The sequence below is a fragment of the Streptomyces sp. NPDC001514 genome, from assembly GCF_053597075.1.
Window position 1 is genome coordinate 1 of the sequence record NZ_JBSFHO010000039.1, and the last position, 84,702, is coordinate 84,702.

Consider the following 84,702-nt stretch of genomic DNA (forward strand, 5'->3'; position numbering starts at 1 on the left):
GCACCCGCGGCCTCCGTCGCGGCCGAACGCGCCCGAACGGCCGCACCGCTCGCGGTGTTGGCAGCGCCGCGGGCCTGACCGGCCGCCTCACGCGCCGTGTTGGCGTCGGCGCGCGCCGCGTCAGCGGCGGCCCGGGCCACACCCGCGTCGATCGTGCCGCGGCCGGAGGCGGCGATCGCCTCCGTCGCACGGGCACGGGCCTCCTGCGCCTGGTGCCGCTGCTCGGCCGCGAACGCGGCGTTGCGGGCGTTGCGGGCGTTGACCTCCTCGCTCCGTGCCTTGCGGTCCGCCTCGGCGGCGATGCCGTCCTGGCGGGCGGCGTCCGCACGCGCGGCCGACGCCGTCGCGGCAGCGGCCTGCGCCTGCGCACGGGCTGCGGAGGCCGTACGGGCCTCGGCCTCGGCGCGGGCACGCGCCGCAGCGGCGATGTCCCGCTCGCGCTCGGCCCGGGCCCGGGCCGCCGTGGCGAGGTCACGCTCACGCTCGGCGATCTTGCGCTGCTCGGCCGCGATCTGGGCCTGGCGCTGCGCCTCGATGCGGGCAGCGCGGGTCTTGCGGGCGTGCTCCCATGCCTCGCGCTCCGCCTGCTCGGCCGCCAGGCGTGCATCCTTGGCACGCGCCGCAGCGGTCGCGGCGATCTTCGCCTGCTGCGCGGCGGCCTCGGCCAGCCGGGCCGCGACCCGGGCGTGCTCCTCGGCGTTCGCCCGCCACTTCTTGGCCTGCTGCTCGTGCAGCTCGGCCTGGTTCTTGGCGTTCAGGCCGGCGGCGTCGGCGGCGGTGGCGTCCACCGCGTGCTGCGCCGTCTGGCTGGCCTTCACCGCGGCGTCCGCGGCGGCCGCGATGCCCGCGGCGACCTCGGACCACTGGGTGCCGTGCTCCAGACCTGTCTCCACCAGCACGCCGGCTTGCACCTTGGCCTGGGCGGCCGCGACCTGCGCCGCCTTGGCGGCGTCTTCGGCGTACCCGACCTGACGAGCGACCTCGGCCTTGACGGGGTCGTAGTTCGACAGGCGCTTGCCGGCCCGGTCGGCCGACAGCATCCGGTCCGCCTCGCGTGCGGCCGAGGCTGCCGACGACATGGCGTTGGAGGCGTTCTTCAGCGCCTTGACGGCGTCGCCGTGCGCGGCGATCAGCTTGGTGCGGGCCTCGGCGGCGACGGCCGCCTTCCTGGCCAGCTCACGCAGCTTCTCCGCGGCCTCCTGGGCCTCCTTCTGCGCCTTCTCGTGCGCCGCCCGGTCGTCGGCGTCCTGCTGCGCCGCGACCTGGTAGCCCTTCTCCAGGAACTCCGCGATCACCGCGTCGTCCTTGGAGTCCAGCGCGGCCTGCGCGGCCCGCTTCACCGCGGGGCCGCCCGCCGACGCCAGCATCTCGACGCGCTTGCGGTTCTCCTCCGCACGCTTGGCGGCGTTCTGCTTCTCCGCCTCGTCACGCTGCTTGGCGATGTCCGCGCCGAAGGCCAGGAAGTCGGCGCGGTCCTGCGCCGTACCCTTCAGGACCCGCTCGACCTCGGCGTTGAAGAACGGGCCGCCGGTGCCGCGCAGCTTCTCGATCTGCCGGCGGTTCGCGACGTCGGCGCCGGCACGCTTGTCCTTGGCGCGCTGGCGGGCCTCGGCCTCGCCGCGCTCCAGAAACTCCCGGATCGCGTTCGGGTCGGTGCTCGCCAGTGCCTTCTTGGCGGCCTCGCGGACCTCTTCTTCCTCGTCGAACTCGGCGAAGTCCTCGACCAGCTGCCGGTCCCGCTCGTCGCTGATCCGGTCGAGCTCGGACTTCGCGGCGGGCGCCGCGCCGCCGGTCTTCGGCTTCAGCGCCGCCGCCAGCTGATCCAGCGACTCCAGCGTCTGCGTCACCGACGCCTTCTCGTCACGTACGGCGGCCGTGGCAGCGGCCTCGCCGGTGGCGGTGCCCAGCACCGCCAGGACGACCGCTGTGGACACGGCCTTCCGTACGTTCGCGGCTACGCCCACGCGTAGCCCTCCGGCCCTGGGCCGGAACCTTTCCCACACGGGAATCCCCCTACACGAATGGATCAAGAAACCCCCGCCCAGGTCAGCGGGCGGGGTGGTCGAATGCCGTTCGGCCGGCCCCGGTCACGGACCGGCCGAACTCCTCTGCCGTTTGGCCGGCCCCGGTCACGGACCGGCCGAACTCCTCTGCCGTTTGGCCGACCCCGGTCACGGACCGGCCGAACTCCTCGGGATCAGCCCCGGGTGCGGCTCTCGCCGTCCTGGGCGCGGTCGAACATGGCCTTCCAGAACGCCGCCGCGTTTTCGGCCCCGGCCTGCTCCCCGGCCCAGGCATCCTGGTTGCTCTCGGCGGTGCCCGAAATCGCCTTCCAGAGCTGCTCCGCCGACTCCCGGGACAGCAGGGCGACGGCCCGCCAGGTCTCCGCCTGGGCGGCTGCGGCGGCCTGCTCGGCCAGCCACGCGCGCTGCGCCGCACCGGCGTGCTCGGACACCGCCTTCCAGGCCCGCTCCGCCTCGGCGCGGGCCTTGGCCGCGTCCGCCGCGCCGTTCACGGCCGCCTCGGCCGCCGTGGCCTCCCTGATCAGGCGCGTCAGCGTGTGGTGCCGCATCGTTTCTGCGTCGGCGACACGCGTCCGGTACGCCTCCAGGTCCAACGCCGCGCCGGTGGCCCAGCCGTAGCCGAAGAACTCCGCCACGTCCGCGTCCGTGGCACCCGGCCGCGTCGCCCACTGCGCCGCGACCCGTACCTGCTCGCCCGGATCCTGCTCACCGAGGCTGCGTACGAAGTCCCGGTCCCTGGCGGCGACCTCCAGCCGTTGCCGCTCCCCGGCCTCGCGTGCCGCACGGTCGCGCCGCTGCGCCTCGACGTACCCCGTCTTCACGAACGCCGCATGCTCGGCGGCGCTCCCCTTCAGCGCCAGCGCCGCGGCCGCCCGCACCTCGGGGGAGAACCCCACCGTGTGCGTGGCGACCACACGTTCGCAGAACGCCTTGTTCCGGGCGCGGGTGTCCCGCGCCCGCTGCTTCGCGTAGTCGAAGCCGCCGCCGGGCGCGAGCCACTCGACGAGTGCCTCGTCGCCGCGGGAACTCCGCAGCGCGTTCCACGCCGAAGTCCGTACCTCGGCGGCCGGGTGCGTCTTCGCCATCGACGTCACCCGTCGGCGCGCCTCCTCGATGGCCGCGGCCAGCTCGGGCGAGAGTGTCTGCTCCGGCTGTCCGACCGGAACGACGGACACGGAGGACACCACGGAAGACGGTGCGGCAGCCGTGGCACGGGCACCCGCCCACGCCGGCACCACGCCCGCGACCGCGATCCCGCCGGCCAGCACGCCGACCGCCAACGTTCGCGCGCCCCACCACTGACGACTCAACTCAGACCCCCTTGGGAAAAGAAGTAGGTGTTCACAGTCGTGGAGGGGCAGGGCCGTACGGCCGGCCCTGCCCCTCCACGACGCTCAACGGACGTGCTCGCGCGCCCCGTTCGGCAGGCTCACGCGGCCGGCCGTACCTGCCACAGCTGGGCCGCGGTCCGGTTGCAGGTGTACAGCTGCGTGTTGACGCCGTTGTCCGTCTTGGCGCCGGGGACGTCCAGGCACATGCCGTCGGCGTGCATGGGCTGCAGCTCGTACAGCTTGCGCACGGGGTCGACGAGCATCATCTGCCAGCGCTGGTGCTCTCCCTCCCCGCACGTCCACTGCTGGACGACGGCACCGGACTTGGTGCCCTGCCGCTCCACTTCGAGGCACTTGCCGCTGAGGACGGAGCGCAGCTCGAAGCTCCCGCCCGCCTTTGCGACGGCGTTCCACTTCTGGGCGGAGGTGCTGTTGCACGTGTACTGCTGGACGTCGATGCCGTTCGTGGTCTTGGCGCCTTCGACGTCCAGGCACTTGCCGCTGTTTGCGGACGTCAGCTGGACGACCGTGTGCGGCATCGCGGCGCGGGAGACGGCCTCCGACCGCATGGCAGCCGCGACGATGGCCGCATCGCGCGCCGCAACGGCGGGGTCGTCGTCCCCGGCGGCCTTGCGGGCCTTCTCGGCGGCGACGCGGGCCGCTTCGGCCGCGGAGCGGGCGTCGGTGCCCTCGTCGGCCTGCACGACGGTCGCGGTGCCGGCCAGCACCGCAACGGTGGCGCCTACGGCCAGGGCGGCCCGGATGATCCTGGACATGATGGGATCGGTTTCCTCTCGCGTGTTCGGGTGCTCAGGCGGCCGTGACGGGCTCGATGCGCCACTTCTGCGCGGCCGAGCCGTTGCACGCCCACAGCCGTGCGATCGCGCCGTCTTCCTTGCTCGCGGACGTGATGTCCAGGCAGCGGGTCGTGTTCTGCGGCACGTGGGCGGGCCGCAGTTCGTACAGGTCCTTGGCGATGTCGACCATGACCAGACGCCAGTTCTGGTGCTTCCCCTGTCCGCACCAGTACTGCTGGACGGCCGAACCGGCCGTGGTGCCGGAGGCCTCCACTTCCACGCACTTGCCGCTGTGCTTGGCCCGCAGCTCGAAGGTGCCCGCACCGGTGGACACCATGTCGAACCGCTGGTTCTCGGCGTTGTCGGCGCATGCCGACTGGACCGTGTCGGTGCCGTTGCGCAGGCTGGCCTTGGCGATCGTGAGGCACTGACCGCTGTGCTCGGCCTTGAGCCGTACGGTCGAGGGCGCCACCGCCGCGACGGCGGACGGGGTGGACGGGGTGGGCGTCTCGTCGGCGACGGCGACGGTCACGCCGCCGGCGAGCGCGGCGACACTGGCCGCGACGGCCAGGACGGATCGGACGATCCGGGACATGGGGTGGTTTTCCGTTCTTCTCAGTCTGAAGGAGGTGACTCGGCGGGCGGCGGTCAGCGCGCGAGCGGGGTGGCGATCTTCCAGGAGGCGTCCTGGGCGAAGTCCCTCTCCGCGTCGAAGCGGTTCTTGGCGGTCTTGTTGGCCGCGTACAGGTCACCCCGGTGCTGCCGCAGGAAGCGGCCCGGCTGGCTCGCCGACTCGAAGGACGTACCCGAGCCGCTCAGGCCCTTCTTCGCGCACCAGGTGGCGTCCTTGCGGAACTGCGCGCTGTCGTCGCTCGCGGTCATCCGGACCCGGAGGTCCTTCTGGACCAGGTAGTGGCCGGGCTTGCGGGCGGACTCGAAGGAGTAGCAGCCCGGCTGGCCGCCCAGCGCGGGCACGACGACCCAGGTGGCGTCCTCGCGGTCGCCCTGCTTGGAGCTCGCGGACACGGGAGCGAGGAACGCCTCGCCGGCGTCGACGCCGGACTGCCGGATGAAGAAGCCGGCCGGCTTGCCGCTCGCCGGCTGCAGCGACTGCCGCTTGGCCCGGTACTGGCTGTCCTCCTTGAGGAACTGCGCGACGTCCTCGTCGCTGCCGGCCAGCGCCTTCTTCGCGGCCGCGACCAGGTTCGGGTTCACGCCGGTCTTCTCGGCGGCGGCCTGGATCTGCAGCGCGAGCCGGCGGTTGGCCTCGGCGATCTTCTTGCGGCGCGCCTCGTCGTCCTTCTTGTACGCCTCTTCGGCGCCGGTGTGGATGAACTGCTTCCACGCGGCCGGGTCCGAGCTGAGGACCGCGCGCTGCGCCGCCGCGTAGAGCTCGCTCTCCTTGGCGTCGGCCGGTGCGGTGCGCAGCAGTTCGCGGATGAAGTTGTCGTCGCTGAGGGCCAGCATGGCCTCGGACGGCGTGATGCGGAACAGCGCGGCCGCGTTGGTGCGGGCGGCGAGCTCCTTGCGGCGCTCGGCCTCCGCGCGGTTCTTCTCCTCCAGCTCCTTGAGCTCGTTGGCCACGTCGCGCTGGTGGGCCTCGCGGGCGCCGTTGGTGATGAACTCCTGCCAGGCGGCCGCGTCGCCGGCCAGAGCCTTCGTGGCGGCGGCGCGGACCTCGGGACCGGCGGCCTCGTGCCGCAGCACGGCGCGGATGAAGTTGTCGTCGCTCAGGTCGAGCAGGTCGGGGCTGTTCGGGATGCCGACCGCGATCAGCGCCTGGGACTTGGCGAGCCGGGCCGCGCGGGCGGCGTCGGCCTTGTCCTTCTCGCGCTGCTTGTCGACGGCGTACGCCTCGTGGATGCCGGTGACGATGAACTGGACGTGGTCCTCGGCCACCTCGCTCATCATGGCGGCCTCGGCGGCCAGCCGCACCGAATCGAAGGTCTCCCCGCCGTCCCGGGCCTTCTGCCAGAGGGCGTGGATGAAGTCGTGGTCGCTGAGCAGCAGTACGTCCGGGCTCGGGTCGAGGCGCACCACGGCAGCGGCGTCCACGCGCTGCTTGTCGGTGGTCCCGATCCCGGCGGCCGCGGCCACGGCGCCCGACGGGGCGGCGACGGCGATGAGCGGTGCGGCCATGCCGCTGACGGAGGCCAGAGCGGTGGCGGTCACGAGCCCGCGCGTGACGGCCCTCCGCATGCGAGCGGAGTTCGAGTGGCTCTTCTTCATTCTGCTTTCGGTTCCCCCTGCTAGATCCCGCACACAGTTCCCGATGAGTGCGGGGTGGTCGGAGGCGCAGTCTTGAAGATCGCAAAAGGGCAGTCAAAGCGGAACTGACCGCTCCTGTCCTGTAACTCGCCAATTTGGCAGACTATTGAGCGACTTGCCGCCAATCTTTGGCTGAAAGGCGGCTTGCGAAGACTGATGAGAACTCGCGAGTAGCTTGGAATGGCTGATTCCGCGCGGAGGGGCGGCCCGGGGTGCGGCGACGTGCGACGCCCTTTCCGCACCCTCTCGGCCCCGGCGACACACCGATCGCGGGACCGCCGGTGCGCTGTCGAACCGCCGTGGTTGCCCCTGGGTGACGGTTATGTGAGGGAAAAATGTGGGCTGGTACACATGAGGATTTTCGTGCTGTTGGCGGGGTACCATGCGGCGCCCTGTCGGGCAGGTTTCACGACAACCGCCGACCGAGCGCGCCGGACCCCGCGCCGACGCACCCCCTACGCGTTCGGAGCGCTCCGCGGACCGGTCCCTTCGCGAAGGGTGCGCCCGCACGTACGCGCCTGACCCGGACGGAGCGCGCCTCCGGCTCGGCCAGGCGGCCCTACGACCTCCGGCACGCCGGGATCTCGTCCCGGCTGTATTCCGGTGTGGACCTGGCTGACGCGCCCGTACGGCCGATCGTCAGCCTTTGCGTGCCTCGCCGAGCAGCCAGACGTAGTACCACTTGCCCTGCGTCAGGTCTTTCGCGCGGTGGTCGGACATCGAATTGACCAGGCCCCAAATGCCTCCGGAAAGCCCCAGTACTGGCAGGGCCTTTTCGAGTACCGACCCGCTCACCGCAACAAGAGCAGCCGACACCGTACCCAGCCCCGCCCCCAGCGACGCAATCAGCTTTTTCTGCTTGAGTGTCCGCATTTTGGAGGCGGTCTCGAGGATGTGCCCCTCGATCTCGAGGCCGATCTTGGTCAGCTCCAGGTCGGCCTGCGTGGCATCCATCGCTTCGTCAAGGTCCAGCAAGACGCCCCGCAAGTAGTTGCGAAGCTCTCGGTATCCGTCGAACTCGCCCACGGTGATCTTACTGAAATCCCTCAGGCTGACTCCGTCCACGTAGGGAAGGTCGATCCGAAGGATCGGTCGCACAAGCCTCCCTTTCATGGCCTCTGCGCCAGAAGCGTCTATGGCGCACCTGTCGCGAATGAGGTAGTCCACCGGGTCCGGCCCTCGTGCGAGCCTCGCCAGTGAGACGTCGGGCTCCACTCCGGAGTCGGCACGGAGCCTGTGCGTCGCGCGCGCGTAGCTGGGGAGGTACCAGACCAGACCGGAGCAGAGCAGCTCCCTGGCCTCAATGATCCAGTTCCCGACGACCTCTATTTCCGGACACTGAACCCCTAACCCGGTTCCCGCAGTGAGGTAATCGTTCCCTCCGTATGCTGAAATCGTGTCAACCCTGTTCGCGGACTCCCTGTTGTCCGAGGTCTGCTCGAATTCGTGATAGGTCCCTTCGTGCCCGTGCGAGAGGAGTAACGAGTTTGCAATCAGGGACGTTCGCTTCGTAAGAGTCTCAAAGTCCTTCGTCTCACACGAAAGGCCCACGTAGTACTTCGCGCCGGGTTCGGTCCGCTTCTTGGCGAGCAACTGTTCCAGGTCTGACTCATGCAAGCGTTTCGCATACTGCAAAGCAATTTCTGAGGGCTTCAGGTAGTTCACTTCGCGAAAGAATCGCCTCATGATGTGCGCGAGGTCGTCGTTCTCGGTGGCGCGGCGCCGTTCGAACATGAGCTCATGATGGCAGCCCATACGTGATCACTTCCTGGATCTCGCCCTAATCCGGGATGCCGCCGGTGCTCCGGATCATCTGGTGGAGCACCCTCATGGCCGTCAGGTGGTCAGCGTCGTCGATGCCCTGGTGGATGCGATCGTGGATGGCCGGGGCGTGCTGCTTGAGGCCTGCCCGTGCTTCGTCCCCCGCCTCGGTGATCCACAGCCGTCCCTCATCGTCACGGGTGAGCCAACCGCGTCCCAGCAGAAAGTCCGCTGCCGCCCTCAGGTCGCCCTCGCGGCGGAGGTAGGTGCGCATGGCCTGCTGGAGTTCGGGGATGGTCATGCCGTGGCCGTCGGGTGAGATGTCGTTCTTCGACAGGTTGCGCAGAATCCAGTACTGGGGCTGGGTGACGCCGAGCTCGGCGAGCTGGGCTCGGATGAATGCGATGAGGGCCTCGTGGGCGAGCCCGGTCCAGTACGCGGCGGGTTGTGCGGCGAGCTCGGCGTCGGAGATGGGCTGGATCGTCATGTGTGGTGCTCCCTCTTCACGCTTGTGCCGGTGCACGCACCGTAGAACCTCAAGTCAGGTTGAGTTCAAGGCATACGGGGACGGGTGAGGCGTACCGCCATTGACAAGTTGACGATCTGTCAGACACGTGGATGCATGCCGACGATGCGTATGCGTCTCATGGGTGTCCTGATTCTCGTTGCCGCCACTCTTATCGGGCTGGGCGCGCCCGTCCGCCGCAGCTCCGCCACCAGGCTCCCTCTCGTCGACGGGCTCGGCCGCGAGGTCGTCCTCCGCGGATACAACGTCTCCGGCCCGTTCAATCGCTGCGACGGTGCCGGAAAGGATCTCGCCGCAATGCAGTGACTCCAGGAACGCCCAGATTTCCGGCCTCTCAGCGGGTACCTCGTCGAGGCGAAGCACGTGCGGGACCCGGACTGCAAGAAGAAGAGCTTCCGGTCCCTCGATCGTGTCGAAGACACGCTGGCCAAGCCAGTGAAAGTAAACGACAAGGGAAAGATCGCTGGGGACCCTGTCGTCGATGCCATGTACGCGGGTGATGAGAAGGAACTGGTGCGATACAAGCAGGCCATGGCCAATCCCGCGAACAGCGAGATCCGGGGCCTGGAAATTGGCACGAACGGCCAGGACAACGCCGCCTACTGGCAGTCCATGATGGCGATGACGGATACGCCCGGCTCGACGCGATACGTACCTTGAGACCGAGGAAGACTGTGTCTGCTGAGCGGAACATCCGAACGAACTTTGCCTTCTACCCGCCTGAGGACGACGCCGGCGCTTGGCACGCGACGCTGGAGTCCCTGGAGAGGGCCTCGAGGGAGGCGTTTCCCGAACCGACCGTGGAGTACCGGAAGTCCGGGATCCATGGCATGACCGTGCTCGACTTCGAAATCGAGCTGGCGCCCGATGTATGGATTGACGGGACGGCAGCGATGCCCAAGCCCGACTACGCCTACATCACCCTCACCGACGTGACCGCCGGCGCAGCTGCTGTCTTCGCCAAGTGGCTCCGTGACTCGTTGGTGCCAGCACCCCATCTCGTGCGCTTCGCCAGCAGCCTTGCGATGGCGAACGGGGCGGAAAACCCGTTTCCGTTGCCGGTCGCGGGCGGCATCGCGGAGATCGAGGACGTGCTGCGCGGACACCTCGATTCCTTCGACACACCGTAGGCCGGCCAGCTGCTCCGGTACGCGAACTGTGCAGCGCGGCCGCATACGACAGGAGGAGGCGTGCTGCGCGGCGGGGACGGCTGGCTTTGGCACAGCACGCCTAACGCTCGCCGACGGCGATACGTGAGCCATGAGCGCCCCTTGATCGCTGGGGGCTCTGGAGGGTTAGGGCGCGGCGATTTCATTCCCGAGCTATCCGGCGCGGCCGACGCGGGCTCGGCGGGTCCGGACAAGGAGCACGCCGAGACCTCGATGCTCGCCCTGCACCGGCTCCAGGCCGCGCTCGTCCACGTCAACACGCTGCTGCTTCAGCAGGTCCTCGCCGGACCAGTCTGGGCGAAGAAGTTGACCGACGAGGACAGGCGCGGCCTGACCGCGCTGTTCTGGTCGAACACCAACCCGGCCCAGACAGGCCGCCGATGCGGCACGGGCCTCGTGACGGGAGTCCGGGAAGCATGCTGAACATGCCCCGTCAAGTAAGCGGCTTTCGGCCTAATCGAACAAACGATCTAGCGAGCTCTCCGGCTGGTCTGATTGGCTGCTCCCGGCAACACCAAATGCACCAAGCGTAAGGAGAAGTAAGTGCGCACAACACGCACCAAAAGTGCGGTCGCAGCGGCTCTGGCCGGGGCGCTGATGGCGGCGGCCAGTCCAGCCATCGCTCATGCTCAGTCGCTGCAGAGAGATGACGTGACGCCTTCGGCGGTGCCGTCCGTCATGGACGCAGGCGACGGCAAGATCGGGTTTCAGAACTACAAGTCCGGGAAGTTACTGCAGCCCTCAGGCGGTAGCACCGCCAACGGCGCCAAGGTCGTCCAGCAGCCCGTGGCCACCACGTCAGGCGGTGATCTGATATCCGCCCAGAACTGGAAAATTGTCGCCGCGGGCGGCAGCTACTACAGCTTCCAGAACGTCCGCTCAGGCAAGAACCTCGGTATCAACGGCGCCAGCACCGCGGCCGGCGCGGGAGCCATCCAGGCGAATCCGGCCGGCGACATCAATCAGGACTGGCAGCTCGTTTCGGGTGGCCACCCCTCGGGTGTCTACTCGCTCAAGAACCGTAAGAGCGGCCTGTGCCTGGGCATTCCGAACGCGAGCACCGCCTCGGGCGCACAGGCTGCCCAATTCCGCTGCGACGGCACGGATAACCAGGGTTGGAAGATCATCGACGGATGACCCAAGCGGCATCTGGGATTCGGGCCGCGTCCCCTGTCGGGCGCGGTCCGGATCCCCTGGTTAGCCTGCGCGTTTCAGCCGTCGGAATCTGCCGTCACAACGCCCCGGACCTTGATCGTCCGGGGCGTTGTGGCTTGCTACCAGGCAGGATTTGGGACGTGTGTGGCAAGGGCCTCGTCACGGCGGCTGAACGCGGCGTGCCAGCTTCCGGCCCCATGCCTGGCCCGGCGCTTCGACGTAACGGTAGGTCAGTACGCACAGGGGCAGCAGCACGGCATAGAACGCCGCTTCGAGCACGAGGTTGTCCCGCCGCCACCGGCCGATCGTGCCGTCGGTCACCGCCAGCAGCACCGGATGCACCAGGTAGACCGAATAACTGATCGTTCCCAGTCCGGTCAGCAAGCGCGGTATCCGCCGACGGCGCAACGCCAGGCCGACACCGAAGGTGAGCACGGCCAGCAGGAACGCCACGATCCAGCCGCGCCGTGTGAAATGGGACCCGTCACCGTCCCCGTACGCACTCCCCACAGCACAGGCGACCACCACGACGGCTGTGCACGCCGCCCACCGCCAGGTGCTCTGACCGTGCTCGGCCCGGTAGACGGCGGTGCCGAGGAACATCACGGCGAGTATCACCAGGCCCTCCCACATGGGGACCGTGCTGTTGAACGGGACCAGGACGAGCGCCAGCACGCCGCCCAACGCGCCCCCTAACACGCGAAGCACCGGTGACCCGGTGCTCGCACAGCAGATGGCGACCACCATGACGATCGAGGTGAGCGCGATCAGCGGGCCGGTGCCGAGCGCGCCGGAGAGGGCGGAGGCCGGCGGCAACACCCCTACCGTCACGCTTACGGCGGCGAGCACGGCCAGGGTGACGGCGACCGCTGCCGACCGCTGGTGAAGGCGGATCGTGAAAAGAGCAACGACCAGCAGGTAGAAGGCCATCTCATACGAGAGCGTCCACAGGACAAGGAGGAGATTGGGCGTCCCCAGCAGTTCTTGGAGCAAGGTGACATGGGCGACGGTCACCGCGGCAACGCTCTGCTGACCGAAGTCAGCGCGAATCTCCGCGACGCCCACCAGGCTGAGGGCAAGGACCGGGACGACGACAGCCGCCCACAGCGGGTACATACGGAATACCCGCCCGATCCAGAAGGTCCGGACGCAGCCCCGGCGCTCAAGCGACGCGGGGATGATGTATCCGCTCACGAGGAAGAACACCATGATGCCGTACCGGCTGGTGTTGAACTCCGGCATCATCTCCCGCCGGAACTCCGCCATGAACGAGTACGAGGAGTGATCGAATACCACGACGAGCGCCGCGATGCCGCGCAACGCGTCTAACCAGGCCAGCCGCGACGGTCCGGCTGGCGCGCCGGATGCAGGTAATCGCTGCCGCACGGAGGGTAACCGCTCCAGCCGAGGGGCGGGGAATGTGTGCTCCATACCCATCCTCACGTGCCGTCCCTCGCTGGTGTTCAACTGCACGCCGATCATCCGCGGTACGCCTCGGAGTCGATGAACTGGAGCAGGTGGAGCCCGTGCTGGTGAGGCAACTCTGGACGAGATCACGTCGCCCACGCTCGGCGACATCATCGGCGTCGGCCGCCCGGCCTCTGGCATCGTCGGGCTGAACTGGACGTGGACGGTGATCCTCGAACTCCCGGACCGGATCGCCGACCGAGAACGGCGGTGGCCGTACGCACAAGCTGCGGCGCCGGGCCCGTGCCGTACGGCGTGCTGGTCACCGAGTGGGCCTGGGAGCTCCAGGCCGCAGCCCTAGTCGAGACGGAAGTCGCGTGCGCCGGCGGTGCCCGCAGGATCAGCGCTCGGGTCGCGGGCATCAAGGACTGGCTGTTGGACGCCGGGACCAACATGGCCGCGACAGTCGGCATTGAGATGGCCGAGCAGGTCATCGGAGCCCTGAATCATCCGCCCACATCCCCGGGGCCCTGCTGTGGGAGTCGCGAGTTCAACGACGTCGCGACCCCGCGTTCGGTGAGTTGGACTCTGCCTGGACCCTTGAACCTCTGCGGTGTGAAGGTGTCGTCCTGCTGCTGGTAGTCGTTCTGTCGTCCACCGTCGCCCGAAGCCACCGAAAACAGTGCACCACCTTCTGCCTTTACTTCTGTGGTTCCGGGCACGCCGTCACTCGTCCACTCGATGAGGAAACTGAAGGTATGGACACCGGCGGTCGTGAAGGCGACGAGAGTGAGTACCTCAGAGTCGCTCTCGGTGACCTGAACAGGGAAGCCCCGCACCCGCATCTGTCCGGTGGAGTTCCGGCCCTCCTCGGCCAGGCGGGGCGGGCCCGCTGTGTCCCCCGAGCCCGCCCGGGCCACCGACTGCCGACACGCCCCGCCCCTTGCCGCGCCCTGAGGCCGCCACCCGATATCCCCCTTCCACGAGCGTCGCGGAGAGCGACCCGGTCCCCACCAGCGGGGCGGCGGCAGGGCCACCCGCGGGGAGGAGGCGTAGGCGGCCTGCCCCCGGGTCGGGCCGCGGGTCAGCGCGCGGTGCGGGCCGAGGCCCCGGGGCGGGTGTAGGCCTGCTGGGGGGTGAGCGCGTAGTGCCCGCCGGTGCAGACGGCTACGGTCTCGACGGGTTCGCCGCAGTCGCGGTGGCGGACCTCCAGGGGCGGGCCCTCGGGGTCCGCGGTGTAGCGGTCCCCCCACTGCTTGAGGGCGATCATCGCGGGCCACAGGTCCCAGCCCTTGGGCGTGAGCCGGTACTCGTTGCGGGTACGGCTGCCGGGCTCGCGGTAGGGGACGGTGTCCAGGATCCCGGCGGCGACCAGCTTGCGCAGCCGGTCCGCCAGCACCGCCTCGGACAGTCCCATGTGGCGGCGGAAGTCGTCGAAGCGGCGTACGCCGTTCATGGCGTCGCGCAGCACCAGCAGCGACCACTTCTCGCCGATGAGGTCGAGGGTGCGCTGCACCGTGCAGTTCTCGGTACTGGTCTCCAGCCAGGTCATGCGGTCATCGTAGGCTGGCTTTGGCGTTGACAGCCAGAGGTGCGGCTGGCTAGCTTTGAATAACGAAGCCAGTAAGTCTAGGAGGAACCGTCCAATGGCGAGGTCACGCACGTTCGAGTGGGGGGACCCGAAGATCTCCGCGGCCGCGGTCGGCCGGACGAGCGGTCTGGAGTTCCTCCGGGACGTGCTGGCCGGGCGCCTCCCCGCGCCGCCCATCGCCGCGACCCTCGGAATCACCCTGGAGGAGGTCGAGCCGGGCCGCGCGGTCTTCGCGATGGAACCGGGGGAGGAGCACTACAACCCCATCGGCAGCGTCCATGGCGGCGTCTACGCCACCCTGCTCGACTCCGCCGCCGGCTGCGCCGTGCAGTCCGTCCTCCCGGCCGACATGGGCTACACCTCGCTCGACCTGAACCTGAAATTCCTGCGCCCCATCACCGTCGACACCGGCAAGGTCAGCGCCGTTGGCACCGTCCTCAACCAGGGCCGCCGCACCGCCCTCGCCCAGGCCGAGCTGTTCGACTCCCAGGACCGCCTGCTCGCCCACGCCACGAGCAGCTGCATGCTCTTCCCTGTCCCCGCCCGCTAGAAGGCTGCTGAAAATCTGGCTGGATCCTTAGCCATCCGGACACCCTGCCGGAGAGCGAGAGGCTCAAAGTTGAGTCCGTCCTCGCGCACTGCCCCGAACTGGAAGCTCTCACCAGCCATGTTCGCGCCGTTGGGAAGATGCTCACCCAGCTCCAGGGCGACCGGCTCCCGCAGTGCATTGAAGCGGTCCGGGCCGACGACCTGCCCAGCCTCCACACTTTCGTCAGCGGCCTCGAACGGGATCTAGCCGCTGTCACCGCCGGCCTGACCCTGCCCTGGAGCTCGGGGGACGTCGAAGGCCACGTCAACCGGATCATTCTGTGGAATCCATGCTGTCAAGTGGCGCCGAGAATCCTGCTGCTTCGAATATGTGCTGGCCGGTTGAGCTGAAGGACGGGAGACTCAGCTGCTGTGGAAATGGGGATCTCTGGTTTCAAGCCGTCCTTCCTGGTCGGGATCGAGGCGGTTCGGCAGGCGCATGGGGCACGCCTGGCGACGCTCGCTGGTAGGCGGCTGACGGGGTTCGCCCTGGTGCGTTTCGCTGAGGACGGGGACTAGTTCGCCGACTGTCCGGTGGTGCTGGACTTCGACGGCATCCAGGTGGAGGTTTGCCACTCGAAGCTCGACGAACTCTCGATCGGCTGGAACACGATCGACACCGCAGCGACTATCACCGGGTGGGAGTGGTTCGAGCTCACGCCCCAGTGGTCCCACGGCGATGAACGCCTCGAACCGTTCGTCGGCCAGGAACTGTGCGAGGTCGGGCTCCTTGAGTGGCGGCCAACAGGCCGCGACCTGGCAGCCGGAACGGTGGCAGTGGAGTTCGTCTTTGGTGGGGGTTTCCTGCGGATCGCCAACGGACTCGACGAGAACCGCATCGAGATCGGTGCGGCCCAGCCGGACTACCTCCGACACAGGCTGGGTCGCTGATCGCTTGCGTTGGCCGGAGTCACCGTCAGAACTGCCGCCAGCACCATAAACAGGCCGATCACTCGGGAGTTACACCGTTTGAGCGTGCAGGCCTTGGGTGCATTTGCTGGGGTCGGTTGTGGCGTTCCACGGTGCGGAGGGGCTGCCGCAGGGAGTGGGGGCGGATCCGAAGCACCGCTGGCCCGCCGGTCAGGGCGAGTATGACGACCGACGCCCGCGCCGAACGCCTGCCCGTACCGCCCACGGGCTCCAGCCCGTTGGACGAGGCAGGCCCCGGGCTCGTGATCGTTGCTTCCGTCGCCGATCGTTGGGGCGTGAACCAGCATCCGGACCCGCGCGCGACAAAGACCGCGTGGGCCGAGCTGACGCCAGAGGTTGTGCGCCCGCCTGACGCGTGGCCTGACGTGAATCCGGGACGCCTCCACCGTCCGCGCTGGTGCTGGCGCATCCAGTGCGCACGAGGCCGGACGGCAGGGCGGTGGCTCGCCCTTGGCGTCGTCACGCAGTGCCGGAGTAGACCGCCGCGACCTTGGACTCCCTCTCACCCGCGGGCGGAGCGAATAACTGCTGGAGCTCCATCGGGAGTGGTGAAAGGCTGAGGAGTATGCCATCGCCCGCGGCCGAAGAACTGCTCCGTGAACTGCACGCCTCTCTCAATCTGCGTAAACGTCCGGAGGACGTGGCCCAGCTCATCCAGGACTTGTACGCCGCCCAGGACATCACCCTCGATCCGGCCACCGACGCAGCCCTCGCGAAGGCCACCGAACACTCGCTGCGCAAACTGTGGCACGGCTACACGTCCATGCTGGAGGACTTCGCCCGGCCGGTCGGCGCGCAGCGCCAGCTGGCCCGAGCGGCGAGTCTGTTCACGAGCGTGCCGACGCTCCCGGAGGATGCCGCGGATGATCCCGCGCGAATCGAAGCGGTGATCCGTCGCGCGGGTGAAGAGATCTGTCGCGATTTGGGCCAGAACGACTTCGGTATGGATCGGCTCGACCGGGCTGAACGCGCCGCGGCTGGGTTGGGCGAGATGTCCAAACGCCAGTACAACAAGCGCTTCCGACTGCTGCGCCGGATGGAGTCCAAGCTGGCAAGGCTCATCCACGAACAGCGCCGCCGCGAGGTCACCGTCACCGGCAAGGGCGCCCTTGCCCATGTCCTGCCGTACGAGGAGTTCGCCGCCGATCCGGATACGGCCGCCTTCATCGCCTACCTCACAGCACGTGGCTACATGCGGAGCATCTTCACCAACGGCAGGCAGCGGCAGGTGTACGACGAGGTCGCCGATGCCCTCTTCCAGCGGCTGCGGGCACATGCTGAGCGCACCCGTTGGTACGCGATAGCGCATGTGCATCCCACTGCCGACGTGCTCGCAAGAGTGTCCGACGAGGACCTCGCCCAACTGCTGGTGCGCTGGAACGGCTTCCTGCGCCGGGTGGCCCAACTGCTCGAGGACGCCTGGAACAGGGGTCCTCTGGAGCGCAACACCATGATCGTGCGTCGTGGCAACGACTCGTCCACGTGGAACCAGGCCGCACAGGCATGGAACACGGCGCGGACACACTGGTTCGCGCTCCTGACCGAGCTCGGTGAGGAGCACGTCCTGGACCGGATCTGCCTCGGCAAAGTTCCCCGCCTGATGGCGGCCGACGTGGCGTACTGGCACCGCATGAGCGGCGGCGGGCTGCACCCGGACACCTACATCTGGGCGGAACTTCCGCTTCCCTGGGAAGTCCTCCGAGGCGAGGTGGAGTGCCCGCGCTCGCTCGTCGAGGCGGTCTGCGCCCGGCATGGCGTGGATCCCGTCGCCGGCGGCTGGACCGGCCCCCGGCCGACTGCCAAGGCCGTCGCCTTCCGCCGGACGCCCGAGCTCGTGCACGGAGTCGCCGTCGCCGACCCCCTCATGGCGAGCGCCCTCCGCTCGGCGGGGATCTTCTCGGGCAAAGGCAAGCGAGCTACTGCAATGGAATGGCTGTGAGCACCGTATGGCCGCACGCCCCGCAGTGCCGGACCCGGTCGCAAACCAGTTGACCGCGCTCGGCGGTTGCGGCCAGGATCAAGGCGGCGACGAGGAAGCTCTGCGGAGGAGCGCCCGGCTCTGATCCCGGGTGGACGCAGGTTCGAATCCTGCCCTCGTCGCCTTTGTTTCGTCGTGCTGATTCTTGGCTGGCGGACCGTGCGGTGTCTGTTGGTACCCCCAATCCCGCTTGTAGCTGGTTACTCGCCTGCTTCCACAGGCTCGGTGCGGTACAGGACAGGCCGGTCCTGCACCTTGACCAGTAGGCCCTCGTTTGCGAAGTCGCGGAGTAGCTGCCTCGTGTGCTTCGGCTGCGGTTCGTGCCCGGCGTCACGAAGTGCGGTGAGGGCGCGCTGCGTATCCCAGAGTCCGCGGTACCTACGGACTGCCGTCTCCAAGCTGACGCGCTGGCTCGGTCGGTGCTCGCTCATGGGGGATTCCCTCACTGCTCGGTAGGGTGCGCCTTCTTCTCGTGGTTGCGGATGCTGGCAGGGGCCCCGACGTACGTACACGACGGGCACCGCTTCCAGACGCCGGCGTCCACGGCCCTCGCGGTAACGGAGTGGCCGGGACCGTAGCCGTGCTTGTGCAGAAGTTGCGGAACGGACGACCCGTACTCGGCGGCGAGCAGGGCCGCTTCGGCCACCTTGTCGTGTCCCTGCGCGAAGAAGGATCCGGCGCCGATGGCAGTGCCGCAGCCGCACCAGCACGTACCGGTCGCCGTCAGACGGGGAAGGTTCGTCATGCTCGTCCGTTCGGTCCAGGGCGCCGCGACCGGCGCTCGTGATGTCGGTGGTGTTTTGTCGTTCGAGGCGTCGATCACGAGAGCGGTGATCTGCGTACGGCCCCGGTTGTCACGCGACCCGCGGGGATATCCAGCCGACGTGACGCAGAACCGGAAGTACCTTGAGGTGGATGTATGCGACGACCGGCGTCTCGTCGTCGTCGGCCGGGAAGAACAGGGCGTGCTCGAAGGAGACGGCGTCCTGCGGCTGGTCCAGGTCCACCACGGGCAGGTCGGGGTGGCCTTCCCGGGGTTCCAGCGTCACACCTTCACGCGAGGTGAGTTCGCGCAGATGCCCGAGGCCGTACTCGGCTGCGAGATCCGCAGTGGTGAACGTCTTCTTCACCCTGGGGCGGCCTTGCGCATCGACCCGGGCCATCCAGGCCATGATGCGCAGGCGCCCTGCGCCGGCGGAGGCTATGCCGCTGCGCAGTCGGTTGTGCAGATTGGACAGCGGGGCAGGGATCTCAGGAACCACCACGGGCTTGTAGAGGACGAGGTCACGCGAGCCGTCGTGCCATCGAGTGTCGTGGACGGTGAGCAACGGGCGGCCCGACAGGCGCAGTTCCCACTCCACCGCGGTCCCGCTCGAGGATATTCCTTCGCACGTCGTGCCCGTCTTCGCGTGACGGGTGGCCCCGCGTTCGAGTATGAGTTCGTCCATGAGCCGCATGATCTGTGCTCCACCTCCGGATGTGGCGAGGTATGCCCGCTGATGGGCGTCAGGCGCACAGAACGTACCGCTTGCGTCGTTCGCGTGACAGGAAAACTTTCAAAGAGAAATGGGCAGTGCATGACGCGCTGTTGTCGGTTCGGCACGCCGCGATAGCCTGTGTTGGACGGGCACCACCGACCGGTGACGCGCGAGGGGGATTGTGGAACGGCGCGATGTGCGCGTCCGCTTCCACGTATCGCCCGAACGCCCTGATCGAGCGGAGTTCGTCATCCGGCTCGACCAGCCCGACCCGTCGGAGTACTACGGATGACCGCTGCCACACCGGTGCTCGACAACGTCACCGGTGCGCGCCAGGAGTTGACGGTCGTCATCCCCGTACGGCTGCTTCGCATACCTGACTGGGCCGAGGGCCCCTTCCCTTTCGAGCTGGGCAGTCGGCGAACTGACGCCGCTACCCGTGCCACCTACTTCGCGCCGGCCTCCGCCCGCGTGCTGTACGGAGCCCCAGGCCGGCCGCGACGCTGGTACCAGCCGATGTCCGTCGAGCACGACGGCCTGCGTCTCATCGGCATGGAGCTGCTGCGCACGGCCACGGCCCGCCACCCCGATCACGCCCTCGCCGTCATGCACTTCAGCGTGAGTCGGCCGCTGCTGCCCGTCCTGCGGGCGATAGCGGGACGCCCTACCAGCGAGGGCGCGCCGCTCACTGGTCCGCTGGCGCCTTCCGGCCTGCTGGCCCGCGTCGCGGAGGTGCGCGACAGGACCGAACCGTTCGCAATAGCCCGGCCGTACACCATTGCCTTCGCAACCCCGGACGCCAGTCACGAACCGGCGCTTCGCGCAGGCATCGAAGGGGTGTTGCCGGCCACCGCGGACCGCTGGCTGTGGCAGTTGGCCTCCCGCTCCAACCCCGACGACTTCCCGCTGGCTCCGGAGACTGCTGTTGAGCAGCTCGGCAGCACCGTCCGTATCTCGGCGGACTGGAGCGCGCTGGTCCTGCGACAGGGAGCCGCCTTCCTCGGCCATCGCGCTGACAGCGGGGAAGGAGACTTCTTCGAGTTCGGCGCCCTGCACTCCCGTACGGTCTATCTCGACGCCCTGCTCCTCGGGTCGCTCCAGCGAGATCACATCGACGAGCTCACCGACGAACTCTCCGAAGTTTTCGAGTCCACTGGCCTGGCACGCCGGGTATCCGCGCTGGAGAGGAACATCGCCGTGTTCCGCAGCAGCTACTGGCGGCAGCACCTCACCGCCCACGGCCCGGCCAACGATCTGTTGCTCGCGTTCCAGAACCAGCACCGGCTTCCCGCACGCTTCAACGAGATCCTCGCGGAGGCCGCTGACTACAGCAGGCTGGTGCAGACGCAGGACAGCCAGCAGATCAGCGGCGCGCTGGGAATGCTGACGATCCTCGGCCTGCCTCTGGGTACTGCGCTCGGCATACTGCAGGTCCTCGGGGACGAGTCGGTGACGCATCTCCTGATGGCCCTTGGGCTTGCTGTGGCCGTCACCGCGGGTGCGCTCACCACCCGTTATGGACGCCTGGTGCTGTCGTCGCTGCGGGGGAGTGGGAAACCGCCGTCCTGAGCCAGCGCCCTCAACTTCAGCGGCGGCGTCAAGGACTCGGGCGGCCGCGCCGCCGACACGATTCTGTATCCCGCCACCGAGGCGGGACGCAAGATTCGCGGCCAGTAGTCGAAGGGCTTCCGCCCCACCTTCATGCCGCCGCGCCCTTCGGTCCCAGCGGGACCCCACGCCACACCCATACAGCACTCCGAGAACTCGAGCACGACCCATGACCACTCCGAACGTGGAACAAGTCGGCTGACCGCGGCGGGCGCGGGAATCCCGACCGGATCTCATCCCGTCCACGGGGCTCCCCGGCCAACACCTCGCTGTCTTCGCCGCAGAACGCGCCCGACACCCGGCGCCCAAGTCCCCGACATCGGGGACTACGGGGTGCGCGCCACCGCGGACTCGTCCGCGTTCTTCTGCCCGCGCGAGGAGTGCGGCTTTTCACGACGAACTGCCGGTCGCCGTGGTCGACGAGCAGCTCTACGACCGACAGCTCCAGCGGGAGCACGGGTTCAGGGTCGTGCGGTGACCGACGCCGGCCGACTGCGCGGCGCGCACCGGCGGCGCTTGTCGGGGAGCAACTGGGTGATGCCCTGACCGTCGCAGTGCTCCAGCAGGGGAATGGTGATGCGTCGGCTGGTCTTCAGGGCGCGGCTCGCCGTGCCCACGGTGAACGGCTGGTCGAGTGCGCTCAGCCGGTCGGCCGCCAGCCGGGGGGCGTCCGGTAGCAGCACCACGTGCTCCGCGAGGCGCAGTACCGCTCCGTGGCGGGCCGCCGTGGCGAGCTCGCGGCGGCCGAGGCCGAGTTCCGCGAGCCGCTGGGCGTGGGGGGCGGCGAACGGGCGGCCGGCGAGTTCGGTGGTGAGGCGGCGTACGGCGTCCGCGACAGTGGCGGGCAGTGCCGGGGGCCCGGCGGTCACGCGCCCGTGGCTCATCCGCAGGGGCGGTGTGATCAGTGCCTCCACCAGGGAGGCGGAGGGCAGCCCGAGGCGGTGCCGGGCGGTTTCTAGCGGTACGCCCTCCTCGGTGGGGCGCTCGGAGCGGTACGCGGCGACCAGTTCGGCCAGCCGGGCGCGCAGGGCGGTCCAGTGGGCGGGCTCGGCGAGCCAGTCGTCCGCGACCGGCGTGGTGTGGACGGCCACCCCCATCGCGGTCAGCTCCCCGCGCGTGACCAGCAGTCGGCGCCGTAGCTCGTCCGCCTCGTTCGGAGTGCCGCGAGCGTCGCCCAGCTCGGCCGCCCGCCGTGTCGCGGAGCCGCGGCGCCGCAGGTCCGGTGGCCGGGGGTCGAGCACTGTCAGGCCGGCGAGCACCCGCCGCAGACCGGGATCGCGCAGCACCGCGCGGTCACCGATGCGCAGCGGCAGTGGTGCAGGCAGGGTCAGCCGGGCGATGTCCGCAGCGAGCGGCCGTACGCGTACCGGCACGGCCGCCGAGCCGATGTGGGCGACAGCGGTGCGGGGCAGTGCCGCGGCCGGTGTTGCGCCGTGTACGCGCACGTCGCAGCGCAGGCAGGGGAGGAAGCTGTCGGGGGTGAGCAGTGCGTCGCCGCGGCCGGTCGACTCCTTCTCGAGACCGCGGAGGTTGACGGCGACCCGGGCGGTTGCCCGTACCAGGCCGGTCTCCTCGCCGAGGGCCTGCAGCGCCCTGACGCGCACGGAACGGCCGGACCGGGCGGTCACCAGGACGTCGCCCCGCCGGATCCGCCCCGCACCGAGCGTGCCGGTGACCACCAGCCCGCTGCCGCGCACGGTGAAGCAGCGGTCGATCCACAGCCGCACCGGGGCCTCGGCGTCCCCGTCCGGCTGCCGCGCGGCCAGCCGGTCCAGGGCGGCGCGCAGCTCGGCGAGGCCCGCGCCGGTGCGGGCGCTGACGGCCACGGTCTCGACGCCTCCGAGGGTGCTGGACCGGATCCGGTCCAGCGCCTGCGCCGTCGCCGGGCCGGGGTCGGCCAGATCGCAGCGGGTGACGGCGAGCAGCCCGTGCCGTACGCCCAGGGCGTCCACGGCGGCGAGGTGCTCGGCGGACTGCGGCTTCCAGCCCTCGTCCGCGGCGACGACGAACAGCACGGCGGGCACGGGCCCCACACCGGACAGCATGGTGGGGACGAACCTCTCGTGTCCTGGGACGTCGACGAACGCGAGCCGCTCGCCCGAGGGCAGATCCGTCCAGGCGAAGCCCAGGTCGATGGTCAGACCACGGCGCCGCTCCTCCGCCAGCCGGTCGGGGTGGGTGCCGGTCAGCGCGTGGATCAGGGTGCTCTTGCCGTGGTCGACGTGCCCGGCCGTCGCGATGACCCGCATGCTCACCGACCCGCCGCGCGCAGCACCGCGGCGAGGACGTCGTCGTCGTACGCCTCCGGTACGCACCGCAGGTCCAGCAGCAGCCGGCCGCGCACCACCCGGCCCAGCACGGCGGGTTCACCGGTGCGCAGCGGTGCTGCCAGGTCGTCGGGGAGGCTGAGCGCACAGGACGGCAGAGCGGTCCCGGGGGCGCCGCCGCCTCCGACCACCGCCTCGCAGGGCACGACGCGCGCGTCCAGGCCCCGGCGCGCAGCGGCCTCGGCCAGGCGCTGCGTCCGTGCGCGCAGTTGCGGCAGCGGCATGTGCACGGCGGCGTGCACGGGTGGCTCGGGACCGCGCAGCGTCGCCTCGAGCGCGGCCAGGGTGAACTTGTCCACGCGCAGGGCGCGGGCCAGCGGATGGCGGCGCATCCGTTCCACCACGGTGGCCCGGCCGAGGACCAGTCCTGCCTGCGGACCGCCGAGGAGCTTGTCCCCGCTGGCGGTGACCAGGGTGGCCCCGGCGCGCAGCGTCGTGGCCGCGTCCGGCTCGCCCGGCAGCACCGGGTCGGGCGCGAGGAGGCCGGATCCGATGTCGACCACCACGGGCGGTCCCAGCGACGCCAGTTCTCCGGTGTCCACGCCCCGGGTGAAGCCGCTCACCGTGAAGTTCGACGGGTGGATCTTGAGGATGAATCCGGTGTCCGGGCCGACGGCGTCCGCGTAGTCGTCGAGACGGGTCCGATTGGTGGTGCCGACCTCGCGTATCCGGGCGCCGCAGGAGGCCAGCAGCTCAGGTATCCGGAAGCCGTCGCCGATCTCCACGAACTCGCCCCGGCTGAGCAGGACGTCGCGCCCCGGAGCCAGCGTGGCCACGGCCAGGGCGAGGGCGGCGGCTCCGTTGTTGACGACGTGCACGGCTTCTGCGGCCGGTACCGCCTCCAGTAGGGCCGCCATGGCACTGCGCCCGCGCGACGCCCGTCTGCCGGTGCTCAGGTCCAGTTCGACGTCCGTGTATCCGCCGGCCGCCGCCATCGCCTCCAGCGCGGACCGCGACAGCGGGGCGCGCCCCAGATTGGTGTGCAGCACCACGCCGGTGGCGTTGTGCACGGGGCTCAGCCCGGCCGCGCGTGCGGGGAGCGCGGCAAGCGCGGCACCGATGGCGTCGTCCGGCCCGATCCGTCCTTCGCGTACGGCCTGCTGGGCGGTGACGACCGCGGCCTTGACGACGGTCCTGCCCAGCCGTGCGGAGGCCTCGCTCAGCCGGGGATCGTCGAGCAGCAGCGTGGTGCTCGGCACCTGCCGCCGGGGATCCGCCGGCGGCTCCCGCTGCCCGTCCGCCACCCGCGCCACCCCGATCGAAGTCAGCGGAGGCGGACGGGAATCGAACCCGCCTGGCCCGGTTTCCGGACCACACCGATTTTGAAGATCGGGAGGGGCACCAGCCCGCCCAACGCCTCCGGAGCCTGATTGTGATCCCCGCACACCGCTTGGGCAAGAGCTGAAATCATCGCCGTATGACGACAGTTGGCCCCGTAGCCGGACCCGCCGCGCCCGTGCGGCTGACCCAGTACGCACACGGCGGCGGCTGCGCCTGCAAGATCCCTCCGGGCGAGCTGGAGACCATGGTCGCGGGACTGATGCCGCCCCGGATCCCCGGACAGGCCCCGGGCACAGGCGAGGACCGCCTGCTGGTCGGACTCGACGACGGCGACGACGCCGCGGTCGTGCGCACCGGTGACGGATCCGCCCTGGTGTCGACGGCCGACTTCTTCACGCCGGTCGTCGACGACGCCCGCGACTGGGGCCGGATCGCCGCCGCCAATGCCCTCTCCGACGTCTACGCGATGGGCGGCCGGCCCGTCGTCGCGCTCAACCTGCTGGGCTGGCCCCGGGACGTCCTGCCCGCAGAGCTGGCCCAGGAGGTCCTGGCGGGAGCGCTCGACGTCGCCGGCAGGGCCGGCTGCTTCGTTGGCGGAGGCCACAGCATCGACAGCCCGGAACCGCTCTACGGAATGGCCGTGACCGGCCTGGTGGACCCGGACCGGCTGCTGCGCAACGACGCAGGCCGGCCGGGGGTGCCGCTCACCCTGACCAAGCCGCTGGGCGTCGGGATCCTCAACAACCGCCACAAGCGGACGGGCGAAGTCTTTCCGCACGCCGTCGCCAGCATGGCCGCGCTCAACGACCGGGCCAGTGCCGCGGCCCTGGAGGCCGGCGCCGTGTGCGCCACCGATGTGACCGGATTCGGGCTGCTCGGCCATCTGCACAAGCTGGCCCGTGCCAGCGCCGTCACCGCCGTGGTGGACGCCGGCGCCGTCCCCGTGCTCGACGGCGCCCGGGAATCCCTGCGGGCCGGGTACATCAGCGGCGGCACGAGGCGCAATCTCGACTGGGTGCGCCCGCACCTGGACGCGGGACGGGCGAGCGACGACGAGCTGCTCCTGCTCGCCGACGCGCAGACCTCCGGCGGACTGCTGGTCGCCGGTGAGCTGCCCGGACATCCGGTCATCGGGGAACTGGTCCCCGCCGTCGCCGGCACGACGCTCGTCATCCGCTGACCACTGCGGTCGACGGCCGCGGACCCGCAGGCGACGCCCGGGGCCCGCGGCCGACGCGCTACCGGTAGCGGATGTGCAGGTGGTTGTCGTGGTTCGGGTAGCTCGTCGTCAGGCCCTCCGAGATCAGCTGCGGATCGTTGAAGAAGATCAGCTCGACATGGCCGGGGGCCTTCGCCCGGATCTCCTGCACGAGCCTGCGGGTGGCCGCACGGTCGTAGGTCCCCGACTGCCAGGTGATACGCCCTGCGGTGCACTGCGCCGAGTCGGTGCGGATCGGCCACACGTCGATGTCCATCCCGACTTCGTGGCTGGCATGGCCGGGTATGTCCCCACCGTGCTCGAAGCCCGCGTCGCCGACCGGCAGTCTGCCGTTCCCAGTGCCGGCGAAGGTGGCGGCGGCGGCCTCAAGCTGACCGACGGCGCCCGCTGTCGCCCAGTGGGCGTTGGCGTTGCCGTCGGGGCTCTGTGCGCACATGGTGCCGGCGCCGAAATTGATGTTCTCGTAGTGCCACAGCAGGTTCTTCCACGTGGTCGGTCCGACGACGCCGTCCGCGCCGATTCCAGCATGGGACTGGAAGGTGCGGACGGCGGTGGCGGTGGCCGGCCCGAAGGCACCGTCGACCCCGAGGCCGGCACCCCGCTTGGCATTGAGCAGCGACTGGACGGCCTTCACCGCCGGCCCGTTGTCGCCCTGCCGTACGGTGACGGCGAGCGCTCCCCAGGTGGCGGGGCCGACGATGCCGTCCGCGGTCAGGCCCTTGGACTGCTGGAAGCCCACCACCGCGCTGTGCGTGCCCGAGCCGAAGACGCCGTCCACGGCCACGGAGCGGCCGTGCGCGGCGAGCAGGTGCTGCAGCGCGACTACGTCGGAGCCCCGGTTTCCGTTGCTCGTCAGCGGGAACGCGGCCTGGGGGAAGGCCTGCGCGGGGACGCCCAGTCCGAGGAGCAGGCCCGCCACCGCGGCGAACAGCGTGATGATGCGTGCGAGTCGTCTCACGATTCGTTCCTCACTTCCCTGTTCATTTCTCTGCTCACGTTCCTGCTCACTTTCCTGACTGGAGGGCGCCCCAGGTGGCGGGGCCGACCACGCCGTCGACGCCCAGCCCGCGCGAGGACTGGTAGTCGCGTACGGCCTGACCGGTGCCCGAGCCGAAGACGCCGTCGATGGCCACCGTCCGCCCGAGCGCGGCGGTCAGGGCGCGCTGCAGTCGCGTGACGGCCTCTCCCGTCGAGCCGTTCTGGATGGTGGGGGTGGATCCGCGGGACAGCAGGGCGGTCCAGGTCTTCGGGCCGACCACGCCGTCCGCCGTGAGCCCCTTGCTGGTCTGGAAGTTCCTGGCTGCGGTGGTCGTGGCGGGGCCGAAGACCCCGTCCGGGGCGCCCGGGTCGTAACCGGCGGCCTTCAGCAGGCACTGGGCCGCCTTGACCAGGTTGCCGGTCGAGCCGCTCTGGACGGTGGTGTACGCGGTGAAGTCGAGGTTCGCCCCGGTGCAGGTGGGCGTGGGCGGGGTGCCGGTGCCCACGTCGAGGTAGTCGCGGTCGATGTTGATCGAGTAGCCGCCGTAGGACTCGGTGACCTCGCCCACGTACTGGTGGATGCGCTGGTGGTTGGACCAGTAGGTGGACGGCACGTAGGTACCGGTGTTGGTGTCGGCGGCGCCGTTCCACCACGCGTAGAAGAGGTGGTCGACGCGCGTGTAGGCGCTGTTGTTGTACTCGCTGGCGGCGTCCTTGATGCCGGAGGCGGCGCTGGAGTAGAAGCCCGACAGATAGCCGCTGCTGTGCAGTCGTTCGGTCCAGCCGGACAGGTACGACAGAACGGCCGCCTTGCAGGAGGCCGTGGAGGTGTAGGCCTCGATGTCGCTGTAGATGGCGCTGCCCGCCGGGATCCCGAGGTTCGACGCGGCGGTGATGGCGCCGGCCGCCGCGGTGACGCCTTGGGACTTGGCCGTGGCCGGGTCGGCGGACATCTTCAGCGAGTAGCTGGTGCACGGCGCTTGGCGGCCGACGTCGATGGGGAACAGGCGCCATCCGTTGTTGGTCTGGTTGGTCACCCAGCTCGCGGTCAGGTTCGGCTGTGCGCAGCCGCGGAAGGAGCCGCTGATGTAGACGCCGACCGCGCTGTACGGCGAGCTCGCCTGCCAGGCGTTCATGGCGGCCTGCGAGGGGGCGGTGCAGGCGTCGAAGCCCTTGCCGAGGTAGCTGCCCGGCTGTGGCCCGGCCGCGGCCAGGGGCGCGGCGTCGGAGTGCTGTGCGGCGCGGGGCAGTTCGGTGCGTTCGGCGCCCGCGGTGAGCTCGGCCGAGTCGAGGACGTCGCGCACCAGGCGCTCGGTTGCCGGGGTGTGGGCGGTGGTGACGAGGACGCCGGCGTCCTCGACCGCGAGTTGGATGGTGTTGTTGCTGGACGCGGCGGACGGGGCGGTGGCCTTTCCGCGTTGTGTCCGGGCGGTCGCCGCCGTCGCCCGGCCGGCGGAGCGGGCGGTGATGGGCTCCACGACGATGCCCGCCGTACGGCCGACGACTCGGGCAGGGCAGTCGTTCTGGTCGGCGGGCTCGCCTATGTAGACGGCGGGTCTGTCGAACCGGAGGCAGGCGCGCGGGTTTTCGGCCAGGTCGACCACCTGCCAGTCGGGGGGCACCTCGATGCGGTAGCCGTGGAAGGTGACGGACTGCCGGCTCTCGGGCGGGGAGGCCGCCACGGCTGGGCCGGGGACGGCGGACGCGACGGTACCGGCGAGCACCGCCAGCACGGACGCTGCGGCGCGGACGCGCCAGGGGATGCGGGACGACGACATCAGGGCACTCCTACTCGGGTGCGGGGGAGAGTGGGGAGAGCGGCGCGGCAGGTGTGATCCGTGCCGGGACGAGCGGTGCTGTGTGCGTCGGACTCGCTGTTCAGATGCCGCGACTGGGCGCGGACCAGGCGTGGTTGGTGGGGCCCACAGTGAAGGTCATGACCATGACAACCGGATGAAGGAATCGGGCCGTGCGTCGTAACATCGTGCCTCCGTCCCGAGTCCTGATTTCCTCACGGGACTCAGCCGAGTTTGGCGCCGCAACCGCGGCGTGTCCACTGCGTCACCATCTGCCACAGGACCAGACCTCCGGCGCAACCGCCTTATGAGCAGCCGTTGTTGAGTCACCCGTGCGAGGGCGTCGGGCAATGACATTGGGCAACGGCGCTACGTGAGCACCGCACAGGCGACGGCGGCGACCAGCACGGAGCACAGGACGGTCATACCGCTGAGCCGCCGCGCGAGAAGGCCGTCCCAGTGGTCCCCGTTCCCGGAGAGCCTGCGCAGGGCCGGGGTGAGGGCCCGGCCCGCGCCGAAGCCGAGTCCGGCGGCAAGGGCGAGCGCGAAGGAGCCCCCGGACAGCAGCACCGCGACCGCCATCGCGTACGGCGCACTCGCCGAGACGTAGGTGCGCACGCCCGTACCGAGCTCGAAGCCGAACTGCAGGGCGCCGCGGGCCAGATGGCGGCGCAGCACGTCCTGCGGTATCTGCCGGGCGTTCTGCGGCAGCCGCAGCATCAGTCTGCCCGCGTCGCGCAGCGCGGCGAACAGTGCGGCGGCCGCGATCAGCCCTTGCCGCCCGCCGGCCGGGAGCGGTGTGAAGAGACCGGAGAACAGCCACAGCACCCCGGCCGTCAGCACTCCGCCGACCAGCAGGCCGACGGTGAACACGCCGAGGACCAGCGCCTGTCTGTACGTTGCCCGCCAACCTGGCGAGGCCAGCGCGAACGCGCTGTTGCGCGTTCAAACGGATCCGGAGAGCGAGTAGCCGGCCAGACCGCCGGTGACCGCCCAGGTCAGCATGGGGGCGTAGAGGGCGGTGACGATCGCCGCCATCCCCAGGGCCGCCACAGGCAGGGCGGGATCGGTGAGCAGCATGAGTACGCCGCGGGCGCGGCCCGGCCGGGCCGCGGGGAGGCCGGACATCCCGGAGCTCATCTAGACCGTCCCGGTCAGCGTGCGCCAGGTGTTCTGGCCGACCACGCCGTCGGCCGTCAGGCCGTGCAGGGACTGGAACGAGATGACGGCCTGCCGTGTGAGCGAACCGAAGTTGCCGTCGACCGTCAGTGCGTAGCCGTGCTTGTTGAGCTGCCGCTGGGCGCCGCGTACGGCATTGTTCACGTCTCCTTGGCGCACGGTGACGACCAGTACCGGCCAGGTGGCCGGGCCGACGCTGCCCGTGGGGCTGAGTCCCTTCGCCGACTGGAACTCCTCGACCCGCGCCTCGGTGTCCGGCCCGAAGATGCCGTCGACATCCGTCGGATGACCGTGGTGGGTGAGCAGGTGCTGGATGGTGTGGACGTCGGGCCCGGTGGCACCGCGGCCGATGGTCGGCCAGGTGATGGAGCCGGGGCAGTCGCAGTCGGTGGTCCAGCGGCAGATGGACTTCACCCAGCCGGAGCCGGTGTTGCGGTACCCGTCGTGGCAGCGCCGCTCGATGCCGCAGCCGCAGCTGCCGCAGGCCGCGCTGTAGCGCCACAGCCAGCCGTCGTAGGTGCCGGCGTAGCACTGGTTCGGCCGCAGCGTCCACGTGACACCGTCCGACCGGTGGAAGCCGGTGTTCGCCCCTGACGTCACGCACGCGTCCGCGTAGACGGTGCTGGGCCCGCAGCCCGGGGAGCAGTTGTGGTCCTCGGCGTAACTCGGGCACGCACCGGTCCAGATGTCGTAGCCGTCGGCGTAGGCCTGCCGGGCGGCGGGGAACACCCCCAGCGAGGCGAAGCCCGCGGCGGTCGCCGCCTGCAGCAAGGTGCGCCTGCGCGGTGCGAAGGACGGCAGGGCCCCGCGCATGGTCCGGGAGCGGCGGCCGACGCTTCCCGACCGGCGCAGCGTGGGCACGTCGTCCAGTGACGTCATGGCAGGCTCCTTTGCGTTGCGGGATGGATGTCGTCGAGCAACCGCAGCAGCGCGGTGGCCGAGCCGAGCGGCTCCGAACGCGCGATCCGCCCCTCCGCGTCGATGGCCACCGCATACGGGGTGGCGGGGATGTCGTACGCCGTGAACAGCTCCGGGCGACCACCCCGCACCGGGACGGCGCCTTCGCCGGTGTGCGGCGCGGGGCCCGCGTAGAGCCCGAGCAGCTGCGGGGCGACGGCGTCGCTGTGACCGTGGTCTTGGCCCCCGTGGCCCTGGCCGCCCTGGCTCTGGCGGATCGTCCAGGCTCCGGCCTCGGCGAGCACCTGGACGCAGGTGCTGCAGTCGGCGTCGAGGAACAGCAGCAGCGCGGCGCGGCCCGGGGTCAGGAGGCCGTCGAGCCCGGCCGTGTCGTCCAGCTTGGCCGTATCGAGCCTGGGCGCCGGTGCGCCGGGTGCGATGCCCACCCGCCCGGGGCGGTTCGGCTGGGCGCGCGACAGCTGGTGCACCTGTCTGACCAGTCCCGAGACGACCAGCGCGAGCAGCGCGATCGCCGCCCACGAGGCGATCAGGGCGCTGGTGGTGAAGTCCATCTCGTCGACACTCCTTCGGCAGTCCGGTGCGGGGTGGCCTCGGTCGGCCGGTGAGCAGTGGCCGCGGTCGGCAGGTGATCGTCGGCTGCGGGCGGCTGGTGAGCAGTGGCCGTGGCCGGCTGGTGAGCGGCGGCTGCGGCCGGCTCGTGCATGGCGGCGGGCAGGGACCACAGCAGCGCGGTGCAGGCGGGAGCCGCGAGCAACAGTGTGACCAGCTCCGCTGCGGAGACCCGTACCGTGCCTGCCCCGGCGAGGACCGCGCCGGCCGCCGCGAGCCCGGCCAGGGCCGCGGCCCGCCGGGTCACCCAGCGGCTCAGGGGCACATCCCGGCGCGAACAGCCGCACGGACCCCCGCGACCGAGGGCGAGGACGTGCCGCGTGTAGCCGGCGTAGAGCCCGAAGAGGACGGTCGCCGCGGCGAGTACGGCCTGCAGCCCTCGCTGGTGGACCGTCAGGAGCGCGGCCGCTCCGGCCGCCCCCAGGGCGCCCTCGGCGCAAGGCACGACGGTGGCGGCGAACCGGCGGAACCGCGGTCCCAGCACGCCGTGCGCCCGCAGCGCCTCGCTCAGGACGGCGGGACGGGCGGCGTGGGAGACCGCACCCACGAGCAGGCTCAGCGTGACGATCGAGGCGGTCAGCCCGCCGTAGAAGCCGATCACCGCCGGGCTCATCCGGTGCGCCGGAGCGCGAGCCGTCCGACGAGCTCGGGCACTCGCTCGACGGAAGTCGACGCCAGCGGCACCACCGTGGCCCAGATCTCGGTGGAGGACAGCACGAAGAACGGGCTGCCGTCGGAGAGTGTGTCGCGGAACAGCTCACCGGACGCGACCGCCACGCCCTTCCACGGCGGAAGCTGGGCGGTGTGCTCCTTCGTCCGCCGGGACAGCTCCAGCAGCCCGAGGCCGGGCACCTCCTTGATCACCGTCGCGGGCCGCGCGAAGGCACTTCCGGCCGACGGATCGGGCCGGAGAGCGAGCCCGTACTCGCTCTCGGCGATGCCCACCGACCGCAGCAGCCCGAGCACTTCGGCCACGCTCAGGCCGTACAGCCGGGTCACGAGTGCGTGGCGCTCGCCGCGCCACACGACGAGCAACGGCCGCTCCACCAGCCCTGAGCGCGGCTCGCGCTCGATCGACTCGTAGATACGCAGCGTGCCGTTCCGGAAAGTGAGCTCGGAGTCGGGTGCCCCGATGCCCAGGGAAGCGGCGACATCGTCGCCCAATGTGGCCGGCCCGGCGGTGAACTCGACAAGCCGCCCACCGACCACCACCTCGACGGCCGAGGTGCACGGCGCCCGCAGATCGAGGTCGCCCTCCAGGCGATACGTCCCGCCGTCGAGGGCGCGATGAGTGACGAACGATGCGACCATGTGCATCCTCCTGGGGGCGCGGGGCTGCTCGGCACCGCGGCCGCAGAGGAAGCTAGACAATGGCCATGGACCTGTCAATCCAGCCACCGTGCGGGGCGGGTCGGCTTCGCCCCTGAGGAGTATCCGGAGCTCCTCGCGATCCGGGCTCTGCGTCCCATGTAGCCCGTGACGTCGGGGTGGCGGACGAGGCCGCGGGCAGTGCGCAGGGCGGTGGAAGCATGCCGATCCGTATGTCGATCCGGGCGTGGAGCAGGGGCAGTTCCTCTTGGACGCGCGGTTCCTGCTGGTAGTCCACGTGCCCCAGGATCGGCGCGGGCAGCGGGTCACGGTCGGTACGGCCGTAGCGCAGAGAGCCCTTGAGCGGACCGAGACCAACCTGCCCCGCCCACTTGGCCGACAAGGAGAGCGGACCTCTGATCGGGTCGGCCAGGCGCCAACCGTTTGCGCCCGCGGTCGAGACGTTCACGGCCGCCTGCTGGAGGAGTACCACACGCTGAGCACCCACACGAAGGCGAGAGGGGACCAGCAGACTGGCTGGTGCGATGATGGCGACGAACGCGAATGGGCTGATCAAAGGGGTCGCTGTGGCCGTCTACGAGCTGGCGGACCGGCTTGTCATCGGAATCGCCTCCAGCGCTCTTTTCGACCTGACCGAGTCGGACGCCGTGTTCCGGGAGCAGGGCGAAGAGAGTTACCGCGCCTACCAGGAGGAGCATCTGGACGAAACACTCCGTCCCGGGGTCGCGTTCCCGTTCATCCGCCGGCTGCTGTCGCTGAACGACCTGGGCAAGGAGGGTGACCCGCTGGTCGAGGTCATCGTTTTGTCCCGCAACGACCCCGACACCGGACTTCGCGTCATGAGATCCATAAAGGCGCACGGTCTGTCGATAAGCCGGGCCATCTTCATGCAGGGCCGGTCGCCCCACAAATTCATGCCGGCACTCAACATGTCGCTGTTCCTGTCGGCGAACGAGTGTGATGTTCGCGAGGCTGTCCTGGCGGGATTGCCCGCAGGCCACGTCCTGGGCGCGCCGCACGAGGACGACACCGAGGACCATGACCTGCGGATCTCCTTCGACTTCGACGGGGTCCTGGCCACCGACGCATCGGAGCAGGTGTATCAGGCAGGTGGGATAGAGGAATTCCGCACCCACGAGGTGATGAACGCCGCTGTCCCGCACGACGCGGGACCGTTGAAGGAATTTCTGGCCAACATCAACCGAATCCAGCGGCGAGAGGAGAAGGAACGACGGAAGAACGCCGACTACCGGATCCGTCTCCATGTTTCCCTCGTCACAGCGCGCGCCGCCCCTGCGCACGAGCGGGCAGTGATGAGCCTGAAGCGATGGGGCGTCACGGTCAACGACGCGTTCTTCCTCGGCGGGATCAACAAGGGCGAGATCATGAAGGTCCTCAAGCCGCACATCTTCTTCGACGACCAGCAAAGTCACGTGGCGAGCACCTCGCAGACGACACCGAGCGTGCACGTGCCCTTCGGAAAGCTCAACGAGCAGGCCGACTCAGGACACCAGCCCGAATTCTGATCGTTCCCAAGATCAGCCAGTAGGAACGACCACGACGCGCCCGAGTTCCCGCGGTCAGTGGGTACCTCCTACCTCGGTGTTCGATGCTGCCACCTGGGGGCTCATTCGCCGCGATGAGGGGATACCGAAGCTCTGGCGCATCCACTGGGCCGGGCAAGGGCGCTGTTGCCTGGGGAGGGACGGCTCTCTGACGGCATTCGGCGACGCTGCTCCGTAACCGTCCCCTGGGCGGCACCCGGTCCGCGGAGCAGTCTCGCGAAGGCTGTTCTGACATGCGGCGATTGCCCGTCGGAGCGGACGCGTGCGAGTCCTTTCGAGACCGACGACTACCCCTGTGACCGTGGCCGGTCGGGCGATGGTCAACCCGTCGAAGAACCCTCGTCCTCGACGGCTTCAGCGATCCGACGGTCGACGAGTCCAAGGGCGCGGCTCTCCTCGTCCCCTTCGAGGACCGCGCCGTGACGATACGGGCGTGGGCGTACGGGAATCAGTGGGTCGGTACGGGCACGGCGCGGGACGCCGAGGGCGCCGAGCGGCCGGTGTTGGTGGTCGCTCACAGGGAGGTGCCACAACCCTTGGCGGTTGCTCCGGACGAGGATGTCGACTGGATGGAGCGGCTCAGACGGATCACCGGCTGGACACAGCCCGCCCAGCGGCCGGACGTGGACTGGGTGGAGGTGGAGTCGCGCCTGGGCAACGCGCTGCCGAGCGACTACAAGCGCATGGTCGAGACGTTCGGCGAGGGCGCCTTCGACGGATACCTGGACCTGAACCAGGAGCCGTGGACGCATCTCAGGGAGGACGGTCTGCTCATCTGGGCGGGCACTGAGTACGAGGACCTGTACTGCTGGAGGGCCGACAGTGAGGACCCCGACCGCTGGCCCGTCGTGGTCCAGTCCTTCGACGGCGAGGACGTCCCCTTCGACTGCCAGGCCGTGGAGTTCGTCTGCCGCATCCTCATTGACCCGCACCACCCGTTCACGATGGCCCGCTATTTCGACACTCACTGGTTCATGAACTACCGGGAAAGCGGCTGACCGAACCCCGCCGCCAACGGCATCCGCAGCCTGGTTGGCAGTGCCTTCGGCGAACAGGGCAGGAACACTCGTCTGCCACAGCAGACTCGCCAAATGCAATGACGTCCAAGGCCTGGGCGACACCCCCGGGCAGAACGGGTGTATCGAGCAGGACAGGGGTAATGTCGCCGACGAGACGTGCCCCGTCGCGTGATGCTTGTCAGCACCCGCGGCGAGGACACCCTGGCTGGACCGGACTCCCGCGGTGACAGCCGGGGCAGTGGGATATGGGGTAATTGGCAGCCCGACGGTTTCTGGTTCCGTTAGTTCAGGTTCGAGTCCTGGTATCCCAGCCAAGCACGGAATGCCAAGGGTCCAGGATTCAGCAGGGGTGAGGTTCCACGACCTGGATGAAGTGGGGCGCCAGCCCTGCCGGCCGTCTGCAAGTCGGTGTCATCGTGGCGCCATGCCGTGGGCTACGTCCCCGACGCCCCCAGGGTGCTTGATCTTGATCCAGTCGCGGGTGCGGCGTCCGGGCAGATAGGGGCTGGCGAGGCGTTTGGCGACGACGCCGCCGAAGCCCTCGCTGACGCTCTGTTGCGCCCGGCGGCCTGTCCAGGCCATCGCCCCCACTTTCCCCGGTGCCGCCGCGCCGCTGGTGTGCAGGGCGGGCGCCGTGACTGCGGCGATTGTCAGCACGTCCATCACGTGGCTCCGCCGCTTGGAGGTATGTCCCGAAATGTGTTCTTGGTCGGTTGGTGGTTTGCTGCTCGGTGGCGGCGGCCGGGCTGTCCGGTGCGCCGTTCGTCTGTGCTTTCCGGAGAGCTCAAGGAGGAGTTCCGCATGTCCGTGTACACCCCTCAGCAGATCAGCCAGCCGCAGACCCAGCAGCCGTACGGGCAGCAGCAGCTGTTCGGCCAGCAGATCGCCGGGTCGCAGCAGCAGATCGCGCAGGTGGTCCAGCAGTCGATCCAGCAGGCCTGCCAGCAGGCGAGCCAGCAGGTGGCGCAGCGCATGCAGCAGACGCTGCAGCAGATCCAGCAGGTCCAGCAGCAGCTGCAGCAGCAGGGCTTGGCCCACCAGGCGCACCCGTACCTGGCTGTCGCGCTGCACCACACCCTGCTCCAGGGCGTGCGAAGCGCTGTGGAGCAGTCCGTGCAGCAGGCGCTGCCTATCGCGATCCTGACGCTGGTGCAGCAGAGCCAGCAGAGCCAGCAGGGCCAGCAGGGCCAGCAGCAGTGGGGCGGTGGTTACGGCCAGCAGCAGTCCGGCCAGTTCCCGGGCCAGGGCGCCTTCGGGCAGCAGCCGCAGTACGGGCAGCTGTCGCCTCTGGGCATGTGAGACACCCGCCCGGGCAGCGCTCGTTCTCCCTCCCGTGTGGGGAGGCGGGCCTGCCCGGCCGGATGTCGCGCCGGGGCGAGGCAAAGGCGCGGCGGACCGCTGGCCGGGGAGCTCATGGACGCCCGGTTCCCGGCCGGCCACTGAAGATCCGGGGCGTACGACGACGCTTTACGTTGAGATGGCGGTTGGCTGAATGAGTGAGCAGGGCGGCAACGGTGTGAAGCCGGGCAACGGCAAGGGCGGGAAGACCCCGCGTGCGCAGGGCGCGGCGGGTGAGGCCGGGCAGCCGGCGGCGCCTGCGGGCGGGGCAGGTGAGCCGGCCGGACGGATGGGCGGGGAGGCGCAGGCGCTGGGGTACCAGGGTCGAGGTGTGCGGGCGGGGTGGGGCCGCTATCTGGTGGCGCCCCGGCCGTGGGGGCTGCTGACCGGTGGGGTGCCGCCGATCGAGGCCTCGGCGCTGTTCAAGCTGCTGGAGGAAGACCCCGATGTGGCACCGGTGGCGCAGGTGCAGCCGTCCCGTTCCCGCGGGTTGGGGGCGATCGCGGAGCCGCACCCGGCCTGCCCGCCCATCGCGGTGGTGAGGATGCCCCAGGAGCGGGCCCGCGCCCTGGCCGGGAACCCGCAGGTGGTCGTGGAGATCGACCAACCGCTCTCCTACACCCCCATCCCCTCCGTGGGTGTCGGCCCGGTGCCGGTGATCGACCCCATGCTGGCCGTCACCCTCGAGGAGCCCGAACACCTCACCCTGCGCGTGGTGGGCAGTGACGGGGAGGCGGTGGCCGGGGCGCACGTGTGGGCGGTCGGCACCGGCGGCCCGGTCCACGGCACCACCGGCCCGGATGGACGCGTCAACCTGACCCTGGCCACGGACACCCCGGACACCCTGCAGGCCCTCTACGTCCGCCCGGTGGCCGGCTACTGGCCGACCCGTACTGGCCGCCCCCAACCCTCCAACAACCAAGAGGCGGTGGTGGAGGTGCAGGCGCTGTCGGAGACGTTCGAGGGCTTCCCGGGCCGGGCCATCACTGGCTGGGGTGCGCAGGCGATGCGGCTCAACCAGATCCCGCCGACCTACCGAGGCCACGGCATCAGGATCGCGCTGCTCGATTCGGGGGTGAACACCGCCCACCCGGACCTCAAGGACACTGTCAAGCACGGGCACGACTTCACCGGAGCCGGGAACGGCACCTGGGGCGTGGACGTCACGGGGCACGGCACGTGGTGTGCCGGCATCATCGCCGCGGCGGACAACAACGCCGGCATCGCCGGGATCGCGGCGGAGGCCGAGGTGCATGCGCTGAAGCTGTTTCCCGGCGGGCACCTCAGCGACCTGATCGAAGCAGTCGACTACTGCATTACCCAAGACATCGACATCGCCCAGATCAGCCTCGCCTATGGCGTACGCTCCCAGCTGGCCGCCTGGAAACTCGCCGATGCGCACGCCGCCGGGATCACGGTCATCGCCCCGGCGGGGGATACCGCCGGGCCGCTCACCCAGCTCGCCATCCTGCCGGGGGTGCTGGCGGTGGGTGCGCTCGCGCATACCGGCACCTACCCCAGCAGCAGCCCGCTCACTGCGGTGCAGCCGCCGTGGCCCGGCCCGTACCCGGCTCCGTTCACTCCGACCGGTCCGGGGGTGGACCTGGTCGCGTCCGGCGCAGCGGTGATCACCACCGCACTCGGTGACGGCTATGCCGCGGTCGACGGCACAGCGATCGCCGCCGCTCACGTCACCGGCCTGGCGGCGCTGCTGCTGGCCCACCACGACCATTTGCGCACGCAGGTGGTGCCGCGAACCGCGGCACGCGCCGACCGCCTGTACATGCTGCTGCGCACCGCCTGCCAGCCGCTGCCCGGTACGGATCCCCGTACGGGCGCGGGGGTCGCGGACGCGCCTACGGCGCTGGGTATCCCCGCGAGCTGGCAGCAAGCCGAGCAGTACACGCCGGCCGGATGGCGGGGCTGACGGCACGACGCGTTACAGACCTCCGCCCCCCTTGCCGCCCTGCCGCCATCGGGCCGTGGGGGGCGGGGACGGCGGACGTGGGCAAACGTCGCCGGGCCCCTTCTGCCGGTGTGGCTCACCACGGCTTTTCAGCAGGGGCAGGCGACCATGCGTAGCGCGCTCCCCAGGAAGAGGCGGCGGAACCGGCGAGCGGATCGAGTCTGCAGGAGCTGCGGCTGCGTCTGGGCGATCACCTGGGAGAGACCGCCGAACAACTGCGCTGCCTGGCCGGGACCAAGGAACGGCTGCAGAAGCTGCTGGAAGCGATGCTGGCCATCGGCCGCGAGCTGGACCTTGGCCACGGTTTTGCACCGCATCGTCATTGCCGCCATGGACCTGGTCGGGGCCCGCTACGGTGCGCTCGGCGTGCTGCACGAGTCGGGTGACCGCCTGGAGCAGTTCATCACCGCCGTCCTACGCCGCCTCGCACACCTCGCCACCATCCGAGACGTGTACGAACTGCGCCGTCGGCTTGACCAGGTCGCCGGCCCTGCGCCACCAGATTGAGTGGCGGTCGCAGCGGCCGGAGGATGCCGATCAGCTTGAAGGGGTTGACGGACCGGCGCCAGGGCTAGCGGACCAGCAGCATCACGACGACCACCGCAGTCAGGCACGCCGCGGTGAGCGCCACGATGCGTGACATGCGTCGGCTGGACGGGAGGGCGACGACCTCGAGGTTCGACCGCCCGGGGATGACGTAGAAGACCCGATTGTGGTCGTCCATGAGCTCCACTCTGGCGAGCGGCAGATGGCGGATGTCCACCCGCCGGGCCACTTCCCCCTTCTGCCGCGTGAGACGGGGCTTGATTGCGGCGCGGTGGGAGGGAGCGAGGTTCTTCGGCAAGCTGTCCTCGATGGTGAGCGTGGCCTTTCGCCAATCCCCTCTGCTCTCCAGCCTTGGCCGAAGAAAGATCAGCGGGCGTGGTCCCGGCGAGTCCACATCCTCCCGTCGGACGACCCGCCTGATGAGTCCTGCCTGCCAGGTGGTGAGGCTGCCCTTGCCGGCGCATCGGTCGTGGGCCTCCGTTCCCGCACCCCCGCAGGGCTTGCAGGAAACGAACCCTTTCGCATCGCAGTCGGTACACGTGGTGCGTCCACTGCCGTGGCACCGGGGGCACGCGGTCTCGGGCGCGCCACACCGTTCGCATGTGACGCGCTCTCCGGGCCGCGTCGGCTTACGACTGCCTCCCGGTTTGGAGGCCTTCACGGGGGTGTTGCGGGTTCCGCCGTTGCCGCCGCACTTGGTGCACGGCGTGATGGCGCGGCAGACGGAGCACACCATGGTGGGTTCACACGCGAGCCGTCCCCGGCCCGAGCAGTTCGCGCACGGGACTTTTCCGTTGCCGCAGGGGCAGGACTCCTCACGCACCGACCCGCGCTTCACGAGCTCGACGGTTTCGGGCACGCTCGGATCCGAGGGTGGGGCGAGCGGATACTCGTCCAGAACGTCGTAGACGGGCCGACCGGACACATCGAACACCCCGGGCTTGCTCTCCTTGCTCTCCGTGCGGGACTCCACGGACCGGGTGATGCGGCACTCGAGTACGGGGAGGTGAGTGATGCGGGCGACGCCCGCGATGCGCATGCGTTCCGCCTCACCCGGGCGGCCGAGGTGCAGGCCGATTGCTTCGAGGATGTCTTCGTCGGACGGTTCGTCTGTCACGGCGGCTCTCTCCCCCTGTGGCCTCCGTGCCCCGGACCGCGGGCAGGAGATGCTGTCGAACAGCCTCCAAGTGTGACGCACGGCAGGGCTCAGCAGTAGGGGACCTGCGTCATCGATTCACTCTCCAACTCGCCGCATACAAAGTCACGTTGACAAGCTGACAGGTCGTCAGTAGGTGTAGAGGCATGGGTAAAGTGGGCGTACGGCTGACCGTTCTTGTGGTCCTCGTGGCCGCAGTCCTCTATCCGAGCGGCACAACGTCCGCTGCCTCACCCGTCCCCGGTTCCCTCTGGTTCGACGACCAGGCCGCCGCTTCCTTCACGGTCCAGGACGGCCGCTTCGTCGACGGGCTCGGCCGCGAGGTCGTCCTGCGCGGATACAACGTCTCCGGCGAGACCAAGCTGGAGGAGAACAGAGGACTGCCCTTCGCCTCCGTGGCCGACGCCGAGAAGTCCGCGACGGCCCTGCGCGCACTCGGTGGCGGGAACGCCGTGCGCTTCCTGCTGTCGTGGGCGCACGCCGAACCCGTACGCGGCCAGGTCGACCGCGCCTATCTGGCCGCCGCCACCGCGCAGATGCAGGCCTTCCTCCGAGCAGGCATCCGGGTCTACCCGGACTTCCACCAGGACCTGTTCTCCCGGCACCTGTTCCACGAAGACAGCTGGTACACAGGCGACGGCGCCCCCAAGTGGGTCGTCGATGCGGGCGGTTACCCGCGAGAATTCTGCGGGATCTGTCCGTTCTGGGGACAGAACATCACCCAGAACCAGGCCGTGACCAAGGCCGCCCGCGACTTCTGGCACAACAAGGGCGGAATCCAGGACGCCTTCCTCGCGACGACGCAGACCACCATGGCGTACCTCGCCGAGCACCTCACCGCGGCCGAGTTCGCGGGCGTCGTCGGCTTCGACCCGTACAACGAACCGCATGCAGGCTCGTACGACTCCGGCCAGACCAGCCGCACCTGGGAGCGGGACATCCTCTGGCCCTTCTACGAGAAGTTCCGCGCGCGCATGGACGCGGCAGGATGGCGCGACAAGCCGGCATTCGTCGAGCCCAACCTCTTCTGGAACGCCAATCTCGACTTCCAGCGCCAGGAAGGCGGCCTCCTCGACGCCGGCCGGCTCGGCCCGCGCTACGTCTTCAACACCCACTTCTACGACCAGAAAGCGATCTCCGGCGTCTTCATGTGGGGCAAGGCGAAGGACGGCCAGTACGCGGGAGACTTCGGCACCATCCGCGACCGCGCCGCCGCCGCGCAGACCGCGGCCGTCGTCAGCGAATTCGGCCACCCGCTCAGCGGCACGGTCGCCGACAAGGCCCCGACCGTCGTCAAGGCGATGTACCAGGCACTCGACTCCGGGCTCCCCGGCGCGACGTGGTGGTCCCGGCCGCAGGACTCGGGCCCCGTCCTGTCCGGCACGCAATGGCAGTGGGACGTCTACAACGGCCGCCACCACGAACTCATGAACGGCAACCCCGACAAGGTGCTGACCGCGGGTGACGCGTGGAACGACGAGGACCTGTCGGCGGTCCGTCTCGACGACACGGGCACACCGGTCCTCCGCCAGGACGCCCGCCTGCTGGACCGCCTCTATCCGAGCGCCACGGCCGGACGCGCCGTAGCCTTCACGTACGAGGACCGCTCACGCGACGGCTCCACCACCCTCACCTGGAACCCGGTGCCGCAATCCCTGCCACGCGTCCGCGAACTCGTCGGCACCGGTCAGTACGGACTCCTGCTGTGGCGTTCGGACGGCACATCAGCCCCCACGGAACTGCACCTCCCGGCCTCCTTCGCAACGTCGACGACGACAGTCGTCTCCGACCTGGGCACGGTGCACGCACCCCCGCCCTACGCCGGCGGCACCCCGATCGCCGTGGCCCCCGAACCGGGCGGCACGGGCAGCCGCCGCCTCCTGCTCACCGCGCCGAGCACCGGTGGTGGCCTGCACTACGCTCTGATCACCAACGGGGCGACGGCGCCGTCCGACGACCTGCTGCGCGGCGCGCGCGAGGAGCTGGCGGGGTGGGCGGCGGGGCAGGGCTGAGGACCGGTCGGGCCGGCGCCTGCCTTCCCGGGGACGACCGAGGCGTCGCGCACCGTGTGACGATCTTGCCGTCCGGTGCGCTGGGACAAGTGTGACCCGCATTTCTCTGCGTTCCTGGCTCCTGCTTGCCGTCCCCATCGTGACGCTCCTGGTGGTCGCGGCGATGCTCATGAACCCGTCGGCGGCGTTGCCAGGGCGTACCGCGGGGGAGCGACCCGTCCCCGGTGAGCGGTTGAACGATGTCCCGATTCCCGGCGGGGGCACAGCCCAACTGTCGAAGTGCTGGGTGGATGACGGGCCTCGACCGCTGCCACGAGGAGAGGGAGAACGGGGCGATGTCCCGCAGATGGTGCTGACCGGTTGGGGTGTGTACGACCCCGGGCCGAAGCTGAAGGGCAGCCCGACCTTCACCGTTCACGTGGCCATCCACGCCGGCGACCGCCCGCTGATCCTCGACGCGCCCGTAGCCAAGGGTCGGGTCACCGTGGACCTCTACGGACCCCACGGGGAAGGCCGCCGGGTCAGCGTGCGTGGGCTCAGTGCGACTGTCGTCGACGGCAGCTATCAGGGCAAGCCCCTTGATGTCCCCCCGTCCGGCCGCTTCCGGATCGCTCCCGGCAAGGATTTGCGCCTCGACGTGGTTGTGCCCGCCGCGGCCATCTGTCCGGGCCGCACGATGCACGACGTGATCGACTGCACGCCGAAGGACACCAACAACGCCGACGACTGCCCGGTGGTGACCCTCACGCTGTCCGACCCGGCTATACGCGCGTACCGGGCCGCGGAGGTGGGCGGGGAAGAGGCCGGCCCATTCAGCGACCGGCTCGTCGCCGTCTCCCTGGAGCCGGACCTCCGGCAGATGTGAGGGCTGCCTGCCGCCAGCTAGCGCTCACCAGTCCCGAGAGTGCGGAGGGGATCCGGACAAGTCCAGGCCCTGCAGGCCCTCCTGGTCCGCAGGGGACAGCCCGCCGCATCCCGGTCATCAGCGGGCAGGGCCGGACGGGCGCCAGTTCTCGTGGGGTCGGCTTCTCCATCGGCGCCGCAGGCCGGTGGCCCCGCACACGCGGGGCGGCAGGAGTTGTCAGTCGCGGTCACGCCGGATCAGCGAGTTAGCCGTGACCGTCGTCATCACCTCGCGCGGGCGCATCGACGAGCAGTTGGGAGAGGTCGCCCAACTGGCCCCGCAGCACGAGTGGCTCAAGGCCATCCGACTGTGGTCGCGGTGTTGCTGTCGCGGGCGAGCGCCGTCGAGAGCGGTTCTGCGCCGGTGGCGGCGGTCACTCAGGCTCGCTGCGCCCCGCCTCAAGCGCCCGCCGCGTACCTCCAGAAGTCCCGCATCAGGGCCGGGAAGCTCGGTCCGGCCACCTCCAGTTGGCTGAGGACGATCGTGAGCGCGCCCGTCGACGGTGTGAGGTAGGCGGCCGTGCCGGTGCCGCCGACCCAGCCGTAGCGGCCCGGGACGTTCCAGGGCTCGAGGGGTTCGACGTCGACCGAGCCGCCGAAGCCCCAGCCCATGCCGTCCAGGAACAGGCCGCTCGCCTTGCGCTGAGGTGGGGTCAGGTGGTCGGTCGTCATCTGGTGTACCGATTCAGGGGTGAGCAGGCGGCGGCCGGCCGCGGTCCCGTCGGTGAGCAGCATCCCGTAGAAGGCGAAGCAGTCGTCGACGGTGGAGACCAGGCCGCCGGCGCCGGACGGGAAGGCAGGCGGCTTGCTCCACTGGCCGTCGGGGGCGTCGACGAGTTCGAGGCCGCCTGCCGGATCGGTCCGGTAGTAGCTGGTGAACCGATCGAGCTTGGCGGCCGGTACGGCGAATGCCGTGTCGGCCATGCCGAGCGGCTCGAAGATCCGTTCCGCGAGGAACTCGGGCAGTGGACGGCCGGAGGCCCTGGCGATCAGCACACCCTGGACGTCGGATGTGGTGTTGTACAGCCAGGCATCGCCCGGCTGGTGCAGCAGCGGGATGCGGGAGAGCCTTGCCATCCACTCGTCGGGCGGCGGCACGAGTTGAGGCTGCGGAGGCCCCTGCTTCAGCTCGCTGAACAGCGGCGCGACGGCCGGGAGCGAGAAGTCGGAGGGGAAGCCGTATCCGGCGCGGGAGGTGAGCAGATCGAGCACGGTGATCGGCCGCACCGCCGGGACCATGTCGTCGACGGGGCCGGTCGGGGTACGGACGACGCTCGGTGACGCCAGCTCCGGCAGCCACTGCCCGACAGGATCGTCCAGCGCGATCCGGCCGTCCTCGATCAGCATCATGACGGCTGCGGCGGTGATCGGCTTGGTGACCGACGCCATCCGGAAGATCGAATCCCTTGCCATCGGGGAGCTGCCGTCGGTGTCGACCGAGCCGACTGCCTCTACCTCGATCCGGTCGCCGTGGGCCACCAGGCCCACCGCTCCCGGCAGCGATCCGCTGCTGACGTGCTTGTCGAGGATGTCGTGCAGGTTGGTCATCGGTCCGCCTCCTCGCGCGTGTGCTCGGAACCCAGACTCCCGCCGCGGCGCCGAATCATCGGGCAGGGTTGGTCGAATCCCCCCGATCGGCCGACCGCCGTTCACCGGAAACTTCACCCAGGGGCGCTCGCCTTGGCCCCGAGTCCGATGGGAGCAGACACATGACACTCGACGCACCGTGCAGCTTCGATCAAGGCCGCAAGGACACGCTCGCACGGTTCGAGACCGATGTGGATGTCTGGGTCTCGACGGCGGACGGGACGGGCGTGCCGTGTCTCGTGCCGTTGTCGTTCCTCTGGGACGGCGAGACCTTCCTCCTCTCCACCGCACGTGCCAACCCCACCGCCCGCAACCTGCACGCCAACGGGCGGGCCCTGCCGGCCTTCGGGGCCACGCGGGACGTCGTGCTCGTGGAAGGCACCTCCACCACGGTGGAGGTCGCGGAGCTCGGTCCCGGGGAAGGGGACGCGTTCGTCGCCAGGACCGGCTTCGACCCGCGCGACATCCGGCCGCCCTAGCCGTACTTCCGCATCAGACCCCTCTGGATCCAGGCCTGGCGAGAGGTCAATGAGATTGCCGGGCGGGGAGCATAGGTCCCGGGCCCTTCGGGCCTAGGTCCCGGTCGCCGCTCCGAACGGCGGTCCGGGCGAGCCACCCGCCTACGCCCGTCGCCGCCCGCCGGCGAACAACGCCTGGCCCGCCTCGCGGGCGACCTCCAAAACGACCGGTGCCAGCTGCCCGAGGTCCATCGCCTGGGAGTCGCCGCTGAGCGAGAGCGCGGCGACGGCCGCGCCGCCTCCCCGCACTGGAGCAGCGACGCAGGAGATACCCGTCAACGATTCCTGGTGGTCCCAGGCGACACCGTGCCTGCGCCGGACCTGTGCCAGTGCGCCGTGCAGGCCGGGTACGGTGCGGATCGAGCGCGGTGTACGGACCGGCAGCCGTGCGCCGTACATGGCCTCGATGTGGTGCGGATCGAGCGTCGCCAGAAGGGCCTTGCCCACCGCCGTGGTGTGCGCGGGCAGGCGGCTGCCCAGCCGGGTGGGCAGGTTGGCGGCGAACCGTCCGCCGACCTTGTCCAGGAAGACCACCTCGCGCCCGTCCAATACGGCGAGATGTCCGACGAATCCCGTTCGCCGGCACAGCTCGTGCAGAAGCGGGCCGACGACGTCGCGGATCTCGCTGTGGCCGGCCGCGAGCCCGCCCAGCTCCAGCGTGCGCATACCGAGGCGATAGCCGCCGGCGGAGTGTGCGAGCCAGCGGAGCCGGATCATCTGGTCGAGTATGCGGTGCAGGGTCGAGCGCGGCAGGCCCGTGCGCTCGGTCAGCTCCAGCAGGGACAGCTTGGGAGTTCCGGAATCGAACGCGTCGAGGATGAGCGTCATCCGCTCGATCATCGTGTTCGGCGCCGGTGGCTGCGCCCGGGGCTGTGGCCTTGCCGGAGCCGTGGCGCACGGGCCTCCGCCGTGCCTGACGGAAGAGCTGCTCACATACGCGTCGGTTGTCACCGGGACCGTCACCTTCCACCTCCGCTTGGTGGTTGACGCTGGAACTGCCTGGCTAGTCGGTATCGCAGGTTTGTTGAAACAGGAAGAGGCAGGGCGGCCCTACGGTGGCGGACCCGGCGTCCGTCGCCGTGTCCCGGTGAGTGGGAGTGACGTGGTCGCCAGTCGAGATCAGCCCTGCTCGCCCGCGCCGCATTCGCGAGAGTCGTGGTGGTGACGCCGTCGAAGCCCCGCGGAGGACGTTCATGCCTGTGAAAGCGACCCCTTCGCTCCTGCCCTCGCTCAGGCGTGCGCTCGCCGCCACGGGCGCGGTCGTGCTGCTGGCGTGCCTTTCGCCGCCGGCCGTCGCAGCCGAACCGGGCGAGGAGGGCGGCTGCCCGGTGACGGCGGTCGCGCAGGGTGTCCAGGTGGTGGTCAGCGCGAGCGACAACGCGGCGTTGCAGGCTCCGTCGGGTGTCGGGGCGCCGGTCGCGCAGGCATGCGTCGACCACCGGGTCGAGGAATCGTACGGGTTCGCCTCCAACCCGTACCCGGGCGAGACGATCGTCTCGGCGCCCGCGCTGATCAACAGCCAGACCGGACAGTCGGTTCCCGGCTACCCGGCCTACGCGACCTCCCGCTACCCGTCCCCCCGGGAGGCCGAGAACGGACAGTACGGTCACACGCTCAGCTCACGCAGTGACAAGAACTCCACACGCGCGAACGCGCGAACGCGTCTGGGACAGGACGCCGCAGGTGCCGAGACCACCGCGCTCGCGAACGCGGCCGTGGATCCGGTGCGGCGGACGAGCAGTGCGTCGGCCACGGCCGACACCCAGCCGATGACCCTCAACGGCGTGCTGCGGCTGGGCCGGGTGCGCAGCGTCGCGACCGCGACGGTCGGCAAGGACGGGAAGCTCGTCCGCGCCTCACGGCTGAGCGTCGGCCGCACCGAGGTCGCAGGACAGGTCGTGGAGATCACGGAAGGCGGTGTGCGGGCCGTCGGCCAGGAGGGGCCGCTTCCGCAGAGCGATCCGGCGAAGGCGCTCGAGGCAGCGGGCGTACGGGTGCGGTACCTACGAGCGGAACACACCGAGCAGGGCGTCGTGTCGGCGGGCGTCGAGATCCTCGTACGGCAGCAGGACACACAGTCGGGCGCCGTCTACACCGTGCACTACACCTTCGGCCGTGCGTTCGCCGCGGCCGCCCCGGTCGAGCCGCCGCCCGGTGGCGGCGGGGACGTGCCACCTCTGGAGGCGCCACCCCCGGCCGCGGGCGTCGGCGACGCGGGGCCTCCCACGGAGCCACAGGACGCGGTGCCGGCCGAGGAGCCGCTGGCCGAGGAGCCCTCGGCACCGGGCGATGACGCCGCTGCCGCGCCGACGGTGCCTTCGCCCGCACGCCTGATCGGCAACCCGGTCGACATGGGGATGACCGGTCTCTATCTCGTCGTCGCGTTCGGAGCCGTGGCCACGTTCGCCTGCGGAACGCTGCTGCGCTTGTTGGGAGTGAGGACCCGATGGACATCATGACCTGGGCACGCAGCCAGTGGGACCGGCTGACAGCGGCAGCGACCGCCGTCGCCGGAGCCGTCGTGCTGATCATCGGCTGGCGCGGGGTGAGCGGGACCGCGTACGTCGCCGAGCAGGTGCCGTACGTCATCAGTGCGGGAATCGGCGGACTGTTCCTGCTCGGGATCTCCACCGCCCTGTGGCTGTCCGCCGACCTGCGCGACGAGTGGCGCAAGCTCGACCGCATCGAGCGGGCGATCAGGGCCGCCGATGGACTCGGTGCGGTCGAGGACGGCGCGGCCCCGGACGGCCGCGACCGCACCGTCGACCACGACCGCACCGTCCTGCTCCCGCCGGTCGGGGGCGCGTCGTGACAGGCGCGACGGGCCGCTCCACGCAAGCGGGCATGCGCACGGAACCGTGGCGGGACCGAGACGCCCTCGTGGTCTGCGGCACCACCCTGGCCGGGCTCGCGCTGCTCGTGATCGCGTGGTTCGGCGCCGGCGGAACGGCATCGACGGCACTGCAGACCGCGTGGCTGAACCTCGCCGTGGCGGGCTTCACGGTCTCGGCCATCGGCCAGTGCCTGTGGCTGCTACGGGCGCGGCGCGCTGTGGGAGAGCGGCGCATCGGGCTGATCTCCCTTGCGCCGCGGGAGGATCCGGAGGATGCGTACGAGCCGCTGCCGGTGCGCCGTGGCGCGCCGCGGCACTTGGTGCGGGCGACAGGCATGGTCAGGCTGCACCACCCGGACTGCCCGCTGGTGGCCGGCAAGGACGTGACCGTGGCTGCGCCCGAGGACGGCGAACTGTGCGGGATGTGTGCCGCATGAGCGAATGGCTGCCGTTCGTCGTCATCGGGATCACCACCGGTTCGGTCTACGGCCTGGCGGCGATGGGACTGGTCCTCACCTACAAGACGTCGGGCATCTTCAACTTCGCGCACGGGGCGATCGCCGCGGTGGCCGCCTACGCGTACTACGAGCTGCGTGTCGTGCGCGGACTGCCCTGGCCGGTGGCGCTGGCCATCGCCGTGGTCGTGGTGCCGCCGTGCATCGCACTGGTCATGGAGCGCGTCACCCGGAGCCTGGCGGGCGCCACCCCGACCATGAAGATCGTCGCCACCGTGGGTCTGCAACTGGCCGTCACGATGGCCCTGGTCGCCCACTACGGCGGCGCCGGACTGGACTTCCCCGGCTTCCTCCCCACCGGCACCGTCGAGGTGATCGGTGTGATCGTGGGTGCCGACCAGCTGATCTCCGCGACCGTGGCGGCGTTGGGCGCGCTCGGGTTCTTCGTGTTCTTCCGGGTCTCCCCGATGGGTGTGAGGATGCGGGCCGTCGTGGACGACCCGGAACTGCTGGAGCTGTGCGGCACCGGCGCGTTCGCGGTGCGGAGCCGGGCGTGGCTGATCGGATGCTGGTTCGCCGCGGTCTCCGGCGTACTGCTGGCCCCGCAGGTCGGGCTGGACGCCCTGCTGCTGACTCTGCTGGTCGTGCAGGCGTACGGGGCTGCGGCGGTGGGTCTGTTCTCCAGCCTGCCGCTGACCTACGCCGGCGGGCTGCTCGTCGGGGTGCTGGCGGCCGTGGCCACCAAGGCCGTGTCCGGCTCCGAGGTCCTGTCGGGGCTGCCGCCCGCGCTGCCGTTCCTGGTGCTGTTCGCCGTCCTGCTGCTGGCCGGCCGCGGCAAACTGGCCGAGATCGGTGGGCACCGTGCAGTGCCGCACTCGGGGCCGCCGGTGGGCAGGGCCGTCGCGCGAGCGCTGGCGGTGGCCGCGGTCGTGGCGGCGGCGGTGGTCCCGTTCGTCGTGGGCGCCAAGCTGCCGGTGTACTCCACGGCCCTGGTGTTCGTCCTGGTCTTCTCCTCGCTCCAGCTGCTGGTGCGCACCTCGGGCCAGGTGTCCTTGGCCCACGCCGCTCTGGTCGCGGTGGGCTCCTCGACGTTCTCGCACCTCGCGGTCGGGGCCGGGCTGCCCTGGCTGGTTGCCGTGCTGCTCGCGGGGGCGGCCGCCGTGCCGGTCGGTGTGCTGGTGGCCGTTCCCGCGATCCGGCTGTCCGGGCTGTATCTGGCCCTGGCCACCCTCGGTCTCGGCATTCTGCTCGAACGGGTCGTCTACGGCTCGGAGTTGATGTTCGGCACGACGAGTACGCTGCCCGCGACGCGTCCCGCCCTGTTCGCAGGGGACACCGCCTTCTACTACGTGCTGCTGGCCTTCGCCGTCGCCGTTTCGCTGCTGGTCGCGGCCGTCGGGCGGAGCAGGCTGGGGCGGCTGCTGCGCGCCCTGTCCGACTCGCCGACGACGCTGTCGACCCTCGGGCTCGGAGTGAACGTCACCCGCGTCACCGTGTTCGCCGTCTCGGCGTTCGTCGCAGGCGTCGCGGGGGCGCTCCACGCCTCCCAGGGGCAGTCCGCGACCGGGGTGCCGTTCGTCTCGTACGCCTCGCTGACCTGGCTGGCGCTCCTGGTGCTCTGCACCGGTCTGCGCGGGGCCGCACCGGTGGCCGCGGCGGTCCAGCTGGCGATCGTCCCTGCGTACGTCACCGACGCGACCGTCGTCGCATGGCTCCCGGTGGCCTTCGGCCTGGGCGCCCTCATCGTGGCCTTGCGTGAAGCCGGTGCGGCAGGGCGGCGGAGTACGGGGACGACAGCCTCCCCGCCCGTCAGCCGGGCCGCCGAACGCCTGGGCGTGCCGGGGCCCGCCGCACAGCGGCTGCGGGCGGCCGCGGCGAGGACCGTGCGCCGGGGTGAGCCTGTGCGCGTGCGGGTCGGTGCCGGTCCGGCGAAAGAGGTGTCCCGTTGAGCGGGGGCGGAGGCTTGCGCGTCGAGGGACTGACGATCCGGTTCGGCGGGAACACTGCGGTGAACGCGGTGTCCTTCGATGCGCCGCTCGGCCGGATCACCGGCCTGATAGGCCCCAACGGGGCGGGCAAGACCACCACGTTCAACGCCTGCTCCGGACTGCTGCGACCGTCGGCGGGCACGATCCGTCTCTTCGGGCAGGACGTCACCGGCCGGCCTCCCTCGGCCCGCGCCCGGCTCGGCCTCGGGCGGACCTTCCAGAAGATGGACCTCTTCGACTCGCTGACCGTGGAGCAGAACATCGCCCTCGGACTGGAAGCACGCCTCGCAGGCAGCCGTCCCGTCAGGCACCTGTGGTGCCCTCGGGCCGAGCGGAGAGCGGTGCGCGACGCCACCGAGGAGGTACTCGAGCTGTGCCGGCTCGGCGATCTCCGCCACGAGCCGACCGCCTCGCTGTCGACCGGGCAACGCCGACTGGTCGACCTGGGCCGGGTGCTGGCCGGCCGGTTCGAGCTGCTGCTGCTCGACGAGCCGTCGTCGGGTCTGGACACCGCGGAGACGGAACGGTTCGGCGCGATCGTCAAGCGGGTCGTGGCCGAACGGGGCTGCGGGGTGCTGCTGGTGGAGCACGACATGGCGCTCGTCATGTCCGTGTGTGAGCACCTCTGCGTCCTCGATTTCGGCGAGATGATCTTCGAAGGGGCCCCGGCCGAGGTACGGGCCAGCGAGACCGTGCGCGCCGCGTACCTGGGATCGGAGGCTGCATAGTGCTGGAACTGCAGGGCATCAGCGCCGGGTACGGGGACACGCCCGTACTGCGCGAGGTGTCGCTCCGCGTGCCGCCCCGCTCGGTGGTCGCGCTGCTGGGACCCAACGGCGCGGGAAAGACCACACTCCTCCGGGTCGCCTCGGGTCAACTCGCCCCCACCGCAGGACGGATACGCCTCGACGGCCGGGACCTGACCGGAAGACCTCCGCACATCCTGGCCCGGCAGGGGGTCTGCCATGTGCCCGAGGGGCGCGGCGTGTTCCCCCACCTGACCGTGCGGGACAACATCCTCGTCCAGGCCGCCGGCGGGGACGTGGACGAGGCGATCGACAGAGTGGTCACCGCCTTCCCGGTCCTGGGACACAAACTCGGCCAGGCCGCCGGTTCGCTGAGCGGCGGCCAGCAGCAGATGCTGGCGCTTGCCCGCGCCTACGTCACCGACCCCGCCTATGTCCTCCTCGACGAGGTGTCCATGGGCCTGGCCCCGGTGGTCGTGGACGAGATCTTCGGCTTCCTCGGCGAGTTGGCCGCCTCCGGATGCGCGCTGCTGCTCGTCGAGCAGTACGTCACCCGGGCACTCGAGCTGGCCGACTACGTCTACCTCATGAAACGAGGGCGGACCGACTTCGCGGGGGAGCCGGGCGAACTGGACGCCGCCCTGCTCATGGAGCAGTACCTGGGCGCACACACGTGATGGAGGAGACCATGACCCCGACCCGAACGCGCAGCGCGCCGGCAGCCATGGCGCTTCTGAGCCTGCTGAGCCTGGTACTGGCCGCCTGTGGCACCCGGCTCGACCACGACACCATCGTCCGGGCCGGTTCCGGCACCGGCGGCGGCCAGGCCGGAACCGGAGCGGCCACCGAGGACCTGACGGGAACCGACGGGACCGGTGAGGGCGGCCAGACCGCAGAGGGCACCACAGGAACTGCCGCCGGGGCGACGGGCGGCGGCACAGGCACATCGGGCCCGGACGGCAAGGGAAGCAGCGGCGGCACCGGAGGGAACGGCAAAGGAGGGGCAGGCGGCGTAGCTGCCCGCGGCGGTGCGCCCATCGTCATCGGCAGCGTCGGCACCCTTTCGGGGCCCGGTGGCGTCGCCTTCGCACAGGGACCGCGCGCCCTGCAGGCCTGGGCGGCGGCCACCAACGCAGCGGGCGGCATCAACGGCCGCACCGTCAAAGTGATCGTCATGGACGACGGGGCCGATGCGGCCAAGGGCCGCAGTCAGGTGCAGGAACTGGTCGAGAGGCACAACGTGGTCGCCATCGTCGCCGCAATGACGACCACGCACACCCTCGCCGCCTGGAAGGGCTACGTCGAGCAGAAGAAGGTCCCCGTCATCGGCGGCGACTGCTCGACCACCGCATGGACCAACAGCCCGGTCCTGTTCAGCCAGTGCGCCGCCACGAACTCCCAGATGGACGGGCTGGCGAAGATCGGCGCGACGCACGGGAAGGGCAAGAAGCTCGGCGGTCTCTTCTGCACCGAGAGCGACGCCTGCACACACGCCGAGGACCGTATGTTCGGCAGCGGCAGGGCGGCCGCCCGGTTCGGGCTCGATCCGGTCTATCGCGCGAAGATCACGCTGACCCAGCCCGATTACACCGCCGAGTGCCTCCAGGCGCGCAACGCCGGTGTGGAGCTGATGCTGGTCACCGGGGACCCGAACACCGTCGCCAGGGTGGCCTCGTCCTGCCGTCGGCAGAACTTCAGCCCCCAGTTCCTGCAGCCCTCGGCCACCGTGGGGGCGGACACCGCGGCCAAGCCCGGTCTGTCGGACGTGCTGGGCGCCATGGCGGTCTTTCCCTTCAAGGGTGTCTCTTCGCCCGCCTTCCGGGAGTTCGACGCCGCATGGAAGAAGTACGGCGGGAGGGCGCCAGGACCGTCGGCCGCCCAGGGGTGGGCGTCGGCGAAGGTCTTCGAGAAGGCGGCGCGCGGCGCGAGCGAGATCAGCAGGGCCGGACTGATCAAGGAGCTGTACACCTTCCGCGGTCAGCGTTTCGGCGGTCTGACCGTCCCGTTGACGTACGTGGCAGGCAAGGGCACCGCCGACACCCGCTGCGTCTTCTTCATGCGGGGCTCGGGCGGCCGGTGGACGGCACCCGGGGGCGCCGGGCCGGTGTGCTGGTGAGCCGCCGCCCGCAGTTCTGGTCCCGGGTGATGGCCGGCCTGGTGGCCGTCGGCGCGACGGGCGGCATGGCGACCGCCACCGTCTGGCAACTGGCGGCCGAGACACCGGCGGTCGCCACGCCCGCGGCGACGGACAGGGGAGGCGGCTCCCCACCGCTGTATCCGGAGCCGCCGCCGGCGATGCTGTACGTCCCCGAAACGCGTCCTGTTCCCTGGACGACCCGGTCCACGGCCAAGGGCGCCGGCCAGGGTGTCTTCGTACAGCCGCTTCTGCCGGCCGCTTACGGGATTCCGGCCCGGGTGCTGGCCGCCTACCGGGGCGCGGTGCGGGTGCTGGCCGACGCCCGGCCCGGGTGCGGCCTCGGCACTCCGCTGCTGGCGGCGATCGGCCGGGTGGAGTCCGGCCACGCCCGCGGCGGCGACCTCGACGCGACCGGCCGCACCCGCAGCCCGATCCTCGGCCCCCGGCTGGACGGGGGCCCCGGTGTCATGGCCATCCGCGACACCGACGGCGGTGCGTACGACGGCGACAGTGTGTGGGACCGTGCTGTCGGTCCGGCACAGTTCATCCCTTCCACCTGGCGCCGTTGGGGAGCCGACGGCAACGGTGACGGGGCGGCCGATCCGCACCAGTTGGACGACGCATGGCTGGCCGCCGGGCGCTATTTGTGCGCGGCAGGGGGCGACCTGCGCGACGCCGACGGGCTGCGGCGAGCGGTCCTTGCGTACAACCATTCCGAGGACTACCTGCACCTGGTGCTCAGCTGGATGCGCGTCTACTCCGGCCATATCGCGGCGAGCGCGGCAGTCAACGGTTCCGACGGTGCGTCATCTCGGCGGCAGGACGGGCCCGGGGCGAAGCCGAAGGGCCGGCCGTCCGAGGGTGGTTCGCCGTCCACGTCCCCGGCACCTACCCGACCGCCGGCCGGCGAGCGCCCGTCCGACCCCACCGACCCGTCCGGACCACCCGAACCGCCAGGACCGTCCGGACCGCCGCGGCCGAGCCCGTCTCCGGGGCGGCCACTGCCCGTCCCCCCTGTGCCGCTCGCTCCTCCGGCGGGGTCGGACCTCGGCGGGCTCGAGGATCCGTGATCGCAGGTCCTGTCGTGTACATGCTGTTGATGGGGTACTTTCCCTCCGCCTCCCCCCACGTTCGGGCATCGTTCGGCGAGTCAGCGCTCAACAGCGCGCTGCTGCCGCCGAGCGGGGCTCCTCTGAGAAGGAGTTCATGTGATCGCTCTACTCCGACGATCTCGTAGACGCACGGCGATCGCCGTCGCGGTGGTCGCTGCAGCGGCGGGCGGGATCCTGCCCGCCGTCGGCGTGCCCTCCGCCGAAGCGGCGGATGCGGCGGAAGGCTTCACGGCGCAACTGGTCGTGGTGGACACCCCCACCCGCGCCGCGAAGAACCGGCTCGCCGCACTCGGGCTCGACCTGACCGAGCACGCGGGCCACGACCACGCCGACGTCGTCCTGCACCGGGCGGCCGACGCCCTCGCCCTCCACGCGGCCGGCCTCACCTGGCAGGTGCGCATACCCGACCTCGCCCGGCGCGAGTCCGACGTCAACGCCGCGAACCGCGCCTATGCCGCGGTGACCGTGACCTCACCGCTGCCGTCCGGACGCGACAGCTACCGGGGCCTCGCCGACTACAACGACGACCTCACGCGGCTGGCCGCTCTCCGGCCCGGCATCGTCAAGAAGTTCGCCCTGAACCACAAGAGCCTCGAAGGCAAGATCGTGTACGGGGTGGAGATCGCGCACAATGTCGCGGCGACGGACGACGGCCGGCCCGTCTTCCTCATGATGGGCCTGCACCACGCCCGCGAATGGCCGTCCGGCGAGCACGCCATCGAGTTCGCCTACGACCTCGTGAAGAACTACGGCAACGACGCACGCATCACCGCCCTGTTGGAGAAGGCGCGCGTGATCGTCGTGCCCGTGGTCAACGTGGACGGCTTCGAGAAGTCCGTGAACGACGGTCAGGCGGTGGACCTGCGCCCCGTCGACGACGGCGGCACGGCCTCGGTCCTGGCCACGCCCGGCAACGCGTACAAGCGCAAGAACTGCCGGATCATCGACGGCCTGGCGCCCCTGCTGAACGAGTGCGCCCTGGTGAGCAGCCCGGGCGGTTTCGGCGCCGGAGTCGATCTCAACCGCAACTACGGCGGATTCTGGGGTGGTCCCGGCGCCGCCGCGGAGTCCGTGCAGGCTACCTACCGAGGTGCCGCGCCGTTCTCCGAGCCCGAGACGCAGAACATCCGCGAGCTGGTCAGCACGCGTCAGGTCACCGGCCTCATCACCAACCACACCTACTCCGACCTGGTGCTGCGCCCGGGCGGTGTGGCGCCCGACACGATCGGCCCCGACGGGCAGCCCGTCGGCGACCCTCCGGACGAGGCGGCGCTGAAGGATCTCGGCGACCGGATGGCCGCTCAGAACGGCTATACGAGCCAGCGCAGTTGGGAGTTGTACGACACCACGGGCACCACCGAGGACTGGTCGTACAACGCCACGGGCGGGTACGGCTACACGTTCGAGATCGGGGCGCACGAGTTCCACCCGCCGTTCCCCGAGGTGGTCGACGAGTACCTCGGTGCCGGGGAGCACGCAGGGAAGGGCAATCGTGAGGCGTTCCTGCTCGCACTGGAGAGCGCGGTCGACGCCGGGCAGCACTCGGTCATCACCGGCCGGGCCCCCGCCGGGGCGACACTGCGGCTGAAGAAGAGCTTCGCCACGCCCACCTGGTCGGGCACCATCAAGGACACCCTCGACACGACGATGACCGTCGGCCCGGACGGCAGCTACACCTGGCACGTCAACCCCTCGACGCGCCCCGTCGTCCAGACCCGCCAGAACCGGGTGATCTCCACCGACCCGCTGAAGCGCCAGTCGTTCACGGGTACGACCGCGCCCGCACAGCGCACGGAGCAGGAGTTCACCGTCGACCGGGACGCCGACGCCCTCGAAGTGACACTCGACTGGCCGACCCCCGACGACCTCGACCTGTATGTGCTGCGGAAGAACGCCGACGGCACGCTCACCCAGGTGGGCAGTTCGGCGGGCTCCGTCGGGGAGAAGGAGCGCGTGCTCCTCGACGGCCCGGAGCAGGGCGTCTACGTGCTGCGGGTCGAGAACTTCGCCTCCGTCACGCCGTCGTGGACCCTCACTGCGTCCCTGTACGACGCGACCGAGCAGCAGGTCGGCGGCCTCATCGAGAACTGGACGCTGTCCTGCGAGAAGAACGGCACGGTCCTGGAGCAGCTGCCTGTCGTCGTGGACCGGGGCGGACGGGTCAAGGCCGATCTGAAGTCGTGCGCACGGAAGTGGGGCAACTGATGAGGGCACGAACCTGGTTGAGGCGCGTCGCCTGTGCGGTCGCGCTGCTGCTGGTCGCGTCCTTCCCGCAGGCCGCCGCCGGGACCGCGGCCGCGGTGGACGGGGCCGATGTCACCGTGGCGACCGCCGGCGGCGAGCAGGTCGTCGACGGAGAGGTACGTCAGCCGCTCAGCGGCACGGTCGACGTCACCGGCACAGCCCGCGCGGGCACGCCCGGCGGGCCCTCCGCGCCCGCCCCGCTGCACGCCGACGCCGGTGACAGCGCCTTCGTCGCCGCAGGCGAGCAGGCCGTGCTGGTGGGCAGTGCCTACGGTGGCACCGCCCCGTACACCTGGGCGTGGACGACGGATCACGGGAAGGTCATCGGCCCGGACGCGGCGAGTGCCGCGCTGGACACGATGGGCCTCGCGGCCGGTACGTACGAACTCCGCCTTGCCGTCACCGACGCCCGTGGCGGCACCGCCACCGACACCGTCAAGGTCGTCGTGACCGACGAGACCACCGCGCAGCTGCTCGACGAGACGAAACAGGACACGACGCCGGGGGTCTTCCCCACGGGCTCGACCGTGGAGTTCCCGTTCACGGTTCCGGCCGGGGTGCGGTCCCTCGACGTCACGCTCTCGTGGAGGACGAGCGCCCAGGACTACGACCTGAGGGTCACCGACCCGTCGGGCGCCGTGGTCGCCACGTCGGAAACGGGCGAACACCCTGAGAAGACCTCGGTGTCCTCGCCCGCCGCAGGGACCTGGAAGGTGGTCGCGGTCAAATGGGCCACCGTCACCGACGAGGTGACCGCGCGGGTCGTCGCCCGCAGCCGTCCCGCCGATCCGCGCCCGGTCGTGCGGGCGGGCGGCCCGTACGAGTTCGCGACGGGCGCCGAACAGCGGCTCACCGGCACGATCCAGGGCGGTGCCGCACCGGTCACTGCGGCCTGGGACCTCGACGGCGACGGGCACTTCGACGACGGCACGGGCACGACGGTCACGCCCCGGCTGCCCGACGGGCGGCATCTGGTCACCCTCAAGGCGACCGACGCCGACGGGCTGGAGCGGCGCGAGACGACCTCCGTCCTCGTGGGCACGGCCGAACGGCTCGCCGCGGGGCCGCCGGTCACCGTCATCGGTATCGCCGACACCGGCATCAACCCCTACCACCTGGAGTTCTCCGCCCAGACCTACCCGGACCCCGATGTCCTCGCGCTGACGAAGAACTTCACCCGCCACCCCTCCGAGTACATCCCCGGCTATCCGGCCTCCGCCCCGGCGCTCCCGGTCACCCTCGGCAAGGGCTATCTGCCCGAGGCGGACAAGGCGCTGTGGACGAGTGAGCGGCTGCCGGGCGGCACCCTGCACTGGATCCCCGGAACGAAGATCATCGGCGCTTACTCGTCGAGCGTGGACGGCGACCACCCGGTCCTCGACGACAACGGTCACGGCACCGGCTCCGCCTCGGTCTCGGCGGGCAACCGGTACGGCTACTGCCCGACCTGCCTGCTCGTCATGGTCGAGGGCCTCGACGAGACCGTCGCCACCACGTACCCCTGGGTCGACATCACGTCGCACTCCTTCGGCTACATAGGCGGCGCACCGGTCGGCCCGGTGCTCAGCGGCGAGGAGGTGACCAAGGGGGCCGCCGAGCGCGGCCAGACGGTGCTGTTCGCCGCCGGCAACGGTGTCGGCAACGCCTTCGACGTACCCGTCAGCACCTGGCACTCCGACCAGACGGGACCCGACTGGAACATCACCGTCGGTGCACTGCGGCGCGACAGCGGGCGGGCCGTCGTCGGCGACGGCATCCCCGTCCATCTGTCGTCCTGGGGCATCGGAAGCCTGCCGTCCGCCTGCCACACCGGGGTCCTGTGCCAGGACCAGTTCAGCGGCACATCGGCGGCGACGCCGTACACAGCGGGCGTCTTCGGCACCACGCTCCAGCGGGTCCGCGAGGCCATCGGCGACACGCGCCCGGGTCTGAAGGCCGGTCAGGTCGTCGCCGAGGGAACGGCGCTCGACGGGAGCGTGTACCTCCAGGACGGCAGGATCACCCGTGGCGAGCTGCGCGAAGCGGTCCTGAAGAACGCCTTCCCGCTCGGCGAGGACGATCTGCCGTCCGCGAGCTGGCCGCTCGCCTCGCCGCACACGGCGGGGAACGTCCTCTTCGAAGGGTACGGCGCGGCCACGCCCGAGACGGCACGCCGTGCCACGGACGTGCTCCTCGGCCGCGCGCTGCTGCCCGAACGGCCCGTCGAGGACGACTACTTCGCCGCCGACCGGGCGATCCGGGACAGCATCTGGGGCGGCTACGACCGGGACGGCGACGGCACCGCCGACCCGGCGCCGCTGCCGTCCGGCGTATCGGCGGGCCTCGACGACGTGCTCACCCTGGACGGCGCCCTCGGTGTGCTGCGCCGCACCCTCACTGCGCGGCAGGACACGCGGCAGCCCCACGGTCCGTACTCCTCGGCCGCCTTCGGCTACTACCTGCACCAGGGGCCGGACTGCGCGGGCGAACGGACGATGGACCGCACCGACCGTGACGACGACGCGGACGGCTGCCCCGTCGGCGACACCCTGTCGTCCGCCGCGCCGTATCTGCCGACGGCCGCCCACCCGGCCACCGACACCCTCGCCGGGCCGCTCGCGGCCGGATCGAAGGTCAGGGCCGAGCTGTCCGTACGCACGCGCGCCCCGGCCGCGGTCGTGGCCCCCACCGTGGTGCTGCTCGCCACCGACCGGGAGATCGGCCGGGGCAAGGCCGCCGGCCGGCTGGTCACCGGCGACTGGGTGACGTACACGATCGAGTTCGAGACGGACCGGCACGCCTTTACGGACGAACAGCTGACCGTACAGCTGCTGTCCGACAGCACCGCGCTCGCCGAGGTGGGTTACCAGGGCGGTCATGCGTCGAGGCTGTCGCTCGACCCGGCGCCCCTGCCGCCGTCCGGACTGGAGTTCGGCGCGGCCTTCGCCGCGCCCGTGGACGGTTCGCAGGTCGTCGAGGGCGAGACCGTCGTCGCCGGCGGACAGTACGCCTTCCCGGACGCCGGCACCGACCCGGACGGCGTCGGCGGCAGGCCCGAGACCCGGCGGGTGCAGCTGTCGGTGGACGACGAGGGCTTCGGCTCTCCGATTTCCGCGCAGGTCGACGAGAGCACCCTCACCTGGCGCGCCGAGGCGGGACGGCTCGGCGTCGGCGAGCATGTGCTGTACGCCCGAGCCGTACGGGACGGCACGCCCTCGCAGGCCGTGCGGACCACCGTGCGCGTCACCCCCGACGCCCGGGTCGAATGGCAGGTCGTGCAGCGCAACGCCCCGGTGGACGCGGCAGCCTGGCGCACGGCCGCGGGCTTGCGCGACTGGACGTTCCCGCTGGACACGGCTGTGTATGGCACCGGCCACAGGACGATCGTCGTCCGCCTTGTGGAACGCGGCACCGAAACGGCGCGGGACACCGTGCGAGCCCGGTTCCGCTGAAACGCAGCGGCGGGTTCGTCCCCGTCGCCCGGTGCTCACCGTGGCGCCAGTGGCCGCCTCGCATGACGGGCGGTCACTGGCGCGGACCGCACGCGGCGTTGTACGGCGCCGCCTCGGCGCCGAAGCCCCCGACATTTCCACGGAAACCCCGCTTCCGGGTGGCTGCCGCCAAGCGCGACCGATCGGTGCAAAGCGTGCGCTCTATCGGATTCCGGTCGGGGGCTTACCAATTGGGTTCCGCTATGGCCTCTGATCTGCAACACCTTGTGCGGCTAATAGCACGGAGTTGATTGGCGGCACAACCTCTCTTTTTCTCTCTGTGGCTGGTTATGATCGGCGTCCCCAAGGTCCCATCGAAGCGGGAACGGCGTTCCCCCAGCCCCTCCCCGGGGGCTGCGCCCCGCCCGGTCGGTGGTCTGCCAGGCTGCACCCCGCTCCGAGGACTGATGTCTCCCATGCAACCCACAGGGTCACGAGGCCCGTCGGCGACTCGTCGGCGGCGCATCGTACGCCTGCGCACGCTGCTCATCTGGCTGGCGGTGGTCCCCGTCGTGGCGATGGGTGCCCAATCCACCGTGACCGCGAATCGATTGCTGGAGCAGTCGGAACATCTGCGCGCCGACGTGGAGTCCGGTGAGCGGATCGGTGTACCCCTGTACAGGCTCATGGTCTCGATGCAGGCCGAGCGCACGATGACCGCCGCGCACTGGGCGGGCTCGTCGGTGTCCGAGGACGCCATGCGGAAACAGCGCGCCGCCACGGACCGGGCCGCCGCGGGGGCCCGCCAGGCGTCGGCCACCGCGAGCGCGGTGTCCGAGCAGGCGAACCGACGCCTCCTGGAGGTCACGGAAGGCCTCGACGACCTGGACGCCTACCGCGAGCGCACGGACGGTGGCACCGGAAGCGCCAACAGCACGCTTGCGTACTACACCGGCATGATCAGCCAGATGATCCGCTTCTACCAGGACGAGCTGAGTCACGCGGAGGACGGCGGGCTCACCCAGGAGAGCCGCGTGGTCGTCGCCATGTTCTCGGCGTCCGAGATGGTGGCCCAGGAGGACATGATCCTCGCGCAGGCAGGGCCGTCCAGGGAGCTGACCACCTCCCGGTTCGCCGACTTCGTCAACGCCGTCGGAGCCCAGCGGTACCTGTACGACATCTGGGTCGTGCCGTATCTGCCGGAAGCGCAGAACGACCTGTACGCGCAGATGGTCGGCTCGGCGGCCTGGCAGGCCAAGACCCGCATCGAGAACGCGGTGCTGTCCGATCACTCGGACACCGACGACGGCGTGAAGCTGCCCCGGGAGGTCAACGGCTGGCAGGCCGCGCACGAGAAGTGGGGTCCGCAGCTGAGCACTCTGAACGCCGACCGGTCCCGGGGACTGCTCGCGCGCGGCGACGCCCGGGCTGCGGAGCTCGAGGCAGAGGTCGCCTGGCTGATCACGGCAAGCGCCGGCGCACTTCTGGTCGTCGCGGGCATCGTCGTGTTCATCACGCGCTCGGTGCTGCGCCGCCTGCGCCGACTGCACGAGCGCACGGTGACCATCGCGGAGGAAACGCTGCCGGAGGTCGTCGACCGACTGCAGCGCGGCCGGCCCGTCGACGCCGACGTCCTGCCCACGGTCCGCGGAGAACAGGACGAAGTGGGGCGTATCAACGATGCGTTCGCCCGTGTCGTCGCCGTGTCCGTCGACGGTCAAAGGCAGCTGGCGGCCGAGCGCCATGGATTCGGCATGTTCGCCGCGGGCATCGCCTCACGCACCGGCAACCTGGTCAGCCGGCAGCTGAGCCTCACCGAGGAGCTCCAGGACACCTTCGGCCACGACGAAGCACTCCTGGCCCTGCTGATGCGCGCCGACCAGCTGACGGTCGGTATGCGGCGGCAGATCGAGAACCTGCTCATCCTGGCGGGCGGCGAGATCACCGACCCTCACACCGAGCCCATGCGCATCGCCGACCTGCTGCGCGAAGCGGCCGCGGAGGTCGAGGACTTCCGGCGGATCGAGCGGCAGGCGCTGGACGAGATCAGTGTGGAAGCTCCCGTGATCAGTCAGATCAGCCACCTCCTGGCCGAACTGTTGGACAATGCGACCCGGTTCTCCCCGCCGAGGTCGAAGGTCGTCATCCGGGCCGAGCTGCTGGCCGACGGGCTGTCGATCGAGATCGAGGACCGTGGCCCGAGGGTGACTCCCGCCACCTACGAGGAGATGAACGGACGCCTGCACTCGGCGCCGCCGTACGCCGTCCTGGCGGAGAACGCCCATCGGCTGGGACTCTTCGTGGTCGGCCACCTCGCCGACCAGCTCGGCGCCACGGTCACGCTGCGCAGGTCGGTGTTCGGAGGGACGTCGGCCGTGGTGATCCTTCCCAAGGAACTGCTCGTGCCGACCGAGAGCGAACCGAAACCGGTGCCCGTGCCGGTGCGACCGGCACACGAGCCCGCTCCCGTGCAGCCCGCTCCCGTGCAGCCCGCGCCCGTGCAGCCCGCTCCCGCGGACCCCGCCCGCGGGCAGTCCGCCCCTGCACCGCGTGGCCTCGGCGACGGCAAGCCCGAGCTGGTCCTGCACAAGGGGTCCGGGTTGCCGATCCGCCCGACGCATGAGCGGTCGAAGGAGACCGCGCAGCCTGTCCGCGCCGCCGCAGGGGACGGCGACACGCGTCCGACCCTCCCCGAACGGGTCCCGCAGACCCATATGGCAGAGCAGCTCCGGGCGCCACGACACGCACCGGCAGCAGCGGCCGTGCAGGACGAGGCAACTCCTGAAGAGGTGGCCGACGCCTGGGCGGACTACGAACAAGGGACCCAGATGGTGGAAGACGAGCTCCGACGGGATCAGCCATGACGACGACATCCAACGACATGATCTACAGCGTCCTGGACAACAACCTGAGCAGGATCGCCGGCATCAAGGGAGCCGTGCTGCTGTCCAACGACGGGATCATGCTCAGCGCCTACATGCTGGACCGGCCCGAGGGGGAGCGCATCGCCGCGGCGTCCTCCGGAATCGCGGCCACGATGAAGGCCATATCCCGGGAGGTCGACGGCGGCCGGGTGATCCGCCAGCTGGTCGAGATGGACGACAGGTATCTCTGCATCGTCGGATGCGGGGAGGGGAGCACCCTCATCGTCGTGACCTCCCGCAAGGCACGGCTCGGGGAACTGGGCGGTGAGGCCGTACGGACCGCACAGGCGCTCGGTGAATGGCTGGGCACACCTGAGCGCACCCAGGCGCCCAGTCGAAATGGCTGACGCGCCGCACCAAGGAGGCCGCCGCCGGACGCGGTTGTACGCCCTGACCGATGGGCGTACGACCGCTGCGCACACAGCGCTGACCATGGACACCACGGTCATGGCGGCGGTCTCTTCGGAGGCCCACGACGGCCTGCCCAGCGAGTGGCAGGCCATCCTCTCCATGTGCACGCCGCCGAACGGCCTGGCGGTCGCCGAGATCGCGGCCCGGATGCACATGCGCCTCACTCCCATGATCCTTCTTCTCGGCGAACTGGAGGACCGCGGGCTGATCCAGCACAGGTCGCCCCTGGAAGAGGCCGAGACCACCAATGTCCACGTGCTCATGAGAATCAGGGACAACCTTGCCCGGATATGACACCTCTGCCCAGGAAGCAGCCCCAGTCAAGATCCTGATCGCCGGGGGATTCGGCGTCGGCAAGACGACACTGGTCGAGACGATCTCCGAGATCGAACCCCTGCGTACGGAGGAGCTGCTGACGGCCGCGGGCGTCGGCGTCGACGACCTCGAGGGGATCGAGTCCAAGACCCTGACCACCGTGGCGATGGATTTCGGTCGCATCACCCTCACCGACGCCGGTGTCGTCCTCTACCTGTTCGGTACGCCGGGTCAGGAGCGCTTCTGGTTCATGTGGGACGACCTGCTGAACGGGGCTCTCGGGGCGATCGTGCTGGTCGACACCCGGCGCCTCGACCGCAGTTTCCCGGCCGTCGACTTCTTCGAGAACCGCGGGCTCCCGTTCGTGGTCGGCGCGAACTGCTTCCACGGCGAACAGCCGTACAGCGCCGAGGAGATCAGGGCGGCACTGCACCTCCGTACCCCGGACACGCCCATCCTCATGCTCGACGCCCGCTCCCGTGACGACGTGCGCGGGGCCCTGCTCTCGCTCCTCGACACGCTGATCGCCGAGGCGCGGACGGTGACGCCCGTCTGAAAACGGTGCTGATGGCGGGGCGTCAGCGCAGCGCAAGCTCGCCCGCGTGGACGGCACGCATGGCGCGCTCGACAGTCTCCTGGTTTTCGCCGACAGGAGCCACGTAGCCGATGACGTCGCGCGCGGCGTCCTCCCCGAGCATTCGGGTGATCACCCACGTGGCGAGATACTGGGACGCCAGGCAACCGCCCGCCGTGGCGATGTTCCCCTCGGCGTGGAACGGCGCGTCCAGCACGGTGACGTCGCAGGCTTCGACAAAGGGCCGGCTCGTCATGTCCGTGCAAGCCGGCATGTCACCCAGCAGCCCGAGGCGCGCCAGCACCAGCGCGCCGGAGCACTGCGAACCGATCAGCTGCCGCGAAGGGTCGAGCGGCAACATGGAGAGCAGGCGGTCGTCGGCGACCACGTCTCGCGTCTTGACGCCACTTCCGATCAGCACGACCTCGGCTTCGGTCACGAACTCCATCGGGCGCTGCCCGGTCACCTCGACGCCGTTCATCGACGTGACCACCGGCGTCGGCGTCGTGACGAAGGCTTCCAAGCCGTCCTTACGGCACCGGTTGATCAGCGCGGAAGCGATGAAACTGTCGAGTTCGTTGAACCCGTCGAAGGTGACCACGGCTACCTGCATCACAACTCCTTCAAGTACGGCATCGGATCTGCAGTCTCCCTGGCGCGCCGTTCCGGGACGAGGGCCAATCAGCGGCTAATGGTCTGCCTACCGCCGCTCTGCGTTTCGAGCTCCGAGCCTGAGCCGTTCCTGCACGTCACCGCGACGAGCCTCCGCGGCTCGGGGTTCGGGGTTCGGGGTTCGGGTGGAGTCCGGGGCAGTGCTCCGGGCCCGGCGGTGCCGCTCAGCCTTCGTACCCGGGCCGGGCGGCGCGTTGCACGCAGCCCGTCGCCGGGATCGGACATGCTCCTGTGACCATGGGGATGCTCCTCCTCGCCGTCGCAGTGCTGGCCGCCACGAACGTGCTCGTCAACCGGCTCGGGCCCGAGCTGTACGTGCCCGTCTGCGTGGCCGCGGCCGCCGCGCTCGTGGCGATCGCACGGCTGGCGGGGCTCACCTGGGACGAGTTGGGGCTCGGGCGTTCCTCCGCCCGACGCGGCCTGCGCTGGGGACTCGTCCTCGCCGGGGCCGTGATCGTGGTCTACCTGGTGGCGCTGGCCCTGCCGTACACCCGTGAGGCGTTCCAGGACGAGCGCGCTGCCGAGCTGACCGCCGGGCAGCTGGCATTCCGCGTGCTCGTGCGGGTGCCGTTCGGGACCGTGTTGCTGGAGGAGATCGCGTTCAGGGGTGTCCTGTGGGGCATGATGCGGCGCCGATGGGGCACCGCCTGGGCCACCGGCGTCTCCTCGGTGCTTTTCGGGCTGTGGCACATTCAGCCGGCCCGTGGGCTGACGCGCTCGAACGCCGCGATGGAGGCGGTCTTCGGCACGGGCGGGACCGCAGTCGCGCTGTCGGTGACCGCGGCGGTCGTGGGCACCGCACTCGCGGGCGTGGGGTTCTGCGAGCTGCGGCGTCGGTCGGGGAGCCTGATCCCTCCCGTCGCGCTGCACTGCGCCCTCAACAGCGCGGGCTATGCGCTGGCGTGGGCGGCCGGCCGCTGGTGGGGCAGCTGACCGCCGCGCCGTTCGGACCCTCAGATCCTGCTGCCCGAGGCCGTGTCGCTCGACAGGCGCTGAGCGAGGTAGATCGGGATCACCGACAGCAGGACGAGCACCGCGGCGACGACATTGACCACCGGAGCCTGCTGGGGGCGGGCCATGTTGGAGAAGATCCAGACCGGGAGGGTCTGCACCCCGGGCCCCGCGGTGAAGGTGGTGACCACGATCTCGTCGAAGGAGAGCGCGAAGGCCAGCAGCGCGCCCGCGACCAGTGCGGAGCGCACCATCGGGAAGGTGACGTCCCAGAAGGCGCGGAAGGTGTGGGCGCCCAGGTCCATCGCGGCTTCCTCGTACGAGCCGGACATCCTGCGCAGCCGGGCGGCCACGTTGTTGAAGACCACCACGATGCAGAAAGTGGCGTGCCCGACGACCACCGTGAACATGCCGAGGCCGACGCCCAGCGGTTCGAGCACCGTACGGAACGCGGTGTTGAGTGCGACACCCGTGATGATGCCGGGCAGCGCGATCGGCAGCACGACCACGAAGGAGATCGCCTCCCGGCCGAAGAACCGGTAACGCTGCACGGCGAAGGCGATGAGCGTGCCGAGGACCAGCGCGATGGCAGTGGCACCGAGGCCCGCCTTGACCGAGGTCCACAGGGCTTCGCGGGCCCCGGTGCTGTGCCAGGCGGCCGTCCACCAGTCGAAGGTGAGCCCGGGCGGCGGCCAGCCCGAACTTCGGTCGGGATTGAGGGAGTTGACCAGGACCAACAGCAGCGGGACGTAGATGACCGCGAAGCCGAGCCCGGCTGCGATGCGCAGGGTGATGCGCGCGGGGCGGGAGAGGTTCATCGGGTGGCCTTCGCTTTCACAGGCACTTCCACAGGCACTTCCACCTGATTTCTCCAAGGAGGCCCCGTCCTTCAGGCCGTGGAGGAATGGGTCCTTGGAGCGGAGCCGCGAAGCGGCGGAGTTCCCTCCGTACCTGTCGTGACCTGCACTGTCGGCTGTTGTCAGTGGTGACGGTTAGGTTGTTGGCGTGAAGGTCGTGGTGCAGGTGAAGCTGCTGCCGTCGCCCGAGGTGGCGGCGGCTTTGGCGGCGACCCTGCCCGCGTGCAACCGGGCGGCCGATGCAGTATCCGCGGTGGCGTACGAGAGCGGCATCACCTCCCGCAACGAGTTGCAAAGACTGGTCTACGCCCGTCTCAAGGCCGAGTTCGGGCTCGCTGCCCAGTCTGCTGTACGGGTGGTGAAGAAGGTCGTGGACGCCTACACCACGTTGCGTGCGAATATCCGGGCGGGGAACCTGGGTCCGGCCACCTCGAGGCGGCGCAGCCGTGCGGAGTCGAAGCCGATCGTCTTCCGCCCTGATGCGGCCCAGCCGTATGACGACCGGATTCTGTCGTGGCAGCATGACGCGCGGACCGTCAGCATCTGGACTGTGGCGGGTCGGGTCAAGGGCGTCCGGTACACCGGGCACCTGGGCCAGTTGGCGATGCTTGCGAAGTACCGCAAGGGCGAATCGGATCTCGTGCACCGTGACGGCATGTGGTTCCTGGTCGCCACCTGCGAGGTCCCCGAAGCGCCGCTCAACACCGAGCCGGTGGACTGGATCGGTGTGGACCGGGGCATGGCCAACCTCGCCACCACGTCCGACGGGGACAACTATCAGGGCCGCCGTCTTGGCCGGTACCGGCGCTGGCACGCCCGCAAGCGTGCTGAACTCCAGGCGAAGCGGACCCGGTCCGCCGCCCGGCGGGCCAAGCGCCGGGCACGCCGCGAGGCCCGGCACGCCGCCCACGTCAACCACAGGATCAGCAAGGAGATCGTGGCCGTCGCACAACGCACCGGACGCGGCATCGCCCTCGAAGACTTGAGTGGCATCCGTGACCGGGTACGGCCTTTCCGCGACCAGCGGGCTGCGCTCTCCTCCTGGCCGTTCCACCAGCTCGAAGAACACATCCGGTACAAGGCCCGGCGGGCCGGGGTCCCGGTGATCTGGGTGGACGCCCATTACACCTCGCAGATGTGCCCCAGATGCGGGCACACGGCGAGGAACAACCGTCCCACCCGGGACACCTTCTCCTGTCGTCGGTGCGGGCTCGCTGGCCCCGCCGACCACGTCGCCGGGGTCAACGTACGCAACCGCGCACGCTCGGCGTGGGTTCTCGTCAACGGACCCGTACCGCAAAGGACCTGAACACCTCCTTTCGCTGGTAGATGCGACCCGTGACCGTCCTGTCGTAGGGGGCAGTCGGGAGCGCGACAAGGTGTAGACGACAGAGTCAACTAGCTCGGTCGTTTACGGCCGAGAAGTTGACGCCTGTCGACACCCGGGCCCGCGTGGACGCCGTCGTGCGCCGCCTCGCCGATGCCATCGAGCTCGGGCTGCTGGCCGACGGCGAACAACTGCCGGGCGAGACCGATCTCGCCGCGCAGCTCGGTGTCTCCACCGTGACCTTGCGCGAGGCGCTGATGGCCCTGCGCCAGCAAGGTCTGGTCACCACGCGCAGAGGCCGCGGCGGGGGCACGTTCGTCACCCTGCCCGACGGGCCGACGGAGGACCGGCTGCGGGCCCGGCTGGCCGACTGGAGCACAGAGGAACTCCGCGATCTCGTCGACCACTGGGCTGCGGTCTCGGGAGCCGCTGCCCGGCTCGCCGCCCAGCGCACCGAGCCGGACGACCTGCAGCCACTGCGCAGGACCCTGGACGAGCTGACCGACGCCGCGGAGCCGGCGGCCCGCAGTCGGATCTGCTCGCGGTTTCATGTGGAGCTGGCCGCTGCCGCCCAGTCCGCCCGGTTGACCCGCGAGGAGGTCGCCATCCAGACCGAGGTGGGGACGCTGATGTGCCTCATCCTTGGCGATGATGGATATCTCATGGAGGTGACCGATCGTCACCGCGCTGTGATCTCAGCCGTGCATGATGGTGCGGGCGAGCGTGCCAGAGCCCTGGCGGAACAAGGTGTGCAGGCCTCCTTGACACGCCTCATCGGACTCCGACTCCGCTCCGTCGGCGGTGCGCGCGGTCTCCGTCCCGAGGAGGGCTCCCATGGCCAGCAGTCCCCGTCTCGTGAGCGCGGCGGCAGCCGCTCCTGACGAAACGGTTTCCGACGTGGCTGCCGGAATCCGTGACGCCCTCGAAGGTGTCTTCGACGCCGTGTCCCGGACGTGCGCCGACACTCAGGCCCTCCTCGGCTCGATATCGGCTCAGGGGCATCGGCCCGTCTCCGCCGACCTCGCGCCGCTGCGGCCCGGTCTGCACGAGCGGCTCAGTCGGTACGAACTGGTTTCGGGGATCGGGTTCGTCGCCGTACCCGGCCTGCTCGCCGACGTGTCGGCCTGGCTGGAGTGGTGGCAGACCGACGGGAACGGCCACGTCCGTCCGCTGGTGCCCGACCTTGATCCGCAGCACTCCGCGTACTCGGACTACACCCACTGGGACTGGTTCACCCTGCCGAGGGACACCGGGCGGCGAGCGGTCGCGGGACCCTATGTGGACTACCTCTGCTCCGACGGGTACAGCCTGACCCTCTCCGCGCCGGTGACCGTCGACGGCCGGTTCGTGGGCGTTGCCGCTGCCGACGTGTACCTGCGGAACTTCGAAGCCGCCGTACTGCCCCTCCTCCAGCGGCTGACGATTCCGGCTCGGCTGGTCAACGCACGGGGCCGCGTCGCTGCGTCCACGGACCCGTTCCACCTTGCCGGTTCTCTCACCAAGAGCGTCGCTTTCGCCGGGCTGCCCGCAGGCCCCCGGCACTCCACCGTCCACGACGGGTTGCGCCTGTACCCGTGCGACGGTGTTCCCCTGGTGCTCGTCACAGAAGCCGCGTGACGGTCGGGCCGTCGGGGCAGCACCGGTCACCCCGGTGCAGCCCGAGTTCAACGGGGGAGCACTCCGCACCGGGGTGGACAGACGGCCGGGCAGCGGAAATCAGGGCTGGGTGCCCCAGGCCATGGCGCCGTTCATGTGGACGCCGATCCTGGGTGCGTCCGCGAAGGCCGCGTTCGTGCCGCGGTTGTAGTCGTCCGCCTCGTTGAAGTTCGACCGGTCGGAACGGTGGACGCGGAGCTGGATCTCCCCGGTGGACGCCCCAGCGGCGAGCGAACCCCCGGAGAGGTTCACCTTCAGATAGTGATCGGCGTCGGTCGCCGAGCCGTTGGCGACCACCGAGTGGGTGAGGGTGGAACAGCCCAGCTGCGCCCAGTCGCACCAGTGGTGTACGAGCTTGCACTGTCGGCGAACCAGTGACGGATCTCCACCCCGGACAGGCTCTGTGCCCCGGCGCCGGTGTTGACCAGCTGGAGAATCATCCGGATTACGTTGTCCGTGGCGTTGGTGTCACCGGTCTTGTCTTGTACTGCACCTTCAGATTGCCGTTGCCGGTGCCGCCCTGCGTCGTCCGGCCGGTGACCGGACCGGACTGCGCCGAGGCGTTCCCGGCCGCGTCCCGCGCCCGCACCGTGTACGGCCTTGGCCTGGAGCTTGCGGCGAAGTTCCAGCTGCCGCTTGCGGTGCCGGTTCAGGCCGCGCCCGGCTGCCTTGGAGCCGGTGGACGTGGTGGCGATGTTGACGATGCCGAGGTCCACGCCGATGAAACCGTCCGGCTCGTACTGCTCGGCCTCGGGAAGTCACAGACCGCGACCAGGTAGATCACGCCGTCGCGTTCGATCAGGTCGGACTCACCCTTGCGGTATTCCCGCAGGATCTTGAGCGCATCGGCTGAGCAGGCAAAGCGGACGTTCTTGATGCGCCGCCGACGGTGGTCCAGATGGACACGGTCTGCGCGTCGTACTGCCAACCCAAGGTCCCGCGCCACCGCTGCCTCAGGGCGCGACCGTGTCACTGTGACGGCTTCATGCGAGCCGTGGATAGGCTCACTCGGCCCGTGTGCCCGAGCGGTTCGCCCGGTCAATGAAAGAGGACGATGAGATGTCTGTGCATGTGATCGTGTTGCCAGGAGGCGGCTACGAGGTGCACGCCGAGCACGAGGCCCAGCCGATCGTCGATTGGCTCGAAGGATTGGGCTTGGAGGCGAGCGTTTTCCGGTATCCGCTCAACACACGGCATCCAGCGCCGCTCGCGGCACTTCAGACCGAGATCCGGCGCCTACGGGACAAGGGGGCCGACACGATCGGGGCCGTGGGCTTCTCGGCCGGTGGGCACCTCGCGGGCCTGGCAGCCCTCGCTCCGAACGCTGACGAGCGGACATCGGTTCAGTTCGCTGTGCTCGGCTATGCGATCACCTCGATGGAGACCGAGACGTACCGCCCTTCGCAGATCGTTCTGCTGGGTGAGGACGCGTCGCCGGAGCTGCGTCGTTCGACCTCGCTCGACGCGCTGGTGACTCCGTCGGCTCCTCCGTTCTTCCTCTGGCACACGGCGGAGGATTCTTACGTTCCGCCGGAGCACACCTATCGCCTGGCTGCGGCGTTGGCCGCCGACAATGTGCCCCACACGGTGCACGTCTTCCCCCACGGCCCCCACAGTCTGGGCCTCGCCCATGGCGCTGGAGAGGCATCGACATGGACACGCTTCGCCGAGTCATGGATCGGCGAGCAGACCGGTACTCGGACGCCTCACGGAGCTTGAATGCGCCAGCCCGATTGCGATGCTGGGGTGTCTGATCGATGAAGCCGGAGTTTCCTGGAATGCCGGGCGCCGGGTGGACCGCTCCGCGTCCCGCCTGCGGAGTGCGTGTGCGAGTGCACTGACGAGTGGCGTCGGCCGCCGACCCGGCCACGGGCTCGGGCTGCAGCGAGGCCGTCCAGCCACGATGGGTTCGCGCTGGAACTCGGCGAGGGCGGAGAGCATGCCGAACATCGCGCCGCCCCAGCGTGAAGTGTCGATGCCATGTCCATGACATAAGACGACTCCCGCTTCCTGACCTCGTGTGGATCTTCGCTCTTCCGGAGGCTGCTTGAGACCGTCCGCGCTGATATCCGACATAGCGATTTACCAAGTCCTCGGGTGGCGGCAGCGGGGGCCTCAGCAGCCCCGGTCACGCCTGGCGTGGACGGCCGGCCGCTGGGTGATCGGTGCGCCGCCCGCCCTGGGTCTCCCCGGGGCGGGCGGCGCCCGTACGGGGTCAGGCCCCCGGCGGTACCTGCGCCGGGCGGCCGTTGCCGCGGGTGAGGCGGTAGCCCCAGATGCCGGCCAGCGCGGCGAGTGCCGCGCCGGCCGCCGTCCACAGGATGCGGGACGACCACCAGCCGGAGGCCCAGCCGCCGTCCGGCTCGACCTTCGCGCCCGACGCGGGCACGAGCGGTGCGGCCAGGTGACCGTCCACCGCGGCGGTGCCCCCGGCGTCGGACGCCGTGACCTCGACCGCGGCGTCGACGGGCTCACCGAGGTCCTCGGCGGGCGCGTCGACGACGGTAAGGCGGACGTAATACGCGCCCGGCAGCGGGTCGTTGGCCCATGGCTCCGACCAGGCCCGGACCGTACGCAGCGCGCAGGAGAGCTCGACGGAGGTGGCCTCGGCCCGGGCGGCCTTGGTGTCGCTGCCGTAGCGGCAGGCCTGACGGCGGCGCAGTCCGTCGTACACGTCGAGCCGCCAGGTGTGGGTGCCGTGGCGGGCCTCGGAACCGGGCAGCTTCACCGTCGCCCGCACCGTGGCCTGCTGTCCCGCGTCGGCCGGGAACTGCCAGTAGAGGTAGTCACCGGTCGACGCCTGCGCCGTGGCCCGCTGTCCGGGGCGTACGACCGTGGCGGTACGGAAGGACGTGCCGGCCTCGGTCGGCGCGGCGGCCTCCTCCGTGCTCGGGCTCGGGGTGGGGGTCTCCGCGACCGCAGTGCCCGCGAACGTGAACAGCGCGGCGGCGGAAAGCAGCGCCCCCGTGAAAGTGCGTACGGTACGCATCAGTTGGTCCTCCAGACGGCGATGCGCCAGCGCGAGATCCAGCCCCACAGCAGACCGGTCGCGAAGCCCGCGAGCGTCAGCAGGCCGAGCAGCCACCAGCCGCGGCCGAGGCCGAAGAAGGCGACGTCGGCGGCGTTGTCGGGGCCGTCCACCACATCGAGCGTCAGCTCGACGGGCAGGCCGGGAGCGGTCTTGACCGAAGCCGGGGCCGAGAAGGAGTTGCTCACCCGCAGACAGACCGTCTCGGCGGCGGGCTTGACGTCGTCGTTGGCGTCCGCGTCGTCGATCTCGGGCTTCGGGTAGCGCAGCCCCGTCGAGACGACATCGGTGCGCCCGTCGCCCGCGGCCTCGCCGCGTACGATCTCCCGGCCGTGCAGCGTCGACGCGCGCAGCAGCACACCGTAGTCACGGTTGACGGCACGGTCGGCGGCGATGCTCACCGAGGCGCGCAGCTCCTGCCCGGGCAGCAGGTCCACCCGGTACCAGCGGTGCTGACCGAAGGTCTCACGGTCGGCGTAGAGACCGGCCTTCAGCTGCGGCGCGTCCTCGCACCGGTCGGTGCCCTGCGTGGCGACCGGGGTGACGACCGGCTCGGCGGCACGGTCGACCAACTGGCTGACTCGGTCGGACAGTTCGTCCTTGTGCTGCACGGAGGTGTACGTGCCGCCGGTGGCCTCGGCGATGCACATCAGCTGGGCACGCATCTTGGCGTTGGGGACCAGGCCGAGCGTGTCGATGGTGATGTTGATGCCCTTGGCCGCGATCTCGCGCGCCACCTCGCACGGGTCGAGCGGGGCACAGGTGTCCTCGCCGTCCGTGATGAGCACGATCCGGCGGGTGGCGTTGCCGCCCTCCAGGTCGTCGGCGGCGCCCAGCAGCGCGGGCCCGATCGGCGTCCAGCCGGTGGGCGCGAGCGTCGCCACCGCCGTCTTCGCCTCGGTCCGGTCGAGTTCGCCCACCGGGTAGAGCTGACGTGTGTCCTTGCAGCCCTTCTTCTGGTCCTTGCCGGGGTAGTCGGCGCCCAGTGTGCGTATGCCGAGCCGGACCTCTTCCGGCACCGCGTCCAGCACCTCGTTGAACGCCTGCTTGGCCGCGGACATCCGCGACTGTCCGTCGATGTCGCGGGCCCGCATCGAACCACTGACGTCGAGGACGAGTTCGACCTTGGGCGGTTCCTTCGCGGTCGGCTCGTCGCCGGAGCCGCCGGAGTCGGCGAAGGCGGCGGCCGGGACGAGGCCGCCGGTCAAGGTGACCAGTAGCGCGCTGCACACCGCGGCTGCCAGTCGCTTTCGTATGATCATCGCCGGATCATAGTGATCAGGGTGAGCACTGCCCAATTCCGCGCGCACGTGCACCAGCGGGCCGACGCAACAGCGCGCCGATCCCGAGGTGTTGGGAACGGAGCCCAAGGACGAGATTCGCCGGTGCGCGCCTGCCGGCACCGCTCGCTGCGGTGAGAGCAATGCGGCCGGTATGGCCCAGTACGGGGAGAGGGAGAGCGTGGCCCAGGGGCGAGTGACGTACGACGTGAGGTACCAGACGACGCCACCGGTCGTCGTCAGCCGGGACGAACACGAACAGGGTGGCGCGATCGGCCGGCTCTGGCGTGACGCCGACAGCCCCGGGCGCGACCACGATCGCTCCATCCGTGCCTTCCACGTCGTCCCCGACGGGCAGGGCCCGGTCGCCCGGGCGGTGACCGAGCAGCCTCTCGGTCCGCGCGTGGGTGGGCGCACCGCCGTCTACCGCGTCGAGGACTCCTACGGCGCCCCGCTGGGGCGGATCACGCTCCGGCGTCGCAGTCTGTTCCGGATCGGCCGGACGCGGTGGACCGTGGAGCCGGTCGCGGGCCCCGCCGTCCGCGGTTACCGGGGCCGACTCGTGTGGTGGGCGCTGTGGTGGCCGGTGGGACTGCCGCTCAGCCTGCTCTGGGGGATCACCTCCATCCTCGGCGAGGGCGACGGCGGGTTCGGCGCGCCACGCCGTGTGATCTGGCGCGACGACGCGGGGCGGGCGCACATCGTCTTCCGGGGCCTGGCCGAGGACTACCAGGTCCTGCGCCAGGGCTGGGACCCACGCCTGGTGGCCGCGCTCGTGGGCCTGCATCAGTCGTTCGATCCGTCCGAGGGCGGAGGATCCCTGGGCTGGTACGAGTCGTGACGTCGTGCGGGAACGGGCCGGTGCGCCGGATGCGATGAGGCGGCTCACCGGAGCTGCCGCCCACGACCGCGGGCCGGGGGGAACCCCCTGCTGACGCTCGTGGCGCCCGAGGAAGTCGCCCAGGCCGACGACTTCCTCACTGCCTCAAGGGCCGGCGATCGCGCCCGGCGCCGCCGCTCTACGACACCAGCGACCACTTCTGGTTGGCGCTGCCCGTGCAGGTCCAGATCTGCGTCGGTGTCCCGTCCGCCGGGTTGTTGTCCAGGACGTCCAGGCACTTGTTCGCGGGCAGGTTCACCACGTCGTTGGTCGAGGCGTTGTACGACCATCTCTGCGCGCCCGTGCCGTTGCAGTCCCAGAGCTGTACGCGCGTGCCGTCCGCCGTGCCCGCGGCGGCGGCGTCGAGGCACTTGCCGAGGGCCCGTATGGTGCCGTCGGTGCCCACCGTCCAGCGCTGGGCTGCGGTGCCGTTGCAGGTGTAGAGCTGGACGCGTGTGCCGTTGGCGGTGTTGGCGCCGGCCACGTCGAGGCACTTGCCCGCGAGGCCGCGGAGGGTGCCGCTGGTGCCTCCGCCGCCGCTGTCGGAGGTCGTGACGCGGACGTGGTCCACGACGAGCTGCTGCGGGAAGACGGTCGAGCCGTCGGGGTCGCCGGGCCAGTAGCCGCCGACTGCGAGGTTGAGGATGAGGAAGAAGGGCTTGTTGAAGACCCACTGCCGGCCGCCGAGGTCGGCGGGGGTGCGGCGCTGGTAGACGTTGCCGTCGACGGACCAGGTGATCGAGTCGGGGGCCCAGTCGACGGCGAAGGTGTGGAAGCCGTCGGCGAAGGCCTGGCCGCCCGGCAGGGTGTACGCGGCGCCGATGCCGCCGCTGCCCGAGTAGCCGGGGCCGTGGATGGTGCCGTGCACCGTGCTCGGTTCGAAACCGACGTTCTCCATGACGTCGATCTCGCCGCTGTTCGGCCAGCCGACCTGGCCGATGTCGTTGCCGAGCATCCAGAACGCGGGCCACATGCCCTGCCCGCGCGGGATCTTCATCCGGGCCTCGACGTGGCCGTAGGCCTGGGTGAACCTGCCCGCGGTGTTCAGCCGCGCGGACGTGTACTGGCATGTGCCGTACCAGCACTGGTAGTTGCCGGGGTTCTCGCGACGGGCCGTGATCACCAGCTGGCCCTGGCCGTTGAGGGCGGCGTTGGCGTTGCCCGCGGTGTAGTACTGGCGCTCGTGGTTGGCAACGTTGTCGCCGGTCTCGATCTGCCACTTGCCGCCGTCGACCGCGGCTCCCGACGGGCCGTCGAAGTTGTCCTCGAAGTTCACGGCTTGAATCGTCGGGGTGGGAGCGGCCGTGGAGCTGGGCGCCCAGCTCAGTGCGGCGGTCAGTGCCGCGACCGTCAGGGCGATGGCGCGGAAAGGGCGCCTGCGCATTCGTAATGACATGAGGTGCCTCGATTTCTGCTGTGGGGGCGCCAACCGGACCGGGGGAGGGGGCCGTTGGCGGTCGTGCAGTGGTTGGCGGGACTTCGCTCGTTGGTCTGGACCTGCCTTCAGGGAGTGAACCTTTTTGATGGGGCCCTGTCAACGCATGCGGCGAGGAGCGTGCGTCGGTGAATGGTCCGGACGGTCCGAGCTCCCCGTGCTCGCATGGCCGGGGGCAACCCGGGGCGTGCGGGCGAATCCGGTGCATGGACCGCGATGCCCGGTGTCGTCCGCTGTGTCCGGTCACCTGAGGAGCAGACTCGTCGAGACGACCGGGAAGGGCACGTCATGAGAGGGAGATGCGGCATGCGACAAGCGCGGGAGAGCGGCGGTCGTTCCCTTCCGGAGCACCGCGACCGATGAATCGCCGAGACGATGCATCGACAGGTGGCCGGCCAGACGGCGCACCAGCAGAACCGGGCGCGGCGGTGCGGCCCGAGCGTCGGGTCGTACGTCTCCTCGCGGTGCTCGCGGCGGCGGCAGGCAGCCTGGATGCCGTGTGCGTGACGCGGTTCGACGGTGTGTTCGCCAGCGTCATCACCGGCAACCTCGTGCAACTCGGACGTGCCCTCGTGGCGCTCGACAGCCGGCTGGCGGTGGGGGCGACGGTGGCAGTCGGGAGCTATGCCTTGGGCGTTGCGGTCGGCACTGCCGGGCTGGGCCGTCGCGGTGCGCGTTGGCGCCGCGAAACAAGCCTGATCATGACGGCCGAGCTGGCACTGCTCGCCGGGGTGGGCGGTGGATGGCTGGCCACCGAGGGGCATCCCGACGCCGGCATCACCTCGCTCCTCCTCGCGTTGGCCGGCGCGGCGATGGGAGTGCAGAGCGCAGTGACGATCAGCTCCGGTGTGCGGGGGGCGTCGACCACCTACCTGACCGGTACGTTGACCGGGCTTGTCCGCGCCCTCAGTGGCGAGCCGCACCGGTTCGACGCTGCGGCCGGCGCCCGGTTGGCGGCGTTCCTGTGCGGCGCCACGGGCGGCGCCCTGCTGCTGCGGTTTGCGCCGTTGTGGGCGCCGATCCTGCCGATGGTGCTGGTCGGTGCCGTCGTGGTGATCGCAACGGCATCCGCTCATGGACGGGTGGAGGAGCACAGCTGATCAGCAGCATCGGGCCTCCGGTCGTCACACGGCGAGCGGCGGGGACGACGTCTCCAGGGCCACCACGGCCTCACTCGTGTGCACCAGGAATGTCAGCGTCTCCTGGAAGTACAGCCGTATGCTCCTGTCGTCGTGCGACAGGTAGCCGATGGACACGTCCTGGCCGAGGCGTAGTTCGAAGTCTCCGCCCCGCGTGGACAGCAGAAAGGCACCGTCGATGGCAGGCGCCCAGATGATCTCGCCGTCCAGCAGCCGGGCGATGTGTTTGATGATGGGGTAGCCGTAATCGGCGGTCTCGCTGACGGCGGTGTACGCCTCGGCGCTGAGCGTCAGCGTGTACGCGCCGCCGACACCCGCCAGCCGCAGCGCGGTCACGGCCTGGCTGATGGCGTTCGGGTACTCGCGTACTTCGGCCGGCAGGGTCAGGGCGCGGTTCGACGAGCTCTCGCGCAGGCCTGCGATGCCCGCGGCCGCATAGCCTTCGAACACCGCGCGGTCCTCGGCGAACGCGATCTGCCGGGCAGCGTCCTTGACCGGCTGCCAGTCCGCGTCCTTGGCCCCGCGTGCGACGTCGTCGACCTGCTGACGATCGACGGTGAAGGGAACACGGAGCTCCACGATCGGCTGCGAGCGGCGCGTGTGGGCGATGACCCCCTCGGCCGGTGCGTCCACAGCGTCCAGGTGCCCGGTGCCCACCGCGGACAGTTCAGGACCGCTCGGCTCGGGAACGTCGACGATCCGTCGGGCGGCCACATGGCGCTTGAAGGTGCGTCGCGCCTCTTCCTCCAAGTCGGCCCAGGCGGCAGTGGAGATGGGAGCCAGTTCACGGTGCAGGTTGTTCATCGGCGGTGCTCGCCTTCATGTCGCCGATCCTCAGGGAAGAGTCCAGGGTGCGAGCCGGGGCGTCCGACACCGTCGCCGTGGGAGCCTCGGAGTACGTGCTGGTGACGGGCGGATCGGGAAGGTTGTCGAGGAAATCATTGGTCGGCACGTAGAACAGCGATCCGGTGACCGGGACGGAGAAGTCCAGGATGCGGTCGTGGGACGCCGGCGGATCACCCAGGAACATGCGCTCCAGCATCGTCTCGGTCACTGCCGGGGTACGCGCATATCCGATGAAGTACGTACCGAATTCGCCCTGTCCGACGCTCCCGAAGGGCATGTTGTCCCGAAGGATCTCGTGTTTCGTCCCATCGGGATCGACGACAGTGGTCAGGGCGACATGGGAATCGGCCGGTTTGATCTCGTCGTCCAGTTCGATGTCGGACAGCTTCCTCCGTCCGATCACCATCTCCTGCGCTTCCACCGGCAGGGCGTTCCACGCCTGCAGATCGTGGAGGTACTTCTGCACGATGACGTAACTGCCTCCCGTGAACTGCGGGTCCTCGTCGCCGATCAGGACCGCCGCACTCGCCGCCGGCCCCACCGGGTTCTCGGTCCCGTCGACGAAACCGAGCAGGTCACGCACGTCGAAGTACTTGAACCCGTGCACCTCGTCGCGCACCGTGACGGCACCATGAAGACGTTCCATGATCTCGGCGGCCAGCCCGAAGCACAGGTCCAGCCGCTCGGCACGGATGTGGAAGAGCAGGTCACCGGGTGTTGACACCGCGCGGTGCCTGGCTCCGGCCAGCTCACGAAAGGTGTGCAGCTCCGCTGGGCGCGGCCCGGCGAACAGGCGCCCCCAGACCTGTGATCCGATGCCGGTGACACAGCTGAGCTTTCCGTTGGGCGCCCGGAAACCGACGGCCCGCTGCAGTCCCGTCAGGTCGGACAGGAGCTTCCGTGCCCCGGGCTCGCCCCCTGCGTCGACCGTCACCACCAGAAAGATCGCCGCAGCCGTCAGGGGGGACAGCACCGGCTGGGGAACCGGCTCCTGGGGGAGTCGGGCCATCGGCCACACCCCTTCACGGTCGTCGCGACGGGGCACGCCGGGACGTTCCAAGTCGGCACATGTCACCCCGGCGCTCCGCACCGTCCTGGGTGCGGACGGTCCCCTCGGCCGATCGGCGGGAAGGAGCCGACAGGCGGTGGACCTGCCGGGAAATGCCCTTTTCACTGTAAGGCGGGCACTCCAGCACCTGCCACCGCACCCCAGGGTGCGACGGGTGCGCGAACGGTGCGTGTGGCCGGGTACGTGTGGCCGGGTAGTAGCGTGGCGCGATGTCCCCGCCGCCACCCGACCTGCTCTCCCGAGCCCTGCGCGACCCCGTCGACCCGCCTCTGCGGCCACTGCCCGGGCCCGCGGAGCAGCTGCTGCGCAGCGTGCAGGCCCCGCTTCGCCTGGCCGCCCATCTGCGGGCCGTCCATGACGTCGCCCACCGACTCGTCGAGTGGGTCGCCGGCCGGTATCCGCACCTCGTCGTCGACCGCGAGGCCGTGCTGTTCGGGGCGGCCACCCACGACATCGGCAAGACAGTGCACATCGCCGAACTCTCCGGTCCCGGAGCCCGGCACGAGGAAGCCGGGCGGCAGTTGCTTCTGGACCACGGTTTCGCGCCGCACCTGGCCCGATTCGCCGCGACCCACGCGTCGTGGACGGCATCGGCTGCGACCATCGAGGATCTGCTGGTCAGCACCGCCGACAAGGCCTGGAAGAACAAGCGCGTCCCGGAACTCGAAGACCTGGTGATCTCACGACTCGCCGAGTCGACCGGCCGGGCGCACTGGGAGGAGTACCTCGCGCTGGACGAACTCCTGGGCGCCATCGGCGAGGGCGCGGATCATCGGCTGGCCTTCCAGGCGTCGTACCCGGTGCATTCCTGAGGGCGCGGGCATCGGAGCACGGTCAGGCCGGCAGCCGGGGCGCCGGTTCGCCCACACGCCGCCGGGACCGGCGGTTCTGCGCCTCCACGGTGGGCCGCCTGTCCACGGGGACGCGCTCCCGGCTGGACGACCTGATCGCCGAGGACGCCGGCGCGGGTGAACTTCGAAGACAACCGAGATGTGCACTACGACGCGATCCGCCAGGCTGCGGTCACGTGCCGCGGCGCTGCTCCTGGACGGCCTTCATGAGGTGCTCGATGGCGGACTGGGTGTCGCGGTCACGCGCGTCATCGATCGCTTCGAGAGCGGCGGCCGCGGCCTCACGAATGTGGTGGGGAAGCCCGTCGGCGGCCGTGAGGTGGTAGGCGGCCTTACGGCGCGCCATGCGCTCGGCGGGGTCTACCGCGTCGGGGCCGGACAGCGGAAAGACGGAGGTCCTGTACGCGGATATCTCCAGCACCACCATGTCCGCGATTCCGTCGGCGTACCCGAGCGCGGCGGCCTTCCCCTGTCCTTCCCGAATGGTTGCGATCATTCGACGGCGAGACAGGACCGTGCCCAGGGCGGCGCCGCCTCCCAGGGAAAGGGCGCAGGTGACGGCGAGAAACGGCCCGTCCCAGACGAAGCCGGTGACTGCTCCGAGGCCCGCGAGCGTGACGGTCCATCCGGCCGCCGTCCGGGAGCTCATTTGCTCGGGTGTGGTGTCCATGGTGGGAGTGTCCCAGCCGGTACCAACAGCCCGGCCGCCGGCCTCAGATGCTCACCGACGCCGACCTGCGGGCCCTGTCCCCGCTGTTCTGGACACAGGTGAACCCCTGTGGCCGGTTCGAGCTGGACATGGCTCCCACCTCGCTGTCTCGCTGCCCGTCGTGCCCGGCGCCCGCGCCGCGGCGGAGGCCGGGCTCAGACAGCCCCCGGGCGAAGAGCGCCCGTTCAGTCGATGACGGCGGTGGCTTCGATCTCGACCAGATGGTCGGGTACGTCCAGTGCCGCAACGCCCAGCAGCGAGGCAGGGGGTGTCGCGGTGACCCCCAGCTTCGCGGCCGCCCGACCGAGCCCCTCCATGAGCAGGGGCATCTTGTCGGGGGTCCAGTCGACGACGTAGACGGTCAGTTTCGCCACGTCGTCGAAGGAAGCGCCGACCTCGGCCAGGGCGGTGCCGATGTTGAGGTAGCACTGCTCGACCTGAGCGGCGAGGTCGCCTTCGCCGACCGTGACACCGTCGACGTCCCAGGCGACCTGCCCGGCGATGAAGACCAGCTTCGACCCGGTCGCGATCGACACCTGCCGGTAGGCGTCGATTTCCGGCAATCCGTTGGGGTTTACCAGGGTGATGGCCATGCTGCCTGCCTCCATCGCTATGAGAGCCGCTCTCTTGCGGTTACTCAGAAACCGTAGGAGAGTGACCGCTGACATGGAAGAACGCACTTTTCGGTGACTGGGGAACCTGATGGTGACCAAGCAGTACAGCGGCTCGCCCGAGGATGCGGACCTGAGGCGTGCGGACTCTCTGGCGCGGGAGATCTTCTCGGACGTCGCCAACAAGTGGGCGCTCCTGATCATCGAGTCTCTCGGTGAACGCACCCTGCGCTTCAGCGAGTTGCGGAACGAGATCGAGGGCGTCAGCCACAAGATGCTCACCCAGAACCTGCGCATGCTGGAGCGCAACGGTCTGATCGAGCGGACGGTGCACCCCGTCGTGCCGCCGCGGGTCGAGTACACCCTCACCGAGCCGGGCCAGGCCCTGCGGGTGACGATCGACGGACTGTGCGACTGGACCCACCTGTACCTCGGTCACATCGAGGCCTCCCGCCACCGCTTCGACGCCTGACGGGTTGAGGACTCGCTTGCCGTGCAGCCGCGGAGGAACGCACTCGCAGGCCCCCCAACGCGGGCCGGGACGGTGTCCGCCACTGATGGAGGAGCGGTGTTCTGCGAGTGCGCTCCGTCGGTGGCCGGCTGCCAGTTGATCTGCGCGGATGCCTGTGCGGGCTCGCCCTGAAGGCTCGCGGTTCGGCCCGAACCGGTCCGTCCGGCGGGCGCTTGCGGCTGACCAGGCCGTGTCGTTTGGATCATCGCGGGGCCGTTTCATCGGCTGCGTCACCTCGCCGCAGCATGGTCGGCAGAAGCAACCCTTCCGGGTGTGTGGCGGTCCTACCAGGCGTCGTGCTCAGAGGGGAACCTCTGTCGATTCGTACTGGTAAACCGGCTGGAAAGGGCGCACTCCATGGAGCTCGATCCCAACTTCTGCCTGGACGTTCCGGAGGGTTTCGACGACTCGGACGCTGAGACTGGGGTGCATCCCATGGCCAGGAAGCTGTTCCTCGCCACAACTGCCGCGGAAGCCTTCAAGAAAGCCCATGAGTGGGTGCGGGAACAAAGAATCCGCCTGTCGGACGTGTCGTGGGATTTCTTCCACGACGAGGACGAGCCCTACTGCCTGAGCATCTATTTCACCTTCGAGCTGGATCCCGAAGACCCCTGACCACGACTGTGCAGTTCCGTTTGGATCAGGCGGTCGTTGGTCCGGGTGTGCCGTTGACTGACGTGCAGGAAGCGGGTGTTCACCGCCCTGATGACCCAGGCGGACGCCGATGAGGACTTGGACTGGGCCGTCTCGGTGGATTCCACGATCGTGCGCGCCCACCAGCACGCGGCCGGGGCCCGCAAAAAGGGCCCCAGCCGGTGAACCGGCAGACCACGCCATCGGCCGGTCCCGCGGCTGACTGACGCCAACCGCGGGGGCCGTCGGCATGTCGGCGCACGGGGCAACGCCAGTCCCCCGGGCGGTGCAACGCCCGGGGGGCGACCCTCCGTCAGGCGTTGGACGACCGGATGTCGGCGACCACCCGTTCGGCGAGGGGCGCGGCGGACATCGGGTTCTGTCCGGTGTACAGGTTGCGGTCCACCACCACATTGGGCGTCAAGGCCACGCTGTTCTCCAGCTGGGCACCGGCGGCGGCCAGCCGGTCCTCGAGCAGCCACGGCGCCTTGCGCGCCAGTCCCCCGATGGTCTCCTCCTCGTTGGTGAAGGCCGTCATGCGGTAGCCGGCGAACGGCCATGTCCCGTCCGCGTGCCGGGCGGCGAGCATGGCCGCAGGCCCGTGGCACACGATGACGACCGTGCGGCCGCTGTCGAGCATGGTCGTCAGGATCCGGCCCGTGGGTTCGTGCACCGCGAGGTCCTCCATGGGGCCGTGGCCTCCGGGGACGAACACCATGTCGTAGTCGTCGGGGTCGACGTCTTCCAGCCTCCGCGGGGAGGCCAGTGTCTCGTTCAGCGCGTCGAGGTAGTCGGTGAGCTCCCTGGCGTGCTCGGGGCCTCCGACGACGTGGGGCGCCAGGCTGACCTGGTCGACCACGGGGCGCGCTCCCTCAGGGCTCGCGATCGTGATGTCGAAGCCGGCGGCGGTGAAGGCCCGGTGGGGCAGGACCAGCTCGTCGGCCCAGAAGCCGGTGGGGTGCTTGGTGCCGTCGTTCAGCGTCCAGTGGTCGGCGCCGGTGACGATGAAAAGTACCTTGGTCATCGGATTCCTCTGCGTGTGAGCAATGACAGACAGCTGCAGACCCTCATACGAGCACTGCGCCGGAACCCGGTACTGAGTAGTCGCTACTCGGACCGCGGTTGCGCTATGAGCATCGAATACTCACCACCGCTCGTCGGACTCCTTGGTTTCGTGAGCCCGGGCGCTGCCTGCGAATTCAGCGCCCTGATACGACTTCACGAGGCGATGAGGGTGCATGAGGGGCGATACGGCTTTCTTTGTCGGGCAGTGGATGCGTTCACCCGGCACCACCGGGGCGGTTGCGCCGAGTTCGGCCAGGCTCGCCGCGGTCATGGCAGCTCCGCTCCCCGCCCGAGGAGAGCCTGTTGTGGTGGAACTCGGTCCCGGCACCGGGGCGTTCAGCACGGAGATCCAGCACCGCCTGGCCGGCCGGGGCCGTCATCTGGCGATAGAAGTGAATCCCGTCATGGCGGAAGTCCTCACGCGCCGGTATCCGCGGGCCGAAGTCGTCGTAGACGACGCGACGCGCCTGGCGAATCTGATGGCAGAGCGCGGACTGTCAGAAGCGGATCTGGTCGTGAGCGGCCTTCCGTTCGCCGCCTTCGACGCCGAGCGGCAACGCCGTCTCATCGGGGCGGTGGCCTCATGCATGGGGCCGACGTCGGCGTTCACGGCATTCGGCTATTCCTTCGCGAGGCTTTCACCGCCGGCGGTCCGTTTCCGCAGGCTGCTCGGCGAGGTCTTCGAAGAGGTCGTCATCTCTCGTACGGTCTGGCGCAATGTCCCTCCGGCCTTCGTGTACAGCGCCCGAAGGCCACGGGAGACGGAAGTCCAGCGGTGAGGTGCGGCGCAGCGCTGCCCGCGGTTCAGGCCGGGATGTGCCGTTCCGCCGTGCGCGGTCGCGTTCCGTGGTTCTGATGCTCCAGGACGCCCGCCAGCTCGCTGCGCCTGGTGACTCCGAGTTTGGTGTAGACGCGCTGGAGATGGTTGTCGACGGTGCGCACCGACAGATGAAGGGCGCCGGCGATGTCCTTGCTGCGTGTGCCGGTGGCCGCGAGGAGAGCGACTTCGCGTTCGCGGTCGGTGAGGGGAGCGGTGGGGGCGGCGGCCAGCAGCGGCGTACGGGCGCCCTCGCAGCGGCCGGCGATGCCGGACGCCCGCGGCCGCTCTCGCTCTGCTCACGCTGAGCGCCTGCGGCGGCTCCTCCGAGCCGGCGGACGGCGGACCTGCGGGCTCGC

83 protein-coding genes, 3 tRNA genes and 2 pseudogenes are annotated in these 84,702 nt (G+C 70.2%); 47 read left to right on the top strand and 41 right to left on the bottom strand.

What is annotated here, in order from left to right; all coding sequences use genetic code 11:
- The 7 genes and pseudogenes from ACWCXB_RS31160 to ACWCXB_RS31190 form a co-directional block, all read right to left on the bottom strand.
- Positions 1 to 1,964, bottom strand: a pseudogene (locus ACWCXB_RS31160) (hypothetical protein); the annotation flags it as partial.
- Between the two features lie 233 nt (positions 1,965 to 2,197).
- On the bottom strand, positions 2,198 to 3,334 hold the full coding sequence (locus ACWCXB_RS31165; RefSeq protein WP_450727116.1) for a hypothetical protein: 1,137 nt from the start codon (positions 3,332 to 3,334) through the stop codon (positions 2,198 to 2,200).
- Positions 3,335 to 3,453: 119 nt separating this feature from the next.
- The gene (locus tag ACWCXB_RS31170) at positions 3,454 to 4,131 is read right to left on the bottom strand and encodes an RICIN domain-containing protein (protein ID WP_450727117.1); all 678 of its coding nucleotides are present in this window, start codon (positions 4,129 to 4,131) and stop codon (positions 3,454 to 3,456) included.
- Between the two features lie 34 nt (positions 4,132 to 4,165).
- Complete coding sequence (locus tag ACWCXB_RS31175; RefSeq protein WP_450727118.1) at positions 4,166 to 4,747, bottom strand: RICIN domain-containing protein; 582 nt, start codon at positions 4,745 to 4,747, stop codon at positions 4,166 to 4,168.
- 53 nt (positions 4,748 to 4,800) lie between these two features.
- Entirely contained in the window at positions 4,801 to 6,324 is a 1,524-nt protein-coding gene (locus ACWCXB_RS31180) for an AbfB domain-containing protein (RefSeq protein WP_450727119.1), read from the bottom strand.
- Between the two features lie 735 nt (positions 6,325 to 7,059).
- Positions 7,060 to 8,154, bottom strand: a complete 1,095-nt coding sequence (locus ACWCXB_RS31185; RefSeq protein ID WP_450727120.1) for a hypothetical protein — start codon at positions 8,152 to 8,154, stop codon at positions 7,060 to 7,062.
- 46 nt (positions 8,155 to 8,200) lie between these two features.
- A complete protein-coding gene (locus ACWCXB_RS31190) occupies positions 8,201 to 8,668 on the bottom strand; it encodes a MarR family transcriptional regulator (protein WP_450727121.1) in 468 nt (155 codons plus the stop codon).
- Between the two features lie 144 nt (positions 8,669 to 8,812).
- Between ACWCXB_RS31190 and ACWCXB_RS31195 the strand changes: the two genes are divergently transcribed.
- The 5 genes from ACWCXB_RS31195 to ACWCXB_RS31215 all read left to right on the top strand — a co-directional run bounded on the left by ACWCXB_RS31195 (position 8,813) and on the right by ACWCXB_RS31215 (position 11,013).
- Positions 8,813 to 9,013, top strand: a complete 201-nt coding sequence (locus ACWCXB_RS31195) for a hypothetical protein (protein ID WP_450727122.1) — start codon at positions 8,813 to 8,815, stop codon at positions 9,011 to 9,013.
- Positions 9,014 to 9,070: 57 nt separating this feature from the next.
- Positions 9,071 to 9,367, top strand: coding sequence for a restriction endonuclease fold toxin-2 domain-containing protein (locus ACWCXB_RS31200; RefSeq protein WP_450727123.1), 297 nt, complete (start codon positions 9,071 to 9,073; stop codon positions 9,365 to 9,367).
- A 170-nt stretch (positions 9,368 to 9,537) separates the two neighbouring features.
- Positions 9,538 to 9,837: a hypothetical protein gene (locus ACWCXB_RS31205; RefSeq protein ID WP_450727124.1), complete on the top strand. Its 300-nt coding sequence runs from the start codon at positions 9,538 to 9,540 to the stop codon at positions 9,835 to 9,837.
- Positions 9,838 to 9,978: 141 nt separating this feature from the next.
- A complete protein-coding gene (locus tag ACWCXB_RS31210) occupies positions 9,979 to 10,299 on the top strand; it encodes a Tn3 family transposase (protein ID WP_450727125.1) in 321 nt (106 codons plus the stop codon).
- A gap of 120 nt (positions 10,300 to 10,419) precedes the next feature.
- Positions 10,420 to 11,013, top strand: coding sequence for an RICIN domain-containing protein (locus tag ACWCXB_RS31215; RefSeq protein ID WP_450727126.1), 594 nt, complete (start codon positions 10,420 to 10,422; stop codon positions 11,011 to 11,013).
- Positions 11,014 to 11,190: 177 nt separating this feature from the next.
- Here ACWCXB_RS31215 and ACWCXB_RS31220 read toward each other — a convergent pair whose 3' ends face one another.
- Together ACWCXB_RS31220 and ACWCXB_RS31225 are read right to left on the bottom strand one after the other, a co-directional pair.
- Entirely contained in the window at positions 11,191 to 12,513 is a 1,323-nt protein-coding gene (locus ACWCXB_RS31220) for an acyltransferase family protein (protein ID WP_450727127.1), read from the bottom strand.
- 1,009 nt (positions 12,514 to 13,522) lie between these two features.
- Positions 13,523 to 13,990 carry a winged helix-turn-helix transcriptional regulator gene (locus tag ACWCXB_RS31225; RefSeq protein WP_450727128.1) on the bottom strand — a complete coding sequence of 156 codons (468 nt, stop codon included), beginning with the start codon at positions 13,988 to 13,990 and terminating at the stop codon, positions 13,523 to 13,525.
- Positions 13,991 to 14,084: 94 nt separating this feature from the next.
- On the opposite strand from ACWCXB_RS31225, the gene ACWCXB_RS31230 reads away from it, so the two are divergent.
- From ACWCXB_RS31230 to ACWCXB_RS31245, 4 genes are all read left to right on the top strand, one after another.
- Positions 14,085 to 14,579, top strand: a complete 495-nt coding sequence (locus tag ACWCXB_RS31230) for a PaaI family thioesterase (RefSeq protein WP_450727129.1) — start codon at positions 14,085 to 14,087, stop codon at positions 14,577 to 14,579.
- A 575-nt stretch (positions 14,580 to 15,154) separates the two neighbouring features.
- Positions 15,155 to 15,508 (top strand): hypothetical protein, encoded by a 354-nt coding sequence (locus ACWCXB_RS31235; RefSeq protein ID WP_450727130.1) that lies wholly within the window; start codon positions 15,155 to 15,157, stop codon positions 15,506 to 15,508.
- Positions 15,509 to 16,112: 604 nt separating this feature from the next.
- Positions 16,113 to 17,486, top strand: coding sequence for a hypothetical protein (locus tag ACWCXB_RS31240; RefSeq protein WP_450727131.1), 1,374 nt, complete (start codon positions 16,113 to 16,115; stop codon positions 17,484 to 17,486).
- Positions 17,487 to 17,574: 88 nt separating this feature from the next.
- Positions 17,575 to 17,647 (top strand) — tRNA-Gln (locus tag ACWCXB_RS31245).
- 320 nt (positions 17,648 to 17,967) lie between these two features.
- Here the strand turns inward: ACWCXB_RS31245 and ACWCXB_RS31250 are convergent.
- Both ACWCXB_RS31250 and ACWCXB_RS31255 read right to left on the bottom strand, forming a co-directional pair.
- Entirely contained in the window at positions 17,968 to 18,270 is a 303-nt protein-coding gene (locus ACWCXB_RS31250; protein ID WP_450727132.1) for a hypothetical protein, read from the bottom strand.
- Positions 18,271 to 18,379: 109 nt separating this feature from the next.
- Positions 18,380 to 18,973, bottom strand: a complete 594-nt coding sequence (locus ACWCXB_RS31255; protein WP_450727133.1) for a hypothetical protein — start codon at positions 18,971 to 18,973, stop codon at positions 18,380 to 18,382.
- Between the two features lie 318 nt (positions 18,974 to 19,291).
- Between ACWCXB_RS31255 and ACWCXB_RS31260 the strand changes: the two genes are divergently transcribed.
- A complete protein-coding gene (locus tag ACWCXB_RS31260) occupies positions 19,292 to 20,572 on the top strand; it encodes a hypothetical protein (RefSeq protein ID WP_450727134.1) in 1,281 nt (426 codons plus the stop codon).
- A gap of 500 nt (positions 20,573 to 21,072) precedes the next feature.
- Here ACWCXB_RS31260 and selB read toward each other — a convergent pair whose 3' ends face one another.
- From selB to ACWCXB_RS31275, 3 genes are all read right to left on the bottom strand, one after another.
- A complete protein-coding gene (gene selB, locus ACWCXB_RS31265; protein ID WP_450727135.1) occupies positions 21,073 to 22,860 on the bottom strand; it encodes a selenocysteine-specific translation elongation factor in 1,788 nt (595 codons plus the stop codon).
- Positions 22,861 to 22,862: 2 nt separating this feature from the next.
- Positions 22,863 to 24,182, bottom strand: coding sequence for an L-seryl-tRNA(Sec) selenium transferase (selA, locus tag ACWCXB_RS31270; RefSeq protein ID WP_450727136.1), 1,320 nt, complete (start codon positions 24,180 to 24,182; stop codon positions 22,863 to 22,865).
- Between the two features lie 23 nt (positions 24,183 to 24,205).
- Positions 24,206 to 24,299: transfer RNA gene (locus ACWCXB_RS31275), tRNA-Sec, on the bottom strand.
- A 56-nt stretch (positions 24,300 to 24,355) separates the two neighbouring features.
- On the opposite strand from ACWCXB_RS31275, the gene selD reads away from it, so the two are divergent.
- Positions 24,356 to 25,399, top strand: a complete 1,044-nt coding sequence (gene selD / locus ACWCXB_RS31280) for a selenide, water dikinase SelD (RefSeq protein WP_450727137.1) — start codon at positions 24,356 to 24,358, stop codon at positions 25,397 to 25,399.
- Positions 25,400 to 25,457: 58 nt separating this feature from the next.
- Here the strand turns inward: selD and ACWCXB_RS31285 are convergent, their stop codons facing one another.
- The 8 genes from ACWCXB_RS31285 to ACWCXB_RS31320 all read right to left on the bottom strand — a co-directional run bounded on the left by ACWCXB_RS31285 (position 25,458) and on the right by ACWCXB_RS31320 (position 32,229).
- A complete protein-coding gene (locus ACWCXB_RS31285) occupies positions 25,458 to 26,396 on the bottom strand; it encodes a penicillin-insensitive murein endopeptidase (protein ID WP_450727138.1) in 939 nt (312 codons plus the stop codon).
- Between the two features lie 46 nt (positions 26,397 to 26,442).
- Positions 26,443 to 28,194, bottom strand: coding sequence for a glycoside hydrolase domain-containing protein (locus ACWCXB_RS31290; protein ID WP_450727139.1), 1,752 nt, complete (start codon positions 28,192 to 28,194; stop codon positions 26,443 to 26,445).
- A gap of 387 nt (positions 28,195 to 28,581) precedes the next feature.
- Positions 28,582 to 29,085: a hypothetical protein gene (locus ACWCXB_RS31295; protein WP_450727140.1), complete on the bottom strand. Its 504-nt coding sequence runs from the start codon at positions 29,083 to 29,085 to the stop codon at positions 28,582 to 28,584.
- Positions 29,086 to 29,157: 72 nt separating this feature from the next.
- Positions 29,158 to 29,340: a hypothetical protein gene (locus ACWCXB_RS31300; RefSeq protein ID WP_450727141.1), complete on the bottom strand. Its 183-nt coding sequence runs from the start codon at positions 29,338 to 29,340 to the stop codon at positions 29,158 to 29,160.
- Positions 29,341 to 29,352: 12 nt separating this feature from the next.
- Entirely contained in the window at positions 29,353 to 30,270 is a 918-nt protein-coding gene (locus tag ACWCXB_RS31305) for a peptidoglycan-binding domain-containing protein (RefSeq protein ID WP_450727142.1), read from the bottom strand.
- Entirely contained in the window at positions 30,267 to 30,860 is a 594-nt protein-coding gene (locus tag ACWCXB_RS31310) for a hypothetical protein (protein WP_450727143.1), read from the bottom strand. The genes ACWCXB_RS31305 and ACWCXB_RS31310 overlap by 4 nt, the downstream gene beginning before the upstream one ends.
- A complete protein-coding gene (locus tag ACWCXB_RS31315; protein WP_450727144.1) occupies positions 30,836 to 31,531 on the bottom strand; it encodes a MauE/DoxX family redox-associated membrane protein in 696 nt (231 codons plus the stop codon). The genes ACWCXB_RS31310 and ACWCXB_RS31315 overlap by 25 nt, the downstream gene beginning before the upstream one ends.
- Complete coding sequence (locus tag ACWCXB_RS31320; protein ID WP_450727145.1) at positions 31,528 to 32,229, bottom strand: hypothetical protein; 702 nt, start codon at positions 32,227 to 32,229, stop codon at positions 31,528 to 31,530. The genes ACWCXB_RS31315 and ACWCXB_RS31320 overlap by 4 nt, the downstream gene beginning before the upstream one ends.
- A gap of 584 nt (positions 32,230 to 32,813) precedes the next feature.
- On the opposite strand from ACWCXB_RS31320, the gene ACWCXB_RS31325 reads away from it, so the two are divergent.
- From ACWCXB_RS31325 to ACWCXB_RS31335, 3 genes are all read left to right on the top strand, one after another.
- Positions 32,814 to 33,773: a 5'-nucleotidase gene (locus ACWCXB_RS31325; protein WP_450727146.1), complete on the top strand. Its 960-nt coding sequence runs from the start codon at positions 32,814 to 32,816 to the stop codon at positions 33,771 to 33,773.
- A 575-nt stretch (positions 33,774 to 34,348) separates the two neighbouring features.
- Positions 34,349 to 34,810: a hypothetical protein gene (locus tag ACWCXB_RS31330; RefSeq protein ID WP_450727147.1), complete on the top strand. Its 462-nt coding sequence runs from the start codon at positions 34,349 to 34,351 to the stop codon at positions 34,808 to 34,810.
- Positions 34,811 to 35,070: 260 nt separating this feature from the next.
- Positions 35,071 to 35,145, top strand: a tRNA-Gln gene (locus ACWCXB_RS31335).
- Positions 35,146 to 35,242: 97 nt separating this feature from the next.
- On the opposite strand, the gene ACWCXB_RS31340 is transcribed toward ACWCXB_RS31335, so the two are convergent.
- The gene (locus tag ACWCXB_RS31340) at positions 35,243 to 35,494 is read right to left on the bottom strand and encodes an ATP-dependent DNA ligase (RefSeq protein ID WP_450727148.1); all 252 of its coding nucleotides are present in this window, start codon (positions 35,492 to 35,494) and stop codon (positions 35,243 to 35,245) included.
- Between the two features lie 138 nt (positions 35,495 to 35,632).
- Here ACWCXB_RS31340 and ACWCXB_RS31345 point away from each other — a divergent pair, with 138 nt between their 5' ends.
- Positions 35,633 to 36,130, top strand: a complete 498-nt coding sequence (locus ACWCXB_RS31345; RefSeq protein ID WP_450727149.1) for a hypothetical protein — start codon at positions 35,633 to 35,635, stop codon at positions 36,128 to 36,130.
- 193 nt (positions 36,131 to 36,323) lie between these two features.
- Complete coding sequence (locus tag ACWCXB_RS31350; RefSeq protein ID WP_450727150.1) at positions 36,324 to 38,096, top strand: S8 family serine peptidase; 1,773 nt, start codon at positions 36,324 to 36,326, stop codon at positions 38,094 to 38,096.
- Between the two features lie 128 nt (positions 38,097 to 38,224).
- Here the strand turns inward: ACWCXB_RS31350 and ACWCXB_RS31355 are convergent, their stop codons facing one another.
- Positions 38,225 to 38,437 carry a hypothetical protein gene (locus ACWCXB_RS31355; protein ID WP_450727151.1) on the bottom strand — a complete coding sequence of 71 codons (213 nt, stop codon included), beginning with the start codon at positions 38,435 to 38,437 and terminating at the stop codon, positions 38,225 to 38,227.
- A 28-nt stretch (positions 38,438 to 38,465) separates the two neighbouring features.
- Between ACWCXB_RS31355 and ACWCXB_RS31360 the strand changes: the two genes are divergently transcribed.
- Complete coding sequence (locus ACWCXB_RS31360) at positions 38,466 to 38,642, top strand: hypothetical protein (protein ID WP_450727152.1); 177 nt, start codon at positions 38,466 to 38,468, stop codon at positions 38,640 to 38,642.
- A gap of 64 nt (positions 38,643 to 38,706) precedes the next feature.
- Here the strand turns inward: ACWCXB_RS31360 and ACWCXB_RS31365 are convergent, their stop codons facing one another.
- Entirely contained in the window at positions 38,707 to 38,859 is a 153-nt protein-coding gene (locus ACWCXB_RS31365) for a hypothetical protein (protein ID WP_450727153.1), read from the bottom strand.
- Positions 38,860 to 39,983: 1,124 nt separating this feature from the next.
- On the opposite strand from ACWCXB_RS31365, the gene ACWCXB_RS31370 reads away from it, so the two are divergent.
- A complete protein-coding gene (locus ACWCXB_RS31370) occupies positions 39,984 to 41,849 on the top strand; it encodes a cellulase family glycosylhydrolase (RefSeq protein WP_450727154.1) in 1,866 nt (621 codons plus the stop codon).
- A gap of 346 nt (positions 41,850 to 42,195) precedes the next feature.
- The gene (locus ACWCXB_RS31375; RefSeq protein WP_450727155.1) at positions 42,196 to 42,714 is read left to right on the top strand and encodes a hypothetical protein; all 519 of its coding nucleotides are present in this window, start codon (positions 42,196 to 42,198) and stop codon (positions 42,712 to 42,714) included.
- 437 nt (positions 42,715 to 43,151) lie between these two features.
- Here the strand turns inward: ACWCXB_RS31375 and ACWCXB_RS31380 are convergent, their stop codons facing one another.
- On the bottom strand, positions 43,152 to 44,300 hold the full coding sequence (locus tag ACWCXB_RS31380) for a serine hydrolase domain-containing protein (RefSeq protein ID WP_450727156.1): 1,149 nt from the start codon (positions 44,298 to 44,300) through the stop codon (positions 43,152 to 43,154).
- A 161-nt stretch (positions 44,301 to 44,461) separates the two neighbouring features.
- Here ACWCXB_RS31380 and ACWCXB_RS31385 point away from each other — a divergent pair, with 161 nt between their 5' ends.
- Positions 44,462 to 44,818, top strand: coding sequence for a pyridoxamine 5'-phosphate oxidase family protein (locus ACWCXB_RS31385; protein WP_450727157.1), 357 nt, complete (start codon positions 44,462 to 44,464; stop codon positions 44,816 to 44,818).
- A 141-nt stretch (positions 44,819 to 44,959) separates the two neighbouring features.
- Here the strand turns inward: ACWCXB_RS31385 and ACWCXB_RS31390 are convergent, their stop codons facing one another.
- The gene (locus tag ACWCXB_RS31390) at positions 44,960 to 45,685 is read right to left on the bottom strand and encodes an IclR family transcriptional regulator (RefSeq protein ID WP_450727158.1); all 726 of its coding nucleotides are present in this window, start codon (positions 45,683 to 45,685) and stop codon (positions 44,960 to 44,962) included.
- 365 nt (positions 45,686 to 46,050) lie between these two features.
- On the opposite strand from ACWCXB_RS31390, the gene ACWCXB_RS31395 reads away from it, so the two are divergent.
- The 14 genes from ACWCXB_RS31395 to ACWCXB_RS31460 all read left to right on the top strand — a co-directional run bounded on the left by ACWCXB_RS31395 (position 46,051) and on the right by ACWCXB_RS31460 (position 63,988).
- Positions 46,051 to 47,316 carry a hypothetical protein gene (locus tag ACWCXB_RS31395; RefSeq protein ID WP_450727159.1) on the top strand — a complete coding sequence of 422 codons (1,266 nt, stop codon included), beginning with the start codon at positions 46,051 to 46,053 and terminating at the stop codon, positions 47,314 to 47,316.
- The gene (locus ACWCXB_RS31400) at positions 47,304 to 47,669 is read left to right on the top strand and encodes a hypothetical protein (RefSeq protein ID WP_450727160.1); all 366 of its coding nucleotides are present in this window, start codon (positions 47,304 to 47,306) and stop codon (positions 47,667 to 47,669) included. The genes ACWCXB_RS31395 and ACWCXB_RS31400 overlap by 13 nt, the downstream gene beginning before the upstream one ends.
- A gap of 32 nt (positions 47,670 to 47,701) precedes the next feature.
- The gene (locus ACWCXB_RS31405) at positions 47,702 to 48,127 is read left to right on the top strand and encodes a hypothetical protein (RefSeq protein ID WP_450727161.1); all 426 of its coding nucleotides are present in this window, start codon (positions 47,702 to 47,704) and stop codon (positions 48,125 to 48,127) included.
- Positions 48,124 to 50,094, top strand: a complete 1,971-nt coding sequence (locus ACWCXB_RS31410) for a branched-chain amino acid ABC transporter permease (protein WP_450727162.1) — start codon at positions 48,124 to 48,126, stop codon at positions 50,092 to 50,094. Before ACWCXB_RS31405 ends, ACWCXB_RS31410 begins: the two co-directional genes overlap by 4 nt.
- A 14-nt stretch (positions 50,095 to 50,108) precedes the next feature.
- On the top strand, positions 50,109 to 50,861 hold the full coding sequence (locus ACWCXB_RS31415) for an ABC transporter ATP-binding protein (RefSeq protein WP_450727163.1): 753 nt from the start codon (positions 50,109 to 50,111) through the stop codon (positions 50,859 to 50,861).
- Positions 50,861 to 51,556, top strand: a complete 696-nt coding sequence (locus ACWCXB_RS31420) for an ABC transporter ATP-binding protein (RefSeq protein ID WP_450727164.1) — start codon at positions 50,861 to 50,863, stop codon at positions 51,554 to 51,556. Before ACWCXB_RS31415 ends, ACWCXB_RS31420 begins: the two co-directional genes overlap by 1 nt.
- An 11-nt stretch (positions 51,557 to 51,567) precedes the next feature.
- Positions 51,568 to 52,995 (top strand): ABC transporter substrate-binding protein, encoded by a 1,428-nt coding sequence (locus ACWCXB_RS31425; RefSeq protein ID WP_450727165.1) that lies wholly within the window; start codon positions 51,568 to 51,570, stop codon positions 52,993 to 52,995.
- A complete protein-coding gene (locus tag ACWCXB_RS31430; RefSeq protein WP_450727166.1) occupies positions 52,992 to 54,086 on the top strand; it encodes a lytic transglycosylase domain-containing protein in 1,095 nt (364 codons plus the stop codon). The genes ACWCXB_RS31425 and ACWCXB_RS31430 overlap by 4 nt, the downstream gene beginning before the upstream one ends.
- A 138-nt stretch (positions 54,087 to 54,224) precedes the next feature.
- Positions 54,225 to 56,333, top strand: coding sequence for a M14 family zinc carboxypeptidase (locus tag ACWCXB_RS31435; RefSeq protein ID WP_450727167.1), 2,109 nt, complete (start codon positions 54,225 to 54,227; stop codon positions 56,331 to 56,333).
- Positions 56,333 to 59,803: a S8 family serine peptidase gene (locus ACWCXB_RS31440; protein WP_450727168.1), complete on the top strand. Its 3,471-nt coding sequence runs from the start codon at positions 56,333 to 56,335 to the stop codon at positions 59,801 to 59,803. The genes ACWCXB_RS31435 and ACWCXB_RS31440 overlap by 1 nt, the downstream gene beginning before the upstream one ends.
- Before the next feature lie 455 nt (positions 59,804 to 60,258).
- The gene (locus tag ACWCXB_RS31445; RefSeq protein WP_450727169.1) at positions 60,259 to 62,646 is read left to right on the top strand and encodes a nitrate- and nitrite sensing domain-containing protein; all 2,388 of its coding nucleotides are present in this window, start codon (positions 60,259 to 60,261) and stop codon (positions 62,644 to 62,646) included.
- Positions 62,643 to 63,053 (top strand): roadblock/LC7 domain-containing protein, encoded by a 411-nt coding sequence (locus ACWCXB_RS31450; protein ID WP_450727170.1) that lies wholly within the window; start codon positions 62,643 to 62,645, stop codon positions 63,051 to 63,053. Before ACWCXB_RS31445 ends, ACWCXB_RS31450 begins: the two co-directional genes overlap by 4 nt.
- Positions 63,046 to 63,411 carry a DUF742 domain-containing protein gene (locus ACWCXB_RS31455; RefSeq protein WP_450727171.1) on the top strand — a complete coding sequence of 122 codons (366 nt, stop codon included), beginning with the start codon at positions 63,046 to 63,048 and terminating at the stop codon, positions 63,409 to 63,411. The genes ACWCXB_RS31450 and ACWCXB_RS31455 overlap by 8 nt, the downstream gene beginning before the upstream one ends.
- Positions 63,398 to 63,988, top strand: coding sequence for a GTP-binding protein (locus tag ACWCXB_RS31460; protein WP_450727172.1), 591 nt, complete (start codon positions 63,398 to 63,400; stop codon positions 63,986 to 63,988). The genes ACWCXB_RS31455 and ACWCXB_RS31460 overlap by 14 nt, the downstream gene beginning before the upstream one ends.
- A gap of 22 nt (positions 63,989 to 64,010) precedes the next feature.
- On the opposite strand, the gene ACWCXB_RS31465 is transcribed toward ACWCXB_RS31460, so the two are convergent.
- A complete protein-coding gene (locus ACWCXB_RS31465) occupies positions 64,011 to 64,619 on the bottom strand; it encodes an AraC family transcriptional regulator (RefSeq protein ID WP_450727173.1) in 609 nt (202 codons plus the stop codon).
- Between the two features lie 296 nt (positions 64,620 to 64,915).
- On the opposite strand from ACWCXB_RS31465, the gene ACWCXB_RS31470 reads away from it, so the two are divergent.
- Positions 64,916 to 65,611 (top strand): CPBP family intramembrane glutamic endopeptidase, encoded by a 696-nt coding sequence (locus ACWCXB_RS31470; RefSeq protein WP_450727174.1) that lies wholly within the window; start codon positions 64,916 to 64,918, stop codon positions 65,609 to 65,611.
- A gap of 20 nt (positions 65,612 to 65,631) precedes the next feature.
- Here ACWCXB_RS31470 and ACWCXB_RS31475 read toward each other — a convergent pair whose 3' ends face one another.
- Positions 65,632 to 66,447: an ABC transporter permease gene (locus ACWCXB_RS31475; protein WP_450727175.1), complete on the bottom strand. Its 816-nt coding sequence runs from the start codon at positions 66,445 to 66,447 to the stop codon at positions 65,632 to 65,634.
- 187 nt (positions 66,448 to 66,634) lie between these two features.
- Here ACWCXB_RS31475 and ACWCXB_RS31480 point away from each other — a divergent pair, with 187 nt between their 5' ends.
- The 3 genes from ACWCXB_RS31480 (at position 66,635) to ACWCXB_RS31490 (ending at position 69,430) form a co-directional block, all read left to right on the top strand.
- Entirely contained in the window at positions 66,635 to 67,795 is a 1,161-nt protein-coding gene (locus tag ACWCXB_RS31480) for an RNA-guided endonuclease InsQ/TnpB family protein (RefSeq protein ID WP_450727176.1), read from the top strand.
- A gap of 116 nt (positions 67,796 to 67,911) precedes the next feature.
- Entirely contained in the window at positions 67,912 to 68,694 is a 783-nt protein-coding gene (locus tag ACWCXB_RS31485; protein ID WP_450727177.1) for a FadR/GntR family transcriptional regulator, read from the top strand.
- A complete protein-coding gene (locus ACWCXB_RS31490) occupies positions 68,648 to 69,430 on the top strand; it encodes a cache domain-containing protein (protein ID WP_450727178.1) in 783 nt (260 codons plus the stop codon). Before ACWCXB_RS31485 ends, ACWCXB_RS31490 begins: the two co-directional genes overlap by 47 nt.
- A gap of 99 nt (positions 69,431 to 69,529) precedes the next feature.
- Here the strand turns inward: ACWCXB_RS31490 and ACWCXB_RS31495 are convergent, their stop codons facing one another.
- Together ACWCXB_RS31495 and ACWCXB_RS31500 are read right to left on the bottom strand one after the other, a co-directional pair.
- On the bottom strand, positions 69,530 to 69,766 hold the full coding sequence (locus tag ACWCXB_RS31495) for a hypothetical protein (RefSeq protein WP_450727179.1): 237 nt from the start codon (positions 69,764 to 69,766) through the stop codon (positions 69,530 to 69,532).
- Positions 69,724 to 69,909, bottom strand: coding sequence for a hypothetical protein (locus ACWCXB_RS31500; RefSeq protein ID WP_450727196.1), 186 nt, complete (start codon positions 69,907 to 69,909; stop codon positions 69,724 to 69,726). Before ACWCXB_RS31500 ends, ACWCXB_RS31495 begins: the two co-directional genes overlap by 43 nt.
- Here ACWCXB_RS31500 and ACWCXB_RS31505 point away from each other — a divergent pair.
- Positions 69,844 to 70,248, top strand: coding sequence for a hypothetical protein (locus ACWCXB_RS31505; RefSeq protein WP_450727198.1), 405 nt, complete (start codon positions 69,844 to 69,846; stop codon positions 70,246 to 70,248). The two genes, ACWCXB_RS31500 and ACWCXB_RS31505, sit on opposite strands and share 66 nt — an antisense overlap.
- 280 nt (positions 70,249 to 70,528) lie before the next feature.
- Positions 70,529 to 71,188, top strand: coding sequence for an alpha/beta hydrolase (locus tag ACWCXB_RS31510; RefSeq protein ID WP_450727180.1), 660 nt, complete (start codon positions 70,529 to 70,531; stop codon positions 71,186 to 71,188).
- Between the two features lie 496 nt (positions 71,189 to 71,684).
- Here the strand turns inward: ACWCXB_RS31510 and ACWCXB_RS31515 are convergent, their stop codons facing one another.
- The gene (locus ACWCXB_RS31515; protein ID WP_450727181.1) at positions 71,685 to 72,458 is read right to left on the bottom strand and encodes a hypothetical protein; all 774 of its coding nucleotides are present in this window, start codon (positions 72,456 to 72,458) and stop codon (positions 71,685 to 71,687) included.
- On the bottom strand, positions 72,458 to 73,759 hold the full coding sequence (locus ACWCXB_RS31520; protein WP_450727182.1) for a VWA domain-containing protein: 1,302 nt from the start codon (positions 73,757 to 73,759) through the stop codon (positions 72,458 to 72,460). The genes ACWCXB_RS31515 and ACWCXB_RS31520 overlap by 1 nt, the downstream gene beginning before the upstream one ends.
- A 199-nt stretch (positions 73,760 to 73,958) precedes the next feature.
- Between ACWCXB_RS31520 and ACWCXB_RS31525 the strand changes: the two genes are divergently transcribed.
- The gene (locus ACWCXB_RS31525) at positions 73,959 to 74,618 is read left to right on the top strand and encodes a hypothetical protein (RefSeq protein ID WP_450727183.1); all 660 of its coding nucleotides are present in this window, start codon (positions 73,959 to 73,961) and stop codon (positions 74,616 to 74,618) included.
- Between the two features lie 178 nt (positions 74,619 to 74,796).
- Here ACWCXB_RS31525 and ACWCXB_RS31530 read toward each other — a convergent pair whose 3' ends face one another.
- Positions 74,797 to 76,041, bottom strand: a complete 1,245-nt coding sequence (locus ACWCXB_RS31530) for a lectin (protein ID WP_450727184.1) — start codon at positions 76,039 to 76,041, stop codon at positions 74,797 to 74,799.
- Between the two features lie 410 nt (positions 76,042 to 76,451).
- Between ACWCXB_RS31530 and ACWCXB_RS31535 the strand changes: the two genes are divergently transcribed.
- Positions 76,452 to 77,192 (top strand): YoaK family protein, encoded by a 741-nt coding sequence (locus ACWCXB_RS31535; RefSeq protein WP_450727185.1) that lies wholly within the window; start codon positions 76,452 to 76,454, stop codon positions 77,190 to 77,192.
- A 24-nt stretch (positions 77,193 to 77,216) separates the two neighbouring features.
- Here the strand turns inward: ACWCXB_RS31535 and ACWCXB_RS31540 are convergent, their stop codons facing one another.
- The gene (locus ACWCXB_RS31540; RefSeq protein WP_450727186.1) at positions 77,217 to 78,035 is read right to left on the bottom strand and encodes a family 1 encapsulin nanocompartment shell protein; all 819 of its coding nucleotides are present in this window, start codon (positions 78,033 to 78,035) and stop codon (positions 77,217 to 77,219) included.
- Entirely contained in the window at positions 78,016 to 79,086 is a 1,071-nt protein-coding gene (locus ACWCXB_RS31545; protein ID WP_450727187.1) for a Dyp-type peroxidase, read from the bottom strand. The genes ACWCXB_RS31540 and ACWCXB_RS31545 overlap by 20 nt, the downstream gene beginning before the upstream one ends.
- Before the next feature lie 269 nt (positions 79,087 to 79,355).
- Between ACWCXB_RS31545 and ACWCXB_RS31550 the strand changes: the two genes are divergently transcribed.
- Entirely contained in the window at positions 79,356 to 79,958 is a 603-nt protein-coding gene (locus ACWCXB_RS31550; protein ID WP_450727188.1) for an HD domain-containing protein, read from the top strand.
- A gap of 211 nt (positions 79,959 to 80,169) precedes the next feature.
- Here the strand turns inward: ACWCXB_RS31550 and ACWCXB_RS31555 are convergent, their stop codons facing one another.
- A complete protein-coding gene (locus ACWCXB_RS31555; protein ID WP_450727189.1) occupies positions 80,170 to 80,667 on the bottom strand; it encodes a hypothetical protein in 498 nt (165 codons plus the stop codon).
- 224 nt (positions 80,668 to 80,891) lie between these two features.
- Complete coding sequence (locus tag ACWCXB_RS31560; RefSeq protein ID WP_450727190.1) at positions 80,892 to 81,299, bottom strand: RidA family protein; 408 nt, start codon at positions 81,297 to 81,299, stop codon at positions 80,892 to 80,894.
- A 109-nt stretch (positions 81,300 to 81,408) separates the two neighbouring features.
- On the opposite strand from ACWCXB_RS31560, the gene ACWCXB_RS31565 reads away from it, so the two are divergent.
- From ACWCXB_RS31565 to ACWCXB_RS31575, 3 genes and pseudogenes are all read left to right on the top strand, one after another.
- Positions 81,409 to 81,789 (top strand): winged helix-turn-helix transcriptional regulator, encoded by a 381-nt coding sequence (locus tag ACWCXB_RS31565; protein WP_450727191.1) that lies wholly within the window; start codon positions 81,409 to 81,411, stop codon positions 81,787 to 81,789.
- A 396-nt stretch (positions 81,790 to 82,185) separates the two neighbouring features.
- Positions 82,186 to 82,443: a hypothetical protein gene (locus ACWCXB_RS31570; RefSeq protein WP_450727192.1), complete on the top strand. Its 258-nt coding sequence runs from the start codon at positions 82,186 to 82,188 to the stop codon at positions 82,441 to 82,443.
- A 99-nt stretch (positions 82,444 to 82,542) separates the two neighbouring features.
- A pseudogene (locus ACWCXB_RS31575) lies at positions 82,543 to 82,681 on the top strand (IS5/IS1182 family transposase); the annotation flags it as partial.
- 93 nt (positions 82,682 to 82,774) lie between these two features.
- On the opposite strand, the gene ACWCXB_RS31580 reads toward ACWCXB_RS31575, so the two are convergent.
- Positions 82,775 to 83,485 (bottom strand): type 1 glutamine amidotransferase domain-containing protein, encoded by a 711-nt coding sequence (locus ACWCXB_RS31580; protein WP_450727193.1) that lies wholly within the window; start codon positions 83,483 to 83,485, stop codon positions 82,775 to 82,777.
- A gap of 120 nt (positions 83,486 to 83,605) precedes the next feature.
- Entirely contained in the window at positions 83,606 to 83,797 is a 192-nt protein-coding gene (locus ACWCXB_RS31585; RefSeq protein ID WP_450727194.1) for a hypothetical protein, read from the bottom strand.
- A 37-nt stretch (positions 83,798 to 83,834) separates the two neighbouring features.
- Here ACWCXB_RS31585 and ACWCXB_RS31590 point away from each other — a divergent pair, with 37 nt between their 5' ends.
- Positions 83,835 to 84,305 carry a class I SAM-dependent methyltransferase gene (locus tag ACWCXB_RS31590; protein ID WP_450727195.1) on the top strand — a complete coding sequence of 157 codons (471 nt, stop codon included), beginning with the start codon at positions 83,835 to 83,837 and terminating at the stop codon, positions 84,303 to 84,305.
- A gap of 25 nt (positions 84,306 to 84,330) precedes the next feature.
- On the opposite strand, the gene ACWCXB_RS31595 is transcribed toward ACWCXB_RS31590, so the two are convergent.
- Complete coding sequence (locus ACWCXB_RS31595; protein WP_450727197.1) at positions 84,331 to 84,612, bottom strand: response regulator transcription factor; 282 nt, start codon at positions 84,610 to 84,612, stop codon at positions 84,331 to 84,333.
- Positions 84,613 to 84,702 lie beyond the last annotated feature (90 nt).

Excerpts from the sequence above, each read along its gene's own strand:
- ACWCXB_RS31170 (WP_450727117.1), bottom strand. The coding sequence starts at position 4,131 with ATGTCCAGGATCATCCGGGCCGCCCTGGCCGTAGGCGCCACCGTTGCG.
- ACWCXB_RS31175 (WP_450727118.1), bottom strand. The coding sequence starts at position 4,747 with ATGTCCCGGATCGTCCGATCCGTCCTGGCCGTCGCGGCCAGTGTCGCC.
- ACWCXB_RS31185 (WP_450727120.1), bottom strand. The coding sequence starts at position 8,154 with ATGTTCGAACGGCGCCGCGCCACCGAGAACGACGACCTCGCGCACATC.
- ACWCXB_RS31190 (WP_450727121.1), bottom strand. The coding sequence starts at position 8,668 with ATGACGATCCAGCCCATCTCCGACGCCGAGCTCGCCGCACAACCCGCC.
- ACWCXB_RS31195 (WP_450727122.1), top strand. The coding sequence starts at position 8,813 with ATGCGTATGCGTCTCATGGGTGTCCTGATTCTCGTTGCCGCCACTCTT.
- ACWCXB_RS31205 (WP_450727124.1), top strand. The coding sequence starts at position 9,538 with ATGACCGTGCTCGACTTCGAAATCGAGCTGGCGCCCGATGTATGGATT.
- ACWCXB_RS31220 (WP_450727127.1), bottom strand. The coding sequence starts at position 12,513 with ATGATCGGCGTGCAGTTGAACACCAGCGAGGGACGGCACGTGAGGATG.
- ACWCXB_RS31225 (WP_450727128.1), bottom strand. The coding sequence starts at position 13,990 with ATGACCTGGCTGGAGACCAGTACCGAGAACTGCACGGTGCAGCGCACC.
- ACWCXB_RS31230 (WP_450727129.1), top strand. The coding sequence starts at position 14,085 with ATGGCGAGGTCACGCACGTTCGAGTGGGGGGACCCGAAGATCTCCGCG.
- ACWCXB_RS31240 (WP_450727131.1), top strand. The coding sequence starts at position 16,113 with ATGCCATCGCCCGCGGCCGAAGAACTGCTCCGTGAACTGCACGCCTCT.
- ACWCXB_RS31250 (WP_450727132.1), bottom strand. The coding sequence starts at position 18,270 with ATGACGAACCTTCCCCGTCTGACGGCGACCGGTACGTGCTGGTGCGGC.
- ACWCXB_RS31255 (WP_450727133.1), bottom strand. The coding sequence starts at position 18,973 with ATGGACGAACTCATACTCGAACGCGGGGCCACCCGTCACGCGAAGACG.
- ACWCXB_RS31260 (WP_450727134.1), top strand. The coding sequence starts at position 19,292 with ATGACCGCTGCCACACCGGTGCTCGACAACGTCACCGGTGCGCGCCAG.
- selB (WP_450727135.1), bottom strand. The coding sequence starts at position 22,860 with ATGCGGGTCATCGCGACGGCCGGGCACGTCGACCACGGCAAGAGCACC.
- selD (WP_450727137.1), top strand. The coding sequence starts at position 24,356 with ATGACGACAGTTGGCCCCGTAGCCGGACCCGCCGCGCCCGTGCGGCTG.
- ACWCXB_RS31290 (WP_450727139.1), bottom strand. The coding sequence starts at position 28,194 with ATGTCGTCGTCCCGCATCCCCTGGCGCGTCCGCGCCGCAGCGTCCGTG.
- ACWCXB_RS31300 (WP_450727141.1), bottom strand. The coding sequence starts at position 29,340 with ATGTCCGGCCTCCCCGCGGCCCGGCCGGGCCGCGCCCGCGGCGTACTC.
- ACWCXB_RS31305 (WP_450727142.1), bottom strand. The coding sequence starts at position 30,270 with ATGACGTCACTGGACGACGTGCCCACGCTGCGCCGGTCGGGAAGCGTC.
- ACWCXB_RS31310 (WP_450727143.1), bottom strand. The coding sequence starts at position 30,860 with ATGGACTTCACCACCAGCGCCCTGATCGCCTCGTGGGCGGCGATCGCG.
- ACWCXB_RS31315 (WP_450727144.1), bottom strand. The coding sequence starts at position 31,531 with ATGAGCCCGGCGGTGATCGGCTTCTACGGCGGGCTGACCGCCTCGATC.
- ACWCXB_RS31320 (WP_450727145.1), bottom strand. The coding sequence starts at position 32,229 with ATGGTCGCATCGTTCGTCACTCATCGCGCCCTCGACGGCGGGACGTAT.
- ACWCXB_RS31340 (WP_450727148.1), bottom strand. The coding sequence starts at position 35,494 with ATGGACGTGCTGACAATCGCCGCAGTCACGGCGCCCGCCCTGCACACC.
- ACWCXB_RS31345 (WP_450727149.1), top strand. The coding sequence starts at position 35,633 with ATGTCCGTGTACACCCCTCAGCAGATCAGCCAGCCGCAGACCCAGCAG.
- ACWCXB_RS31350 (WP_450727150.1), top strand. The coding sequence starts at position 36,324 with ATGAGTGAGCAGGGCGGCAACGGTGTGAAGCCGGGCAACGGCAAGGGC.
- ACWCXB_RS31360 (WP_450727152.1), top strand. The coding sequence starts at position 38,466 with ATGGACCTGGTCGGGGCCCGCTACGGTGCGCTCGGCGTGCTGCACGAG.
- ACWCXB_RS31365 (WP_450727153.1), bottom strand. The coding sequence starts at position 38,859 with ATGGACGACCACAATCGGGTCTTCTACGTCATCCCCGGGCGGTCGAAC.
- ACWCXB_RS31370 (WP_450727154.1), top strand. The coding sequence starts at position 39,984 with ATGGGTAAAGTGGGCGTACGGCTGACCGTTCTTGTGGTCCTCGTGGCC.
- ACWCXB_RS31375 (WP_450727155.1), top strand. The coding sequence starts at position 42,196 with ATGGTGCTGACCGGTTGGGGTGTGTACGACCCCGGGCCGAAGCTGAAG.
- ACWCXB_RS31380 (WP_450727156.1), bottom strand. The coding sequence starts at position 44,300 with ATGACCAACCTGCACGACATCCTCGACAAGCACGTCAGCAGCGGATCG.
- ACWCXB_RS31385 (WP_450727157.1), top strand. The coding sequence starts at position 44,462 with ATGACACTCGACGCACCGTGCAGCTTCGATCAAGGCCGCAAGGACACG.
- ACWCXB_RS31390 (WP_450727158.1), bottom strand. The coding sequence starts at position 45,685 with ATGACGCTCATCCTCGACGCGTTCGATTCCGGAACTCCCAAGCTGTCC.
- ACWCXB_RS31395 (WP_450727159.1), top strand. The coding sequence starts at position 46,051 with ATGCCTGTGAAAGCGACCCCTTCGCTCCTGCCCTCGCTCAGGCGTGCG.
- ACWCXB_RS31400 (WP_450727160.1), top strand. The coding sequence starts at position 47,304 with ATGGACATCATGACCTGGGCACGCAGCCAGTGGGACCGGCTGACAGCG.
- ACWCXB_RS31405 (WP_450727161.1), top strand. The coding sequence starts at position 47,702 with ATGCGCACGGAACCGTGGCGGGACCGAGACGCCCTCGTGGTCTGCGGC.
- ACWCXB_RS31410 (WP_450727162.1), top strand. The coding sequence starts at position 48,124 with ATGAGCGAATGGCTGCCGTTCGTCGTCATCGGGATCACCACCGGTTCG.
- ACWCXB_RS31425 (WP_450727165.1), top strand. The coding sequence starts at position 51,568 with ATGACCCCGACCCGAACGCGCAGCGCGCCGGCAGCCATGGCGCTTCTG.
- ACWCXB_RS31440 (WP_450727168.1), top strand. The coding sequence starts at position 56,333 with ATGAGGGCACGAACCTGGTTGAGGCGCGTCGCCTGTGCGGTCGCGCTG.
- ACWCXB_RS31445 (WP_450727169.1), top strand. The coding sequence starts at position 60,259 with ATGCAACCCACAGGGTCACGAGGCCCGTCGGCGACTCGTCGGCGGCGC.
- ACWCXB_RS31450 (WP_450727170.1), top strand. The coding sequence starts at position 62,643 with ATGACGACGACATCCAACGACATGATCTACAGCGTCCTGGACAACAAC.
- ACWCXB_RS31455 (WP_450727171.1), top strand. The coding sequence starts at position 63,046 with ATGGCTGACGCGCCGCACCAAGGAGGCCGCCGCCGGACGCGGTTGTAC.
- ACWCXB_RS31465 (WP_450727173.1), bottom strand. The coding sequence starts at position 64,619 with ATGCAGGTAGCCGTGGTCACCTTCGACGGGTTCAACGAACTCGACAGT.
- ACWCXB_RS31470 (WP_450727174.1), top strand. The coding sequence starts at position 64,916 with ATGGGGATGCTCCTCCTCGCCGTCGCAGTGCTGGCCGCCACGAACGTG.
- ACWCXB_RS31475 (WP_450727175.1), bottom strand. The coding sequence starts at position 66,447 with ATGAACCTCTCCCGCCCCGCGCGCATCACCCTGCGCATCGCAGCCGGG.
- ACWCXB_RS31490 (WP_450727178.1), top strand. The coding sequence starts at position 68,648 with ATGGCCAGCAGTCCCCGTCTCGTGAGCGCGGCGGCAGCCGCTCCTGAC.
- ACWCXB_RS31500 (WP_450727196.1), bottom strand. The coding sequence starts at position 69,909 with ATGATTCTCCAGCTGGTCAACACCGGCGCCGGGGCACAGAGCCTGTCC.
- ACWCXB_RS31510 (WP_450727180.1), top strand. The coding sequence starts at position 70,529 with ATGTCTGTGCATGTGATCGTGTTGCCAGGAGGCGGCTACGAGGTGCAC.
- ACWCXB_RS31515 (WP_450727181.1), bottom strand. The coding sequence starts at position 72,458 with ATGCGTACCGTACGCACTTTCACGGGGGCGCTGCTTTCCGCCGCCGCG.
- ACWCXB_RS31520 (WP_450727182.1), bottom strand. The coding sequence starts at position 73,759 with ATGATCATACGAAAGCGACTGGCAGCCGCGGTGTGCAGCGCGCTACTG.
- ACWCXB_RS31530 (WP_450727184.1), bottom strand. The coding sequence starts at position 76,041 with ATGCGCAGGCGCCCTTTCCGCGCCATCGCCCTGACGGTCGCGGCACTG.
- ACWCXB_RS31535 (WP_450727185.1), top strand. The coding sequence starts at position 76,452 with ATGAATCGCCGAGACGATGCATCGACAGGTGGCCGGCCAGACGGCGCA.
- ACWCXB_RS31540 (WP_450727186.1), bottom strand. The coding sequence starts at position 78,035 with ATGAACAACCTGCACCGTGAACTGGCTCCCATCTCCACTGCCGCCTGG.
- ACWCXB_RS31545 (WP_450727187.1), bottom strand. The coding sequence starts at position 79,086 with ATGGCCCGACTCCCCCAGGAGCCGGTTCCCCAGCCGGTGCTGTCCCCC.
- ACWCXB_RS31550 (WP_450727188.1), top strand. The coding sequence starts at position 79,356 with ATGTCCCCGCCGCCACCCGACCTGCTCTCCCGAGCCCTGCGCGACCCC.
- ACWCXB_RS31555 (WP_450727189.1), bottom strand. The coding sequence starts at position 80,667 with ATGGACACCACACCCGAGCAAATGAGCTCCCGGACGGCGGCCGGATGG.
- ACWCXB_RS31560 (WP_450727190.1), bottom strand. The coding sequence starts at position 81,299 with ATGGCCATCACCCTGGTAAACCCCAACGGATTGCCGGAAATCGACGCC.
- ACWCXB_RS31565 (WP_450727191.1), top strand. The coding sequence starts at position 81,409 with ATGGTGACCAAGCAGTACAGCGGCTCGCCCGAGGATGCGGACCTGAGG.
- ACWCXB_RS31570 (WP_450727192.1), top strand. The coding sequence starts at position 82,186 with ATGGAGCTCGATCCCAACTTCTGCCTGGACGTTCCGGAGGGTTTCGAC.
- ACWCXB_RS31580 (WP_450727193.1), bottom strand. The coding sequence starts at position 83,485 with ATGACCAAGGTACTTTTCATCGTCACCGGCGCCGACCACTGGACGCTG.
- ACWCXB_RS31585 (WP_450727194.1), bottom strand. The coding sequence starts at position 83,797 with ATGACCGCGGCGAGCCTGGCCGAACTCGGCGCAACCGCCCCGGTGGTG.